The following is a 115,343-nucleotide window of genomic DNA, read 5'->3' on the forward strand; positions in this document are numbered from 1 at the left end:
CACCCGCAGCCACAGCCCATGCCGCGGCCGCAACCGGCGCCGTATCCGATGCCGGGCCCTGGACCACATCCGCAGCCCGGCCCGGGTCCACATCCCGGGCCCGGGCCGCATCCTGGGCCGGGCCCCGGTCCGATGCCACCTCCACCGCCGCCGCCGCCACCTCCTCCTCCGCACCATGACGATTGGTACAACCCCTGGGCGGCGGCGGCCGTGGTAGGCGCCACCACCGCGGCGGCCATCGCCATCGGCACCCAGGTCGACGCGATCCCGCCGGACTGCGTCTCGGTGGTCGCCAATGGCGTGGCCTACCAGCATTGCGGCGCTACCTGGTACCGGCCGCAGTACGTGGGCAACAGCATCAGTTTCGTGGTGGTGGCTTCGCCATGGTGAACCACAACGACCCTGTAGGAGCTGCGCCGAACCCAAGGACGATTCCATGACCGCCCTCACCGACATCAAGGCCCTGCACGCCGCCATCGCCCGCTCGGTCCTCGGCCAGGATGCAGTGATCCGCCAGGTCCTGATCGGCCTGCTGGCCAACGGGCATGTCCTGCTCGAAAGCCTCCCCGGGCTGGCCAAGACCCGTACGGTCAAGGCCCTGGCCCGGCACCTGGACGCACGCATGAGCCGCATCCAGTTCACCCCCGACCTGCTGCCCTCGGACATCACCGGTGCCGAGGTCCTGCAGCAAACCGGCGGCCAGAACCAGATCCGCTTCCAGCCCGGTCCGCTGTTCGGCAACCTGATCCTGGCCGACGAGATCAACCGCGCCCCGGCCAAGGTCCAGGCCGCCCTGCTCGAAGCCATGGAGGAGCGCCAGATCACCGTGGCCGGTACCAGCCACGCATTGCCTGAACTGTTCATGGTGATCGCCACCCAGAACCCCATCGAACAGGAAGGCACCTACCCGCTGCCGGAAGCGCAGATGGACCGTTTCCTGCTCAAGGTCCTGCTCGACTACCCGGCTCCGGACAGCGAAAGCCAGGTCCTGAAGATGCTGCGCGAAGAGGAAAACGTGCCTACCGGCGCCAGCGCCGGCGATGGTTTCGCCCTGCCCCAGGACACGCTCTTCCAGGCCCGCCGCGAAATCGCCGCGATCCAGGTGGCGCCGGCCATCGACCGTTACCTGGTCGACCTGCTCGACGCCACCCGCCATCCCGAGCGCTACGACAGCGACCTGGCCCGCTGGCTGCAACTGGGCAGCAGCCCCCGCGGCGGCATCGCCCTGGACCGCTGCGCCCGCGCCGAAGCCTGGTTGCAGGGCGAGGATTTCGTCACCCCCGAGCATGTGCGCGCCGTGCTCGCCCCGGTTTTGCGCCATCGCCTGCAACTGAGCTACGACGCCGTGGCCGACGGGGTCGACGCCGAGGCAGTGCTCGAACGCCTGCTGACCAAGGTCGCCATTGCGGCATGAGGAGCGAGCGATGGATGCCCCGCAACAGTCCGCCGACGGACAGGTTTATGTCTCCCTCGCCCAACTGATGGCGTTGGAGTTCGCGGCCCGCGGCCTCAGTTTCATTGCCCGCCAGCCCCGTGCCAGCCTGCTTTCGGGCAACCACGCTTCGCACCTGCGCGGGCGCGGCCTGGACTTCGACGAACTGCGCCGCTACCAGCCCGGCGACGATCTGCGCCATCTCGATTGCAAGGCCAGCCTGCGCAGCGGCACGCCCATCGTGCGCACCTGGACCGAGGAACGCGACCGCCCCCTGCTGCTGGTGCTGGACCAGCGCATGTCGATGTTCTTCGGCTCCCGGGTCAGCTTCAAATCCGCGATTGCCGCCGAGTTGGCCGCGCTCTGCGCCTGGATCGGACTGAAGGCCGGCGACCGTGTCGGCGCGGTGGTCTTCGACGACCATGAATGCCAGTGCCTGTCGCCCTTGCGCAGCCGGGCCCGGCTCCAGGCGATCTGCGCCACGGCGACGCGCTTCAACCACGGCCTGGCCGCCGACGTGCCCGCCGGCGATTCGCGGCAGAGCCTGGACAACGCCCTGCAACGTTGCCTGCAACTGGCCCGGCACGATCATCTGGTCTGCGTGATCAGCGATTTCGCCGGCGCCAGCGACACCACCCTCAAGCAACTGCGCCAACTGCGTGCGCACAACGATGTGCTGGCCTTGCAGGTCTTCGACCCGCTGGCCCTCGACCTGCCGCAGCAGGGCCGCCTGGTGATCAGCCAGGGCCGGTTGCAAGTGGCCTTGGCCATGGAGCGCCAGCGCATCCGCCAGCCATTGAGCGACTTTCTCGGCGGGCGCCTCAAGGATGTCGCCCACCTGCTGCGGCGCAGCCAGGTGCCACTGCTGATGTTCAGCACCGCCCTCCCGGCCGCCGCGCAATTGCGCCTGGAACTCGGCCGCCTGCGGGAGCTCAAGCCATGACCCGCCAGGTGCCGGACATCGACCAGTTGCAGGAAATCGCCCTGCCCGCGCCGGTCAGCTATTGGCCACAGACCTGGGGCTGGACGGTGCTGCTGATCCTGCTGCTGGCCGCCGTTCTGGTGTGGGCGCTACGTGCCTGGCGCCATTGGCAACGAAACCGCTATCGCCGCGAAGCCCTGGCCCGGCTCGACGCCCTGGAGCGACGCCTGGAACAGCACCCGGACGACTGCCAGGCGCTGCGTGCCCTGCCCGAACTGCTCAAGCGCGTGGCCCTGTCCATGCCTGGCGGCCGCGCCGTAGCGCCGTTGCATGACAGCCAATGGCAAGCTTTCCTGGTCGCCCATGCCAGTGCGCCACTACCGGATAACTTCGCGCAGCTTCTCGCGCACCTGGCCTATGCCCCGCAGGCACGCCTGCACGAGGTGGACGCCCGCGAACTGCTGCGCCATAGCCGCGCCTGGGTGGAGCAGCACCATGTGGCAGCTTGACTACCCCTGGCTGCTGCTTCTGCTGCCGCTGCCATTGCTCGGCTACCGCCGCCTGCCGCCCTGGCAGGAGGCCCGCAGCGCCGTGCGCATGCCGTTCTTCGACGAGATCAGCCAGGCGACCGGCCAGCGCCCCGACCTGCCGGGTACCCGCCACGACCATTGGCAACTGGCCCTGCATATCCTGGTGTGGAGCCTGCTGTGCTGCGCGGTGGCGCGACCGGTCAAGGTCGAGCCGCCCATCGAACACCAGCAACCGGTGCGCGACCTGATGCTGGCGATCGACATTTCCCAGTCCATGGACAGCGTCGATATGCCCGGCGCGGATGGCCAGCCCGTGTCGCGCATCAGCGCCGTCAAGGCGGTGGTGGCCGACTTCATCCGCCAGCGCCCGCAAGACCGGCTCGGCCTGGTGGTGTTCGGCAGCGGCGCCTTCGCCCAGGCCCCGCTGACCCTGGATCACGCTACCCTGTCGATCCTTCTGGCGCAGACTGATGTCGGCATGGCCGGGCCCAACACGGCCATCGGCGATGCCATTGGCCTGAGCCTGAAGATGCTGGAAAAGGCCGACGAACCGGAGAAAGTGCTGATCCTGCTCACCGACGGCAACGACACCAGCAGCGCCATCACACCGGCCCACGCCGCCGAAATCGCCGCCGAACGTGGCGTGGTGATCCACACCATCGGCATCGGCGACCCGCAGGCCCAGGCCGAAGCCCGGGTGGACCTGACCACCCTGCAACAACTGGCCGCGAGCACCGGTGGCCGCTTCTTCCGCGCCAGCGACCGCAGCGCCCTGGGCGAGGTCTACCGCACCCTCGATGCGATCACCCCGCATGCCGTGAAGACCCTCAGCCACCAGCCGAGGACCGAACTGTTCTGGCTGCCGCTGGGGTTCGCGCTGATGTCGTTCGTGCTCTTCCACGTGCTGGCGTGGTCGGCGGCACGCTGGAATGAACGGGAGGTGGCGGCCCATGGACATTGATCTGGCTGCCCTGCATTTCCTGCGCCCTGCCTGGCTGTGGCTGTTGCTGCCGGCCCTGCTGCTGCCCCTGCTCTGGCAGCGCCAGCAACGACAGCGCCTGCACAGCGTACGCATCGCCGCCCATCTGCTGCGTTATCTGCGCCTCGACGGCCAGCAGGCCAAGGGCGTCAAGCCGGTGCACCTGGCCTGCGCGCTGCTGGCCCTCGGTGCCCTGGGCATGGCCGGGCCGGCCTGGCAGCAGGACCGCCCGGATTTTCTCGACGATCGTGCACCGCTGTTCATCGCCCTTGACCTGTCTGCGTCCATGAACACCGCCGACATCCAGCCCTCGCGCCTGGAGGCAGCCAGGCACAAGGTGCACAGCCTGATCGAACGCCGTCGCGGCGCAGCCACCGGGCTGATCGCCTACGCCGGCAGCGCGCACCTGGTGATGCCGGCAACCCGCGATCCGGCCCTGCTCGACAGTTACCTGCAAGCGCTTTCCAGCCCGTTGATCGCGCAGGCGGGGAAGGATGTCGCCGGGGTACTGGACGTCACCCGGCAATTGCTGCCGGCGCAAAACGCACCGGCGACCCTGGTGCTGGTCACCGATGGCGCCGACGACAGCCAGTTCGCCACCCTGCAGGTGCCGCCGTCGTTGCAGGTGCTGGTCCTCACGGCGGGCAATGCCGACGGCCAGCCTGGCGGACTCGACCGCAAGGCCCTCGAAGGCCTGGGCAAGGCGCTGGACGCTCCGCTGGGCAGCCTGACCGCCAACGACGACGACCTCGACTGGATCGAAGCCCACGCCCGTCGGCATTTCCAGAACGCCTCGGCAGACGGCGAGCCCCTGCACTGGAAAGACGCCGGCTACTGGCTGTGCTGGCCGCTGCTGCTGATCGCGTTCTTCTGCGTGCGCCGCGGCTGGAGCCTGAACTGGAGCGCGGCGCTGCTGCTCGGCCTGCTGCTGAACGCCCCGGACACACGGGCCAACCCTCTGGTGGACGCTTTTCTTACCCCCGATCAGCAGGGCCGTTGGGCTTTCGAACATCGGCGCTACCCTGCCGCCGCCCGGCATTTCCAGGACCTGTACTGGAAGGGCATAGCGGCCTACAACGCCGCCGACTACGACCTGGCCCTGAGCTGCTTCAGCCGCCTGCACACGGCGCCCGCGTACTTCTACATCGGCAATATCCAGGCGCGACGTTTCAAGTTCGACCCGGCCATCGCCGCCTACCGCCAGGCCCTCGTCCTGCAAGCCGACTTCCCGCAGGCACGGGACAACCTGGCCCTGGCCCTCGCCTTGCAGAAGGATGCCGAATCGGCCGGCGAAAACGCCCCGGACGTCAAGGCCGACCAGATCGCCTTCGACAAGCCGGCCGGCAAGGACCGCGGCAAGGCTGTGCAAACCCCGCAAGCCGCCTCGGATGCCCTCTGGCTGGACAACCTCAGCACCTCGCCCGGGCAGTTCCTGCAACGCAAGTTCGCCTTGCAGGACGCCGCCAGGGAGGCGCCATGAGACCGATCGCCGTGCTGGTACTCATGTTCCTCGGCCAGGCCGATGCCGCGCCGCAGTTACGGGTGCAGGCACAACTGCCCGACGGCAACCAGGCGGTCGTCGGCCAGACCTTGCCCTTGCAGGTGGATGTGCTCACCGACAGCTGGTTCACCAGCGCGCCGCAACTGCCCGACCTGATGCTGCCGGGCGTGGTGGTCACGCCGCCGGGTGATCGCGCCCAGCATTTGACCCTGAGCCTGGATGGCACGCCCTTCTTCGGCATGCGCTACACCTACCGGCTGACCCTGCGCCAGCCCGGCCAACTGGAGATTCCCGCGCTGCTCGTCAGTGCGCAGCCAGGCAATGCCGACGCCCCGTCGAGCGCCAGTAGCCAGCCGCTGCAGCTCAAGGTGGACTGGCCCCAGGCAGCGGGGCAGAACCTGCCGGTCGCCAGCGACCTGCAACTGAGCCAGACGCTGGAACCAGGCGAAGGCCTCAAGGCCGGCGACAGCGTGACCCGCACCGTCACCCTGCGCGCCACCGATACCCTGCCGCTGATGCTCCCGGTCACCCCGCTGGCCGCCGTGGACGGGCTCAGCCGCTTCGTGAAAACCCCACGCATCACGGCCAGCGACAATTCCGGCGGCCAGCGCATCGACAGCGCCAGCTACCGCATCGAACGCGCCGGCGACTTCCAGCTTCCGGCCATCGAAGTGCAGTGGTGGAGCACCCGCGATCACAGCCTGCACAAAACCCGGCTGCCCGCCATCGGCTTTTCCGCCGCAGCCGCCCCCGCCAACGTCACGCTGTATTCGGTCAGCGAAGACCTGCAACGGCTGGGCCGCGAAGGCACGCTGCACCTGTCCCGCCATTGGCTGGCCGCACTGCTGCTGGTACTGGCCATCGTCGTGACCGGCTATGCAGTGCGCCGCCACGCGCCCTGGCTACGCGAGCGTTACCGGCAATGGCGCCGGCGCCCACCCGCCCGCGAGCGCTATGGACTGCGCCCGCTCAATCCCACGCCACACAGGACCTCACCATGAAGCGCATCCCTGATTGCCGCTGGCTGCTGCTGGCCTTGCTGCTGCTGAACGGGCCGACCCAGGCCCAGGCCCTGGCCTCGTGGAACGACAGCGCGCCGAGGCAGGCGCTGCAACGGTTCGTCGCCGAGGTAACACAGACCGACTCGCCGCAATTCGTCCCGGTAGCCCAGCGCATTGCCGTGTTCGACAACGACGGCACCCTCTGGAGCGAGCAGCCGGCCTACTTCCAGGTGCTGTTCGCCTTCGATGAAATCAGGCGCATGGCGCCCGCCCACCCGCAGTGGAAAACCACCCAGCCGTTCCAGGCCGTGCTGGAGAACGACCAGCAGGCGCTGGCCGCCGCGGGCACGGACGGGCTGATGAAGATCATCGCCGCGACCCACACCGGCATGAGCAGCGAAGACTTCGCCCAGCGCGTGCGCGCCTGGTTCGACCGCGCCCGCCATCCGAAAAGCGGCAAGCCCTACAACGAGATGATCTACCAGCCGATGCTGGAGCTGATGGATTACCTGCGCGAGCAGGAATTCAAGGTGTACATCGTCTCCGGCGGCGACAGCGCCTTCATGCGCACCTTTACCGAGCAGGTCTACGGCGTACCGCCGGAACAGGTGATCGGCTCGGCTTTCGTTACCGAATACCGCCTGGTGGACGGCCAGCCGACCCTGCTGCGCCTGGCCAGGCTGGCACGCAACGACGATGGCCCGGGCAAGCCGGAAAGCATCGACGCGATCATCGGCCGGCGCCCGCTGCTGGCCTTTGGCAATTCCGACGGTGACCTGCAAATGCTGCAGTGGACTGCCGCCGGCCAGGGCCCGCGCTTCATGGGCCTGGTCCATCACACCGATGCCCGTCGCGAATGGGCCTACGACCGCCAGTCCCATGTCGGACGCCTCGACAAGGCGCTCGACGAAGCCCGCCAGCGCGGCTGGACCGTGGTCGACATGGCCCGCGACTGGACGCAGGTGTTTGCCTTCGACAATCCACCCAAGGAGCCCACCCGTTAACCACGCAGTACTGCGGCATTCATGGGCCGGCGACAACCCGGCCTGAACGACGAAATGGAGGTAGATCGAATGACACGCTTACGCAGATGGGGACCAAAACTCGCGTTGCTGGCGGCATTGGCCAGCGCTGGCGCGAACGCAGCGGACAAACCCAATATCCTGGTGATCTTCGGCGACGATATCGGCCAGACCAATATCAGCGCCTATTCCATGGGGGTGGTCGGCTACCAGACGCCGAACATCGACCGCATCGCCAAGGAAGGCATGCTGTTCACCGATTACTACGCGGAGAACAGTTGCACCGCCGGGCGCTCCAGCTTCATCACCGGGCAGACGCCCTTGCGCACCGGCCTGACCAAGGTCGGCGCGCCGGGCGCCTCGGTGGGCCTGCAGGACCGCGACATCACCATCGCCCAGGCACTCAAGGGCCAGGGCTACGCCACCGGCCAGTTCGGCAAGAACCACCTGGGCGACAAGGATGAGTACCTGCCGACCAAGCACGGCTTCGACGAGTTCTTCGGCAACCTGTATCACCTCAATGCCGAGGAAGAGCCGGAACGCCCGTATTGGCCACAGGACCCGAACGACCCTTACGTGAAGAACTTCAGCCCTCGCGGCGTGGTGCATTCCTTCGCCGACGGCAAGATCGAGGACACCGGTGCGCTGACCACCAAGCGCATGGAAACCATCGACGACGAAACCACCGCCGGTGCCCAGGAGTTCATCAAGAAGCAGGTGGAGGCCGGCAAGCCGTTCTTCGTCTGGATGAACACCACGCGCATGCACGTCTATACCCACGTGCGCGACTCGATGAAGGGCCAGAGCGGCATGCCCGGCAACGAGTATGCCGACGGCATGCTCGAGCATGACGGCGATGTCGGCAAGCTGCTCAAGACCCTCGATGACCTGAAGATCGCCGACAACACCATCGTCGTCTACACCACCGACAACGGGCCGAACCAGTTCTCCTGGCCGGACGCGGCAACCACGCCGTTCCGCAGCGAGAAAGACTCCAACTGGGAAGGCGCCTTCCGCGTGCCGGCGATGATCCGCTGGCCGGGCAAGATCAAGGAAGGCTCGGTGTCCAACGAGATGTTCTCCGGCCTCGACTGGTTCCCGACCCTGCTGGCCGCCGCCGGCGTGCCGGACGTCAAGGAAAACCTGCTCAAGGGCTGGACCCCGGCGTCCGGTGGCAAGAGCTTCAAGGTTCACCTCGACGGCTACAACCAGTTGCCCTACCTGACCGGCCAGCAGCCCAAGGGCGCGCGGGACGAGTTCTTCTACTTCAACGACGACGGCGACCTCGTGGCCATGCGCTGGGGCAACTGGAAGGCGGTGTTCTGCGAGCAACGCCAGCCGGGTGGTTTCCAGGTCTGGCAGGACCCGATGGTATGCCTGCGAGTGCCGAAGGTCTTCAACCTGAGGATGGACCCGTACGAGCGCGCGGACATCGTCTCCGACCAGTACAACGACTGGCTGGTGAAGAACTCCTACCTCACGGCCATCGCCACCCTGAAGGCCAGCCAGTTCCTGGAAACCTTCATCGAGTACCCACCTAGCCAGCACCCGGCCAGCTTCAGCATCGACCAGGTGAGAAAGCAGGTGGATGCGAAGATTGCAGAGAAGATGAAGCAGCAGGCCAAGTGACAGAGGTGTGTCGTGGCTGATGGCCCTATCGCTGGCAAGCCAGCTCCCACAGGATTTTGCACAACCTGTGGGAGCTGGCTTGCCAGCGATTAGGCCATCAACAGCACCCTCGATACAGAATTGAAACAAGGATGTTGAGGCCCTGATGTCGACAGCCCGTACCGCCCGTCTCACCCGCGCCACCCGCACCGCCCTGCCCCTGGCCTCGACCCTGCTGGTGGTATCCGGCGCTGCAGGGCTGATCTACCAGGTCCTGTGGATCAAGCAGCTGTCCCTGGTAGTGGGTGTCGAGGTGCAAGCCATCAGCGCCGGGATCAGCGCATTCTTCGCCGGCCTGGCGCTGGGAGGATGGTGGCTGGGCCGGCGTGCCGACCGCCTGCAACGCCCGGAGCGCCTGTACGCGCTGCTGGAACTGGCGGTCGCCGTGCTCGGCGTGGCCGCGACCCTGGCCCTCGGTGCCAGCGCCGGGCCTTTCGCCCGCCTGCAGAACCTTGTCGGCCCCCTTGCCTGGTTGCTGCCGTTCGCCCTGGTGGGCATCCCCGCCTTTCTCATGGGCGGCACCCTCCCGGTGCTGGTCCGTGCCCTGACCAACGACGCCAACGCGGTGGGCCGTGCTGGCGGCCAGCTGTACGCGGCCAATACTGCGGGCGCCATTCTCGGCACACTGCTCGCTGCCTTTTTCCTGCTGCCCCAGCTTGGCGTGCTCGCCAGTGCCAAGGCTGCCGCGCTGTGCAACCTGCTGGCCGCCGCCGGTGCCCTGTGGTGGCTGCGCGATACCGGCAGCGCAGCGGTCAACGAAGAAACCAACCTGGCCCCGCAGCCGCGGCTCGCGCCTGGCCCTGGCGTTGTATGCCGTGGCCGGTGGCGTCGCACTGGGCTACGAGGTGATCTGGTCGCAAGCCATCGTGCCCTTCATGAGCACCCGCGCCTTTGCCTTTGCCGTGGTGCTCTCCAGCTACCTGGCCGGGCTGATGCTCGGCAGCGCCCTGATCGCCCGGCGGGTGCACCGGCTGCGCGATCCCTGGGCCTGCTTCGCCCTGCTGATCGCCGCTGCCGGCCTGATCGCGCTGCTGGAGATCGCCGGTCTCGGGCGCTGGCTGATCGCCCTGCAGACCCAGGCCGAAGCAGCGGTGCTGGCACTCGGCGGCAGTGCCCTCGGCGGGATGAGCGCGCGCTTTGCCGTCGCCGCGCTGAGCATCGTGCTGCTGCCCACTACCCTGCTGGGCGCCGCCTTTCCGCTGGCCTTGCACCTGGCCAGCGAACGCGGGCATGTGGGCCGTGATGTCGGCTCGGTGGTGGCCTTCAATACCCTCGGCGGAATCATCGGCGTGACCCTGGCGGGCTTCGTGCTGGTGCCGCAATTCGGCCTGGTACGCAGCCTCGGCCTGCTCGGGGTGCTGGCCGGGCTGGTGGCGCTGATCGCGGTGCTTGCCAGCCAGGGCACGGCGCGCAAGATGCGTGCAGCGGTGCCGCTCATTGCGCTGGCCAGCCTCGTCCTGGCCCTGCTGACCCCGCCCCAGCACCTCGCGGAACTGCTGCCCGGTGCGCGCAACGGCACCCTGGTGTTCTACGAGGAAGGACGCGGCGGCACCGTCGCCGTGGTCGAACAGCAGAAGCGCCAGGGCAGCTTCCGCCGCCTGTATATCCAGGGCGTCTCCAACACCGGCGATGCCATGCCGTCGCTGCGCTACATGCGCCTGCAAGCCTTGCTGCCGCTGCTGATCCACAACGGCGAGCCGCGTTCGGCGCTGGTGATCGGCCTGGGCACCGGCATTACCGCCGGCGCCCTGTTGCGCTACCCGGGGCTGGAACGGCGGGTGGTCGCCGAGCTGTTGCCCGCGGTAGTCAAGGCTGCGCCACTGTTCCAGGGCAATTACCACGCAACCGAAGACCCGCGTCTCGACCTGCGTCTGCGCGACGGCCGCCGCGAGCTGCTGGCCAGCCCGCAGACCTACGACCTGATCACCCTGGAGCCGCCACCGCCCTCCGCCGCCGGCGTGGTCAATCTGTATTCGCGAGACTTCTACCAGCTCGCCGCCGCGCGTCTGAACGAACACGGCATCGTTGCCCAATGGCTGCCCCTGCCGACCCAGAACGAAGACGACAGCCGCGCCCTGGTGCGCAGCTTCCTCGATGTATTCCCCCATGCATCGTTGTGGACCAGCGAGTTCCACGAGATGCTCCTGGTGGGTTCGCTGCAACCGCTGAAACTGGATGCCGCGCGCATCGCCGAGCGCCTGCGGCAACCCGAAGTAAGCGACACCCTGGCCGCCGTCGGCGTCGATTCGCCGGCCGCCCTGCTGGCCACCTGGGTTACCGACCGCCACGGCCTGGAGCGTTTCGCCGGCGACGCCGCCGCAGTGACCGACGACCAGCCGCGCATCGAATATGCGCCTTGGGTGCGCAGCGACGAGATCGTCCGGGTCCTGCCGGGCCTGCTGGCCCTGGCCACGCCGGTACCGCTGGAAAACGCCGACAGCCTGCTGAAACTGCAGGTCGCCGATCAACGCCGGCGTCTGCTGCGGTTCTACGAAGTGGGCCTGACCGCTTACCGCGGCCAGCGCGAACGTTGGGCCCGGCAAGTGCCGGAAGTGCTTCGGGAAGACCCCGGAAATCCGTACTATCGCTGGTTCCTGGGCCTGCAACCCTGAGCGCCGCGCAGGCCCCATTAGAAAAAAAGATACGGAAATCCGCATGTCGAAAAAGCCTGATGTGGTCTCCCCTGCGCGCCGCCGCAGTGCGCTCTGGCCGGTCCTGGCTGGGTTGTTGTTGCTGGTTGTCGCGGGCGTCTGGTTCGCCCTGGACCGAGGGCCGGCGCCGTTGCCGGTGACCACGCCACACGCGGCGCCGGTCGCCGACGCCAAGCCCGTACGCCCGGCGCCGCACCTGGTGGACGAAAAACAGTGCCAGGGCTGCCACAGCCAGCAAGTCGAGCACTGGAAAGGCTCCCACCACCAACTGGCGATGCAGGTGGCGGACGACGCCAGCGTGCTCGGCAACTTTGCCGATGTCACCTTCAAGAGCGACCGCGAGACGACCCGCTTCTTCAAGCGCGACGGCGGTTTCTGGGTCAACACGCCGGGTAGCGACGGCAAACCGAAGGACTTCCCGGTGGCCTATGCCTTCGGCATCGAACCCTTGCAGCAGTACCTGATCGACACTGGCGCCGGGCACCTGCAGGCGCTGGGTGTTGCCTGGGATACCCGGCAGAACAAGTGGTTCCACCTGTACCCGGGCCAGGGCGTGGACTTCAGGAACCCGCTGCACTGGAGCAAGCCGCAGCAGAACGCCAACTTCATGTGCGTGGAGTGCCATACCACCGGTTTCAAGCGTAATTTCAGCGCCGTCGCAAACAGTTTCTCCAGCCAGTGGCAGAGCCTCGGAGTTGGTTGCCAGGCCTGCCATGGCCCGGCCTCCGGTCACCTCGAATGGGCAACGAACAAGACCACGCTCGACCACGCCGGCTTCCAGCAAAGCCTGCTGGGCGGCAACAACCTCAAGGAAGTGGAAACCTGCGCCCGCTGCCATGCGCGCCGGGCGCCGCTGGGCGATGGTTTCGTCGATACGCACCGGCTGATGGACGACTTCCTGCCCAGCCGCCTGACCCGCGAGTTGTATGAACTTGACGGCACTATCAAGGACGAGGTGTTCGAATACGGCTCCTTCACCCAGAGCAAGATGTTCGCCAAGGGCGTGCGTTGCAGCAACTGCCATGAGCCCCACAGCACACGGCTGCGGGCCGAGGGCAACGGGGTCTGCCTGCAATGCCACAACCCGGCGGGCAAGACCAGCGTGGCCGGGGTCGATGGCCGCGGCCTCAAGGCCAGGGACTACCAGTCACCCGAGCATTACCAGCAGGTGCCGGGGCTTTCGGGTTCGCAGTGCGTGGATTGCCATATGCCGGGCAAGTTCTACATGGTCAACGACTGGCGGCATGATCATGGTTTCAGCATTCCGCCGCAGGCCCGGGCGCTGCTCGGTGACAGCCCGACGCAGCGCTACGCCCAGAGCCTCGATGCCTTGCGCAGCGGCAAGCCGGGCGCGGCAGCGGCGCTGTTCGAACAACTGCAACGCAATGACCTGCCAGCGATTCGCCGTGCCACCCTGCTGGCCGAGCTGCCCAACTATCCCAGCCAGCGCGCCCTCGAACTGGCCTCAAGGGACCTGCGCAACGACGGGCCGCAGGTGCGGCTTGCTGCCGTGGAAGCCCTGGCTGCGCTGCTGCCCGCCGAACAGCGGGTGCAACCACTGGCGCCGCTGCTCAAGGACCCGATCCGCGCGGTGCGCACTGAAACCGCCTACGCCCTGTTGCCGGCGCGCCAGGCGGTATCGGGCGCTGATTTCGACAAGGCGCTGGGTGAATACGAGCAGGTCCAACTGAGCCTGCTGGAACGCGCCGAGGCCAATCTCAACCTGGCGATGCTCTATCGCGCCACCGGGCGGCTCGACCAGGTCGAGCCCTCTCTGCGCGCGGCACTGGTGCGCGACGAAGGCTTCGATCCGGCGCGGGTGGCGCTGGTGCAATGGCTCGATGGCCGGGGACAGCAGGCACAGGCGCGGCAGTTGCTGGACGACGGGCTGGCGCGGCATCCCGAATCGGCGCTGTTGCAGCACGCCAAGGGCCTGGCGCTGGTGCGTGCCGGGCAACGGGACGAAGCGCTGAAGGCCCTGCGCAAGGCCGCAGAACTGGAGCCCGGCAACACCGGCTTCGGCTATGTGCTGGCAGTGGCGCTGCATGACCAGGGCCAACGTGGCGCGGCCATGGCGCAATTGTCGAAGAGCCTGGAGCAGCAGCCGTACAACCGCGATGTACGGCTGGCGCTGATGCATTACCTGCAACAGGCGGGCGAGGTGGACAAGGCCAACGGGCTGGTCGAGGCGTTAAGGGCGATCAATCCGGAGGATCCGATGTTGCAGCCGAGGTCGTGAAGTGTCGGTGTCGCTGATGGCCTCATCGCTGGCAAGCCAGCTCCCACAGGTCTTGTGGGAGCTGGCTTGCCAGCGATGAGGCCGGTAAAAGCCACAAGTGGCCGTAGCGGCCTCAATCCCCCAACCCCATCGCCCGCCGATACTGCTTCGGCGTAAACCCGGTCAACTGCTTGAACTGCCGGGTGAACGCGCTGTGGTCGGTGTACCCGCACTGCAAGGCCACCTCGGTGATCGGCAGCCCGGTCGACAACAAGCGGTGCGCATGCTCCAGGCGTACCTTGTGGATCATCTGCCGCGGCGTGAGGTGGAACACGCGCTTGCAGTAGCGCTCCAGTTGCGCCACGGAAATCCCGGCGATCCGGGTCAGTTCGTTCAAGGTCACCGGGCGATGGAAATGGGTGCGGATGTATTCGTCCACGGCCCCCAGGCGCTCGTAGGCCGGGTGCGCGGAACTGGCCGATTGCAGGTCTACCGATACGCCGGCCAGGCCGATGATCTGCCCCTCGCGGTTGAACAGCGGCCGCTTGTGGGTCAGGCACCAGCCCGGCTCGCGCGAGCCATACAGGTGCAGTTCCAGCTGATCTTCCAGTACCCGCCCTTCCTGCAGAACGCGCCGATCCTGCTCGGTATAACCCGGCCCGAATTGCGCCGGAAAAACTTCGGCACTGGTCTTGCCCAGCAACGGTTTCAAACTTTTCAGGCCACAACGCTGAACCAGCGCAGCATTGGCCAGCAAATAACGCGCCTGTACATCCTTGATGAATATCGTCGCATTGGGAATGGCGTCGAACAGCGGCAGCAGGCAGGCCAGCCCGGATAACAACTCCTCGATAGTAGTGGGTCGATAGTGATCGTTGCCCTGGAACAGGATGGCAAATGCATTGGGGTTCACGTGAGGGTGTCTCCGGTTCCTGACCGACTGGTAAAAATCCGCTCGTACTTCAAGCCGGACGCCAGCTTGCCGCAGCCGGGCATGGCTGTCGAGCAGCGCGCCAAACCTGACGGGGCGCGGCCTGCAAGGCTTCAGAAATTTCCCAAGAATGTTGTCGAAATTTCCTAACTATGCCGATTTCGTCATTTCCAGTGGAGAAAAACATCAAGCACCAAGGGCCTCGATGGGTTCACTGTATGAGCATTGCCCGGGTCGTCGAAGTGCACTGGCGGCTTATCGGCAATAGCACTTTCAGGGGCGGGCGATTAGGCCGGCCAATTAAAGTGGAAGTATCGGAGAACAACGCTCCAGAACTCGCGAACATGTTTTAACAGTGACATCCACCCTGCCTATCCAATAACCCACAAGAAGGCAACGCCATGTCAGGCAAGTTCAAGAAACAATTGTCGTTGATAGACCTCACCTTTATCGGGCTGGGCGCGATATTCGGCTCCGGCTGGCTGTTCGCAGCAAGCCATGTATCCGCCATCGCCGGCCCCGCCGGGATCTTTTCCTGGCTGCTCGGCGGCTTCGCCGTGCTGCTGCTGGGCATCGTCTACTGCGAGCTGGGCGCGGCATTGCCCCGGGCCGGTGGCGTGGTGCGTTACCCGGTGTATTCCCACGGTCCGCTGCTTGGCTACCTGATGGGCTTCATCACCCTGATCGCCTTTTCCAGCCTGGTCGCCATCGAGGTGGTCGCCGCACGCCAGTACGCCGCCGCCTGGTTCCCGGAATTGACCAAGAGCGGTTCCAGCGACCCGACCCTGCTCGGCTGGCTGGTGCAGTTCAGCCTGCTGTGCCTGTTCTTCGTGCTGAACTACAACAGCGTGAAGACCTTCGCCAAGTCCAACAACCTGGTGAGCATCTTCAAGTTCATCGTGCCGCTGCTGGTGATCGGCGTGCTGTTCACCTTCTTCAAACCCGACAACTTCACCTCCCACGGCTTCGCCCCGTTCGGCCTGTCGGGCGTGGAAATGGCGGTGTCTGCCGGCGGAATCATCTTCGCCTACCTGGGCCTGACCCCGATCATCTCGGTGGCCTCGGAAGTGAAGAACCCGCAACGCACCATCCCCATCGCCCTGATCCTTTCGGTGCTGCTGTCCACGGCCATCTACGCCCTGTTGCAGATCGCCTTTCTCGGCGGTGTGCCAAGCGACATGCTGGCCAACGGCTGGGCGGGCGTGACCCGGGAGCTGGCCCTGCCCTATCGCGATATCGCCATCGCCCTTGGTGTCGGCTGGCTGGCCTGGCTGGTGGTGGCCGATGCGGTGATCTCCCCCAGCGGCTGCGGCAACATCTACATGAACGCCACCCCACGGGTGGTCTATGGCTGGGCCCGGACCGGCACCTTCTTCAGCATCTTCACCCGCATCGACGAGAAATCCGGCATCCCGCGCCCGGCGCTTTGGCTGACCTTCGGCCTGTCGGTGTTCTGGACCCTGCCGTTCCCGTCCTGGGAGGCGCTGATCAACGTGGTGTCCGCCGCGCTGATCCTCAGCTACGCCGTGGCCCCGGTGACCGTCGCCGCCCTGCGTCGCAACGCCCCGAGCTGGTGCGTCCGTTCAAGGTCAGGCACATGGCGCTGCTCGGTCCGCTGTCGTTCATCATCGCCGCGCTGATCGTCTACTGGTCCGGCTGGAAGACCGTGTCCTGGCTGCTCAGCCTGCAGATCCTGATGTTCGTCATCTACCTGCTGTGCGGTCGCTTCGTACCCACCATGCACCTGAGCATCGCCCAGCAGGTGCGTTCCTCGGCCTGGCTGATCGGCTTCTACGCCGCGACCATCCTGCTGTCCTGGCTGGGCAGCTTCGGCGGCATCGGGGCCATCGGCCATCCGTTCGACACCCTGGCCGTCGCCCTCAGCGCCCTGGGCATCTACTACTGGGGCGCGGCGACCGGCGTTCCGGCGCACCTGGTGCAGGTGGATGCCGAAGACCACGAAAGCGAAGCCGAGAACGAGCGCCCACATGCACCACTCGTGGTCAGCCCACGGGTGTCCTGAACCGAACCATCCAATGAAGGGGACAGCTTCATGAAACGCATCCACGTGATCGACTCCCATACCGGCGGCGAACCGACGCGCCTGGTACTGGAGGGCTTCCCGGAGATCGCCGGGGAGACCATGGCGCAAAAACGCGACACCCTGCGTGAACAGCACGACCAATGGCGCCGCGCGTGCCTGCTGGAACCGCGCGGCAACGATGTGCTGGTCGGAGCGCTGCATTGCGCGCCGGTCTCGGCGGATGCCACCTGTGGCGTGATCTTCTTCAACAACGCCGGCTACCTGGGCATGTGCGGCCACGGCACCATCGGCCTGGTCAACTCGCTGCAGCACCTCGGCCTGATCCAGCCCGGCGAGCACCAGATCGATACGCCGGTAGGCACCGTCAGCGCCACCCTGCACGAGGATGGCCGGGTCACCGTGGGCAACGTGCCGTCGTACCGCTATCGCCGGCAGGTCGAGGTGTCGGTGCCGGGCCATGGCAACTTCCTCGGCGATATCGCCTGGGGTGGCAACTGGTTCTTCTTGGTCAGCGAACATGGCCAGGACCTGCGCCTGGACAATGTGGAACGCCTCACCGACCTCACCTGGAAGATGCTCCGGGCCCTCGAAGCGCAAGGCATCACCGGCGAAGGCGGCGCGCTGATCGACCATATCGAACTGTTCGCCGACGACGCCACGGCCGACAGCCGCAACTTCGTCATGTGCCCGGGCAAGGCCTACGACCGCTCGCCCTGTGGCACCGGCACCAGCGCCAAGCTGGCCTGCCTGGCCGCCGACGGCACGCTGGAGCCCGGGCAGACCTGGGTCCAGGCGAGCATCACCGGCAGCCGCTTCGAAGCCCGCTACGAGCGGGACGGCGAGAGGATTCGCCCGTTCATCACCGGACAGGCCTTCATGACCGCCGACAGCATCTTGCTGATCGATGACGCGGATGCGTTTGCCTGGGGCATTTGAGTCGCCCATTCGATCGCAATCGCTGGCAAGCCAGCTCCCACAGGGTTCGCGGCGCGCTGGCTTGCCCACCACCTGACTGAACAATCCAAAGGAACACCACCATGACCAGCAACATCTTCACCGGCACCATCCCGGCCCTGATGACCCCATGCACCGCAGAGCGCAAACCCGACTTCGATGCCCTGGTGCGCAAGGGCAAGGAACTGATCGATATCGGCATGAGCGCCGTGGTGTATTGCGGCTCGATGGGTGACTGGCCGCTGTTGACCGAGGCCGAGCGCCAGGAAGGCGTGGCCCGCCTGGTCGCGGCCAGGGTGCCAACCATCGTCGGCACCGGTGCGGTCAACACCCGCGAAGCGGTTTCCCATGCCGCCCACGCCGCCAGGGTCGGTGCCCATGGCCTGATGGTCATCCCCCGCGTGCTGTCCCGCGGTGCCTCGCCGGTGGCCCAGGAAGCCCACTTTGCGGCCATCCTCGAAGCCGCACCGAACCTGCCGGCAGTGATCTACAACAGCCCCTACTACGGCTTCGCCACGCGCGCCGAGCTGTTCTTCAAGCTGCGCCGCAAGTATCCCGGCCTGATCGGTTTCAAGGAATTCGGCGGCGCCGCCGACATGCGCTACGCCGCCGAGCACATCACCTCCCAGGATGACCAGGTGGTGCTGATGGCTGGCGTCGATACCCAGGTGGTGCACGGCTTCGTCAACTGCGGGGCCACCGGGGCGATCACCGGGATCGGCAACGCCCTGCCCCGCGAAGTCCTGCTGCTGGTCGAGCTGAGCAAGCGTGCCGCCCGCGGCGATGCCGTCGCGCGCAGCCGGGCGCTGGAGCTGTCCGAAGCCCTGCACGTGCTGTCCACCTTCGACGAAGGCTGCGACCTGGTGCTGTATTACAAGTACCTGATGGTGCTCAACGGCGACCTGGAATACACCCTGCATTTCAACGCGACCGACGTGCTCAGCGACGCCCAGCGCAACTACGCGCACAGCCAGTACAGGCTGTTCCGCCAGTGGTTCGCCAACTGGTCGAGCACGCACAACCTGGCCTGACCCACCGCTATCCGGCCGGCGGCCTGCCGCCGGCCCCGAATTCCTTTTCCAGGAGGCGCCATGACCCTGACAGGCAAGATGCTCATCGGCCAACAGGCCGTTACCGGCAGCCGCGAAGCGATCCGCGCGATCGATCCGGCCACCAACCTGCTGCTGGATCCGCTGTATCCGGGCGGCACCCTGGCCCAGGTGGAACAGGCCTGCGCCCTGGCCTGGGCAGCCTTCGACCGTTTCCGCGAAACCTCGCTGGAGGCCCGCGCGACCTTCCTCGAAACCATCGCCGCGCAGATCGAAGCACTCGGCGATGCGCTGATCGACCGCGCCGTGGCCGAAAGCGGCCTGCCCCGCGCCCGTTTGCAGGGCGAACGCGGTCGTACCTGCGGCCAGTTGCGCAGCTTCGCCCGTACCGTGCGCGCCGGCGAATGGCTCGATGTGCGCGTCGACAGCGCCCAACCCCAACGCCAGCCACTGCCCCGAGCCGATCTGCGCCAGCGCCAGGTTCCGCTGGGCCCGGTGGCGGTGTTCGGCGCGAGCAATTTCCCCCTGGCCTTCTCGGTCGCCGGTGGCGATACCGCCTCGGCCCTTGCGGCCGGCTGCCCGGTGGTGGTCAAGGCCCACGGCGCCCACCCGGGCACCAGCGAACTGGTCGGCCAGGCCGTGGCCCGTGCGGTGCAGGTGTGCAACCTGCCGGAAGGGGTGTTTTCCCTGCTCTACGGCTCCGGTCGCGAAGTGGGTATCGCCCTGGTGTGCGACGAGCGAATCAAGGCCGTGGGCTTCACCGGCTCGCGCAGCGGTGGCATCGCCCTGTGCCAGGCCGCCCAGGCCCGGCGCGAACCGATCCCGGTGTATGCCGAGATGAGTTCGATCAACCCGGTGTTCCTCTTCCCGGCAGCTCTTCAGGCCCGCGCTGAAACCCTCGCGCAAGGCTTCGTCGCGTCGCTGACCCAGGGTGCCGGGCAGTTCTGCACCAACCCCGGCTGATCATTGCCCGCCAGGGGCCGGACCTCGACCGCTTCATCGCCAGCGCAGCGCAGCACATCTGGCAGAGCCCGGCACAAACCATGCTCACCCCCGGGATATACAGCGCCTATCGCAGTGGCATCGAGGCCCTGGGCGCCAATCCGCATGCCGATATCGCTGCCACGGGCACGCCTGCCGAGGGGCCCAACCAGTGCCAGGCCCATTTGTTCGTCAGCACTGCCCGGGATTTCCTGGGCGACCCGAGCCTGCAGGCGGAAGTCTTCGGTTCGGCGTCGCTGGTGGTCACCTGCGAAGATGAACGGGAGATCCGTGAGGTCGCTGAACACCTGGAAGGCCAATTGACCGCTACCCTGCACCTGGACGACGCCGACCTCGACCAGGCCCGCGCCCTGCTGCCGGTGCTGGAGCGCAAGGCCGGGCGCCTGCTGGTCAATGGCTGGCCGACCGGGGTGGAAGTCTGTGACGCCATGGTCCATGGCGGCCCCTTCCCGGCCACCTCGGACCCGCGCGCGACCTCGGTGGGCACGGCGGCGATCCGGCGCTTCCTGCGCCCGGTGTGCTACCAGGACTTCCCCGACAGCCTGCTGCCGGTGGCCCTGCAACACGGCAACCCGCTGCATCTGCGGCGGCTGCTCGATGGCGAGCGAGAAGCCTGAAACATGGTCATGACCTGTGCTTCGCGCGAGCTCGATATCGCTGTGATCGGCGCCGGCATCGTCGGCGTCGCCTGTGCCCTGCAACTGGCGCGACAAGGCCTGCGGGTCGTGCTGATCGACCGCCAGGCGCCCGGCATGGGCGCCTCGTTCGGCAATGCCGGGCACCTGGCGACCGAGCAGGTGTTCCCCATCGCCGACCTGTCGATCCTCAAACGCTTGCCGAACATGCTGATGGACCCCATGGGGCCGTTGCGCCTGGACTGGAAGTACCTGCCCAGCGCCATGCCGTGGTTCGTCCGCCTGCTGCTGAACCTGCGTCCGGCGCCATATCGCCGAAGCGTTGCAGGCATCCGTGCCCTGAACGAAGCCAGCCTGGAGGCGTGGCGGCGCCTGCTCGGTTCACTGGGCCAGGCTGAAATGCTGCAGGAAGATGGGTCGCTGCTGGTCTTCGAAAAACCGCAATCCGCTGCGGCCGTCGACGCTCTGCAAGCGCGCATGCTGGGGCAAAACGTCCCGGTGCAGCGCTGGCAGGCAGATACCATTCGCCAGGCGGCACCGCAGTTGAGCGAGCACCTGCGCGGTGGGCTGTTCTTCCCCGCCACCGGGCATTTTCTTGATCCTCATGCCACGGTGATGGCGCTGTACGAGGCTGCCGTGGCGGCAGGCGTTCGCTTCATTCGACGGGATGTACGGGGTGCCCGGTTGAAGGCGGACAGCATCGGCCTCGCCACCGACCAGGGCGAGCTGAACGTCCCGCGGGTGCTGGTCAGTTGCGGCGCGCACTCGGCGCGGCTCACCCATGCCCTGACCAGCAAGCGCGTGCCGCTGGATACCGAGCGCGGCTATCACCTGATGCTGCCCCATGAGCACCGGCGCCTGCCGTTCGCGGTGACCTCGCTGGAGCGCAAGTTCATCATGACGCCGATGTCCGCAGGCCTGCGCCTGGCCGGCACGGTGGAATTCGCCGGGCTGGAGCGCCCGGCGAACATGGACCGGGCCTGGCAGTTGCAGAGGTTGAGCCGGGGCTTGTTCAAAAAAGAACTGGACGCCCGCGACGCCACGCCGTGGATGGGCTTCAGGCCATCCCTGCCGGACTCGCTGCCGGTGATCGACCGGGTCTGTGACGGACGGGTGCTGCTGGCGTTCGGGCATCAGCACCTGGGGCTGACCCAGGCGGCGGTGACGGCGCAAATGGTGGGCGGGTTGATGGGGTCGGGGGTGGAGGGATTGCCGGACCTAGAGCCCTATCGACTCGATCGTTTCTGAGGTGTTCCTGATGGCCTCATCGCTGGCAAGCCAGCTCCCACAGGGTTCGTGTGCGCCGCCGAACCTGTGGGAGCTGGCTTGCCAGCGATGAGGCCATCAAATACACAACAGTCAATCAGACCGTGACACTCAAGGTCGAAGCCGCCACCGCCACCGTCATCAACGCCTTGCTGATCTGCAGATTGAGCAGCGCGTTGTTAAGCATTTCCAGGTGGTGCTCCATGGGTGGAGCCGGTAGGAGGGATACGTTGGCGAGGGCCTTTTCGAGGTGGTCCAGTGCATGCTGCATGGCTTCCTCGCGGGTCAGGCCGGGTGTGGTGCAGAGCGCATAAGGTGGATCAGGGACGAGCTTTTTCATGGTTTCGGGGTCCGGTGAGTAAAGGATCGAAAAACCACGATTCGCTGCTAAACGAAGGGTGGCGACTGTACGCGGGTTAGCAGACCGGGCCCAGAACCCCATATACCCGGCGCACCCGAAGGCGCCCACACGTACAGCCGCCATAAAAATGGTGGCTCATGGAGGTTTCTGGCAAACACGGACTGCTAAATCCGGTCATTGCGCTAACAACGACCGACGCAGACTAGGCACCCTTTCCACCCCACGCAACCCAAAAGCGGGCCGGGGAGTATGCTTGGGAAATTGCCTACAAGAAAGTCGGAAATCGATGAACTTTTCAGCGCGTAGGCAACACTTTTTCATCGGCCCCTATCAGAAAAAGCCACGAAACATCCCCTGCAACTGCCGATTCCCCGAGTCCACCAGATGGTTGTCATCGAAGTACAATGCCCTGCCCTCCAGCGACCCCATGCAAGCGCCGTCCGGGCATAGCCAAGGCGCCGGATCCAGCACCTGCACCTGGCAACGGGCGGCCGCGTAGTCGATGGCTTCGTTGGCCCGGCGGTTACGCTCGCGATAGGCCTCCAGCGGCACCGAGATATCCGATGTGCTGCCCAGGATGCGCGCCTGCAGATTGAGCCCTTTGTAGACACTGAACGGCATTTCCGGAATCGGCCGCACGATGTACACCGGGCGTTGCTCGGCCAGGGTGCAGACGGTGCGGGCGTATTCGGCATCGAATTGGCGTGCGAAGGTGGCGGAATCCGGGTGGCGCTGGCCGTCGAAGTAGACGCGGAAGCGGTTTTCCCGGCGGTTGTCCGAGTACAGCGCGGCACGGCTGAGCAGCACCACCGGTACCCCGGGTATTCATGCTTGAGCAGCTCGAAGCGGCGCTGGTTGAACGCGTGGCATTTGCTTTCCAGCTCGCGGTCCTGCATCTGGAAGTCCATCAGCGTCGGGCAGCCACCACGGGACCAGGACAGCGCGGCCTCGCGGTTGACGATCTGCACCGCAGCGGCAGTCGATTCGGCATGGCTGTCGCCGAACAGGATCACCCGCACTTCGCCTTCGCCCAGCCGGCAGTCCACCACGTCGCGGTCCGCCGCATCCGGGTAGCACTCACGGGTGTACAACGTGCTGGCGTAGACCGGCCGCTCGTGCTCTTCGAAGGCGAAACGCAGCGCCGGGTATTTCTTCACCAGCGAGCCCCCGGCCGAAGCCACCACCACCAGCACCAACGCCATACCGCAGTGCTTGAGCAAAGCCCGCGAAGGCCGACGGACTTTCCCCACGCTGGATTCGACCCAGCGATACGACAGGTAGCCGAGGGCCAGGGTGAGCAGCAGCGCGACGAGTACGTGGGGCGCGCTGTGGAGCAGCCCGCAGATGTACAGGAAGACCACCAGCGGCCAGTGCCAGAGGTACACCGAGTAGGAAATGCGCCCGACCCACTGCAGCGGCACCACCCGGCTGAACAGCGAGTTGCTGTTGGCCTGGATCACCATTGCCGCCCCCAGCGCAGGCAGCAGGGCCAGGTGCCCCGGCCAGGGGTCGCTGCCGGAGAACGCCAGCACCGCGATCAGGATCATCGCTAGGCCGGCGCCTTCGAGCAGGCCGCGCCCCAGCCGCGAGAGGACCATCGGAAAGAGGAACACCAGCCCGCCAAGGATCATTTCCCAGGCCCGGGTCGGCAGCAGGTAGAAGGCCGCCACCGGATGGCTCTCGGTCAGCACCGCCGACGCGGCCAGCGAAACGCCGCCCAGCAGCGCCAGCGTCCAGGCCATTGCGCGTTCCCCCAGCCAGCGGAACAGCAGCGGCAACAACAGCGGGTAGAACAGGTAGAACTGCATTTCCACCGACAGCGACCAGGTGTGCAGCAGCCAGTTCTCGTGCAGCGGCGCGGAGAAGTAGTCGCCATCCTCGGCGAAATGCAGGTTGGAGGTGAACAGCAGGCTGTTCTTTGCCGTGCGCAACAGCTCGCGGTAATCGTCCAGCGGCAGGTAGACGAAGCCGAACAGCATCAGCACCAGGCACAACACCGCCAGTGCCGGGATGATCCGCCGTGCCCGCGACGCATAGAAACCGAGCAGGGAGAAGTCGCCACGGCGCAGGCCATCGACGATGATTCCGGTCATCAGGAAGCCGGAAATCACGAAGAACACATCGACGCCGACAAAGCCGCCATCGAAGCCTGGAATACGGAAATGGAAAAGCACCACGGCGATCACGGCGAGCGCGCGCAGGGCGTTGATGTTGTTGCGAAAAAGCATCGGGAATATCCGTGTTCTTTGTTTTTATCGGCCCATCAGTGGACCGTCATGGGTGGAGCCAGCCCCCACCATAGCCGGTTGGGCAGTTGCTTGCAGGATTCGTTCTGCACTTATGTCCATCGAAAAAAAAGATATAGACTGGCGGCCACTCATAAAAACCAATAAAGCACACCGCCATGATGACCCTGCGCCAGATCCGCCACTTCATCGCCGTCGCGGAAACCGGCTCGATCTCCGCCGCCGCCCAGGCGGTGTTCATTTCCCAGTCCACCCTGACCCTGGCCATCCAGCAACTGGAACAGGAGATCGGCGTCAGCCTGTTCAACCGCCACGCCAAGGGCATGACCCTGACCCACCAGGGCCATCAGTTCCTGCGCCAGGCGCACCTGATCCTCGCTACCGTGGATAACGCCAAGCGCAGCCTGCAACAGAGCACCGACCAGGTCGCCGGCCAGCTCACCATCGGCGTGACCAGCCTGGTCGCCGGTTATTACCTGGCCGACCTGCTGACCCGTTTCCAGCGCGCTTACCCCAATGTTGAAATCCGCGTGACAGAGGACGAACGGCCGTATATCGAGCACTTGCTGGTAGCCGGCGAGATTGATGTCGGCGTGCTGATCCTGTCCAACCTCGAAGACCGTCTGGCGCTGCAGACCGAGGTGCTGACCCACTCGCCCCACCGCTTGTGGCTGCCGGCCCAGCATCCGTTGCTGGAGCGCGACAGCATCAGCCTTGCCGATGTCGCCAACGAGCCGCTGATCCAGCTCAATGTCGATGAAATGGAACAGAACGCCCGGCGCATGTGGTCCGGCGCGGGGCTGCAGGCGCAGATCAGCCTGCGCACGGCCTCCACCGAGGCAGTGCGTAGCCTGGTGGCGGCGGGGCTCGGGGTTTCGATCCAGCCGGACATGACCTACCGGCCTTGGTCGCTGGAAGGCGACATCATCGAGGCCCGGCCGCTGGCCGACCTGAGCCAGACCCTGGATATCGGCCTGGCCTGGCGCCGTGGCACGGCCCGGCCGGCGCTGGTCGATCCATTCCTGACCGTGGCCCGCGAACCCGGCTCGGGGCGCAAGCTTTCGATTTAATCGAACGGCCCCTTCAATATTTAGCATTTGTCGACCTGCGCGCTCCGCTCTAGGCTCTGTAAGAAATATCGCCCACCCACGTAGGGCGACAGTTCAAAAAAACAGAACAACAGAGAACTTCCACGATGTCCGGCGCGCACCCGACCTTCTCCACCGCATTGCTGATCGACGGCGAACTGGTTGCCGGCGAGGGGTTGGCCGAGCCGATCTTCAACCCGGCCACGGGCGAAGTCCTGACCCATATCGCCGAAGCCAGCAACGAGCAGGTGGAAACCGCGATCCAGGCCGCGCACCGTGCCTTCGCCGGCTGGTCGCGGACTACGCCGCAACAGCGCTCGAATATCCTTCTGAACATCGCCGATGCCTTGCAGCGCCAGGCCGACGAACTGGCCCGCCTGGAAGCCCTGAACTGCGGCAAGCCGCTGCACCTGGCGCGCCAGGACGATCTGCCGGCGGCCATCGATGTATTCCGCTTCTTCGCCGGCGCGGTGCGCTGCCAGACCGGGCAACTGGCCGGCGAGTACGTACCTGGCTACACTAGCATGGTCCGCCGCGATCCGCTGGGCGTGGTGGCCTCCATCGCGCCGTGGAACTACCCGATCATGATGGCGGCATGGAAGATCGCCCCGGCGCTGGCGGCCGGCAACACCTTGGTATTCAAGCCCTCCGAACATACCCCGTTGTCGATCCTGGCCCTGGCCCCTGCCCTTGCCGAGCTGTTGCCGGCGGGCGTGCTGAATATCGTCTGTGGCGGCGGCGAAAGCGTCGGCAGCCATCTGGTCAGCCACGCCCGGGTGCGCATGGTCTCGCTGACCGGCGATATCGTCACCGGGCAGAAAATCCTTCAGGCCGCTTCCAGGACCGTCAAGCGCACCCACCTGGAACTTGGCGGCAAGGCCCCGGTGATCGTCTGCAACGATGCCGACCTCAAGGCCGTGGTCGAGGGCGTGCGCACCTGGGGCTACTACAACGCCGGCCAGGACTGCACCGCCGCCTGCCGCATCTACGCCCAGGCCGGCATCCACGACAAGCTGGTGGCCGAGCTCGGCTGGGCAGTCAGCAGCCTGCGCTTCGCCAGCAAGCGCGATGCCGACAACGAGATCGGCCCGCTGATCAGCACCCGCCAGCGCGACCGCGTGGCGAGCTTCGTCGAGCGCGCCCTGAGCCAGCCGCACATCGAACGGGTCACCGGCGCCGCCGTGCATTCGGGGGCCGGCTACTATTACCAGCCTACCCTCCTGGCCGGTTGCCAGCAGCGCGACGAGATCGTCCAGCGCGAAGTGTTCGGCCCGGTGGTCACGGTGACCCGCTTCGACGAGCTGTCCCAGGCCGTGGACTGGGCCAACGACTCCGAATACGGCCTGGCCTCCTCGGTGTGGACCCGCGATCTGGACAAGGCCATGCAGATCGCCGCCCGCCTGCAATACGGCTGCACCTGGATCAACAGCCATTTCATGCTGGTCAGCGAGATGCCCCACGGCGGGCTCAAGCGCTCCGGCTATGGCAAGGACCTGTCCAGCGACTCGCTGCAGGACTACAGCGTGGTCCGCCACATCATGGCGCGCCACGGCGAGCACCTGGCCTGAACCCGATTTGCATCACCTAATAAAACGCTGGATCGCTGCACCGTTTGCCAATCTGCCCCGACAACTATTTGAACAAGAGGGAACACCATGTTCGCGCACAAGACCGCCCTGCTCAGTGCCCTGGGCACCGCCCTGCTGGCCAGCGCCAGCCTGCACGCCGCCGAACCGCTGAAGGCCGTGGGTGCCGGCGAAGGCCAGCTGGATATCGTCGCCTGGCCCGGCTACATCGAGCGCGGCGACAGCGACAAGGCCTACGACTGGGTCACCGGCTTCGAAAAGGAAACCGGCTGCAAGGTCTCGGTCAAGACCGCCGCCACGTCCGATGAAATGGTCAGCCTGATGGCCAAGGGCGGCTACGACCTGGTTACCGCCTCGGGCGACGCCTCGCTGCGCCTGATCGTCGGCAAGCGGGTGCAACCGATCAATACGGCGCTGATCCCCAACTGGAAGAACATCGACCCGCGCCTGCAGGACGGCCCGTGGTACGTGGTCAACAAGCAGGTCTACGGCACCCCGTATCAGTGGGGCCCGAACGTGCTGATGTACAACACCAACGTGTTCCCCAAGGCGCCGGACAGCTGGGGCGTGGTGTTCGAGCCGCAGAACCTGCCGGATGGCAAGCCGAACAAGGGCCGGGTGCAGGCGTATGACGGCCCGATCTACATCGCCGACGCGGCGCTGTACTTGAAGACCGCCAAGCCGGAGCTGGGGATCAGCAACCCCTACGAGCTGACCGAAGCACAGTACAAGGCCGTGCTCGACCTGCTGCGCCAGCAACAGCCGCTGATCCACCGCTACTGGCATGACGCGACGGTGCAGATGAGCGACGTGAAGAACGAAGGCGTGGCCGCGTCCAGCTCCTGGGGCTACATGGTCAACGGCCTGAAGGCCGACAACCAGCCGGTGGCGTCGGTGATTCCGAAGGAAGGCGCAACCGGCTGGGCCGACACCACCATGCTGCATGTCGAGGCCAAGCATCCGAACTGTGCGTACAAGTGGATGGACTGGTCGCTGCAGCCGAAGGTCCAGGGCGATGTGGCGGCGTGGTTCGGTTCGTTGCCGGCGGTGCCGGCAGCCTGCACCGGCAGCGAGCTGCTTGGAGCAGAAGGCTGCAAGACCAACGGCTTCGACCAGTTCGACAAGATCGCCTTCTGGAAAACCCCGCAGGCCGAGGGCGGCAAGTTCGTCCCGTATAGCCGCTGGACCCAGGACTACATCGCGATCATGGGTGGGCGGTAAGCCCTAGCCCCGGGTTGCTTTCGAGGGCCCTATCGCTGGCAAGCCAGCTCCCACAGGGACCGTGTGTACCGAGGCTTTGTGGGCTGGCTTGAGAGCCTCATCGCTCACAAGCCAGCTCCCACAGAGACCGCATGTACCGGAGCTTTGTGAGCTGGCTTGAGGGCCTCATCGCTGGCAAGCCAGCTCCCACAGAGACCGCATGTACCGGGGCTTTGTGGGCTGGCTTGAGGGCCTCATGCAGGGTTCGCGGCGCACACAGAACCTGTGGGAGCTGGCTTGCCAGCGATAGGGCCCGAAAGAGCAACCCAAAAACCACCTGCAAAAACACGCACCACCGTCGTCAGTCGTCCAGGCCTGGGCCGCTGCACACACCCACGCCTATTCGGAGCACCGCACCATGACCCTTGCAGTCCAGTTCACCCAGGTTTCCCGCTTGTTCGGCGAGGTCAAGGCCGTCGACCGGGTATCCATCGATATCCAGGACGGCGAGTTCTTTTCCATGCTCGGGCCGTCCGGCTCGGGCAAGACCACCTGTCTGCGCCTGATCGCCGGCTTCGAACAACCCAGCGCCGGCTCGATCCGCATCCATGGCGCCGAGGCCGCCGGCCTGCCGCCGTACCAGCGTGACGTCAACACGGTGTTCCAGGATTACGCCCTGTTCCCCCATATGAGCGTGCTGGACAACGTTGCCTACGGCCTCAAGGTCAAGGGTGTCGGCAAGCAGGAACGCCACGCCCGCGCCGAAGAAGCGCTGTCGATGGTCGCCCTCGGCGGCTACGGCAGCCGCAAGCCGGTGCAGCTGTCCGGCGGCCAGCGCCAGCGCGTGGCCCTGGCCCGTGCCCTGGTCAACCGCCCACGGGTGCTGCTGCTCGACGAGCCCCTCGGCGCCCTCGACCTGAAGCTGCGCGAGCAGATGCAGACCGAGCTGAAAAAGCTCCAGCGCCAGCTCGGCATTACCTTCATCTTCGTTACCCACGACCAGACCGAAGCGCTGTCGATGTCCGACCGGGTCGCGGTGTTCAACCGCGGTCGCATCGAGCAGGTGGACACCCCGCGCAACCTCTACATGAAGCCGGCCACCACCTTCGTCGCCGAGTTCGTCGGCACCTCCAACGTGCTGCGCGGCGATCTTGCCGGCCAGTTGAGTGGCAGTGCGCAGCCCTTCTCGATCCGCCCGGAACATATCCGCCTGGGCGATTCGGCCGTGAGCGGCCAGGTCCAGGTCAGCGGCGTGCTCCACGATATCCAGTACCAGGGCAGCGCTACCCGTTACGAACTTAAACTGGACAACGGCCAATTGCTCAATGTCAGCCAGGCCAACACCCAGTGGCAGGCCGACGCCGCCCAGTTGCAGCCGGGCCAGCGCCTGGCCGCGCACTGGGCCCGCGAGGCGATGACGCCGCTGCAGGAAACCGTGCTGGGCGAGGGCCGCTGAGATGAGCCTGGCCCTGGAAAAACCGGCACCACGCGTGTCTTCGGGATCGCCCATGCGGCGCTTCTCCAACCTGCTGTACCGCAAGCCCAACCTGTACCTGGCGCTGCTGCTGATCCCGCCGTTGATCTGGTTCGGCGCGATCTACCTCGGCTCGCTGCTGGGCCTGCTGTGGCAAGGGTTCTACACCTTCGACGACTTCACCATGGCGGTGACGCCGGACCTGACCCTGGCCAACTTCGCCGCGCTGTTCAACCCGGCGAACTTCGACATCATCGTGCGCACCCTGACCATGGCCATCGCCGTGTCCATTGCCAGCGCCGCCCTGGCCTTCCCCATCGCCTACTACATGGCGCGCTACACCACGGGCAAGACCAAGGCCTTCTTCTATATCGCGGTGATGATGCCGATGTGGGCCAGCTACATCGTCAAGGCCTACGCCTGGACCCTGCTGCTGGCCAAGGGCGGCGTAGCCCAGTGGTTCGTGCAGGTGCTGCACCTGGAGCCGGTGCTGCAATTCCTTCTCGGCATCCCCGGGGTCGGCGGCAGCACCCTGTCGACCTCGCACCTGGGGCGCTTCCTGGTCTTCGTTTATATCTGGCTGCCGTTCATGATCCTGCCGATCCAGGCTTCCCTCGAACGGCTGCCGCCTTCGCTGCTGCACGCCTCGGCAGACCTCGGCGCGACGCCACGGCAGACCTTCATGCAGGTGATCCTGCCGCTGTCGGTACCGGGTATCGCCGCCGGTTCGATCTTCACCTTCTCCCTGACCCTGGGCGACTTCATCGTGCCGCAACTGGTGGGCCCGCCCGGCTACTTCATCGGCGGCATGGTCTACGCCCAGCAGGGCGCGATCGGCAACATGCCGATGGCCGCGGCCTTCACCCTGGTGCCGATCGTGCTGATCGCCATCTACCTGTCCATCGTCAAACGCCTGGGGGCCTTCGATGCACTCTGAAAAAGCTTCGCTGGGCCTGCGTATCGCGGCCTGGGGCGGGCTGGTGTTCCTGCACTTCCCGATCCTGATCATCTTCCTCTATGCCTTCAACACCGAGGACGCGGCGTTCAGCTTCCCGCCCCAGGGCTTTACCCTGAAGTGGTTCAGCGTGGCCTTCTCGCGGCCGGACGTGCTGGAGTCGATCAAGCTGTCGCTGCAGGTTGCCTGCCTGGCCACCCTGATCGCCCTGGTGCTCGGTACGCTGGCCTCGGCGGCGCTGTACCGGCGCAGCTTCTTCGGCAAGGAAGGCATTTCGCTGATGCTGATCCTGCCGATCGCCCTGCCCGGCATCATCACCGGTATCGCCCTGCTCTCGGCGTTCAAGAGCCTGGGCATCGAGCCGGGGATCTTCACCATCGTGGTCGGCCACGCCACGTTCTGCGTGGTGATCGTCTACAACAACGTGATCGCTCGCCTGCGCCGTACCTCGCAGAGCCTGATCGAGGCCTCCATGGACCTCGGCGCCGACGGCTGGCAGACCTTCCGCTACATCATCCTGCCGAACCTCGGCTCGGCGCTGCTGGCCGGCGGCATGCTGGCCTTCGCCCTGTCGTTCGACGAGATCATCGTTACCACCTTCACCGCCGGGCACGAACGTACCTTGCCGATCTGGCTGCTCAACCAGCTCAGCCGGCCGCGCGACGTGCCCGTCACCAACGTGGTGGCCATGCTGGTGATGATGGTGACCATGCTGCCAATCCTTGGCGCCTACTACCTGACCCGCGGCGGCGAAAGCGTTGCCGGCAGCGGAAAATAACCCCGACTTGCCTGACGAGGACTGACTCATGCACACCCAACTGCTGATCAACGGCCAACTGCTCGATGGCGAAGGCCCGAGCCATGACGTACTGAACCCGTCGCTGGGGACTACCCTGGTGAGCATCAAGGAAGCCAGCGCGGCCCAGGTCGATGCCGCCGTGCGCGCCGCCGACCATGCCTTCGACGCCTGGTCGCAGACCGCGCCGAAGGACCGCTCCGGCCTGCTGCTGAAGCTGGCCGATGCCATCGAGGCCCACGCTGAAGAGCTGGCCAGACTGGAATCGGACAACTGCGGCAAGCCCTACAGCGCCGCGCTGAACGACGAGATCCCGGCCATCGCCGATGTGTTCCGCTTCTTCGCTGGCGCCAGCCGTTGCCTCAATGGTTCGGCGGCCGGCGAGTACCTGCCGGGGCATACCTCGATGATCCGCCGTGACCCGGTGGGCGTGATCGCCTCCATCGCACCGTGGAACTACCCGCTGATGATGGTGGCCTGGAAGATCGCCCCGGCCCTGGCCGCCGGCAATACCGTGGTGCTCAAGCCGTCCGAACAGACGCCACTGACCGCCCTGCGCCTGGCGCAGCTGGCCAACGGGATCTTCCCGGCCGGCGTGCTCAATATCGTCTTCGGCAAGGGCCCGAGCGTTGGCGCGCCGCTGGTCAGCCATCCGAAGGTGCGCATGGTGTCGCTGACCGGTTCCATTGCCACCGGCTCGAACATCATTTCCAGCACCGCCGACAGCGTGAAGCGCATGCATATGGAACTGGGCGGCAAGGCCCCGGTGATCATCTTCGACGACGCCGATATCGATGCGGCGGTGGATGGCATCCGCACCTTCGGCTTCTACAACGCCGGCCAGGACTGCACCGCAGCCTGCCGCATCTATGCGCAAAGCGGTATCTACGAGAAATTCGTCGAGAAGCTCGGTGCGGCGGTCTCGACCATCAAGTACGGCCTGCAGAACGACCCGGAGACCGAACTGGGCCCGCTGATCACCGCCCAGCACCGCGACCGCGTGGCCGGCTTCGTCGAGCGCGCCATCGCCCAGCCGCATATCCGTCTGGTCACCGGCGGCAAGGCAGTACCGGGTGACGGTTTCTTCTTCGAACCGACCGTACTGGCCGACGCCCAGCAGGATGATGAAATCGTGCGTCGCGAGGTATTCGGGCCCGTCGTCTCCGTCACCCGCTTCGACGACGAAGCCCAGGTGCTGGAATGGGCCAACGACTCCGACTATGGCCTGGCCTCCTCGCTGTGGACCGCCGATGTCGGCCGCGCCCACCGCGTTTCGGCGCGCCTGCAATATGGCTGCACCTGGGTCAATACGCACTTCATGCTGGTCAGCGAAATGCCCCACGGCGGCCAGAAGCTTTCCGGCTATGGCAAGGACATGTCCATGTACGGCCTGGAAGACTACACCTGCATCCGCCATGTGATGTTCAAGCACTAAGGGATTTTCATGCAGATCACACGACGCGATTTCCTCAACGGCGTCGCCATCGGAATCGCAGCGGGAATGACCCCGCTGCAGATTCTCCAGGCCGCTCCGGACGGGCGCTACTATCCGCCCTCCCTGACTGGCCTGCGCGGCAGCCACCCGGGCGCCTTCGAAGTGGCGCACCAGATGGGCTGGGAGAAAAAGACCTTCGACACCGACGCCCTGCCGATCGCCGAGCAGTACGACCTGGTGGTGGTCGGGGGTGGCATCAGCGGCCTGTCGGCAGCCTGGTTCTATCGCCAGAAACATCCGCAGGCGCGGATCCTGGTGATCGAAAACCACGACGACTTCGGCGGCCACGCCAAGCGCAACGAGTTCAGCGCCGACGGGCGGATGATCATCGGCTATGGCGGCAGCGAGGCGTTCCAGTCGCCGAACCATCTGTACAGCCAGGAAGTGAACGGGCTGCTCAAGGCACTGGGGGTGGAGATCAAGCGCTTCGAAACGGCGTTCGAGCGCAACTTCTACCCGGACCTGAAACTGTCCCGCGCGGTGTTCTTCGACAAGGAGACCTTTGGCGAAGACAAGCTGGTGACCGGCGACCCAACGCCCATGGTGGCCGACGATATCGCCCCGGACCGGCTGAATGCCCGCTCGATCCGCGACTTCATCAACGACTTCCCATTGCCGCAGGCGGATCGCGCGGCGCTGATCGACCTGCACGAAGCGCCCCGGGATTACCTCGCCGGCAAGAGCCTCGAACAGAAAACCAAACACCTGGAGACCACCAGCTACCGCGACTTCCTGCTCAAGGACGTGGGGCTGTCGCCAGTCGCCGTGGCCTACTTCCAGGGGCGCACCAACGACTTCATGGCCTTGGGCATCGATGCAGTGGCGGCCTATGATGCCTACAACTTCGGTTTCCCCGGCTTCGCCGCGATGAACCTGGAGCCGATCAGCGAGGAAGCCCGGGCGGAGATGGAAGAGCCCTACATCTACCACTTCCCCGATGGCAACGCCTCGCTGGCGCGCCTGCTGGTACGCGACCTGATTCCCCAGGTGGCGCCGGGCAAGGGCATGGAGGATATCGTCCTGGCGAAGTTCGACTACAGCCAGCTGGACCAGGCTGCGCACCCGGTGCGCATCCGCCTGAACAGCACGGCGGTCAGCGTACGCAATGTGGATGGCGGGGTGAACATCGGCTACAGCCGTGGCGGGCAACTGGCACAGGTGCGGGGCAGGCACTGCGTGATGGCCTGCTACAACATGATGATCCCCTACCTGCTGCGCGACCTGCCGGCGGAACAGGCCCATGCCCTGAGCCAGAACGTCAAGTTCCCACTGGTGTACACCAAGGTGGTGGTGCGCAACTGGCAGGCGTTCCAAACGCTCGGCGTGCATGAAATCTATGCGGCGACCCAGCCCTACAGCCGGATCAAGCTGGATTATCCGGTGAGCATGGGCGGCTACGAGCACCCGCGGGATCCGGCCAAGGCCATTGGCCTGCATCTGGTCTATGTGCCGACCACACCGAATGCCGGCATGAATGCCCGGGACCAGGCGCGCACCGGGCGGGCGAAGTTGTACGGGCAGAGTTTCGATCAACTGGAAGCGCAACTGCGCGAACAGTTGCAGCGGATGCTTGGCCCGGGTGGGTTCGATCACCAGCGCGACATCCTGGCAATCACGGTCAATCGCTGGTCACACGGCTATGCCTGCTTCACCAACAGCCTGTATGACGACCCGGCACAGACCGAACAATGGATGGAAACAGCGCGCAAGCCGCTGGGGAATGTAAGCATCGCCAACTCGGATGCGGCGTGGAGTGCGTATGCCCATGCAGCGATCGATGAGGCCTGGCGGGCGGTGGGGGAACTGGCCTGACCCCTGAGGGCAGCATCAAATGAGCTGTGGGAGCTGGCTTGCCAGCGATCGGGCCCGACCTGACATCATGATTGCTCAAACCGGCCTCATCGCTGGCAAGCCAGCTCCCACAGGGCCTTGTGTCGAACACAAATCCCATGGCTGGCTCAGGACCTTGTGGGAGCTGGCTTGCCAGCGATTGCGCCCGACCTGACAACATCATTGCTCAAGCCGGCCTAATCGCTGGCAAGCCAGCTCCCACAGGGGCCCGGTAATAAGGCAAACCACAGCTCTTCCGGAAAATTCCTACTCAAGCTATTTCTCTTGCCTACGTCCAAAAGATTGAACCATGCTAGCTGGTATCATAGTTTGATACCATGAATAATCATCAGCTCAGCACCCTGAAGCTACTCTTCAGCAAACCACCCCCGAAGAACCTCGAATGGTCACGAATCGAGTCGCTGTTAGTCAGCTTGGGATCCCAGATCATTGAAGGCAGGGGTTCAAGGGTCCGTTTCGAACTGAACGGTGAAGTCGCGACCTTCCATCGCCCTCACCCCGACAAGCAGGCCAAGCATTATCAGATCCGCGACGCGCGCCGGTTCCTTGAACTGGCAGGAGTGACACCATGAATGTAATGACCTACAAGGGATACGCAGCGCGTATCGAATACAGTGATGAAGACCAGTTGCTAATCGGCCATGTGGCAGGCATTCGCGATGTAATTGGCTTCCACGGAGAGTCTGTCGCTGAACTGCGTAGTGCCTTCGAAGAAGCAGTCGATGACTATCTGGAGACTTGCATCCGACTGGGCAGGGAACCGCAAAAGACCTATTCGGGAAAGCTGAGCCTGCGACTGGAGCCTACTCTACACGCCAGCGTCGCCGCCAAAGCAGAACTGGAGAACAAGAGCATCAATCAGTGGGTGAGTGACGTGTTGAATCACGCGGCCCATGCATAAAAAGGGCAGACCACAAGGCCTGCCCCTCTCGCGTTCAATCCCTCAAATCCGACTCATGAATCGGCTGCTCCCGGCTGGTCGCCCGCTGGTACTGCGCCGGCCAGGTCGCCTTGTTGCCGCCCAGGTCGTCATCGGCATGCAGCGGCCAGTACGGATCGCGCAGCAGCTCGCGGGCGAGGAAGATCAGGTCGGCCTGCCCGGTGCGCAGAATGTGCTCGGCCTGGGCCGGCTCGGTGATCATGCCGACCGTGCCCGTGGCGATCCCCGACTCCTTGCGTACCTTTTCCGCAAAACGCGTTTGATAGCCAGGGCCAGTAGGGATCTCGGCATGCATGGACGTGCCACCGGACGACACATCGATCAGATCGGCACCCAGGGTTTTCAGGCGCTTGGCCAGCTCCACCGTTTCATCCGGGTTCCAGCCATCCTCCACCCAGTCGGTGGCCGAAACCCGCACGAACAGCGGCAGCGACTCCGGCCAGACCTCGCGCACCGCCTCGGTGACCTGCAAGGTCAGGCGAATACGGTTTTCAAAGCAACTGCCATAGCTGTCACGCCGCTGGTTGCTGAGCGGCGAGAGGAACTGATGCAGCAGGTAACCATGCGCGGCATGGATCTCCACCACCTTGAATCCCGCCACCAGCGCACGTTTGGCGGCAGCGACGAAGTCGTCGATGATGTCGCGGATCTGCGACTCGTTCAGCTCGCTGGGCGTGGTGTGCTGCGGGTCGAAGGCGATCTTCGACGGCCCGACCGGCACCCAGCCGCCGTCCTCGGGCTTGACGCTGCCATGCTTGCCGATCCACGGCCGATGGGTACTGGCCTTGCGCCCGGCATGGGCCAGTTGGATGCCCGGGACCGAACCCTGGGCCACGATGAAACGGGTGATGCGTTGCAGTGGCGGGATTTGCGCATCGTCCCACAGGCCCAGGTCCTGTGCTGTGATGCGCCCTTCGGCGGTGACCGCAACGGCTTCGGTGATGACCAGCCCGGCCCCGCCGACCGCACGGCTGCCGAGGTGCACCAGGTGCCAGTCATTGGCCAGGCCATCGACGCTGGAGTACTGGCACATGGGCGAGACGACGATACGGTTCGGCAGGGTCAACTGACGCAGGGTGTAAGGCTCAAGTAACAGACTCATGAGGGCACCTCTCCAGGACTCCGAATGGTGGACCGAACCGAGCGCTCGTTTTTCCCTGTGGCTCAGTGCCGGTCCTACAAAGCCTAGACCAGTTTCCTACCCCCAGATTCAGCGCGGTTCCATATGCGCGATCATCAGTTGCACCGTTTCCTGACCGCGGAACTCGTTTACATCGAGCTTGTAGGCCAGTTCGACCCAGCGCACCGTGGGTTCGGCCAGACGTCACGGTCGATGCCGAAGGCGATGCCGTCGAGCTTCACCGCGCCGCATTCGCTCTTGAGCACCACCTTGAGGTGGCGTTCGCCGACAACGCGCTGCTCCACCAACTGGAACACGCCATGGAACAGCGGCTCGGGGAAGTGCTGGCCCCAGGGCCCGGCGTGGCGCAGGGCGCGGGCCAGTTCGAGATGGAATTCCTCGACCGCCAGGGTGCCGTCGGACAGCAGGCGACCGGTCAGGTCCTCCTCACGCAGTTGCCGGCGCACTTCTTCGTCGAAGGCCTCGGCGAAGGCCGGGAAGTTGTCGGCGGGCAAGGACAGCCCGGCCGCCATGGCGTGGCCGCCGAACTTGCTGATCAGTTGCGGATGACGTGCCGCCACCGCATCCAGGGCATCGCGGATATGAAAACCCGGCACCGAACGGGCCGAGCCCTTGAGCATGCCCTCGCCCGCGTCGGCGAAGGCGATGGTTGGACGGTGATAGCGCTCTTTCAGGCGCGAGGCGAGGATGCCGATCACACCTTGGTGCCAATCGGCCTCGAACAGGCACAGGCCGAACGGCATCGACTCCAGCGGCAGGTCCTTGAGCTGGGCCAGCGCCTCGCGCTGCATGCCCTGTTCGATGGACTTGCGGTCCTGGTTGAGTTCGTCCAGCTGCACCGCCATGTCCCGGGCCAGGGCCTCGTCATCGCAGAGCAGGCATTCGATGCCCAGGCTCATGTCGTCGAGACGGCCAGCGGCGTTCAAGCGAGGGCCGAGGATGAAACCGAGATCGGTAGAGGTGATGCGCCGGTGATCGCGGCGGGCGACTTCGAGGATCGCCTTGAGCCCCGGACGGGCGCGGCCGGCACGGATGCGTTCCAGGCCCTGGTGCACCAGGATGCGGTTGTTGGCATCCAGCGGCACCACGTCGGCGACGCTGCCCAGGGCGACCAGGTCGAGCAGTTCGCCGAGGTTCGGCTGCGGCTTGTTGTCGTAATGCCCCAGGCCACGCAAACGCGTGCGCAAGGCCATCAGCACGTAGAAAATCACCCCGACCCCGGCCAGCGATTTGCTCGGGAATCCGCAGCCTGGCTGGTTGGGGTTGACGATGGCATCGGCCAGCGGCAACTCGTGGCCCGGCAGGTGGTGGTCGGTGACCAGCACCTTTAGCCCCGCAGCCTTCGCTGCCGCCACGCCCTCGACGCTGGAGATGCCGTTGTCCACGGTGATCAACAGGTCGGGTGTGCGCTGCAGGGCCACGGCGACGATTTCCGGGGTCAGGCCGTAACCGTATTCGAAGCGGTTGGGCACCAGGTAATCGACATGGGCCGCGCCCATCAGGCGCAAGCCGAGCACGCCGACACTGCTGGCGGTGGCGCCGTCGGCGTCGAAATCGCCGACGATCAGGATGCGCTGGCGTTTGGCCAGGGCCTCCACCAGCAGATCCACCGCCGCGTCGATGCCCTTGAGCAGGCTGAAGGGCAACAGCCGCGCCAGGCTTTTGTCCAGCTCTTCGGCGCTCTGTACGCCGCGCGCGGCGTACAGGCGGGTCAGCAGCGGCGGCAGGTCGCCAAGGAAAGGCAGGGTCGGGGGCAGCGAGCGGGGTTCGATACGCATGGACTGATGGCTCAACCGCGCTCGCCCAGCAACCACTCCAGCTGCACTTCGTGCTGCCCGCGGTCGTCGGTGACGAAGACGGTGCCTTCGCTGATCATCACGTCCCACTTGATCGAGCGCGGCATGTCGGTGGCCAGGGTTTCCAGGACGTCCTGGGGCACGGCGGCGATATTCAGGTTCTTCAGGTTCTTCACCGCATCCACCACCTTGTTCTGCCACACGCGCAGGCTGCCGTAGGCCAGCAGGCTGGTGCGCTCGGTGCGGCGCGAGCACCAGGTCAGGCGCTCGGCGTCCGGCTGGCCGACCTCGATCCAGTGCAGGATGCGGTCATCCAGGCTCTTTTCCCACAATGCAGCTTCATCGACATCCGACAGACCGCGACCGAACGACAGGTTCTCGTTGTACCAGAGCGCGTAGGCCAGCAGGCGTACGGCCATGCGTTCCTCGGTTTCCGAAGGATGGCGGGCGATGGTCTGCTTGACGTTCTCGTAGACGCCACGGTCAAGGTCCGTGAGGTTCAGTTCGAATTTGTAGGTGGTGGACGGCTGGGCCATGGGGACGGGCTTCTGGTAACGGGGAAAGTCGAGCAGTCTAACCGATGCGGCGGCAATCGACGAAGCGCGGCCACGATCCTGCGCTGCAACAGTATCTGCGCCTGTCGCCCTGTGATAAAAACGAGCGCACCGTTCATTGCCCCGGATGCCCTATGTCGCTGCCCAGCAAACCCCTCGCCGGTCTGAAAGTCGTCGAACTCGGAACCTTGATCGCCGGCCCCTTCGCCTCGCGCATCTGCGCCGAATTCGGTGCCCAGGTCATCAAGGTCGAGTCGCCGGACGGCGGCGATCCGCTGCGCAAGTGGCGCAAGCTGTACGAAGGGACCTCGCTGTGGTGGTTCGTCCAGGCACGCAACAAGCAATCGCTGACCCTCAACCTCAAGCATCCCGAAGGCATTGCGATCCTCAAGCGCCTGCTCGCCGACGCCGACATCCTGATCGAGAACTTCCGCCCCGGTGTGCTGGAAAAGCTCGGCCTGGGCTGGGACGTGCTCAAGGCGCTGAACCCCGGGCTGGTGATGGTCCGCCTGTCCGGTTTCGGCCAGACCGGGCCGATGAAGGACCAGCCGGGCTTCGGCGCAGTGGGCGAGTCCATGGGCGGGCTGCGCTATATCACCGGGTTCGAGGACCGGCCGCCGGTACGCACCGGGATTTCCATCGGTGACTCCATCGCCGCCCTGTGGGGTGTGATCGGCGCCCTGATGGCCCTGCGACATCGCGAGGTCAACGGGGCGAAGGCCAGGTAGTGGACGTGGCACTGTACGAAGCCATCTTCGCCATGATGGAAAGCATGGTCCCGGAGTTCGATGTGTTTGGCTTCATCCGCGAGCGTACCGGCAACATCATGCCTGGCATCACACCGTCGTCCATCCATACCAGCGCCGACGGCAAGCACGTGCAGATCGGCGCCAACGGCGACGCCATCTTCAAGCGCTTCATGCTTGCCATTGGCCGCGCCGACCTGGCCGAGGATCCGACGCTGGCCAGCAACGATGGGCGCGATGCCCGGCGCGACGAGCTGTACGGGGTAATCGACCGCTGGGCCAACAGCGTGCCGCTGGAACAGCTGATGCGCACCCTCAACGACGCCGAAGTGCCCGCCAGCCGCATCTATAGCGCCGAAGACATGTTCAGCGACCCGCAGTACCTCGCTCGCGAAATGTTCCTGCAGGCGAAGCTGCCCGACGGCAAGCCCTTCAGGATGCCGGGCATCGTGCCCAAGTTGTCCGATACACCGGGCTCCAGCGAATGGGTGGGACCGACGCTCGGCGAGCACACCGACCAGTTGCTCGCCGGCCTGGGCTACGATCCGGCCGCGATCGGCGCGCTGCGCGAGCAGGGTGCCATCTGAAAGCGCTGCTACGCAGTACCGGCCTCGGCTTGCTGCTCGTGGCATTGCTGGGAATTTCCGGTGTGATCGAAGCCAGGGAGCGCCTGACCTGGCTGTTGCGCGACCTGCCGCCCTTGACCATCTTCGAAGGTTCGCAAAAGGGCCAGGGCGCGGTGGATCAACTGCTCGCCCGGTTGATCGAGCAAATGCCCGAATACGACCACAGCATCCTGCGGGTCAACCGGGCTCGCGCCATGCAGATGCTCGCAGAGCCCAGCTTCACCTGCGACCCGACCCTGCTATGGACCCCGGAGCGGGCGAAATTCATTTATTTCTCGGTGCCGAGCATGGGTACCCTGAGCAACGGCCTGATCGTGCGCAAGCAGGATGCGGCAATGGTCGAGCCGTTCCTGGTGGACGGCAAGGTCGATCTGCAGCGCCTGCTGGCCAGCGGCTCGTCGCGCCTGGGCATGGTTGCCGAACGTAGCTACAGCCCGCCGGTGGACATGCTGCTCAAGGCCGCCCCGCCCGCCACCCTGACCGCGCACTACGGCAACGACGCGATGCGCAGCCTGCTGCAGATGCAGCATCTGGGGCGCCTGAAGTGGTTGCTGGGGTATTGGACGGAAGTACGCTACCTCAGTGTCGAGTCGGACCAGCCGCTGGACGACCTGGCCTTCTATCCGATCCAGGGCATGGCCCAGTACCAGTTCATCCATGTTGGCTGCTCGGATACCCCGCAAGGACGCGAGGCCGTCAGCCATATCGACCGCTTGTTGCTGGAGATGCGCGAACAACGCCTGCCACCGCTGTACGCCGCATGGCTCGACGAACAGACCCGCAAGGCCTACCTGGAGGACGCGCGGCATTTCTTCGTCGAAGACCATCCGTAGCAGCAAAAAAGAAACCCCGAACGGTGGGGAGCCCGATCGGGGTTAAACGCTGGCCCTTGGATGGCCTTGCGTAGAGGCGGTGCGCAGGCATCGGAGCAAAATGCCAGTTCGCCACCTGTATAACGTCTGAGTGTCGTCTGCGCCAAAGGTTCCCTTACAGGCTGGCCGACAACTCGCGCCCCTGCCGGGCATGCTGCCAGGCGGCGATCACGCAGGGCTGCAAGCGCCCTTCGGCGATGCGCAGGTCACGCTGCAGGCCGTCTACCAGGTCCACCAGCAGGCGCTGGTCCTGCAGCTGGCCGGCCGGTGTGGTGCGCTGCAAAACCTGAAAACCATTCTCGTCACGCAACGACAGCGTGAAATTGCCCGTCCCCAGGGGCTCCAGGATGACCTGATAAGGTGCCAATGCTTCATTGAGCAACAAGCTGACAGATTCCATCTTGTTCACTTAATCACCTCGTTAGAACCAAGTGGTCTTTGACTGACCCCGCCAATCTCGAAAAAGTTCGACACCACGGGCTTTCACCGGGGGATTCACGGGAGCATGCCCGGCAAAGATGACAGCTTGAACATGTCCTCCCTTGCAGCAATATCAAAAAGCCATCAACGATTCAAGCCACGCCTTGCTGGCCATTGGTCGAAGGCTCGCGGGCATCGATCCATTGGAGCAATTCGCCGCCAGACATCGGCCAGGCGATGAAACCGCCCTGCAGGCAGGAACCGCCAAGCCCCTGTGCGGCGTGCCAGTCGGCCAGGGTGTCGACATCCTCCACCACCACGTCCAGTGCGCTGCGCCGGGCCAGGATCAAGGCCGAGGCCACCACGGCTGCCTTCTTGCCATCCTCGGCCATGCCACGGACGAACTCCCCGGGAAGCTTCACCTCGCTGAGCGGCAGGTCGAACAGTTGCCGGAGGTTGGCGGCACCACGGCCGAAGCCGTCCAGGCACAATTTGCAGCCGAGCTGGCGCAGGTCCGCCAGGCGTTGCAAGTGCACCGCATCGAGATCGGCGCAGTGGGATTCGGCGAGTTCGAGGGTCAAGGCACTGGCCGGCAGTCGATGCTGCAGCAGCATGGCGCGCAAGCGTTCGGCGAACGTATCGTCGAGCAGGCTCGGCGTAGGCAGGTTCACCGCCACCGGCATCGGGCGCCGGTCTTCCAGGCGGATCGCCGCGCTGAGTGCCACGGCCTTTTCCAGCACATGCCAGGTCAGCATTTCCAGCAGCCCGGCGCCCTGCAGCGCGACGAAGAACTGGCCCGGGGTGAGCGAGCCCAGGGTCGGATGCTGCCAGCGTACCGAGGCTTCGACACCCAACAGGATGCCCTCTTTGTCGACCTTGGGTTGGTAGCGGACTTTCCACTGCCCCCGGGAATGGGCCAGCTGTTCCGGGGAAAGCCGGTTCAGTTCGAAGATTCGCGCAGTAGCTTCGGGCGCGGGCGGTTCGCCGATGCGTTCCATGTAATCACTGAGCAAGCGATGCAGCAGCGCCCCGCTGGCCGGTTTCTGCACACAGCCTAGCAGGCGCAGGCCGAGTTGAGGGGCAAGTTCGGCAATGTTGTCGAGCAGCGCCGGCTCGGCGTCGCTGAGCACGATCACTGCCGCAGCCAGTCGGTTTTGCGCCAGGTAGCGGATCAGCGCCAGGCCGTCCGGGCCGTCCATGTACAGGTCGCAGATCGCCACGTCTACCGGACCACGGCGCTCCAGCATCTGCATGGCCGCCGCAACCGACTCGGCGACAAGCACATCGAACACGCCATTGGCATTGAGCATCTGGTGCAGGGCCATGAGCTGAAAGGGATGGTCTTCGAGGATCAGGACCTTGAGCGAGTGCATTGGGCAGGCCTCCGTGATGGCACGAAGCTGCGACTCTAGGGAAAGTGTGCGAGGCGACCTATAGGAAAAATCCGAAAGAACGGTGAATATTTCCGACTAGGGATCTGACGGTAGATCAGGAAATGGCTGCCTTGTGCGCTTGGTATCTGCGGCGGCAGGATTGTTGGTGTATGCAAGCCCAGGGAGCCTTTCAATGACGATCAACCCGATCCGTACCGATGACGATTTGCGCGCTGCACTGGAACGGCTTGAAGCCATTTATCAGGCGGAGCGTGAAACGCCCGAAGCCATTGAAATGGAGGCGTTGGTGGCTGCGATCAGTGTGTATGAAAGCGAGCACTACTTACTGGCTGATCGCAGGATTACGTAGGAGCGTCTGCCATCGGCCCGAGATGTGTAGATACCCATGCTCATCGCTGGCAAGCCAGCTCCCACAGGTTTCTCGGCCAGCCGTAGATTTTGTGTTCGACACGGTCACTGTGGGAGCTGGCTTGCCAGCGATTGCGGTGGTGCGGCTACGAGAGTAATCGCGGGTGCCCCCCACAGGGTACGCGTTGTGCCTTGGAACTGTTCTCTGTACGACAGCGCAGCCCGAAAGGCTGGGCGGACTCCCACAGGTCCTGTGAATGCCGCACCTTGTGTGACTGGCTTGCCGGACCGCTGCACCGCAGTGATGAGGCCAGCGATTTGCCGGCACTCACGCATTAAAAAGCCCGTCACTGAGGACGGGCTTTCTTCACCGCGTACCGCTTACAGCGGCTTGCCACGATTGCCGTGCTGACTTACGAACGCCTGGACCTTGCCCAGGTCATTGGCCAGTACGGTGCACTTTTCCTCCCGCGAGAACAGGTCTGCCAGGTGCGCTGGCAGTTCCAGTGCCTTGCCGACACCGGCCTTTTCCACCGCTTCCGGGAATTTGACCGGATGCGCGGTGCCGAGCACCACCATTGGGGTGTCCAGGCTGCGGCGGCATTCGCGGGCGGCCTTGACGCCAATGGCGGTGTGCGGGTCCAGCACTTCGCCAGTCTGGGCGAAGACTTCGGCGATGGTTTCGCAGGTCTGTGCGTCGTCCACGGCCAGGGAGTCGAACAGCTTGCGCGCTTCGGTCCAGCGATCCTGCTCGACGCTGAAGCCGCCACCCTGCTTGAAGCTGGCCATCAGTTCGGCGATCGCCGCGCCGTTGCGGCCGTGCAGGTCGAACAGCAGGCGCTCGAAGTTCGAGGAAACCATGATGTCCATGGACGGCGACAGGGTCGCGTGCAGGGTTTCCTTGACGTACTGGTTGCCGCTCATGAAGCGGTGCAGGATGTCGTTGCGGTTGGTGGCGACGATCAGTTGGCTGATCGGCAGGCCCATGTTGCGCGCCAGGTAGCCGGCGAAGATGTCGCCGAAGTTGCCGGTCGGCACCGAAAACGCCACGGAACGGGCCGGGCCGCCGAGCTGCAGGGCCGCGTGGAAGTAGTAGACGATCTGGGCCATGATCCGCGCCCAGTTGATCGAGTTGACCGCCACCAGGCGAGTGCCCTTGAGGAAGCCCTGGTCGGCGAAGCTGGCCTTGACCATTTCCTGGCAGTCGTCGAAGTTGCCTTCGATGGCGATGTTATGGATGTTCTCGCCCATGATGGTGGTCATCTGGCGGCGCTGCACTTCCGACACACGCTGGTGCGGGTGGAGGATGAAGATGTCGACGTTGTCGCAGCGACGGCAGCCTTCGATGGCCGCAGAACCGGTGTCGCCGCTGGTGGCACCGATGATCACCACGCGCTCGCCGCGCTTGGCCAGGACGTGGTCCAGCAGGCGGCCGAGCAGTTGCAGGGCGAAGTCCTTGAACGCCAGGGTCGGGCCGTGGAACAGCTCGAGCACCCACTCGTTGCTGTTCAACTGGCGCAGCGGTGCCACTGCGGCGTGGGCGAACTCGCCGTAGGTTTCTTCGAGGATCTTCTTGAAATCGGCATCGGCGATGCTGCCGGTAACGAACGGACGCATCACCCGGAACGCCAGCTCGTGGTACGGCAGGCCGGCCCAGGAAGCGATCTCTTCCTGGGTGAAGCGCGGAAGGTTTTCCGGAACGTAGAGGCCACCGTCACTGGCGAGGCCCGCCAGCAGGACGTCTTCGAAATTCAGGGCAGGAGCCTGGCCACGGGTACTGATATAGCGCATTTGGGCAAACCTATGATTCAAGCGGCGGGCCTCGGCCCGCCGCAGACGATTAATTGAGCTGTTCGACGCGGATCCGCACGACCTTGCCGACCACATCCTGCAGGGCTTCCAGGGCGACGATGGCATCGTTCATGCGCTGTTCCTGCACCTCGTGGGTAAGCAGGATCATCGGTACCAGGCCGTCCTGTTCCTCGACGTCCTTCTGCATGATCGATTCGATGTTGATGCCACGCTCGGAGAGGATGCTCGCTACCTGCGCCAGTACGCCCGGGTGGTCCTTGGCCTGGATGCGCAGGTAGTACGCGGTCTGGCAGGCTTCGATCGGCAGGATCGGGTGGGCGGACAGCGAGTCCGGCTGGAAGGCCAGGTGCGGTACGCGGTTTTCCGGGTCGGAGGTCATGGCGCGAACCACGTCCACCAGGTCGGCGACCACCGAGGAAGCGGTTGGCTCCATGCCGGCGCCGGCACCGTAGAACAGGGTCGAACCCGCGGCGTCGCCGTTGACCATCACTGCGTTCATCACGCCGTTGACGTTGGCGATCAGGCGGTCGGCCGGGATCAGGGTCGGGTGCACCCGCAGCTCGATGCCGGCGGCGGTGCTGCGCGCAACGCCGAGGTGCTTGATGCGGTAGCCCAGGGCTTCGGCGTAGTTCACGTCGGCGGTGGTCAGCTGGGTGATGCCTTCGGTGTAGGCCTTGTCGAACTGCAGCGGGATGCCGAAGGCGATGGACGCGAGGATGGTCAGCTTGTGCGCGGCATCGATGCCTTCGACGTCGAAGGTCGGGTCGGCTTCGGCGTAACCCAGGGCCTGGGCTTCGGCCAGCACGTCAGGGAAGGTACGGCCCTTCTCGCGCATCTCGGTAAGGATGAAGTTGCCGGTGCCGTTGATGATGCCGGCAACCCAGTTGATGCGGTTGGCCGACAGGCCTTCGCGGATCGCCTTGATCACCGGGATGCCGCCGGCCACGGCCGCCTCGAAGGCGACGATGACGCCCTTCTCGCGGGCGCGGGCGAAGATTTCGTTGCCGTGCACCGCGATCAACGCCTTGTTCGCGGTGACCACGTGCTTGCCATTGTCGATGGCCTTGAGCACCAGGTCGCGGGCCACGGTGTAGCCGCCAATCAGTTCAATGACGATATCGATATCGGGGTTGCTCGCTACCTCGAACACGTCAGCGGTAATGGGGGTACCGGTAATCTGGCAGTTCGGGTTGGGCGAACGCATGGCAATCTGTGCCACTTCGATTCCACGCCCGGCGCGGCGGGCGATTTCCTCGGCGTTACGCTTAAGTACATTGAAGGTTCCGCCACCGACGGTCCCCAACCCACAGATGCCTACTTTGACCGGTTTCACTGTGAACTCCCCATTGAACGGCCAGCCCCTCGGCCAGCCGTGAAAAAAGCCGTCTCCCCATGAAGACGGCCCACTGATTGATTACATTACTTGGCGCCGGCCAGGGCCAGCGCGGCCACTTGCTTGGCCGGCTGGTAGCCCGGGATCACCTGGCCATCCTCGAGGACGATGGCCGGGGTGCCGTTGACACCGATCGACTGGCCCATGGCGAACTGCTTGCTCACCGGGTTCTCGCACTTGGCGGCCTTGATTTCCTTGCCGCCGATCATCTTGTCGAGGGCCGAGTTGCGGTCCTTGGAACACCAGACCGCCTGCAGCTGTTCATCACCCGGCGAGCCGAGGCCCTGGCGCGGGAAGGCGACATAGCGCACTTCGACACCGAGCCTGTTCAGTTCGGCGACTTCTTCGTGCAGCTTGTGGCAATACGGGCAGGTGGTGTCGGTAAAGACGGTGATATGCGACTTGGCCTGGCCCTTGGCCGGATAGACCACCATGTCAGAGGTCGGAATGCCGTTGATGGTCTTGGCGATGCCGGCACGCTCGGACTTCTCGGTGAGGTTCACCGGCTGGCCGTCCTTCACCTCGTACAGGTTGCCCTGCACCACATACTGGCCGTTAGCACTGGCATACAGGACGCGACCGCCCTGCAGCTTGACTTCGTACAGGCCGTTGAACGGGCTCTTTTCGATGCTCTCCACCGGGATGTCGGCAGCCAGCGACTTCAGCGTTTCGCGAATCGCCTTGTCGGCCTCGTCGGCCACGGCGAACGAGGTGACCAGCGCCAGGGCGGCGGCCGCGAGGGTCTGGATCAAGCGCATGAGGGGAAAACTCCTTGCATAGGACCGGAATAGGGACGCCCGTGCTGAAAACGCGGGATTTCGCCGGCCCAGGACGTGAACATTGGAAGACTACCACATTCACTGCCCTGTACACGGGCCGTCGAGAAGCCGAATAGCGGCTAGCCCCGTGGATGATGACGGGCATGCAGCTCCTGCAGGCGGGCCTTGGCGACATGGGTATAGATCTGGGTGGTGGAGAGATCGCTATGGCCGAGGAGCATCTGCACCACCCTCAGGTCGGCGCCGTGGTTGAGCAGGTGAGTGGCAAAGGCGTGGCGCAGGGTGTGCGGCGACAGCGTCTTGCCGATACCGGCGACTTTCGCGTGGTGCTTGATACGGTGCCAGAAGGTCTGGCGAGTCATCTGCTCGCCCCGCTGGCTGGGAAACAGCACATCACTGGGCTGCCCCTTGAGCAGGTCGGCCCGCCCATCGCGCAGGTAGCGCTCGATCCACAGCACCGCCTCCTCGCCCATGGGTACCAGGCGCTCCTTGCTGCCCTTGCCCATCACCCGCAGCACGCCCTGGCGCAGGTTGATCTGGTCGAGGGTCAGGCTGACCAGTTCGGTTACCCGCAGGCCACAGGCATACAGCACCTCGAGCATGGCGCGGTCGCGCTGGCCGATGGCTTCGCTGAGATCCGGGGCCCGCAACAGGGCTTCCACATCCGCTTCGGACAGGGACTTGGGCAATGGTCGCCCCAACTGCGGCATGTCCACCTGCAGGGTCGGATCGACCTCTATCAGCTTTTCCCGCAGCAGATAACGATAGAAACCACGCGCACCGGAGAGGAAACGCGCCGTGGAACGGGGCTTGTACCCCTGGTCCAGGCGCCATGCCAGGTGATCGAGGATCAGCTCGCGGCCCGCGTCTGGCAGGGCGATGCCCTTGTCCTGCAACCAGCCGTTAAACAGGGCGAGGTCGCTGCGATAGGAGGCACGGGTGTTGTCTGAAAGGCCTTTCTCGAGCCACAAGGCATCGAGGAACTGGTCGATCAGGGGATGGTCGATGGCGGGCATGACAACTCGGAAAACACAGGATGAAAACGCTGAAAGACCGCTAGTCTTCCATAACCATGCCGGCATAGGGAAATCCGAATGAGCGAGCAACAGATCCTGCTGACGTTTGGCGGCATAGGGCTGGCGGCACTGGGCTGCCAGTGGCTGGCCTGGCGCCTGAAGCTGCCGGCGATCCTCTTTCTCCTGCTTGGCGGCATCCTTGTCGGTCCGGTGCTGGGCTGGCTCGATCCGCAGGCCATGTTCGGCCCGTTGCTGATGCCGCTGGTATCCCTGGCGGTGGCTTTGATCCTGTTCGAGGGCAGCCTGACCCTGCACCTCTCGCAATGGCGCGATATCGGCGCCGTCGTGCAGCGCATGGTGACCCTCGGGGCACTGGCGACCTGGATCGTCATCGCCCTGGCCACCCACTGGCTGCTGGGTTTCGACTGGCCGCTGGCGGTGCTGTTCGGCACCCTTACCCTGGTCACCGGTCCGACGGTGATCGTACCCATGCTGCGGGTAGTGCGTCCCAAGGCGACCATCGCCAATATCCTGCGCTGGGAAGGAATCGTCATCGACCCGATCGGCGCACTGCTGGCCGTGGTGGTGTACAGCTTCATCATTGCCAGCGCCGCCGACGAAGGCCTGAGCCAGAGCCTGAAGACCTTCGCCGGGGTGCTGTTCTGCGGTTGCGCCTTTGGCGCGGCGGGTGGCTGGTTGCTCGGTCAGGTGATGCGCGAACAATGGCTGCCGGAATACCTGCACAACCTGGCTTCGCTGGCGGCGGTGCTGGGAATTTTCGTCGCGGCCAACCAGGTCATGGCCGAATCCGGGCTGCTGGCGGTCACGGTCATGGGCATGTGGCTGGCCAATATGAAAGGCGTGGATGTGCGGCAGATCCTGCATTTCAAGGAAAACCTCAGCGTGCTGTTGATTTCCGGGCTGTTCATCCTGCTGGCAGCGCGTCTCGACCTGAACGCCCTGCTCGGTCTTGGCCCCGCAGTGCTGGCTCTACTGCTGGTCATCCAGTTGATTGCCCGGCCGCTGAATGTCGCCCTTTCGACCTGGGGGTCGCCGCTGACCTGGCGGGAGCGCGCTTTGCTGGCCTGGGTCGCGCCGCGGGGCATAGTCGCTGCTGCCGTGTCGGCGATCTTCGCCATCCGCCTGGATGAAGCCGGGCATGAAGGCGCCCTGCTCCTGGTGCCACTGACCTTCGCCGTGATCATCGGCACTGTGGTCCTGCAAAGTGCTACCGCACGTCCCCTGGCGCGCCTGCTGAAAGTGGCGGACCCGGCGCCCAGCGGTTTCCTCATCGTCGGCGCCAACCCGCCGGCGCGGGCCATCGGCAAGGCGTTGCAGGAGATGGGCTGCCGGGTACTGCTGACCGACTCCAGCTGGGAGAACATCTGCGCGGCGCGCATGGACGGGCTACCGACCTATTTCGGCAACCCGGCGTCACAACATGCTGAAGTCCACCTGGATCTGGTCGGCCTCGGGCATCTGCTCGGGCTGTCCTCCGCCGGCGAGCTGAATGCGCTGGCGTGCATGCGCTTCCGTCATGAGTTCGGCCCGCAACGCCTGTTCGCCCTGGCCAGCGGCCTTGAGGTCAGGCGCAGCGACAAGCACCGTGCCAGTCACTAACACCGTGGCGAGGCCCTGGGCAGCCAGGCACTGACCTATGTGCAACTGGCCAACCAGTTGCACCAGGGCGCCGAGCTATACAGCACGCACCTTACCGAGGCATTTGGCTGGGAGGCCTATCAAGCGTTGCATGGCGAGCGAGCGACGCTGTTGTTCGCCCGTGATGCCCAGGGCTGGGTGCATGTGTTCAGCCCGGACAGCCAGCCCAGGCCGGGAACCGGCTGGACATTGCTGGCGTTGATCCAGCCTCGGGACTGAGACGGGCTCAGAAGCCGGGCAATACCAAGGAGCGACGCGGCCCCTGTGGGAGCTGGCTTGCCAGCGATAGCTATGGTGAATTCACTAGAGCTATCGCTGGCAAGCCAGCTCCCACAGGGGCCGTGGCGATCTTGAAAATGCAAAAAGGGCAGCCCGAGGGCTGCCCTTTCTTTCGCAAAGGTCGGACTGGACTCAGGCCAGTTTTTCCTTGATGCGAGCTGCTTTACCGGACAGGTCACGCAGGTAGTACAGCTTGGCTTTACGCACGTCACCACGACGTTTCACGGCCAGGCTGTCGATTTGCGGGCTGTAGGTCTGGAAAGTACGCTCAACGCCAACACCGTTGGAGATCTTGCGAACGGTGAACGCGCTGTTCAGACCACGGTTGCGCTTGGCGATTACAACGCCTTCGAACGCCTGCAGACGGGAACGATCGCCTTCCTTCACTTTCACCTGAACGACGATGGTGTCGCCCGGGGCAAAGGTAGGGATCTCTTTGCTCATCTGCTCAGCTTCGATCTGCTGAATGATTTTGTTGGTCATCTTGTGCTCCTAAGGCAAATCACGGATTTACCATCGATACGTTAACTATCGTCCCGCTCGCGGATGTATTCCTCGAGCAGCTTCTTCTCTTCTCCAGAAAGTGAGCGACTTTCCAGAAGATCGGCGCGTCGTTCCCAGGTCCGCCCAAGGGACTGCTGCAAACGCCAACGCCGGATGTGTGCATGGTTGCCACTGAGCAACACGTCGGGTACACGCTGATCCGCATACACCTCGGGTCGGGTGTAGTGCGGGCAATCCAGCAGACCGTCGGTGAAGGAATCCTCCTCCGCCGAGTCCACATGCCCTAAAGCTCCGGGCAGCAGCCGCGTAACCGCATCGATCAGGACCATCGCCGGCAGCTCGCCGCCAGACAGTACATAGTCGCCAATCGACCACTCTTCATCGACATGAGCCTCGATAAAGCGCTCGTCGATGCCTTCGTAACGACCGGCAATCAGAATCAACGATTCATGGGTTGCCAGGTCCTTGACCGCCGACTGGTTCAGCTTGCGGCCTTGTGGCGAGAGGTAGATCACCTTCGCCGCTCCTCCGGTTGCCTGCCTGGCCTCGACCAGGGCGTCTTCCAGAGGCTTGATCTTCATCACCATGCCCGGACCACCGCCAAAAGGCCGATCATCCACCGTGTGGTGACGATCCGTGGTGTAGTCCCGCGGGTTCCAGCAGGTCAGTTGCAACAACCCCTGTTTCACCGCGCGGCTGGTAATGCCGTACTCACTGATGGCCGAGAACATCTCGGGGAACAACGTGATGACTTCTACGCGCAGGCTCGCCATCGCTTAGAAATCCGCATCCCATTCGACCCTCATCTCACCCGCCGCCAGGTCGATTGCCAACACGCACTGCCGGGTATAAGGCAGTAGCCGTTCACGATCATCCAGGCTGCCAGCACAGGGCTTGACCACCATTACATCGTTCGCGCCGGTCTCCAACAGGTGATCAACCTTGCCGAACAGTTGTCCGTCCTGGTTGATGACACTCAGGCCCACGAGCTGGTACCAGTAGTACTCGTCGTTGGCCAGGTTGGGCAAAAGGCTTCTCGAGATACAGATCTCGAAACCGCTCAGAAGACGTGCTTCGTCGCGATCGTCCAGCCCCTTGAGCTTGGCGACCAGATCCTTTTGACCGGATCGGCCCTTGACCAGCTCTACCTGCTTGACCACGCCTTCGCGCCGAAGCGTCCAGTGGCGGTACTGCAACAGGTTGTCGATCGGATCGGTAAAGGAAAACACCTTCACCTCGCCGCGAACGCCGTGTACCGAAAAAATCTTGCCGACGACGATCAGGTCGTCCGCATTTTCTGGCGTCGCGTTCATATTGCTCAGGCAGCGGCCTTGGCAGCTTCCTTCAGCAGCTGAGCAACGCGCTCAGACGGCTGGGCACCTTGAGACAGCCAGTAGGTGGCACGCTCCTGGTTTACGGACAGCTTGACTTCTGCGCCCGAAGCAATCGGGTTGAAGAAGCCGATACGCTCAACGAAACGACCGTCGCGCGCATTGCGGCTGTTGGTCACGGTGAGGTGGTAGAATGGGCGCTTTTTGGAGCCGCCACGGGCAAGACGGATGGTTACCATGTGAACATCGTTCCTGTAGTCGGTGCTGCAAATCTATAGGCCAAACGGGTACGGGTACCCGAAAGGCCGCATATTCTCAAGGAATACACGGGCTTTTGCAAATGCCTTTTTTCTGGAAAACGCCTGCCTGTCATACAGATCTGCAATGAAGCCACTCTTCATAGAGATGGCCATGTCCCCGCCGCGAGGCGGGTTCCGGGCGCGGCCCCGGTAATCGAGGCCGCACCGCGAATCGGGTTTACAGCTTGGGCATGCCGCCGCCGGGCATCATGCCGCCCAGGCCGCGCATCATCTTGGCCATGCCGCCCTTGGCAGAAAACTTCTTCATCATCTTCTGCATCTGCTTGTGCTGCTTGATGAGGCGGCCGATGTCCTGCACCTGGGTGCCGGAACCGATGGCGATCCGGCGCTTGCGCGAACCGCTGATCAGGTCAGGGTCACGGCGCTCGGCCGGGGTCATCGAGTTGATGATCGCTTCCATCTGCTTGAACTGCTTCTCGGCCGCCCCCTGGGCGTTGCCCATCTGCGCCAGGTTGACCCCACCGATGCTCGGCAGCTTGTCCATCAGGCCGCCGAGGCCGCCCATGTTCTTCATCTGTTGCAGCTGGTCGCGGAAGTCCTCGAGATCGAAGCCCTTGCCCTTCTTCAGCTTCTTGGCCAGCTTGTCGGCCTTGGCCTTGTCGATGTTCTGCTCGGCCTGCTCGATCAGGCTGAGCACGTCGCCCATGCCGAGGATGCGCGAGGCGATACGGTCCGGGTGGAACGGCTCCAGGGCCTCGGTCTTCTCGCCCATGCCGATGAACTTGATCGGCTTGCCGGTGATGGCACGCACCGACAGGGCGGCACCGCCACGGGCGTCACCGTCGACCTTGGTCAGCACCACGCCGGTCAACGGCAGGGCATCGCCGAAGGCCTTAGCCGTGTTGGCAGCGTCCTGGCCGGTCATGGCGTCGACCACGAACAGGGTCTCGACCGGCTTGACCGCAGCGTGCAGGTCCTTGATCTCGGTCATCATGTCGGCGTCGATATGCAGACGGCCGGCGGTGTCGACGATGACCACGTCGATGAATTTCAGCTTGGCTTCACGGATCGCCGCTTCGGCGATGGCCACGGGCTTCTGGCTGATGTCGGACGGGAAGAAGGTCACGCCGATGTCGTTGGCCAGGGTTTCCAGCTGCTTGATCGCTGCAGGGCGATAGACGTCGGCAGAGACGACCATGACGGTCTTCTTCTTGCGTTCCTTGAGGAAGCGCGCCAGCTTGCCGGCGGTGGTGGTCTTGCCCGCACCCTGCAGACCGGCCATCAGCACCACGGCAGGCGGCGCGGCGTTCAGGCTCAGGTCCTCGTTGGCCGCGCCCATCAGTTCTTCGAGTTCGGCCTGGACGATCTTCACGAAGGCCTGGCCCGGGGTCAGGCTGCGGGAAACCTCGGTACCGACCGCACGCTCCTTGACCTTGTTGACGAAATCCTTGACCACCGGCAGGGCGACGTCGGCCTCGAGCAACGCCATGCGCACTTCACGCAGGGTGTCTTTGATGTTGTCTTCGTTCAGCTTGGCCTTGCCGGTGACATGGCGCAGCGTCTGTGACAGACGATCGGTCAGGTTTTCAAACATGGGGATCCTTTCAGGCTCTGTGGAACCGGGGTTTAGCCAGCCGTGGGCACGGACAGGGGCGCGATTATAGCGAAGACTCGCGCCAGCGCACACCATGGTGCAGGACCGGAGCGCACCGACCGTCTACCACCATGCTTCCTAGGGGGCCGGGTTCTATGCCAAACTCCTCGACTTTCGGGCTTGCCTAACAGGACTTATGCTCCCCTTGTCACCCAGCTTGCTACCCAACCTGATTGCCGCCTGCCTTTACGCCGCCGCGATCATCCTCCAAGGCACCGGCCTGGCCCGCGGTGTCAAGGCCGACAAACGGCTGCTCGGCCTGCTCGGCGCCCTGGCCGTGCTCGCCCAGGGCACCGCGCTGTTCTGGCAACTGCTTACCCCCCTGGGCCTGAGCCTGGACTTCTTCAGCGCCGCGAGCCTGATCGCCACCGCCGTGATCGCCATCACCCTGATCGCCTGCCTGCGCATCCCGGTGGAAAACCTGCTCCTGCTGCTCTTCCCCCTCGGCCTGCTGACCGCGCTGATCGCCCAGTTCGCGCCGTCCGGCACGGTGCCGCTGGTCAACGAAGAGCCCGGCATCCTCGCCCATATCCTCCTGTCGATCCTGGCCTACGGCCTGTTCACCATCGCGGTGTTCCAGGCGCTGTTGCTGCTGGTGCAGGATCACCAGCTCAAGCACAAGCATCCGTCCGGCCTGATCCGCAACTTCCCGCCGTTGCAGACCATGGAAAGCCTGCTGTTCGGCTTCCTCTGGGCCGGCTGGGGGCTGCTCTCACTGTCGCTGGTGTCCGGCTGGCTGTTCCTCGACAACCTGTTCGCCCAGCACCTGGTGCACAAGACCCTGCTGTCCTGCGTCGCCTGGGTGGTGTTCGGCGTCCTGTTGTGGGGCCGCACCCGCCTGGGCTGGCGCGGACACAAGGCAATCCGCTGGACCCTGGCCGGCTTCTGCCTGCTGATGCTGGCCTACTTCGGCAGCAAGCTGGTACGCGAATTCATCCTGCATATCTGACGAGCGATCGATGAACACTCTGCCGCTGGCTCCGCTATTCGGGCTACTGGCCCTGGCCTTGTTGTGGTCGGCACTGTTCAGTGCGGTTGATAGTGCACGCCAGCGCCTGGCCAGGGTTCGCGACCAGGATCGCCATCCAGCCCTCGACAGCATTCCGGAGCAGGCCCTGGTGCTCGGCGCCACCCTCGGCAAATTGCTGGTGCTCGCCCTCGCGGCCCTCGCCGGCCTGCACTGCCAGGGCGAGCGTGGTTTCTGGCTGGGCTGCCTGGGTGCCGCCCTGCTCCTGCTGGTCTGCGCCGAGTACCTGCCGCGACAACTGGCGCGGCGCAATCCGGAGGCGTTCATCAGCCTCGGCATGATCCTCAGGTTCCCGCTCTACCTGCTGCAGCCCCTGGCCCGCCTGCTGGACGGCATCGCCCGCCTGATCGTACGGCCATTCGCGGTCAGGCCTGCGGTGGTCAACCATCACCAGCCCGACGATTCGCTGCCGGATGATAGTGATCAGGACAGCGAGAAACCGGACGCCCGCACCCTGCCCGCCAGCCTGCTGGCCCTGGAAAAGATCACGGTCAACCACATCCTGGTCCCGCGCAGCGAGGTGGACGGCGTCAACCTCGACGAGACCATCGAAGAAATCACTGCCCGCCTGATCGCCTGCAAGCACACGCGCCTGCCGGTGTTCCACAGTGATATCAACCAGGTCCAGGCGGTGTTGAACATACGCCACGTCGCCCACTTGCTGCCCAATGCAGAACTGACCTTCAAGAACCTGCTGGCCGCCTGCTACGAGCCATACTTCGTCCCGGAAAGCACCCCGCTGCAACTGCAGTTGCTGAATTTCCACAAGCAGCAGCGGCGCATGGGCATCGTCGTTGACGAGTACGGCGAAGTGCAGGGCATCGTCACCCTGGAAGACATCCTTGAAGAGATAGTCGGCGAGTTCGAGGAACAGGATCGCCACGACAATCCGCATATCCACCCACAAGCCGACGGACGCTATGTGATCGAAGGCGCCGTCGCCATCCGCGAACTGAACCGCTGTCTCGGCTGGCACCTGCCCAGCGACGGCCCGAAAACCCTCAACGGCCTGGTGACCGAAGCACTGGAAAGCATTCCGGACAGTGCGGTGTGCCTGAAGATCGGCCGTTATCGCCTGGAAATCCTCGAAACCGAGGACAACCGCGCCAGCCGGATACTGGTCTGGACCGTCACCCGCCCCGCGGCCTGATCCGCCGCAGCGCTGGCGCACGAGCCAGACACATTCGGTATCGAATCTGGCTATACTCGACACACGCTTACCCAGCCCTGCCGTCGCGCCCGCTACCCGCACCCGGCGCTTTGCGGCCACTGCGCACCGCCCGCATGGCGCTTTACCGGTACTGCTTCACACCCCGAACAGTGCCCGCGCCCGCCCCCACCCCGACAGGGCGTATGCTCGGCGACGCGAGTCATACCTATAAATACGCTCCGGCCCCTCGCCATTCACCCGGCAAGGTCGCCAGAAGAGCACTCGACCGTCAGGGGTTCACCAGATGACAACCAGCAGCACCTACAACGAGACGGACGCCGTGCCGTCCGGCAACTCGCCTGCCCGTGTCGCCACTGCCAGCTTCATCGGCACCGCCATCGAGTTCTATGACTTCTACGTGTATGCCACCGCCGCCGCCCTGGTGATCGGACCGGTATTCTTTCCGCAGACCTCGGGCACGGCACAAATGCTGTCGGCCTTCCTCACCTTCGGTATCGCGTTCCTTGCCCGGCCACTGGGCTCGGCCTTGTTCGGCCATTTCGGCGACCGCATCGGCCGCAAGTCGACACTGGTCGCCTCGCTGCTGCTGATGGGCGTGTGTACCACGCTGATCGGGGTCCTGCCGGGACATGACAGCATCGGCATCTGGGCGCCGATCCTGCTTTGCGTGCTGCGCTTCGGCCAGGGCCTGGGCCTTGGCGGCGAATGGGGCGGCGCGGCGCTGCTGGCCACGGAGAACGCACCGAAGAACAAACGCGCCTGGTTCGGCATGTTCCCGCAACTGGGCCCGTCCATCGGCTTCCTTGCCGCCAACGGCCTGTTCCTGGCGCTGGCCATGCTCCTCAGCGACGAGGACTTCCGTGCCTGGGGCTGGCGCATTCCGTTCCTGCTCAGCGCCGCGCTGGTCATCGTCGGCCTGTACGTGCGCCTGAAGCTCGAAGAAACCCCGGTCTTCGCCAAGGCCATCGCCCGCCACGAGCGGGTGAAAATGCCAGTGGTCGAACTGTTCGCCCAATACTGGCTGCCGGTGCTGCTGGGCGCGCTGGCCATGGTGGTGTGCTACGCGCTGTTCTACATCTCCACGGTATTTTCCCTGAGCTACGGCGTATCGACGCTGGGCTACACCCGGGAAACCTTCCTTGGCCTGCTGTGCTTCGCCGTGCTCTTCATGGCCTTGGCCACGCCCCTGTCGGCCTGGCTCAGCGACCGTTACGGGCGCAAGCCGGTGCTGATCGTCGGTGCGCTGCTGGCCATCGCCTCGGGCTTCGCCATGGAGCCGCTGCTGACCTCGGGCTCCACCGCCGGGGTGGCGCTGTTCCTGGCCATCGAGCTGTTCCTGATGGGTGTGACCTTCGCCCCGATGGGCGCGCTGCTGCCGGAGCTGTTCCCGACCCATGTGCGCTACACCGGCGCATCGGCGGCCTACAACCTGGGCGGCATCGTCGGCGCCTCCGCCGCGCCGTTCTTCGCACAGAAGCTGGTGGTGATGGGTGGTTTGAGCTGGGTGGGGGGTTATGTTTCGGCGGCGGCCCTGCTGAGCCTGATTGCCGTGCTGTGCCTGAAGGAAACCCGGCACTCGGATCTGTAGCGAAAAACGGGGCGGACCTTGCGATCCGCCCCGTTTGCTTGAGCCTTACAGCTCGACGTTCACCGCTTGCGAAGCGCGGGTCGCCTTGGCCCGGGCCGCTTCGATCGACTCGTCACGGGCAAGGCATACGCCCATGCGCCGTTGGCCGTTGACTTCCGGCTTGCCGAACAGACGCAGTGCGGTGTCCGGCTCGGCCAGGGCCGCGCCGAGGTTATCGAAGGCGGTCTGCTGCGACGTGCCCTCCACCAGGATCACTGCCGAGGCCGAAGGGCCGAACTGACGGATCGCCGGGATCGGCAGGCCGAGGATGGCCCGTGCGTGCAGGGCGAACTGCGACAGGTCCTGGGAAATCAGGGTGACCAGGCCGGTGTCGTGCGGACGCGGCGACACTTCGCTGAACCAGACCTGGTCGCCCTTGACGAACAGTTCCACGCCGAACAGGCCGCGGCCGCCCAGGGCCTCGGTGACCGCCTTGGCCACGCGCTCCGATTCGGCCAGGGCCACCGGGCTCATCGCCTGCGGCTGCCAGGATTCCTGGTAGTCGCCCTTCTCCTGGCGGTGGCCAACCGGCGCGCAGAAGGTGGTGCCACCGATATGGCGAACGGTCAGCAAGGTGATTTCGTAGTCGAAATCGATGAAGCCCTCGATGATCACCCGGCCCTTGCCGGCACGGCCGCCTTCCTGGGCGTAGTCCCAGGCCTTCTGCAGGTCGTCGGCGCTTTTCAGCAGGCTCTGGCCCTTGCCCGACGAACTCATCACCGGCTTGACCACGCACGGGAAACCGAGGTCCAGGGCGGCGGCCTTGTAGTCTTCGAAGGTGTCGGCGAAGTGATACGGCGAGGTCGGCAGGTCCAGCTCTTCGGCGGCCAGGCGACGGATGCCTTCGCGGTTCATGGTCAGTTGTGCGGCGCGGGCGGTCGGCACCACGGTGAAGCCTTCGGCTTCCAGCTCGACCAGGGTGGCGGTGGCGATGGCTTCGATTTCCGGCACGATGTAGTGCGGCTTCTCGGCCTCGATCACCGCGCGCAGGGCAGCGCCGTCGAGCATGTTGATCACATGGCTGCGGTGCGCCACCTGCATCGCCGGGGCGTTGGCGTAGCGGTCCACGGCAATCACTTCAACGCCCAGGCGTTGCAGCTCGATCACCACTTCCTTGCCCAGCTCGCCGCAACCGCAAAGCAATACACGGGTCGCGGTGGGCGACAATGGAGTTCCGATACGAGTCATCACAGGTCCTCAGGGAGAGAAATCCAGGACCGCCCCAGCACGGTGCGGGCCAGCGAAAGGGGCGTATTTTACATGAGCAATGATCGGGAGTGCGACATAGCCCCCTGTGGGAGCTGGCTTGCCAGCGATAGGGCCGGCTTGAGCAATGATGTCGTCAGGACTGGCCAAATCGCTGGCAAGCCAGCTCCCACAGGGTTCGGTGCAGGGCTTCAGTTGGCGATGGCGTTCTTGCGTACTCGCCAGGCCATCGCCAGCCACACGGCGGTGACACCGGCGAACTTGGACGCCAGCGCCGTCCCCACTACCGCCGGGGTCAATGCGCCGATCATGCCGAAGAAGATGAAGGTGTCGATGGGAATGCTCAGCGCCGAGCTGATCCACAAACGGTCGTGCAGTGGCCGCTTGGTGATGCTGAACACCAGCCAGTCGATCAGTTCGGACACGGCGAAGGCGGTGGCGCTGGCCAGGGCGATGGCCGGCTCGGAGGTGACATAGGACAGCACCAGCGCTGCCAGCATGGCCACCAGCGCGCCATGCCCGTAGCGGGTCTGCACCATGTCGCGCAGGACGAACACCAGCCCGCCCCAGGCGGACCAGATGACATCCAGGTGCGGTGCACTGGAGAAGGCGTAGTTGATCAGCACCACGCTGGCAATGTAGGCGATGAGAAAGAACATTGAAGGTGACCGGTGGACAAGCCGCACAGGGTACTTCACCGACCCCGCGCGGCCAAGTCCCGGGGATCAGCTGACCTTGGCGGGCTGGCCGAAGATCAGCCCGGCAGCCAGGGCGCGCTCATGACACAGCGCCAGCACCTGGCGCCGCTCGGCATTGTCCATGCGCCCCCAGCGGGTGATTTCCGTGGCAGTGCGCTGGCAGCCGATGCAGATATCGTGGTCGTCCAGCGCACAGATGCTGACGCAAGGCGATGCCACGGGTTTTTCCACTGAACTGCTCATCAGTCCTCCTGCGGCGCGAGGTCGCGGGCGTAGCGCTGGGCGTTGTGCACGTAATGGGCGGCGCTGGCTTCGAGCATCTTTTTCTGCGCCTCGGTCAGCTCGCGCACGATCTTGCCCGGCGAGCCCATGACCAACGAGCCGTCGGGGATCTCCTTGCCTTCCGGGATCAGCGCATTGGCGCCGATGATGCAGTGCTTGCCGATCCTGGCGCCGTTGAGGATCACCGCATTGATGCCGATCAGGCTGAAGTCGCCCACCGTGCAACCGTGGAGCATGGCATTGTGGCCGATGGTCACGCCCTGGCCGATGGTCAGCGGCGAACCCATGTCGGTGTGCATCACCGTGCCGTCCTGGACGTTGCTGTTTTCGCCGATGTCGATCAGTTCGTTGTCGCCGCGCAGCACCGCATTGAACCAGACGCTGGCCCCGGCCTGCAGGCGGATCTTGCCGATCAGCGTGGCATTGGGCGCTACCCAGCTTTGCGGGTGGGTTTCGACCCGCAGGTCGCCCAGACGGTATTTCATGCGTGGATCCTCACGGTAGATGCGCGGCGGGTGGTCCCGCTCGTCAGAGTGGAGTGAAGCGCTCGGGCGGCTGGTGCAGGCTGATCCGTGCGTCGTAGAGCAGGTTGACCAGTTCGACGATCATGATCGCCGACAGGCCCCAGATCTTGTACTCACCGTAGCGGTAGCTGGGCACGTACCAACTGCGGCCCTGGTAGTCGATACGGTGGGTGTGGTCACGCGGGTCCTGGCGGAAGAACTCCAGCGGAACGGTGAACACCGCGGCGATCTCGGCATCGTTGGGCCGGTACTCGACGTAATCGGGGATCAGGCCGACATACGGCGTGACCTTCAGGCCGTGCAGGGACACCAGCGGGCTGAGCGGCCCGACCACCTCGACCAGCCCCGGAGGCAGGCCGATTTCTTCTTCGGCTTCGCGAAGTGCAGTGAATACCAGGTCAGGGTCCTCCGGGTCGCGTCGCCCGCCGGGAAACGCCACTTCGCCGCCGTGGGTGGACAGGCCCTTGGCGCGCAACGTAAGGACCAGCTCCGGCTCTTCGCTACGGGTGATGGGCAACAGCACCGCGGCCTCGGGAAAACGACGATCGGTTTCCAAAGTGCCCGGTGTGTGACTGCTCACACGGCGAAGTAGCTCGTCCAGCATGGTCTCTCTCGTTCCAGAATCGTCCTGCATCATGCACCAAAGCCGTCCCGCGCCCAAGCCCCGCTGACGATCGCCCTTGCCCGGCGCAGGAGCGGGAGGCGAAGATAGCCGCTACCCACAGGAAGATAAGCATGAAATACTGCAGTGCGTGCGGCAAGCCGGTGACCCAGCGTATTCCCGAAGGCGACTCGCGCCTGCGCTACGTGTGCGATCACTGCCAGGCGATCCACTACCAGAACCCCAATATCGTGGCCGGCGTGCTGCCCAATCATGGCAGCCGGGTGCTGCTGTGCCGCCGCGCGATCGAGCCGCGCAAGGGCTACTGGACGCTGCCGGCCGGTTTCATGGAGAACGGCGAGACCATGGAGCAGGCCGCGCGTCGGGAAACCGTCGAGGAAGCCTGCGCGCGCCTGGGCGAGCTGACCCTGTATCACCTCTACGATCTGCCGCATATCAACCAGGTCCATGTGTTCTTTCGCGGCGAACTGGCCGATCTTGATTTCGATGTCGGCGTCGAAAGCCTCGAAGTGCGCCTGTTCGAGGAACACGAGATCCCGTGGGACGAGCTGGCTTTCCGCACCGTGCGCGTCACACTAGAATGCTACTATCGGGACCGCGAAAAGCAGCACTATCCGGTGCGCAACCATAGCCTGCCGCCTTCTTTCGCCCCGCCACCCACACTCGAATCATGAAGTTGCTTCTCCGGGGATACCGTTCAATGCGCTGGTTGCTTGCCCTTTTCTGCCTGAGTGTTGCCTCGCTGTCCCAGGCCGCCTATATCGAGACCATCATCAGGAAACCGGTACTCAAGGACGATGCGCCACTGGTTTCTCCCGCCACAACCCCAACGCCGGGCCGTATCGACAAGGTCCTGGTGATCAAGTCGCAGCGCCGCCTGGAGCTGATCAGCAATGGCGAACCCCTGAAGACCTACCGCATCTCCCTCGGCAAGAAACCCGTGGGCGCCAAGGAGCGCGAAGGCGACAAGCGCACCCCGGAAGGCTTCTACTGGCTGGACTGGCGCAAGGTCTCGGACCGCTACAACCTGGCGATCCACGTGTCCTATCCGAATGTGACGGACGCGGCCAAGGCACGGCGGGAAGGGGTGCAACCGGGCGGCATGATCATGATCCACGGCACGCCGCTGGGCGGGGAGTATCCCGAGGAAGTGTTCCACACCCTGGACTGGACCGAAGGCTGCATCGCCATGCGCAACACGGACATGCGCGAAGTGTGGAACCTGGTGCAGGACGGCACCATGATCGAAATCCGGCCCTGAGGCTGGAACAGCCTCCGACAGACGATAAGAAACCCTGTGGAAGCCGGCGGTCCGACAAGCCAGCTTCCACTGGGCCTCTGTATCTGATCCACGCCTTCAGAAATTTCCTCGACCAACCGCACCCTTTTCCCACCAAGTCTCGCGTCTTTCCCCCGCATCCAAATGGATGCCCCTTGCCCTAGATTTCTTTACCTCGCAACGAATCTCCGCCCTAAAACAACAACTTTAGGGACGCGCCATGCCGTGTTCATCCCGATGCGTACGCCTGCTGGCGTCTTCGTTCGTCATCGCTGCACTCTGCCCCAATGTCGGTTTGGTCCACGCCAATCCGGGGCTTCCCCTGCTGCACGAGCAGCAACGTGAGCTGCAGGAGCTCGAGCGCCAGCAGCGCCTGCGCCGCCTGTCGCCCTCCCCGATCGGCACACCCGCCGAGGCCACTCCCTCAGCCTCCGCCTCGAAGCACTGCTGGCCGATCAGCGGCGTGCGCCTGGCCGGCAATACGCTGATCGACAGCGACGTCCTGAACAGCAGCCTTGAACCGTTACTCCAGCCCTGCATGAGCGAGGCGCAGATCAACGGGGTACTGAAGGCGATTACCCGGCTCTACATGGAACGGGGCTATCTGGCCAGCCGGCCTTATCTGGCGAACCCACTGGGCGGCAGGGGTTCGCTCGACATCCTGATCGTCGAAGGTTTCGTCGAATCGGTAGAGTTCGACGATCCGCAATTGCCTCTGTCGCTGTCCCGGGCCTTTCCCGATCTGCTGGGCCAGCCACTGACCCTGCAAGCCCTGGAACAGGGGCTACGGCAGATGGACCGCCTGCGCAGTGTCGACCTTGGCGCCGATCTAAAGCCGGGTACGCTGCCGGGCGGTACCCGTGTGGTAATCCGCGCCAGACGCCCGCTGGCCTTGCGCGGGCAAGCACAGGTCAATGTGAACAACTTCGGTTCTGTCCTGGTCGGCCGCCAGCAAGCCGCCCTGACCCTGGCCCTCGACAGTCCATTGCACCAGAACGACTTCCTGCAACTGGGTCTGATGAGCAGCTTGCCCGGCAGCCCGGGCGAGTTTCGCGGCCACACCCTGGCCTACAGCATTCCCCATGGTCCGTGGACCCTGGGAATATCCGCGAGCGAGGCGCGCTACCAGTCGCCGCTGCCCTTTCTGCGTTTCATCGACGGCGTCGGCAGCGGTAGCGCCGGGATGTACACGCTGAAGCTTGACCGCTCGCTCTGGCACAGCCAGAACGCACTCCTGGGCGCCAGCGTGCAGATCAGCCACAAGCGCATTAGCAACCGCATTTCAGTGATCAAACTCGGCGTCCAGAGCTCGACCCTGAGCACACTGGACGCCGACCTTAACCTGAGCTGGCGCACCGACGCCCAGTGGAACGCCAGCCTCGGCTACAGCCAAGGACTGGCCCTGTTTGGCGCAGACACGCAAACGATCAACCCGAGTTCGCCGGAACCACAGTTCCGCAAGTACCGCGCCAGTCTCTGGCATAGGCGTGAGCGCACCGATCCCTTGACGCGCTGGCGCTGGGACAGCGAATTGGCTGCGCAATACAGCCCGGATCCCCTCTCCGCGCTGGAACAGATGGGGGTCGGCGGCCCCTCCGCAGTACGGGGTTTCCGCGACAGCACCGTCTCCGGCTCCAGCGGCGCAGTGTGGCGCAACACCCTGAGCCTGCCGCTGAACACCGGACTGCCGCTGGAGATCCGCCCGGCCATCGGCCTCGACGCCGGCTGGAGCCGTTTCGACCATGGCTCGCCCTCGCAACGCCTCCTGGGCATGTCCGCCGGTCTGCATCTGACCCGGCCCGACGCACGCCTCAGCCTCGAGTACCAGCGCCCCCTGCACAACGACAACACGCCCCGCCACGCCCTCGAAGCCGGCCACTGGCGCGCACAACTGACCCTGGTTTTCTGACTCATCACCGAGAGAGACCGCACCGTGAAAACAGCCCGACACTGCTTCAATCCCAACCTGCTGCGCCTGGCGATCGCCGCCAGCCTGATTGGCCCCGGCATCGGCCTGGCCAGCCCGGCACTGCAACCGGCTCCCGGACCCGGCGGCACCCCGACGATCAACCCGCACAACGGCGTGCCGGTGATCGATATCGTTGCGCCCAATGCCAGCGGCCTGTCGCACAACCAATTCCTCGACTACAACGTCGGCAAGCCCGGCGCGGTACTGAACAACGCCCTTCAACCCGGCCAGTCGCAACTGGCCGGACAGCTCGGCGCCAATCCGCAGTTACAGGGCCAGGCCGCCTCGACCATCCTCAACGAGGTGATCAGCCGCAACGCTTCGATCATCGAGGGCCCGCAGGAAATCTTCGGCCGCCCGGCCGACTACATCCTCGCCAATCCCAACGGCATCACCATCAACGGCGGCACGTTCATCAACACCACCAAGGCCGGGCTGATCGTCGGGCGTCCGGTGATCGAAGACGGGCGCCTGAGCCAGTTCGACAACCTGGACAGCAACGCGCAACTGAAGGTCGGCGAGCGCGGCCTGGCCAATGTCGAGGGCGCACTGGCCCTGATTGCGCCGAAGATCGAAAGCGCCGGCCTGCTCGACGCCAAGGGTGACCTCGAAGTGATTGCCGGGCGCAACCGCATCGACGTTGCCAGCGGCCAGGTCTTCGAACACCGTCCGGGCACTCCGGGCAGCATCGACGCCAACCTGTTCGGCGCCATGCGCGCCGGGCAGATCCGCATCATCAGCACCGCCGAGGGCGCCGGGGTGCGCATCGCCCCACCCTCGATGAGCGCCCGGGACGGCATCAGCGTGGACTCTGCCGGGGACCTCGATATCGCCGGCAGCGCCCGTCGGCAAAGTCGCATCGATGCCGGCACCGGCGAACTCAAGCTCAACGCCGCGGCGAACCTGCGCCTCAGCGCCGTCGACGCCAGCGCGGCGCGGGTCGAGGGTCGGGCCGGCAAGCGCCTGGTGCTGGACAGCAAGACCCGCGAGAAGATCAGCCGCGAGAACCAGAGCGACAAAAAGAAATGGTGGTTCGTCACCACCGAAACCTATGACCGCCAACGCACCACCACCGAGCGCAAGGACCTGGGTAGCCAGCTTGTGGCCAGCGGCGCCATCGACCTGAAGGCCGGCGAAGATCTGCAGATCCGCAATGCCAAGGTCAAGGCCAGGGACGACCTGAGCATCGACGCCGGTGGTCGCCTGGATATCGGTGCCGGCCTGCAGAGCGTGCACGTCGACGAGACCATCCGTCACCGCAAGCATCTCTGGCGTGGCGACAAGGACAGCCGCGAGTACCGCGAGACAGCCCTGCCCAGCGAGCTGTCCGCAGGCAAACTGAAACTGGAAGCCGGCACACACATGCGCGTCGAGGGCAGCACGCTGCGCAGCGGCAAGGACATGACCGTGAAGGCGCCACACCTGGAGGTGACCACCGCGCAGCAAAACAGCAGCGACACCAGCAAGCAGTACAGCGGCGACCTGGTCTCCGGCAGCTTCTTCGGCAAGCGCGACGGTAGCGAGGGCGGCGATACCCGCAACCTTGGCAGCCAGATGATCTCAGGTGGTGCACTGACGGTGGTTGCCGACCAGGTACAGGTCAGCGGCAGCCGCATCGCCAGCAAGGACGACGCCCTGCTCGCCAGCCAAAAGGCCACCCTCACCGTCGAGGCCGCCCATGACACCCGCCAGCACAGTACCCGACACAGTGACAGCAAGGTCTTCGGCCTGGTCAGTAACAGCAGCGACAGCCAGCAACGCAGCGACAGCGTGCTGACCAGCGATGTCACCTCGGACAGCAACCTGCGCCTGGCCAGCGCCGATGAACTGCGGGTCATCGGCAGCAGGTTGAAGGCTGGCGACAAGCTCCAGCTCGAAGCCGCCAAGGACCTGAACCTCAGCGCGGCCAAGGAAAGCCAGCAAATCAACACCCAGGAGACCCGGCGCGGCTTCTATGCCAACGCCAGGGAAACCGTCCTGGCCGCAGACGGCAAGCCCGGCTCGAAGCAGTACAACGCTGCGGCGGGCTATCAACTGACCAGCAAGGACAATACCTCCTCCCAGACCACCCTGGTCCCCAGCCAACTGGACGCCGGCAGCATCGAAGTAACCGGCAAGTCCAGGGTCGCCATCGACAGTTCCCGACTGAACGCCAACCAAGGCGCGATCGACATCAGCGGCGCGCAGGTCAGCCTCGGCGCGCAGAGCAACCAGCGCCAGCAGAGCAGCACCGACACCCGCTTCGGTGGCGGTATCGCGGCGACCGGCGGTATGGACCGGATCGGTACGGGCCCCGAGGGTTTTCATCATCAGCAGGTACGCGAGCAAACCAGTATTGATCCGCTGTCCAGTGAGTTGAAGGCAACCGGCGATATCCGCGTCAATACATCAGACCTGGTCAACGAAGCGGCGAAAGTCGAGGCTGGTGGCGAGCTGCTGGTGGATGCACCCCAAGTGGACAACCGCGCCACCGCCAAGGTCGAGGAGGTGCGCGAAAGCAACCGCGAGTGGAACGGACGGGCCGGCCTCAGCCTGGAAATCAAGGACCTTACCCGGCCCATCGAAAACGTGGTGAACGGCAACGAAGCTGCACGCTTCCAGCAGGCCTCGGTTGAAGACGCCCTCGCCCCGCCGACCTTGGGCGTGGACCTTTCGCTGGATCATCTCAAGCGCGAGCAAACCCGCCGCAGCGAGACGGCGAATGTCAGCGAACTGAGCGCCGGGGTAGTAAAGGTCAAGGCCGACAGCCTGAACGACAACGGCACCCGCTACAGCGCGAGCAACGGCAAGGTCCACATCGACGCGAAACATCATCAGTTCAGCGCCGCGCAGGACAGCGTCAGCGAAGCCGTGCAGCGCCTGGACGTGAGTGGCGCCGCCCGGGTGGAAACCGCCACCGGCAAGGACATCGCCGTGCGCCTGTCCGGCAAGGGCGGCTCGCTGGATAGCACCACACAGAGCATCACTGCGCAGCCCGGCAGCCTGTATGGCCAGCAAGGCATCCAGGTCCAGTTGGGCAGCGACGGCCTGTACGAAGGCACTCGTTTCGATGGCGGCAAAGGCGCGGTGACGGTGGATGCCGCAGGCGACCTGACGCTCGCCCAGGCCAACGACCGGCAACAGAGCAGCCTGCGCCAGACCGACGGCAGTGGCTGGGTCAAGGCCGGCACTACCCCCGGCGGCAAGGCCCTGGAGTTGCGCGGCTACCTCGACCACAAGCGCCTCGACAGCCGCGACAGCCAGGCCCGGGTCGCCAGCATCGACGCGCAAGGCGCGGTGCAACTGACCTCGGGCGGCAAGATGACCCTGGCCGGCACGCGTATCGGCGATCCGCAGAACAAGCCCACCGACATTACCCTGGACGCCCAGGGCCCACTGCAGGTACTGGCGGCCACCGATACCCACAGCGCCAGCGGCAGCAACCTCGGCGGCGGCGGCGAAGTGCAGGTCAGGAACGGCGGTGCGGGCGCCGGTGGCGGGCTGGGTGGTCACTTCGAAACCGGACGGATCGATGAACAGAGCAGCAAGGCCACTGCCGCCGTGCTCACCGCCAAGGATTCCCTGAACTTCACCAGCCAGGACGGCAGCGACCAGGCCATTCACCTGCAAGGGGTCAAGGCCTCGGCCAAGGAGGTCATGGTCACCGCGGAAAATGGCGGGGTGCTGGTCGAATCCGCGCAGGACACCGAAAAACGCGACAACCTCAAGCTCACGGCCGGAGCCGGCTTCTCGAAAACCCCGGCCGAAGCCAAGGCCGACAACAAAAGCGCGCTGCACGGCCGCGCCCTGGTCAACCTTGATCAACTCGATGCCCTGCACCACCTCAACAGCGAGCTGAACGGGCAGCGGGTCGGCCTGAACAGCCTGAACGACATGCAGCTCAAGGGCGTGCGGGTCAATGCCGGAGCCATCGACGGGCAGATCGGTGGCGACCTGCTGGTCGCCAGCCAGATGGACCGGATCAAGGGCCTGAAAATCGACGTAGATGCGCGGCTTAGCCAGGAAAAGAACCCGCAGGGGTATCTCAATGCAGTGAAATCGTTCAGCGGGCCTTTGGCTGCCAAGGCGGAGAAAAGCGTCGGTTCGACGGTACAGAAAATCGATCCAGGGTTTTCGCCGACGCTGGATCTGAAGGTCGATCATCGCCAGCTCGACAGCGTTGCCGAGCCAAGCCGACTGGTGGGCCGGGACGGCATCGCCCTGGAGGTTGCCGGGGACGTACGGCTGTCCGGTGCTGACCTGCGAGCGCCGAAGGGCGATGTCGAACTGGGCAGCGGGCACGTCAGCAAGCAAACCCTGAGTGGGCGTGATTACCGAAGGGTAGTCGGCACCAACCTGTCCAATGCTCCGGTCGAACTGGGGCAGGACCTGGTCAATACCTACAAGGAAAGTGCCATGGGCCTGGAGGATGGGGATGCTTCTGTGGACCTGGGGCTGTTCAGGACCGGAGGGCATGATCGGGAAGTTAGCGTCGGGTCGAATGTAACCAGCAAGAAGGGACAACACTAAACCCTGTGGGAGCTGGTTCGGCGGTCCGACAAGCCAGCTCCCACAAGTTCGGTGTTCAGGTTCTAAAGATCAGCGAGCTTCCAGGCCTCGTAGGCCGGGGTTTCATAGGGATGGCTCTGCTTCAGCGCCGCAACGACCTGATGAATCAGCTCGTCCGCCACCACCAGTTCCACCCGCCATTCCTCCACCGACTCAACCACCCCGCTCTGCCCGATGAACGGCGTTGCACCGTCCAGCGGGCGGAACTGGCCCTGGCCCAGCACCTGCCAGGCACAGCAGTCGTAGTCGCCGATCCGCCCGCCACCGGCCTCGAACACGGCCTGCTTGACCGTGTCGAGATGGCTTGGCGGGACAAAGAACGCGAGTTTGTACACTCAGTTCACCCAGACCCGCGCATTGCGGAACATGCGCATCCAGCCGGCGTCCTCGCTCCAGTCGTCCGGACGCCAGGAGTTCTGCACGGCACGGAACACCCGCTCGGGGTGCGGCATCATGATGGTGACGCGACCGTCGCGGCTGGTCAGGCCGGTGATCCCGCGCGGCGAGCCGTTCGGGTTGGCCGGGTAGCTCTCGGTGACCTTGCCGTGGTTATCGACGAAGCGCAGCGCCACGCAGCCGGACAGGTCGGCTTCGAGCAGGGCTTGCTCGCTGGAGAACTCGGCATGGCCTTCGCCGTGGGCGATGGCGATCGGCATGCGCGAACCGGCCATGCCCTGCAGGAAGATCGAGTTGGACTTCTGTACCTCGACCATGGCGACACGGGCCTCGAACTGCTCCGAGCGGTTGCGCACGAAGTGCGGCCAGTATTCGGTGCCCGGGATCAGCTCGTGCAGGTTGGACATCATCTGGCAACCGTTGCACACACCGAGGGCGAAGCTGTCGGTACGCTCGAAGAAGCCCTGGAAGGCATCGCGGGCGCGGGCGTTGAACAGCGCCGACTTGGCCCAGCCCTCACCGGCGCCGAGGACGTCGCCGTAGGAGAAGCCACCGCAGGCCACCAGGCCCTTGAACGCGTTGAGGTCGACGCGGCCGGCAAGGATATCGCTCATGTGCACGTCGATCGCGTTGAAGCCGGCGCGGTCGAACGCCGCTGCCATCTCGACCTGGCCGTTGACGCCCTGCTCGCGCAGTACGGCAACCTGTGGACGCACGCCCTTCTTGATATAAGGCGCGGCGATGTCCTGGTTGACGTCGAAGCCCAGCTTGACGCTGAGGCCCGGGTTTTCTTCTTCCAGCAGCAGGTCGAATTCCTGGTCGGCACACTGGGCGTTGTCGCGCAGGCGCTGGATCTGGTAGCTGGTTTCGGCCCAGACGCGTTGCAGCAGGCGACGGTCGCCGTCGAAGAGCATCTCGCCGTTCAGGCTGATGGCCACTTCGCCGTTGTTGACCGGCTTGCCGATCACCGCGACGCAGTCGCCCAGGCCGGCGGCGCTGAATTGCGCCAGCACGTCCGGAGTGGCGTCCTGGCGAACCTGGATCACCGCACCCAGCTCTTCGTTGAACAGCACGGCGGCGACGTCGTCGCGGCTGTCGGCCAGGGTGTCGAGGGTCAGGTTCAGGCCGCAGTGGCCGGCGAAGGCCATTTCCAGGGCGCTGACCAGCAGGCCGCCATCGGAACGGTCGTGGTAGGCCAGCAGGTGGCCGTCGGCGTTGAGGCCCTGGATCACGGCGAAGAAGGCTTTCAGGTCTTCGGCGTCATCGACGTCGGGGGCCTGGGCACCGAGCTTGCCGTGGGTCTGGGCGAGGATCGAAGCCCCCATGCGGTTCTGCCCGCGGCCCAGGTCGATCAGGATCAGGTCGGTTTCGCCCTTGTCCATGCGCAGCTCTGGCGTGAGGGTCTTGCGCACATCGACCACCGGCGCGAAGCCGGTAACGATCAGCGACAGCGGCGAGGTCACGGTCTTCTCGGTGCCTTCGTCGCTCCAGCGGGTCTTCATGGACATGGAGTCCTTGCCCACCGGGATGGTCAGGCCCAGCTCAGGGCAGAGTTCCATGCCCACGGCCTTGACGGTGTCGTACAGACGGGCGTCTTCACCCGGGTGGCCGGCAGCCGACATCCAGTTGGCCGACAGCTTGATATCCGAGAGTTTCTCGATGCGCGAGGCGGCCATGTTGGTCAGGGTCTCGCCGATCGCCATGCGCCCGGACGCCGGAGCGTCGAGCAGGGCCAGCGGAGTGCGCTCGCCCATCGCCATGGATTCGCCGGTGTAGACGTCGAAGCTGGTGGCGGTGACGGCGCAGTCGGCCACCGGGACCTGCCATGGGCCGACCATCTGGTCGCGGGCGACCAGGCCGGTAATGGTGCGGTCGCCGATGGTGATCAGGAAGCTCTTGCTGGCCACGGCCGGATGACGCAGGACGCGCTCGATGGAGTCGGCCAGTTCCAGCTTCGACGGGTCGAAATCATCGCCCAGCTCGGCTTCGCGGGTGACCGAACGGTGCATGCGCGGCGGCTTGCCCAGCAGCACTTCCAGGGGCATGTCCACCGGGGTATTGCCGAAGTGGCTGTCGGTGACGGTCAGTTGCGGCTCTTCGGTGGCCTCGCCGACCACCGCGAACGGGCAGCGCTCGCGTTCGCAGATGGCCTGGAAGCGCTCGAAGTCGACCGCGCTGACGGCCAGCACGTAGCGTTCCTGGGACTCGTTGCTCCAGATTTCGTGCGGGGCCATGCCCGGCTCGTCGTTCGGCACGTTGCGCAGTTCGAAGCGACCACCGCGGCCGCCATCGTTGACCAGCTCGGGGAAGGCGTTGGAAATGCCGCCGGCACCGACGTCATGGATGAAGGCGATCGGGTTCTTGTCGCCCAGTTGCCAGCAACGGTCGATGACTTCCTGGCAACGACGTTCCATTTCCGGGTTTTCCCGCTGCACCGAAGCGAAGTCGAGGTCGGCGGAGCTGGCGCCGGTGGCCATGGACGAGGCCGCACCGCCGCCCAGGCCGATCAGCATGGCCGGGCCGCCGAGGACGATCAGCTTGGCGCCGACGGTGATTTCACCCTTCTGCACGTGCTCTTCGCGGATGTTGCCCATGCCGCCGGCGAGCATGATCGGCTTGTGGTAGCCGCGCACTTCGTCGCCATGAGGGGTGCTGATGGACTGCTCGAAGGTACGGAAGTAACCGGTCAGGGCCGGGCGGCCGAACTCGTTGTTGAACGCGGCGCCGCCCAGCGGGCCTTCGATCATGATGTCCAGGGCGTCGACGATGCGCTCGGGCTTGCCGTACGGCTTTTCCCACGGCTGTTCGAAGCCCGGGATGCGCAGGTTGGACACGGTGAAACCGGTCAGGCCGGCCTTTGGCTTGGCACCGCGACCGGTGGCGCCTTCGTCGCGGATCTCGCCGCCGGAGCCGGTGGAAGCACCCGGGAACGGGGCGATGGCGGTCGGGTGGTTGTGGGTCTCGACCTTCATCAGGATGTGCACCGGCTCCTGCACCGCGCCGTACTGGCGGGTTTCAGGGTTCGGGAAGAAGCGCCCGGCCACGGAGCCGACGATCACCGAGGCGTTGTCCTTGTAGGCGGACAGCACGCCTTCGCTGTGCATCTGGTAGGTGTTCTTGATCATGCCGAACAGGCTTTTTTCCTGGCTCTCGCCGTCGATATCCCAACTGGCGTTGAAGATCTTGTGACGGCAGTGCTCGGAGTTGGCCTGGGCGAACATCATCAGTTCGATGTCGTGCGGGTTGCGCTTGAGGCCCTGGAAGGCATTGACCAGGTAATCGATCTCGTCTTCGGCCAGGGCCAGGCCCAGCTCGACGTTGGCCTTTTCCAGCGCGGCGCGGCCGCCACCGAGGATGTCCACGGCGGTCAGCGGCTTGGGCTCGGCGTGGCTGAACAGGCCGGCGGCCTCTTCCAGCCTGCCCAGCACGATCTGGGTCATGCGGTCGTGCAGCAGCTCGGCGACGCTGGCGGCGTCGGCATCGCTCAGTTCACCGGCAACGTAGTAGGCGATGCCGCGCTCCAGGCGACGAACGACTTCCAGGCCGCAGTTGTGGGCGATGTCGCTGGCCTTGCTCGACCATGGCGAGATGGTGCCGAAACGCGGCATGACCAGGAACAGGCGACCGGCAGGCTCCTGCACCGGGACGCTCGGGCCGTACTTGAGCAGGCGCGCAAGCACTTGCTGTTGGTCGGCGGTCAGATCGCCGTCAACTTCGGCGAAATGAGCGAATTCAGCGTACAAACCATTAACAGCGGGGACTTTCTGGCTCAGTTGCTCGAGTAATTTACCGTGGCGAAAGGCAGAAAGGGCAGGAGCGCCGCGCAGGATCAACATCGTCGGGACAGCCTCAAGAAGGGGGTGTGCTTGGAGGCCGTGCATTCTAGCCTAAACCGATGCGTCAGGCACCCGAAACGCTGCATCCGTGCCCATCCGCATGTCGGCAAGCGCATTCCAGGCGTGTCGGCGCTTTCGCCGAGGGTGCGAAGTGCGGTGAAAAGTCGCAAGCACGGCGGGCGATAGCAGACAAGCCATCTGTTGTCGAGATATGGCACGGCAGGCCCTTTGCGTATACTGCACCTTATGTCTACCCACTCCGTTCTGCGCCAGCGATGCGCCCAATGGCTCGTCGCACTAGGACTCTTCCTGATGCTCGGTGCCTGCGTTGAAAAACCCAGCACCCTCGAACGCATCAAGGAGGATGGCGTATTGCGGGTGATAACCCGCAACAGCCCGGCCACCTATTTCCAGGACCGCAACGGCGAAACCGGTTTCGAGTACGAGCTGGTCAAGCGTTTCGCCGACGACCTGGGCGTCGAGCTGCAGATCGAGACCGCCGACAACCTGGACGATATCTTCACCCGGCTCGGCCAGCCCAACGGCCCGGTGCTGGCCGCCGCCGGCCTGGTCAGCAGCGAACAGCGCAAGACCCAGGCACGCTTCTCCCACCCCTACCTGGAAGTCACCCCGCAGGTCATCTACCGCAACGGCAAGACCCGGCCCACCAATGCCGCCGGCCTGGTGGGCAAACGCATCATGGTGCTCAAGGGCAGCAGCCATGTCGAGCAACTGGCTGACCTGAAGAAGCAATACCCCGGCCTGGAATACGAGGAGTCGGACCAGGTGGAAGTGGTCGACCTGCTGCGCATGGTCGATGAAGGCCAGATCGACCTGACCCTGGTGGATTCCAACGAACTGGCGATGAACCAGGTGTACTTCCCCAACGTGCGCGTCGCCTTCGACCTGGGCGATGCCCGCGACCAGCGCTGGGCCGTGGCCGCCGGCGAAGACGCCAGCCTGCTCAACGAGATCAACGCCTTCCTCGACAAGGTCGAGAAGAACGGCACCCTGCAGCGTCTGAAGGATCGCTACTACGGCCATGTCGATGTGCTCGGCTACGTCGGCGCCTACACCTTCGCCCAGCACCTGCAGGAGCGCCTGCCACGTTTCGAAAAGCATTTCCGCAACTCGGCCAAGCAGGAACAGGTGGACTGGCGCCTGCTCGCGGCCATCGGCTACCAGGAATCGATGTGGCAACCGGAGGTCACCTCCAAGACCGGCGTGCGCGGCCTGATGATGCTGACCCAGCGCACGGCCCAGGCCATGGGTGTGTCCAACCGACTCGATCCGGTGCAGAGCATCCGCGGCGGCGCCAAGTACTTCACCTATGTGAAGGACCAGCTCGACGACTCGATCAAGGAGCCGGACCGCACCTGGTTCGCCCTCGCCGCCTACAACGTCGGCAGCGGCCACCTGGATGACGCGCGCAAGCTGGCCGAGCGCGAGGGCCTGAACCCGAACCGCTGGCTGGACGTGAAAAAGATGCTGCCGCGCCTGGCGCAGAAGAAGTGGTACAGCAAGACCAAGTACGGCTACGCCCGCGGCGGCGAGCCGGTGCATTTCGTCGCCAACATCCGCCGCTACTACGACATCCTCACCTGGGTGACCCAGCCACAACTGGAAGGCCAGGTCGCCGAGGGCAACCTGCATGTGCCGGGGGTGAACAAGGACAAGCCGGCGGAGCAGAGCCCTCAGCTCTGAGCGACACGGTCTCCCACAGTGACCGTATCAAACACAAAACCTGCGGCTAGCCGAGAAACCTGTGGGAGCGGGTTCACCCGCGATTACTCTCGTGGCCGCACCGCCGCAATCGCTGGCAAGCCAGCCCCACAGTGACCCTGTCGAACACGAAACCTGCGGCTGGCCGAGAAACCTGTGGGAGCGGGTTCACCCGCGATTACTCTCATGCCGGCGCCACCGCAATCGCTGGCAAGCCAGCTCCCACAGTGACCGCGTCGAACACAAAGCCTGCGGCTGCCGAGAAACCTGTGGGAGCTGGCTTGCCAGCGATTGCAATAGTGGTCGCACCACCGCAGTCGCGGGTAAACCCCCACAGGGTACGCGCTGAATCAGGCCTTTGCGCGGCGCGCCTTGAAGAACTCGCTGAGGATCGCCCCGCACTCCTCCGCCAGCACCCCGCCTTCGTAGATCACCCGATGGTTGAGAAAGCCCTGGGTAAAGAACTGCCCCTGGCTCTGCACGATCCCCGCCTTCGGCTCCAGCGCGCCGTAGACCACCCGCTCGACCCGCGAATGCACGATGAGCCCGGCGCACATGCTGCAGGGCTCGAGGGTGACATACAGGGTGCTGCCGGGCAGACGGTAGTTGCTCGCCGCCCTGGCCGCGGCACGAATAGCGACCATTTCCGCATGGGCACTGGGGTCGCTGTCGGTGATCGGCCGGTTGAAACCCTGGCCCAGTACCTGCCCGTGCTGCACCAGCACCGCGCCCACCGGCACCTCGCCGAGCGCCGCGCCTTGCGCCGCCAGCTCCAGGGCCAGGCGCATGAATTCCTGGTCGTGGCTGCGATCGATGATCCGTGGTCGCATCAGGCCACCGCGATCGCGGCCATCAGGCCGGTTTCCATGTGGTCGATGACATGGCAGTGGAACATCCAGGTGCCCGGGTTATCCGCCACCAGCGCCACCTGGGCACGCTCGTTCCTGCCCAGCAGGTAGGTGTCGGTGAACCAGGGCTCGACAATCTGCCGGCGGTTCGAGGCGATCACCTTGAAGCTCATGCCGTGCAGATGGATAGGGTGCTGGTACTGGGTCATGTTCTTCAGCTCGAAGATGTAGCTCTTGCCCTTCTGCAAGGTGGCGATGGGGCGGTCGGCGCAGGTTTTGTCGGTGATGTCCCAGGCCTGGCCGTTGATCTGCCAGAGGCTCGGCGGGCGTCCGTTGTCGGTGTTCACCGAGACCTTGCCCGCCCATTCGAAATTGAAGTTGAGCTTTTCGGCATTCTCCAGGTCCGGCTCGGCGATGGGGTTGGCCGGCAACGCGGGCGGCCAGTCACCGGGCTTGTCGGCGCTGGCCACCGAGCGCAGGGTGCCGAGACGGACGAAACCATCGCGCAGGGAAATTTCGTCGCCGGGCTCGGGAATGCGGATCGCCAGGCAGATGCGCATGCCCGGGCCGAGCCAATACTCGTCTTCCAGCGGCCGCGGGGTGACGGGATTGCCGTCCAGCGCATAGACCATCGCCTCGCAATTGCCCTTGAGGTTCAGGCGATAGGTCCAGGTGTTGTCCAGGTTGAGCAGGCGCACCCGCACCACCTGGCCGGCCGGCAGTTCGGTCACGGCGTCGGCCTTGCCATTGATGGTGATCAGACGCCCGGCGGTGCCGTTGCGCGCGGCCTCGCGGGGGATGCTGAAGGGCAGGAAGGCGCCCTGCTCGTCCACGTGCCAGGTTTTCAGGCTCAGGGTGCGTTCATGCTTGAAGCCGGTGGGCTCGCGTTCCTCGACGATCAGCGGGCCGACCAGGCCGCGGCCCAGTTCCTCGCTGCTGCTGACGTGGGGGTGGTACCAGTAGCTGCCGGCGTCCGGAACGCGGAACTTGTAGTCGAAGAACTCGCCGGGCTTGACCGGCAACTGCGAGACATAGGGCACGCCGTCCATTTCCAGGGGTAGGCGGATGCCGTGCCAGTGGATGGTGGTTTCAACCGGCAGGTGATTGATGAAGCGCACCCGCAGCCAGGTGCCCTGGCGCACCCGCAGTTCGGTACCGGGCGCGGACGGCCCGAAGGCCCAGGCCTCGGTCTTGAAGCCGGGGACCAGCTCCACGTCCAGCGGCGCAGCGATCAGCTCGTAGTCATGCCCGGCATTCTCGTCCTCGACCTTGCCCAGCCAGTAGCGGGCCGCACCACCGGCACCAAGACCAACCACCACCAGGCCGGTCAGGCCCTTGAGCATTTGTCGACGGGTAAAGGACATCGGGACAGGCACCTCGGCTTCGCGGAAACAGCAACTGGCCAGCGGGGGCCAGCGTGAAGGGCGAATACGATACACCCGCATTTGCGAAATATTAAGTGAAGACTTGTCGCAGGGAACTGTGTCGTTCTTGAGGACCTCATCGCTGGCAAGCCAGCTCCCACAGGGTTTCGTGCTAGCCACAGGACACTGTGGGAGCTGGCTTGCCAGCGATGAGGCCATCAGCACCACCACAAGGCTCTCAGTGAGACATCCCCTCGATCACCCGATGCAAAGAGGCCGGCAGCATCGGCCCATGGTTCAGCCCTTCGAAGCGCTGGTAACTCACCTCCAGCCCCGGCACTTGCTGCAATTGCGCCACCAGCGCCCGCGCCGGCCCTTCGTTATCCGCGCCGCCCGGAGCACGCGGCCGGGCCGGCTCGGCGGTACCGCGCATCAGCAGCAACCTCGGCCGCGCGTCGCCCAGGCGCCCGGCCAAACCCTCGGCCTCGGCCACGATTGCACCGTCCCGCCACCACAACGACGGACTCGCCGCCGCGTAGCCACTGAACGCCTCCGGCCGGGTAAACAGCGCATGCAGCACCGCCAGCCCGCCGTAGGAATGGCCCCATAACGTCTGCCGCCGAGGATCGATCGGCGCCACCCTGGCCACCAGCGGCCGCATGCGCCCCACCAGCAGATCGAGAAACGCATCCACCCCGCCACTGGGCTGCCCGGTCAGCGGATCGACCTGCGCCTCCAGCCCCGCTACCCATGGCGTATAGTCCCGGGTCCGGGCAGTACGCTCGATGCGCTGCTCGGTCCGGTACCCCACCGCCACCAGCAGCGGCGCCTGCCCGCCTGCCAGCCTTTCCAGTTCTGCCGGCTCCAGTGCACTGAGCGCGGCGTTGCCGTCGAGCATCCACAGCACCGGGTAGCCGGCCGCAGGCGCCGGCCGGGCCGGCTTGCCGACCCACAACCGGTAATGCCGCTGGCCATCGGCGGAATCAAGATCAAGGGTGCTGAAGCGATAGGCCGCGCCCTGCGTCTGCAACACCGCAGCCTGCATCTTCTGCTCCGGCTCCGGCCGTGCCACAGCGCTGCCGGCTACCAACAGCAGGCCAAGAAACAATGGCGACAGCTTCATCAGAACGATGCCGTCAGGCTGGTGTAGAAGGTCCGGCCCGGCTCGTTGTAGGTCGCCGCGCCGGCCCCGTCGATATTGTTCACGCCCTGGGCATTGCCCTCGCGGAACAGGCGCTTGTCGAACAGGTTGTCGACGCCGGTGGTCAGGCTCAGGTTCTTGCTGAAGGCGTAAGTCCCGCTCAGCCCGACCAGTGCATACGGCGACAGTTGGTTGTTGGCGTTACCGGTGACCCGGTCGCCGTGGTAGTCATACTTCTTGGGCGTCTGCTTGCCGTACCAGGCAACGCTGGCCTGCAGCGACAGGTCGTCGGTGGCCTGCCAGTCGAGCATCGAGTTGAGGGTGTACTTCGGCGTCACCGAGAGGGTCTCGCCGGTTTCCTTGTTCTTCGATTGCAGCATCCAGGTGAAGTTGTTGCTCCACTTCAGTTGCTCGGTCAGCGGGATGGTCAGGGTGCCTTCCAGGCCTTCGACCAGTGCCTTGGGCACGTTGTCCCACTGGTAGATCGCCGCGTTGGCATAGCTGCCGGTGCCACCACTGGCCTGCCCGACCGGGCTCAGGCCGGACTCGATCTTGTTCCTGTAGTCGTTGCGGAAGTAGGTCAGGCCGGCGACCCAGCCGTCCTGCTGGAATTCGATGCCCAGTTCCTTGTTGACGCTGGTCTCGGCCTTCAGGTCGGCGTTGCCTTGCAGGTAGCAGCTGGTGCTCTGCCCATAGCAGCCCTGGCCGCGGCTGTAGAGCAGGTAGTCCGGGTTCAGCTGGTACAGGTTCGGCGCCTTGTAGGCCCGGGCGATACCGGCTTTCAGGGTGAGGGTATCGGTCAGCGCGTGGGACAGGTTGAGCGACGGGCTCCAGTTGTCGCCGACCACGCTGTGGTGGTCGAAACGCAGCGCCGGAGTGAGCATGGTGCCGGGCAGCAGCTCGATATTGTCCTCGGCGAACAGCGAGAAGATCTGCGCCTGGGAGCCGGTATCCCGCCCCGTACCGCTCAGCCCGCCGACCGCGCCGCCTTCGCTGGTGGTCTGGGTGTTGGCACTCGGGTCGTCGAGTTTCTGCTGGCTCCACTCGGCGCCCAGGGTCAGGGTCTGGTCGCGCAGGGCGTGCAGCGGCAGGTTCACTTCGCCGTGGGCGGTCAGGTCGCGCAGGGTCGAGGTGTAGAAGTCGGTGTTGCTGAAGATGCCTTCGGTGCCGCCGGCCAGGCCTTCGTTGATCCGCTGGTTGCGGGTCTTCTCGTATTGCAGGTAGGCCATGGTGCTGCCGAAGTCCCAGTCGCCGCGATGGGTCACGGCGTAGTTTTCCCGGTAGAGGATGTTGGTCTCGTGACCGAGCATGCTCTTCACGTTGGCGTTGGAGTTGGTGTTCTGGGTATCGCCGGTATAGAGGTTGCCCTGGCGGCTGAAGCCCGCTTCCAGTTCCAGGGTCTGCTCCGGTGTCAGGTGCCAGCTCAACTGGCCGTTGACGTCCTTGTTGCGCACGCCTTCGCGGCCGGCCGGCAAAGTACCGGCCTGGTTGCCGGTGCGCGCGGATTCATGCCCGGCATTGATGTCCCAGTCGTCGGCGTCGGTCTTGGCCACATTGCCGTAGACCCGGTAGCTGAGGGTGTCGGTGAGCGGCCCGTTGAGGCCGAAGGTCATGCGCTTGCTGGCGCCTTCGTCGCTGTGGCTGGGGAAGTTCTGGTACACCGTCACATCGCCGTGGGTCTCGGCCCCGGCCTGCTTGGTGATGATGTTCACCACCCCGCCCATGGCCCCGGAACCGTAGCGTGCAGCTGCCGGGCCGCGTATGACCTCGATGCGCTCGACCTGGTCGGCCGGCACCCAGTTGGTATCGCCCCGGGAGTCGCGTTCGCCGCGCCAGCCGTAGCGCACCGAACTGCGGCTGCCGACCGGCTTGCCATCGACCAGGATCAAGGTGTTTTCCGGGCCCATGCCACGGATATCGATCTGCCGGTTGTTGCCGCGCTGGCCGCTGGTGGAGTTGCCGGTCAGGTTGACCCCCGGCATGGTGCGGATGATCTGCGACAGGTCGGTGGCCGGCGGGCGCTTCTTGATGTCCTCGGCGGTGATCACCGAGACACCCGGCGCCTGCTTGGTTTCCTCCAGTGCGGTGGCGACCACGTTCTGCGGCTGCAGCTCGACTACATCGGCCTCGTTGGCCGCCTGCACGGCGGTGGACAACAGGCAACCGGACAACATCAGGAAGGGAATGCGAGGGAAAGCGCGAGGCGACATCATCGATCTCCGGGACGGGCGCTGAATGCAAGAGATCACGAATGATAATGAGTGCTAATTGAGAGTAAAGCGCATTAACTTTCTAAACATTCCGCCGCCGGCATTCGCAGATGCAGGACCAACCCCGGGTTGGCGTTGCTCGCCCAGAGCTGGCCGCCCTGCAATTCGATGGCGCGGCGGGCGATGGCCAGGCCAAGGCCGAAGCCCGCGCCACTGCCGGCCAGGCGCTGGTAGGGTTCGAAGATCCGTTGCAGCTCCGTCTCGGGTACGCCAGGCCCCTGGTCGCGCAAGCGGAAATGCCACACATCTCCCTCCCGCTGCCCGCTGAAGCTCACCGTGCCACCGGGCGGTGAATGGCGGATTGCATTGCGCAGCAGGTTTTCCAGGGCCTGGGCCACGCTGTCCAGATGGCCTTCGATCCAGCAGTCGGCTGGCAGGTCGCAGGGCAATCGCGCGCGCTCCCAGCCGCTTTCGAAGCAGCAGTCTTCGCACAGGGCTTCCCACACCGAGAGCATCTGTACCGGTTCGCTGGGCAGTTGCGGTTTTTCCGTGTCCATCCAGGCCAGGTCGAGGGTGTCTTCCAGCAGCCGCTGCATATCGTCCACTTCCCGTACCAGGCGCTGGCGCAACTGCTCCGGCGGCAGGCCGCTGTCGTGGGCGATGCGCAGGCGCGCCAGCGGTGTGCGCAGTTCATGGGACAGGGTGCGCAGCAACAGGCGCTGCTGCTCCAGGCTGCGGCGCAGGCGCCCGGCCATGTGATCGAAGGCCTGGGCCAGTTCGCCGAGTTCATCGCGGCGGTTCTGCAATGGCAGGCCGGGGCTGTCCAGGTCGTCCGCACGCAGGGCGTCGGCGCGGTCGCGTAGGCGATTGAGCGGCGCCACCAGAAGGCGATAGAGCAACAGCCCCAGAAGCACGGCCAGCATCGCGGGTGCCACGCCATGGGTGACCAGATGCGTCCAGGGCGTCAGGCCGGTGGGCAGCAGGCGCTCCGGCAACTGGATGACCAGGCGCCCGGTCTCGGGATGCTCGGGAAAGGCGATGCTGACATAGGGCAACTCGTCCTGCAGGCGCCTGCTCATGGGCCAGTCGAGCTTGCGCATGAAGGTCAGGTGGCTGGCTTCCTCGGCGCTGAACGCTGTGGTGCCGAGGCTTTGCAGATCCGCCCCGACCAGCGCGACCCAGGTGTTTTCCCTGCTCGCCAGGGTGCGGCGGTATGCCTCGGCGCCCTGCGCACCGCCCTCGCGCCAGGCCTGCTCGGCCTCGGCGGCATAACGCGCCAGGTATTCCTGGTCTGCCGAGCCGAGAAAGTAGCTGCTGCGTTCCACCGACAGGCCCCAGGTCCAGATCAGCCAGGTCAGCAGCAGGCAGAAGGCGACCAGCAGCAGGGCGAGCTTCCACAGCAGCGGATGTCGGCGCATCAGGACGGCTCCGTCTCCACCAGGATGTAGCCCTGGCTGCGCACCGACTGGATCTGCACGTGCACGGCACCGATGGCTGCCAGCTTGCGTCGCAGGTTGCACACGTGCACATCGAGGCCGCGGTCCAGCCGGGTATAGGCGCGATGCAGCACGGTCTGGTAGAGGAAGGCCTTGCTCAGCGCCTCCCCGGGATGGGCACGCAGGGTCGCCAGCAGACGGTACTCGGAAGCGGTCAGGCCGGCATGACGACCTCGATGCACCACGTCCTGGCCACTCTCGTCCAGCCGGACGGCGTCCCTCGTCGTCGTGCGCCGGTCCAGCGCCACCCGGCGCAGCAGGGCATCGACCCGGGCATCCAGCTCGGCCAGGCTGAAGGGCTTGGGCAGGTAGTCGTCGGCGCCGCGGGTAAAGCCGCTGATGCGGTCCTGCTCGGCGCCGAGGGCCGACATCAGCATCACCGGCACGGCCTGCTTGCGGCGTAGCTGATCGAGCAGGCTCAGGCCGTCGGTGCCCGGCAGCATGATATCCAGGAGGACCAGGTCGAATGCGCCCTGCTCAAGGACAGCCTGTGCCTGGCTGCCGTTTTCGCAGGCGTGGACTGCGAAGCCTCGACGCAGGAAATGGCGCTGCAGGTCCTGGCGCAGGTTGAGGTCGTCTTCGGCGAGGAGAAGTCGGGGGGACACGGGTGGCGAACTCTGCACGGAAAGTGATTGCAATTGCGAATCATCCCACTTTGGCTCGGGACAGGGCAATGACATCGGTCAGACACTGCGAGAGATTATTCCACCTGAAGCAATAAAGAACTGCTAACAAAGCGTGTTCCGCCAAAAAGCATCCGCTTCCACACTGTCATCACGGATCGGGAATCACCCCGCCCCGCATAACTACAGTCAGGAGCCGGACCATGAAGATTCATCACCATCCCCTCTCGGGCCATGCCCATCGCGCCGTACTGTTCGCTTCGCTGCTGGGCGTGCCCCACGAGCTGGTCGAAGTGGATCTGGCCGCTGGGGCACACAAGTCACCCGCGTTCCTCGCCCTGAACCCGTTCGGGCAGATCCCGGTGCTGGAAGATGGCGAGATCGTGGTCGCCGATTCCAACGCGATCCTGGTCTACCTGGCGAAGAAAGCCGGGCGCACCGACTGGCTGCCGGAAGACGCGCCGGGCGCTGCGCGTGTGCAGCGCTGGCTGTCGGTAGCCGCTGGCGAACTGGCCTACGGTGCCTGTGCCGCGCGCCTGATCACTGTGTTCAACGCCAGCTTCAACGCCGAGGAAGTCATTGCCCGCGCCCATGTGCTGCTCGAACGCCTGGAGCAGCACCTCAGCGATCGCGACTGGCTGGCCGCCGATCACCCGACCATCGCCGACGTAGCGATCTACAGCTATGTGGCCCAGGCACCGGAGGGCAATGTCGACCTGTCCGGCTACCCCGCCGTCAATGCCTTCCTGAACCGCTTCGAAGCGCTGCCCGGCTTCGTACCCTTCACCCAGAGCCGGGCCGGCCTGAGGGCCTGATTCCCCTGCCCAATCCACGGGAGTGACCGACATGGCCATGCACCTGAAAAAGCTCTCCACCTGGCATGAAGGCGAGAAATTCATCCAGGAGAAAGTCGGCGTTGCCGAGCGCATGGAAGGTGTCGGCCAACGCGTGGTGCGGGATTTCATGCCCGACCAGCATCGCGCGTTCTATGCCGGGCTGCCCTTCATGGTGCTGGGCAGCGTGGATACCGAAGGCGATGCCTGGGCGAGCGTACTCGAAGGCCGGCCCGGCTTCATGAGCTCGCCCTCGCCCACGACCCTGGATATTGCAGCCCGACCGGACCCTCTGGATCCGGCCGGGATGGAATGCACGACGGCGCAGCGGTAGGCCTGCTGGGCATCGAGTTGCATACCCGGCGGCGCAATCGCATGAACGGGGTGTTGTCGCGTCTCGACGCCGGCTTTCGGGTCGAAGTGGACCAGAGCTTCGGCAACTGCCCGCGCTACATCCAGTTGCGCGACTTTTCCTTTGCCCGGGATCCGCAGGTTGCGTTCTCGGGGCAGCTAGAGGAGCTTGCGCAACTCGATGCCGCCGCGCGCCAGTTGATCGAGGCTGCCGATGCGTTCTACGTCGCCACCTACGCCGACCGCGAGGCGCGCCGCCAGGTCGATGTGTCCCATCGCGGCGGCAAGCCCGGTTTCGTCCGTGTGGGCGAGGACGGCCTGCTCACCATCCCGGACTTCAACGGCAACCTGTTCTTTTCCACCCTCGGCAATATCCATCTGAACGGCAAAGCCGGGCTGTTGTTCGTTGACTACGAAAACGGCGATGTCCTGCAGATGACCGGCGATGCCGAGGTGATCTTCGAGTCACCGGAAATCGCCGCTTTCCAGGGCGCGGAGCGCCTGTGGAGCTTCAGGCCCCGGCGCATCGTGCGGCGCCCGGCAGGCCTGGCCCTGCGCTGGACGTTCCGGGCCCAGGGCGAAGCCGAAAGCTCGCTGTTGACCGGTGACTGGCAGCGGACGGAGGAACGCCTGCGGGTTGCCTCGCTCTCCAGCCAGTGGCGACGTTTCAAGGTGGCGCAGGTGGTGCGGGAAAGTGCGTCGATCAATTCCTATTACCTGGAACCGCAGGACGGCGCTGGCCTGCTGCCATATCTGGCAGGCCAGCATCTGCCGATACGGGTGTCGATCCCCGGCGCGGACAAGCCATTGATCCGCACCTACACCCTTTCGACCGCGCCGTCCGACGGTCACTACCGTATCAGCGTGAAACGCGACGGGCTGGTCTCGTCCTGGCTGCATGAGCATCTGCACCAAGGCGATACCTTGGAAACCCGGGCTCCGGCTGGCGACTTCACCCTCGACGGCAGTGGCGATCGCCCTGTGGTGCTGCTGGCCGGTGGCGTCGGTATCACACCGATGCTGGCGATGGCACGCCATCTGGCATTCGAAGGCCGGCGTACCCAGCGCATGCGCCCGGTCACGCTGTTTTACGCGGCACGTTCGAAGCACGAGCGGGCGTTCGACCAGGAACTGGGCGAGCTTGGCATCACGCTGGTACGGGTGCTCAGCGATACCCGCGATGCCGAGGAAGGGATCGATTACGACGCCGCCGGCCGGATCGACATGCCACTGCTGACGCGTCACCTGGCGTTCGACGACTACGCGTTCTACCTGTGCGGATCACCGTCCTTCAGCCAGTCGCTGTACGACGGGCTGCGCGGATACGGCGTGGCGGACGAGCGCATTCATGCCGAAGCCTTCGGACCGGCCTCGCTCAAGCGTTCCGCCAAACCACAGCCGACCGCCCTGCACGGCCCGGCGCCGGCCAGCACATCGATACCGGTGACCTTCATCGATTCATTGAAGGAAGCGCGCTGGGAACCCGGTTCCGGCACCTTGCTGGAACTGGCCGAAGCCCGCGGCCTCGCCCCGGAATTCAGTTGCCGCGAAGGTCACTGCGGCACCTGCAAGACCCGCCTGCTCAAGGGCGCGGTCAGCTACATCAAGGAACACGCCGCCAAGGTTGGCGAGAATGAAGTCCTGGTCTGCTGCGCGGTACCTGCCGGCGAGGACCCGATCCAGCTTGCACTTTGATTTGTCTCATTCACTCAGTTTCAGGAGCCTTGCCATGTCTCGTCCACCACTGCCCCCGTTCACCGAACAGAGCGCCATCGAAAAAGTCCGCCTTGCCGAGGATGGCTGGAACAGCCGCGACGCGGCCAAGGTCGCCCTGGCCTACACCCTGGATACCCGTTGGAGAAACCGCGCCGAGTTCGTCAACAACCGCGCCGACGCCGAGGCCTTCCTCACCCGCAAATGGAACCGCGAACTGGAGTACCGCCTGATCAAGGAGCTCTGGGCCTTTACCGGCAACCGCATCGCCGTGCGCTACGCCTACGAATACCGCGACGACAGCGGCCAGTGGTTCCGCGCCTACGGCAACGAAAACTGGGAGTTCGCCGAGGACGGGCTGATGCGTGCCAGGCATGCCAGCATCAACGAACAGCCGATCCGTGAGGAAGATCGCCGGTTCCACTGGCCACTGGGCCGGCGGCCGGACGATCATCCGGGCCTGAGCCACTTTGGTTTCTGAAGCGGACACCGGACCAGGAAATGGAACATAATCCCGGGCACCCCGACCGTGTCCCGGGTCTTGCCGGAGACACTCAAGACACGCGACCGTACCGAAGGAAACACAGCGCAATGGATCGTTGGCTGGCAATGCGGGTGTTCGTCAAGGTGGCGGAAACCGAAAGCTTCGCCAAGACCGCCCGGGCGGTGCATATGAGCGCCCCGGCGGTCACGCGGATCATCGCCGCGCTGGAAGACCTGGTCGGCGCCCGGCTGCTGGTGCGCACCACCCGCTCGGTCAAGACCACCGAGGCCGGGGCGCGTTATCTCACCGATTGCCGGCGCATCCTCGGCGACATCGCCGAAGCCGAGGCCGCAGCGGCCGGGCATTACAGCGAGCCGTCCGGGACCCTGGCGATCACCGCGCCGATTCTCTTCGGGCAGATGCATGTCCTGCCTATCATCACCGAGTACCTCGACAGTTATCCGGGCATGCGTGCCCGTACGCTGTTCATCGATCGCCAGGTGAATATCGTCGAGGAGGGCCTCGACCTTGCCGTGCGCATCGGCCATCTGGCCGATTCGGGATTGACGGCGATACGGGTCGGTGCGGTGCGGCACCTGATCTGTGGCGCCCCGGCCTATCTGGAAAAACACGGAACGCCGCGCACCCCAGCCGAGCTGAAGGATCACCGCATCGTCGCCTCCGACAGCTCCTGGGCCCTGCCGGACTGGCGTTTCGCCGCAGGGCAAAGGATCACCATCGACCCGGTGCTGATGTGCAACACCAACCAGGCGGTAATCGACGCCGCACGCTCGGGATGGGGCCTGACCCGGGTGCTGCATTACCAGGTCGGGCCGGCATTGCAGGCGGGCGAATTGCAGGTGGTGCTGGAAGAATTCGAGGAACCGCCGCTGCCAATCCACCTGGTGTACCCGCAGGGGCGGCAGGCGCCAGCGAAGGTGCGGGCGTTCGTGGATATGGCAGTGGAACGGTTGCGGGGAATCCGATTTTTGGCTGAGAGGCCTCGAAACGCGAACTCACCTGCCCGCGAACGCCGCAGCCCGCTCAGGGCTGCGCCAGTCGTCCGGCCGCGTAGTCGCGCGCAAGCGCGATAAACGCCTGGAAGGCTGCGGAAGAATTGCGGCGGTTGTAGTAATAGAGGCACAGCGGCACGAGTGGCGGTGTCCAGTCTTCGAGGATACGCACGAGCCGGCCCGCGGCGATGTCTTCACGGACATCGGCTTCCATGAAGTAGCCGATCCCCACGCCATTGGCTACCGCGATCCTGGCCAGGGATGCTTCGTCAAGCGTGATCGGCCCCTCGACATCCAGTTGCAGTTCCTCACCGCCCTTCTCGAAACGCCACCGGAACAACGTGCCATCGGGAAGCCGCACGCGAACACAGGGGTAAGCGAGCAGGTCCTGCGGCACTTTAGGAATAGCCCTGTTTTCGAAGAAGGCGGCTGATGCGGCAACCGCCATGCGTCTGCGCTGCCCCAACGGTATGGCGATCGCGTCGCTGGGCACCAGGTCAGCGCTGCGCACTGCCAGATCGAAGCCCGCCGCCACGACGTCAACCAAGCGCCCCTCGGTGACGATGTCGATATGAACCTGCGGATAGCGCTGCAGATACTCCAGGACCAATGGCGCCATGATCTCGCGCGCGGCTGTTGCAAAGGCATTGATGCGCAACGTGCCGGACGGCGTTTCCTGATGGGAGCGCGCCGTATTCATCGCGTTCTGGATGCCATCGAGCGCCGGTTTGATCTGTTCGACGAAGATGCGCCCCGCATCGGTAAGCGAGACGCTGCGCGTGGTGCGGTTGAACAAACGCACGGCAAGCTCCCGCTCGAGCTTGCCTACCGCGCTGCTGATGGCCGTACTCGACATGCCGAGCTCCAGCGCCGCAGCTCGAAACGAACCACAACGCACGATGGCCAGAACGGCCTCGAGTTCGATCAGCGAATGGCGAGTCATTGTCCTGATTTCCGTGATACTCCATGCGACTTTATCTGGCTTATCAGGCGAAAAGTCCACCGCTAGATTGACGCCATCACTGCCGAGGAGATGAACATGTCAATCAAGCTACCCAAACCGATCGCCGACTTTGTCGAGGCAAACGCCAGACTCGATATCGACGGCATGATGGAACCCTTCCTGAAGGATGCCGTTTTCGTGGACAACGGCAAACGCTACGTAGGGCTGGCCGAAATCCGCCGACTGCTCGTGGAAGAAGCGATCGCGGTGAAGGCGATTTTCGAGCCCGATACCGCTCGCGAAGAAGATGGCGCTGTCGTGCTCGAGGGGCCCGCTCATGGCGACTTCCCCGCAGCCCGCTGCGTTTCACCTATCGCTTCACGCTCCTGGATGAGGCCATCAAGACCTTGGAGACCAGGGTATGGAAATGAAGGCAGATCCTTGCGAGTTTGCCGGCAAGCGCGTGCTCGTCAGCGGCGGCACCAAGGGGCTGGGTCGCGCCACGGTCGAGCGCTTCCTGGCCGGCGGAGCCCGGGTTATCACGGCTGCCCGTACGATCAAGGATCCCATCGAGGGCGTTGAATACGTGCAAGGGGACCTGACGACTGCGAAGGATGGAGAAGACTTTGCCAGGGCGGCACTTGAGCGGCTGGGCGGTATCGACATCCTTGTCCATGTCATCGGTGGGTCCACTTCGCCGGCGGGTGGCTTTGCCGCACTGACAGACGAGCATTGGCTCGCCGAACTGAACCTCAACCTGCTGGCAACCGTGCGCCTCGATCGCCTGTTGATTCCGCAGATGCTGGAGCGAGGCAAGGGCACCGTGGTGCATGTCACCTCGATCCAGTCCGTTCTACCGTTGCCCGAGTCCACCACGGGATACGCCGCAGCCAAGGCCGCACTGAGAACCTACAGCAAGTCGATCTCGAAAGAGCTCGGCCCCAAGGGGGTGCGGGTCAACGCCGTCTCGCCCGGCTGGATCATGACCGAGGCCACTGAAGACTTTCTGAAAATGCTCAGCAAATCCGGCGACACTATCGAGGAAGCGCGTCAGTCCGTGCTCGATGCCCTGGGCGGGATCCCGATCGGGCGCGGAGCCGAACCTGAAGAGGTGGCCGACCTTATCGCCTACCTCGCCGCCGACCGTGCTGCTGCGATCCACGGCGCCGAGTTTGTCATCGATGGCGGGACGATCAGGACGGTATAGCGCCTCGATCAGGGTGTAGAAAGCGACCCTGACCTGCCAGCGGCAAAAAACCAGAAGCCCGCAATTGCGGGCTTCTGGTTTTTTGCTAGATCGTGCCGACGCGGGGATCCGGTGTTTGGTTGAGCACCTCGTCCGCGACAAGCCCGAAACCCTGTAGGAGCTGGCTTGCCTGCTCCTACAGGGTCCTTGCTTTGGCATCCAGAGGATTTCTGGTTACCGATCAGCTCACCCCACAATACACCTTGCGACCACTTACCCAGGTTTCCTCGACCAGGATGTCACGCATGTTGACGCGGTCCTCCGGCTTCCATTTCAGAGGGTTCTTGGCCAGTACCACCAGATCGGCTTGCTTGCCGTCCAGCAGTGAGCCGATCTGGTGATCGAGGTGGCATTGCCATGCCGCGTCGATGGTCACGGCGCGCAGCGCCTGCTCCACGTCGAGACACTCGTTTTTGTTGAGCACCTCGCCACTCGCCTCCATCACCCGGGTGATCGCCTGCTCCATGTAACGCAGCGGACCGAATGGCGTGACGAAGCGGTCGCTGTGCAGGCTGATACGTAGGCCACCCTTCAATGCCGAGGCACAGCGGTCCAGCAGGTTCGCGCGTTCCTCGCCAAGGATGGTGCTCTGGAATGCCTGGCCCCAGTAACCAACATGCCCGATCAGGAAGCTTGGCGAAATCGCCATGCGCTTCATCAGGCCGATCGCCTCGTCATGTAGCAGCGAGCAGTGCTCGATGCGATGGCGCTGCCAGGCCCAGGCCGGTTCGGTAGGGAACGGAGGCTTCGGCAACGGATCGTTTGCGGAAGGGATGGTACAGAGCGCCAATTGATAGGCAGAGAGCACATTGCTGATGGCTTCGTCGCCGTTGGCGTGGGTCAGGATTGGCCAGCCTGCGGAGGTCACGATCTGCATCACGTGCGCCAGTTGCCGGACCGGGCTGTAGTTGAACAAACCATAGGCACCGACACCCGGAACCTGATGTTCGTTGCAGCAGTGGTACGGCTCGCTTTGCAACCCGGTCAGCCCCTGATTCGAGCCATCGGCGATCAGCTTGATCGCACGCAGGGTGAAAAGACTGTTGGCGTCGCTAGTAAGCTCGGGCTTGTAGCAGTCGACCCAAGTCATGAGATTGTTGTCGTTGCCATACAGTGCACAACCGACGCGCAGGGTCATCGACGAGGTCTGCGCGAGCTGCCTCATCATGTCCACTTCCTGCGGCCCCTTGAACAATCCGATGCTTGCGTCGAACAAGGTAGTGATGCCGCGCTGGTTGGCTTCACGGAACACCTTCTGCAGGTTCGCCAGCAACTGCTCCTGGCCCAGCTGTGGCAGCGCCTTCAGCATCTGCGCAGATTGCTGCTCGGTCAGCACACCTGTCGGGAATTGCTCGGCGAGACCTGCCGCCTGCAGTGCGAGCGTGTTGGCGTAGCTGATATGGCCGGAGGCGTTGAGGAGGAAGATCTTGACGTGGGGACCGATTTCATGGAGCTCATCGAGTGTCTTGGCCACGATGTCCGTCCACTCCTTCATCAGTGAGGGATCGACACCGAAGCCCGTGACCCATTGCTCCTTGGGATCCTTGTCTTGCACTTTCCTGGCAGCCGCGCAGATCTTGGCCTTGATCTGCTCGATGTCATATCCCTTGTCCAGGTATTGGTTGCTGATCGGCGACAGGTCGGTCCAGTCGTGGATGAGCGCACTGGACATGAGGTGAGCGTGGGGGTCGATCAACCCCGGCAGCAACGTTTCTTCGCCCACCAGTTCCCGCACGACATACGGATAGGGCTTCATTGCCTCGCGTACATCCTCGATCTTGCCGCTGGCGATCACCATGCCGTTGGCGATGCCGATGGCATCTACCGTCAGATCCAGGTGCTGAGGATCCGGGTAGATGGTTCCTCCCACGAAGATCACCGAACTCTGCGGACCGAGCGGCGTTGCTTGATGGGTTTGCGCAAGCAGGGCCTGCCAGGCGTCAGGATCATGCTCATAGAGCGGCAGCATGCCAGGCGTGCAGCAGGCACAGCCGAATTGAGGACGTTGGGACATGATGATTCCTTTCAATAGGTGGTGGTCCAGGGAATGACGCTGAACATCGCATGGCACGATTGCAGTCCGGTTATCCACGCGTCCCGCAGCACGGCGGGTTCGAGAGGCCGTCCTGTTCCCTGTCCGATCGCCTCGCTAACGTATCACTACGGATTGTAGGTGTACTCAGGATTTGGTCAGCACACATAGCAATTGGCCGCCACTTGTCTGCTGCCCGGCGGAACAGTGCCAAGGCGAAGTTCATGGCGCGCAATCCACACGCGTTCCGGCCCGCCCTCATCCTGTTCCGTATCCAAGGAGGCACGATGCAACACAGCCCGAAAGAGTTGGCTTACCTGTCAACCATCATCAAGCGAACGGCCGCCATCCGGGATTGGGATACGGATCTCAACAGCAGCGGGACGAAAAAGATCTCGGAGGTCCAGTGCATGCAGATTGTCGGTGAAGACAAGATCTTCATCGCCACCAATCCCGGCGAACAGGATGCAGTGCGGCATTACCTGAGCGGTTTCGGCGTCAACAATGCCCTGGACTTCGAGCGCTGCCTGTTCATGAGCCATGAGCTGCTGAGCATGCGCCATCAACTGTTCAACGATGCCGTGACCGTCAGGCTGAACAACGACACCAAGCGCAAGTACAGCGGCCAGGAAAAGCTGGTCATCGACAGTTTTAGGAAACCATCCTTTCTCGCCGGCAATTACCTGAAGCTGTACCAGGACATGTTCAATGTCATCAATGACGGGGGCACCGATCCGGCAGGAAGGAAACTCAGCTGGTTCCTGCGCAAACTGATTGCCTGTCCTGTCACTACCAACGCGGTCAAGGGCACCGGGGCGCCGCTCGCGGTACTTTATGAGTATTCCAAGGCCGTTGCGGTCAATGTGCTCGACAGCATCGAGAACGTGCATGCCGAGATCGTGCTGCTGACCTTCCTGGCGGAGGAAGTGACGACCAACCCGCACATGTTCGAGAACAAGGTGGTTCACCTGGGCGGGGCGAAGAAAGCCTGCGCGCATTGCGCGGCATGGATTGCCCTGTACAAGCGCTGGATGCTGAACACCTACAAGGTCAAGGTCAGGACCACGGAGAACGACGGCGGTGACACGCGTGGCGAAGCCAACGCAGCGGAGACCAGCCAACGGCCGAGTCGTCCCGCGCTCGCGACCCTCAGGGGTGCGCCCAAACTGTTGTTCACTTCCGCCGGTGCGACCGATCTGCATCACCTGAACACAATGGCCGATGACGAAGACCTCTGGTTACTGAAGAAACACGCCTGAACGGCAGCCAAAAACGCCGAAAGCCCGCAATTACGCGGGCTTCCGGTGTGTTCATTGCCACTCGATGCCGGCTTATGCCGGACGGGGGATCATTCCCACTCGATCGTCGCCGGCGGCTTGCTCGACACATCGTAGGTCACCCGCGAGATCCCTCGATCTCGTTGATGATCCGCCCACTGACAGTCTCCAGCAGCTCGTACGGCAGGTGCGCCCAGCGCGCGGTCATGAAGTCCACGGTCTCGACGGCGCGCAGGGCGACGACCCAGGCGTAGCGACGGCCGTCACCGACCACGCCCACCGATTTGACCGGCTGGAACACCACGAAAGCCTGGCTGGTCTTGTGGTACCAGTCGGCCTTGCGCAGTTCTTCGATGAAGATGTGGTCGGCACGACGCAGCAGGTCGGCGTATTCCTTCTTCACTTCGCCGAGGATGCGCACCCCCAGGCCCGGGCCCGGGAACGGGTGGCGGTAGACCATGTCGTACGGCAGGCCCAGTTCCAGGCCGATCTTGCGCACTTCGTCCTTGAACAGTTCGCGCAGCGGCTCGACCAGCTTGAGATTCATTTCCTCCGGCAGGCCACCGACGTTGTGGTGCGACTTGATCACGTGGGCCTTGCCGCTCTTGGCGCCAGCCGATTCGATGACGTCCGGGTAGATGGTGCCCTGGGCGAGGAACTGGATGTTCTCCAGCTTGCTGGCCTCGGCATCGAACACGTCGATGAAGGTGCGGCCGATGATCTTGCGCTTCTTCTCCGGGTCGGACTCGCCGGCCAGGTTGTCGAGGAACTGCGCTTCGGCATCGGCACGGATGACCTTGACGCCCATGTTCTCCTTGAACATGGCCATGACCTGGTCACCTTCGTGCAGGCGCAGCAGGCCGTTGTCGACGAAGACGCAGGTCAGCTGGTCGCCGATGGCGCGGTGCAGCAGCGCGGCGACCACCGAGGAGTCGACGCCGCCGGACAGGCCCAGCAGGACGTTGGCCGAACCCACCTGCTCGCGAACCTGGGCGATGGCGTCCTCGACGATGTTCGAGGCGGTCCACAGGGCTTCGCAACCGCAGATATCGAGGATGAAGCGCGAGAGGATGCGGCCGCCCTGCTTGGTGTGGGTCACTTCCGGGTGGAACTGCACGCCGTAGTAACCGCGGGTATCGTCGAACATGCCGGCGATCGGGCAGCTCGGGGTGCTGGCCAGGACGTGGAAGTCCTGCGGCATGCGGGTGACCTTGTCACCGTGGCTCATCCATACGTCCAGGCCGAGCACGCCGTCGTCATCGACGTGGTCCTCGATGCCGTCCAGCAGGCGGCTCTTGCCGACCACGTCGACACGGGCGTAGCCGAACTCGCGCAGGTCCGAACCCTCGACCTTGCCGCCCATCTGCTCGGCCATGGTCTGCATGCCGTAGCAGATGCCCAGCACCGGCACGTTCAGGTCGAACACGGCCTGCGGCGCGCGTGGGCTGTTGGCTTCGTGGACCGACTCAGGGCCGCCGGCCAGGATGATGCCGCGCGGGTTGAAAGCACGAATCGCTTCATCGTCCATGTCGAACGGGTGCAGTTCGCAGTACACGCCGATTTCGCGCACGCGGCGGGCGATCAGCTGGGTGTACTGGGAACCGAAGTCGAGAATCAGGATGCGGTGAGCGTGAATGTCGAGGGCCATGACTCAATCTCGTCAGTGGTAATCGGAAACGACGCGGGGCTGTTCGATAACAGCCCCGCTGAACGGTGTTGCCAGGAGCATCAACCTACGCGGTAGTTTGGCGCTTCCTTGGTGATCTGTACGTCATGCACATGGGACTCGGCCATGCCGGCACCGGTGATGCGCACGAACTCGGGCTTGGTGCGCATCTCTTCGATGGTGGCGCTGCCGGTGTAGCCCATCGACGAACGCAGGCCGCCCATCAACTGGTGGATGATCGCGGCCAGTGCGCCCTTGTAGGGAACGCGACCTTCGATGCCTTCCGGTACCAGTTTCTCGGCGCCGGCCGAGGAGTCCTGGAAGTAGCGGTCCGAAGAGCCTTGCGCCTGGGCCATCGCGCCCAGCGAACCCATGCCGCGGTAGGCCTTGTAGGAGCGGCCCTGGAACAGTTCGACTTCGCCCGGGGCTTCTTCGGTACCGGCGAACATCGAGCCCATCATCACGCACGAAGCGCCGGCGACGATGGCCTTGGACAGGTCACCGGAGAAGCGGATGCCGCCGTCGGCGATCAGCGGAACGCCAGTACCTTCGAGGGCTTCGGCAACGTTGGCGATGGCGCTGATCTGCGGCACGCCGACGCCGGCAACGATACGGGTGGTGCAGATGGAGCCCGGGCCGATACCGACCTTGACCGCATCGGCGCCGGCTTCGGCCAGGGCCTTGGCGGCAGCGCCGGTGGCAATGTTGCCGCCGATCACCTGCACTTGCGGGAAGTTCTCCTTGACCCAGCGAACGCGGTCGATGACGCCCTTGGAGTGACCGTGGGCGGTGTCCACCACCACCACGTCGACGCCGGCGGCAACCAGGGCGGCAACGCGCTCGCCGGTGTCCTTGCCGGTACCGACCGCGGCGCCGACGCGCAGGCGGCCCTGGTCGTCCTTGCTCGCCAGCGGGTAGGCCTTGGCCTTCTCGATGTCCTTGACGGTCATCATGCCCTTCAGGTTGAAGTCGGCATCGACGATCAGGACTTTCTCCAGGCGGTGCTTATGCAGCAGCTCGCGGACTTCGTTCTTGTCGGCGCCCTCGCGCACGGTGACCAGACGCTCTTTCGGCGTCATCACGTCGCGCACGGCCGCATCGAGGCGGGTTTCGAAACGCACGTCGCGAGAGGTGACGATGCCGACCAGGTCGCCGTTGTGCAGCACCGGTACGCCGGAGATGTTGTTCAGGCGGGTCAGCTCGAAGAGGTCACGCACGGTGGCTTCGGCATCGATGGTGATCGGATCCTTGACCACGCCGGCCTCGAACTTCTTGACCTTGCGGACTTCGCCGGCCTGCTGCTCGATGGTCATGTTCTTGTGGATGATGCCGATGCCGCCTTCCTGCGCCATGGCAATGGCCAGGCGGGCTTCGGTCACGGTATCCATGGCGGCGGAGACCAACGGAATGTTCAGCTCGATGCCACGGGTCAAACGGGTCTTGAGGCTGACTTCGTTGGGCAGTACCTCGGAATAGCCTGGTACAAGGAGAATGTCGTCGAAGGTCAGGGCTTCTTGGCTGATACGCAGCATCGCGGGGGCTCCCGGGCGGGAAAAATGGAAGCGCGCCATTATACTCATGCGCGCCGTTTCGCTCAATGTAAAGATGGGCCTTCGGTCAGTTGCCCGACAGCGTTCCACGCACCACGGCTACCGGCTGGTCGAGCCAATCGGCGAAGGCGTCAAGGAAGGCCGGTTTGAAACCGGCATCGGCCCACCCATTGAAGATGAAGCCCAGGTTGGAAAAGGCACACGGCTGGAGAAAGAGAAAGCCGTTTATATCGTCTTCATGGCCGCATTCGGGGCAAGTGAAGTTGTCGGTCTGCGCTGGCATCCACTCTTCGAGGCTTTCGAACAGCGCCTCGCCGATCTCCCGGCGGCACTCGGGGCAGCCCGCTTCCTCGAGGAAATCCACCGACGGTGTATAGATGCAGCGCTTGGTGATGATCTCCAGGCCGTTGACCCGCTTGCCGAACGGCAGCAGTTCGGGGCGCTCGACCACCTTGCGCGCGCCCTCGGAAATGGCATGGGCCATGCGGTTGCCGGTGCCGCCGCAGGTGCTCAGGCCCTCCTCGACGATCTTCTCGCGCACCAGCCAGCGCAGGATGGCCCGGGCACGGGCTTCGTGCACGGGGATGGAGGACATTCGGGGAACGATGATGCTCTGGGTGATCATGACAGCGGTCGGGTCGGGTCGAGGCGGCAAGTTTAACCCGACCCTGGCGCTTCTCACAGGTGGACGCGGAATCTCCCGTCCTCGATCTTCATCTCGTAGGGATGGTCCGGGCCCACGCCGAGGTAGTCATGGACCTCAGGGATCCTGGCCACGATGTGACTGAAATGGCCTTCCAGCAAGCCATCTTCGGTATTTTTCCGAATACGGACTTTTCCGCTGACGATATCGGCTGACACCAGATAGGTTCCGGGCTCGACCAGAGGCGGGTCTACAAAGGTCATAGCGTACATGAACAAGATAGGGGAATTGGGGCCGATGGGGTAGGAACCATCATATACGTCGTACAACAATCCGAAGTTCACCTCCTCCTTGTCTGCGTCATGTGGCGGCGCAGCGAAATTCAGTCCGATGACCATCCCGCCGGCAAACAGCGGAGGCCTGTGGAACTCCGTGATATCGGGTTTGAACGAACGGCGCTGTCCTCCTTCCAGTTTCTCGAACATCGCCTGCATCTCATTGCCATTGGCACCGGCGCTGCCATTGGTCCTCTGTCGGTCGGAATCGAGTACCCAGATCCCCGTGTCCTTGGTCTCGGACAGAGGACGTAGTGCACCGTAGATGCGGCGCATGACTTCGGTTGAATCTTTCATCGCAATACTCCAAAAGTGGGCAAGTCCCTTTCGGGGAGAAGGGCACGTTTCGGAGTCTGAAAAGATCGACTGATAGCAACAACTGACAGAAATAACAGGTAAATCCCGCGACGGCTCTACCGCGCATTACCAACCGACCTGAGGCAAGCAACGGCCAATCAGCGCCGTTCCTCTGGCCAGCACCAGCCAGGCCAAAGCCCATGCACGGATTCGTGCATGGGGGACGGACGATGTCCGCGCAACGCTGACGCCCAGGGCGAGCATGATGGCAATCGGGTCGGTTGAAAACGATCAGCCTGCCCGAGCAATCAGCGTGCATCTCACAGGCGTACGCTGAATCGCCCGTTCAGCATCTTCATTTCATAATCCTGGCCCGGGCCGACGCCGATGTCTTGATCAACCTTGTGGATCCTGACCAATACGTCACGGAAGCTTCCCGCTACCACGCCTTGCATCCAGTCGTTCTGCAGCAGGATCATTCCGCTGATGACTTTGAAGGATACCGCTACGTCGCCATCTGGACAGCATGGCGGCGCCCGGAAATACAGCTGGTAGTTGATAGCGGCCACCCCACTGGTTACCGAGTAGTAGCCGTTGGGCAAATCCTCCAGGAAGGCAACACCCACGGCCTCTGCATAGGCTTGGTGCGGCGGAGCTGTAAAGTGGCGGCCCGACACGTGATTGATATTGGAGTGTTTGATGAATTCCGTTTGTTCTGCCACAAACTCCCTGCGCGCTCCCCTTCAACCATCTCGAACAACGCCGAAAGCTGGCCGTTGCGTGGGTTGGCGCTTGCCGGCGCGGACACCAGACGAGAATCGGACAGCCAGATCCGGTTGTCTTCTGCATCGGAAAAAGGACGTTGAAAAACACTGCCGCAGCGCATGGCTGCTTGAAGATCGTTCATCGCAATAACTCCTGATAACGCTCTCTCAGTGGCGGAGAGCACGATCGGAGTTTCATGACCTGCATTCGTCGCAACAACTCACGGATCTACGGGCTTGACGCGGCAATGGCTCTATCCCAAGCCTCACACGGCCACATGGGTCAACCAGCGACCGATCAGCGCCACCCCGCTGGCCAGCACCAGCCAGGTGACCAGGCGCACGAATGCCTCGCGCGACATGTTCAAGGTCAAGCGCCGCCCTACCCGCAGCCCGAGGACCATCATCGGCAGCAGGCACGCCGCCAACAGCAGCAACGGCAGGTCGGCATAGACCCCGGCGATCAGGAACAGGCTCAGGCGCACCACCGTGCTGCAACTGATCAGTGCGCTTTGGGTCGCCCGCACCTGCTCCGTCGAGTCCAGCCGGGCATTGAGGTACAGCGCATAAAGGAAGCCGCCACTGCCGAACAGCGCGCCGAACAGTCCGCCCACGGTTCCCGCCGGCACCGACCAGCCCGCCGCCAGGTTCGCCGGCCTGACCTTCACCGCCAGGCTGTACAGCGCGTAGGCGCTGATGAACAGGCCCATGAGCAACATCAGCACATCGGCATGCAGGTTGAGCAGGAACACCACGCCCAGGGTGCAGCCCAAGGCCATGAACGGCAGCAGGCGCAGCAGCTCGCCCCTGCTCACCGCCTTGCGTGCCGGCAGCCAGTTGCCAAAGGCCGCGACGAAGTCCAGCAGCACCAGCAGCGGGATGATCCGCGACAACGGCATGAAGTTGATCAGGATCGGGCCAGCCACCAGCGCGGTACCGAATCCGGCAATGCCGAAGACCACGTAGGCAGCGGCCACACCCAGCAGGATCGGCAGCCAGTCGAGCAAGGAGAACGGCAATTGGGCGAACAGGTCGGCGAGCATCCGGGTAATACCTTCGATTTGTTTTCAGCGCACCTTAACCGGCGCTGAGCCATGCCGACTAATATGCAATATCGCCATTAGCCATCTTGAAACGGCATAGCTCATGATTTCTACCCGCCAACTGCGCTACTTCGTTGAAATCGCCGAAAGCGGCAGCTTCAGCGCCGCTGCCGAACGCCTGTACATCGCCCAGTCGGCCCTGAGCCGGCAGATTCGCGAACTGGAGCAGCAGCTGGATACTGCGCTGTTCGAACGCACCGCGCGGCTGCCACGCCTGACCGCTGCCGGTACGGCGTTCCTGCCCAAGGCGCGCAACCTGCTGCAGGACCTGGACAAGGCCAGCGACCTGGCCCGCGCCGTCGGCCAGGGGCGGCGCGGCAGCCTGCGCCTGAGTCATTCCAGCACGGTGCCATTGACCGGGGCCTTGTTGCATCAGGTCAGCAGCTATTTGCATGACAACCCTGGCGTATCGATGGAGATAGCCCAGCTTTCCTCGGAGGGCCAGCTTGAAGAACTGGTCGACGGACGCCTGGACATCGGCCTGTTGCGCTTGCCAGTGCTGCGCCAGCATGAAGGCCTGTGCGTCGAGCCCTTGTTCCAGGAACCGCTGTTGCTGGCGGTCGCCGATACCCATCCCTTGGCGCATCACAACAGCATCCGGCTGGCGGATCTGTCGGACCAGCCTTTCATTTCCATCCCGCATCGCCAGCGTGGCGGCCTGAGCTACCTGTCGGCGGAACTGTGCATGGCCGCCGGGTTCTTTCCGCGGCCGGCGCGGGTGGTGTCGCGCAAAACCACTCAATTGCAATTGATCCAGGCCGGGTTCGGGGTGGCGTTGCTGCCTCGCTGCATGCGGGACATCGCCCCGGTTTCGCTGCGGTTCATCCCATTGGTCGATCCCGGCTGCGTCAGTACGGTGGCCATAGCCCACCGCCGCGACGCCGGGCCGCTGGTCAGGCAGTTCCTCGGGCATATGCAGGCACAGCGTGCTTGACCCTGAAGTAACTAAAGGGTCCAACCTTGGTGAAAACACGGAGGCTTTGCCATGCGCACGCAACAGGACTATCTACAACGCACTGAAATACTCGACTTCGACGCACCGCCGATCACCCGCCTCATCGACTCGCGCGGCTGGCGGCAATTGCCAGCGGAACAGGCGGCCCGTGCCGTCTACGAGTTCTGCCGCGACGAGATCCTGTTCGGTTACAACGCCGGTGCCGACAGCCTGCCCGCCTCGGCGATCCTTGCCGAGGGCCTGGGGCACTGCAACACCAAGTCCAACCTGCTGATGGCCCTGCTCCGCGCCCTCGGCATTGCCTGCCGGCTGCGGGCCTTCACCATCGACAAGCGCCTGCAGAAAGGGGCGATGACCGCGTTCGTGTACTTCATGGCGCCGCGGGAAATCCTCCACACCTGGGTCGAGGTCGAACTGCACGGGCAATGGGTAGTGCTGGAAGGGGTGATTCTCGACCAGCACTACCTGCGCGCGGTACAGGACAGGTTCAGCAACTGCCAGCACGCCTTCCTCGGCTATGCCGTGGCCACCCCGTCGCTGGCCGAACCCGCCGTGCAATGGACCGGCCGCGACACCTACATCCAGCGCGAAGGCATTGCCCGCGAGCTGGGGCTATATGCCTCGCCGGATGATTTCTACCGCGAGCACAAGACCAACCTGAACGGAGTGAAGGGCTGGCTGTACCACAACTTCTTCTACAAGCTGCTCAACGACAATGTGCGCAGGATTCGCGAAGGTACACCGGGTAGCCAGGCCTGTAATCATCAATCAGGTTGAAAAATAACGACGCGTCCCCTGTGGGAGCGGAAACAGCTCATTTACCACTGTTCTGTGGGAGCTGGCTTGTCGGACCGCCGAACCGCAGCGATTGCGATGGTGAATTCACTGCCGTCATCGCTGGCAAGCCAGCTCCCACAGGGTCCGGGGCCAGCCTGACCCACGCCGTGACGCCGAAGACCGCCAATGCCGTGGCGCCCGCGCCGCTGAACCAGTCCCTGGCCATGAACCAGGGCGGCCGGACCGATGGTCTGGTCAACCGGGTCATGTACCTAAAGGCTGGCGCGGCCCCCTGTGGGAGCGTGGCTTGCCCGCGAAGGGCCGCAAAGCGGCCCCAAATCCTGCCACGCCGAACATCTGGGACACTGAGGCCAAGCAGGCGCTGAATCCAGAAGAGCTTTCTCCACCTAGCTCGTGCTGGATGGTTTTGGGGCCGCCTTGCGGCCCTTCGCGGGCAAGCCACGCTCCTACGGATCCTAAGTTGATCCACCATCCGAGCCCTCGGCGAACGATGTGTAGATACCCATGCCCGACAAGGCAGGACACCTCGCCCCGCGATCCTTTATAGTGCCGCCCATGATCAGAGACCCTTTCGAACGCCTCGGCCTCGACCGTGAAGTACTCACCGTCAGCCAACTCAACGGCCGCGCCCGCGTGCTGCTGGAAGATGTCTTCAGCAGCATCTGGGTCGAGGGCGAGATATCCAACCTCGCCCGCCCCGCCTCCGGCCATGTGTATTTCACCCTGAAGGACAGCGGTGCCCAGGTGCGCTGCGCGCTGTTCCGCAATAACGCGGCGCGGGTCCGCCAGGCCTTGCGTGACGGGCTGGCGGTGAAGGTGCGCGGCAAGGTCTCGCTGTTCGAGGGCCGCGGCGACTACCAGTTGATCCTCGACACGGTCGAGCCGGCCGGCGACGGCGCCTTGCGCCTGGCCTTCGAGGCACTCAAGGAAAAGCTCGGCGCCGAGGGCCTGTTCGCTGCCGAGCGCAAGCGCGCGCTGCCGGCGCATCCGCAGCGCATCGGCATCATCAGCTCGCCCACCGGCGCGGTGATCCGCGACATCATCAGCGTGTTCCGCCGTCGTGCCCCGCAGGTCGAACTGAACCTGGTGCCCACCGCCGTGCAAGGCCGCGAAGCCATCGGGCAGATCGTCCGCGCCCTGCGGAAGGCCGATGCCCAGGGCTTCGACGCGCTGATCCTGGCCCGAGGCGGCGGTTCGCTGGAAGACCTCTGGTGCTTCAACGAAGAAGCCGTGGCCCGCGCCATCGCCGCCTGCGTGACGCCGATCGTCAGCGCGGTGGGGCATGAAACCGATGTCTCGATCAGCGACTTCGTCGCCGATGTCCGCGCGCCGACGCCGTCGGCCGCCGCCGAGCTGCTGGCGCCCGACAGCAGCGACCTGCAACGCCGCCTGGAAAGCCTGCAACGGCGCCTGTTGCTGCGCATGCAGAACCGCCTGATGCACGATCGCCTGCGCCTCGACGGACTCAGCCGGCGCCTGCGTCATCCGGGCGAACGCCTGCGCCAGCAGGCCCAGCGCCTCGATGACCTGGACATGCGCCTGCGCCGCGCCTTCGAGCAGCGCCTGAACCAGCGCCGCGAACGCCTGGCACGTCTCGACACGCGCCTTGCCGCGCAGCATCCGGGACGTACCCTGGCGCTGCTCAAGCAGCGCCTGGACAACCTGTCCGCGCGCCTGCCCCGGGCCATGCGCGACACCCTGAAGGATCGCCGCCAGCAGCTCCAGGCCCAGGTGCAGATGCTCGAACTGGTCAGCCCCCTGGCCACCCTCGGTCGCGGTTACAGCATCCTGCTCGACGAGCGCGGCCAGGCGATTCGCAGCGCCGCGCAAACGAACAATGGCCAGCGTCTCAAAGCCCGCCTCGGCGAAGGCGAACTGCTGGTGCGGGTCGAGGACAACCACCAGACCCCGGTCACGCTTTCCCTTCTGGACTGAACCCATGCCACGACTGCTTTGCGCCTTTTTCCTGCTGTGCCTGACTTTCGCTGGCAGCGCCCACGCCAGCTACATCACCCGCCAGTTGAACAAGCCGGTACCCGGGGCGTTGCGGTGATCGACCTCGGGCCCTCGGCCCAACCGCCGAGTGCGCGCTTCGACGGCAAGCCGGTACTGGTGGTGAAGGAGCAGGACAACTGGCTGGCCATCGTCGGCATTCCCCTGACCCAGAAGCCCGGCGTTGCCCGCATCACCCAGGGCAGCCGCACCCTGGAGTTCAGGGTCGGCAGCAAGAAGTACCAGGAACAGCACATCACCTTGAAGAACCAGCGCCAGGTCAACCCGAACCCGGCCGACCTCAAGCGCATCGACGCCGAGCTGGCCGAGCAGATCAAGGCCTACCGCAGCTTCAGCCTCGGTACGCCGAGCAACCTGATCCTCGACAAGCCGGTCAGCGGCCCGCTGTCCAGCCGCTTCGGCGTGCGCCGCTTCTTCAATGGCGAAGAACGCAATCCGCATTCCGGCCTGGACTTCGCCGTGCCCGCCGGCACGCCGGTGAAGACCCCGGCCAACGGCAAGGTGATCCTCACCGGCAGCTATTTCTTCAACGGCAACACGGTGTTCGTCGATCATGGCCAGGGTTTCATCAGCATGTTCTGCCACCTGTCGAAGATCGATGTGAAAACCGGGCAGGTGCTGACCCGCGGGGCGGTGATCGGCAAGGTCGGCTCCACTGGCCGGGCCACCGGGGCGCACATGCACTGGAACGTCAGCCTGAACGATGCGCGGGTCGATCCGGCGATCTTCATCGGTGCGTTCCAACCCTGAACTACCCGCCAGGCGGCGCTGTTGCGCCAATCAAAAAGACCGCGCAATCGACGCGGTCTTTTTGATTGGAATGCGCGATTAAATGTCGGTAGAAAGCAGATTCCGCACATTTCTATCAATTTTTTCGAGGTGCTTGCCATCTTTCACCTCACTGGTTAGGGTTGAGGGCATGAAAACCTTTGAAACCCTTATCCGCCTCCGCCAACACCGCAGCCTTTGCCTGGTCAGTGCACGACTACCAAGCTGAATCGCGTCGCCTCGCCCATTCCAAGATTCCATGTTTCCGGCAGGCCCGTTCCAGGCCGCATCAAAAGGATTGCTCCCATGTCCATGCTCAAAGACCCTTCGAAGAAATACCGCGCCTTCCCGACCATCGACCTGCCCGACCGTACCTGGCCGTCGAAGACCATCACCCAGGCGCCGATCTGGTGCAGCTCCGACCTGCGCGACGGTAACCAGTCGCTGATCGAGCCGATGGATTCGGAAAAGAAACTGCGCTTCTGGAAGACCCTGGTCAGCGTGGGCGTGAAGGAAATCGAAGCGGCCTTCCCGTCCGCCTCGCAGACCGATTTCGACTTCGTCCGCACCCTGATCGAAGACAGCCACATCCCTGACGACACCACCATTCAGGTTCTGACCCAGGCCCGCGAAGACCTGATTTCGCGCACCTTCGAATCCCTGCGCGGAGCGAAGAAGGCCATCGTTCACCTGTACAACGCCACCAGCCCGTCGTTCCGCCGCATCGTCTTCAACCAGGACAAGCAAGGCGTGAAGGACATCGCGGTGAACGCGGCCAAGCTGTTCGTCAAGTACGCCGCCCAGCAGCCGGAAACCCAGTGGACCTTCCAGTACTCGCCGGAGACCTTCAGCGCGACTGAAATGGAATTCGCCAAGGAAGTCTGCGACGCGGTGATCGAGGTGTGGAACCCGACCCCGGAACACAAGATCATCCTCAACCTGCCAGCTACCGTCGAAGTCTCGACGCCGAACGTCTACGCCGACCAGATCGAGTGGTTCTGCCGCAACGTCAACCGCCGTGACAGCGTGATCATCAGCCTGCACTGCCACAACGACCGCGGCACCGGCATCGCCGCCACCGAGCTGGGCCTGATGGCCGGCGCCGACCGTGCCGAAGGCTGCCTGTTCGGCAACGGCGAGCGTACCGGCAACGTCGACCTGGTGACCCTGGCCCTGAACCTCTACACCCAGGGCATCGACCCCGAGCTGGACTTCTCCGACATCGACGGCGTGCGCAAGGTGGTCGAGGAATGCAACCAGTTGCCGGTGCATCCACGTCACCCGTATGTCGGCGACCTGGTCCACACCGCATTCTCCGGCTCGCACCAGGACGCCATCCGCAAGGGCTTCGCCCAGCAGAAGGAAGACGCCCTGTGGGAAGTGCCGTACCTGCCGATCGACCCGGCCGACATCGGCCGCAGCTACGAGGCGGTGATCCGCGTCAACAGCCAGTCCGGCAAGGGCGGTATCACCTACCTGCTGGAACAGGAATACGGCATCAGCCTGCCGCGTCGCATGCAGATCGAGTTCAGCCAGGTGGTCCAGGGTGAAACCGACCGTCTCGGCCTGGAAATGACTGCCCAGCAGATCTACAACCTGCTGCACCGCGAATACCTCCAGGCCAACGCGCCGTACGCACTGGTCAGCCACCGCCTGCAGGAAGAGAACGGCCACAGCGCCGTGGAAGTGGAAGTCGCCGGCGAAGGCGAAACCACCCTGCACTGGCGCGGCAAGGGCAACGGTGCCCTGGAAGCCCTGGTCGCCGGCCTGCCGGTTGCCGTGGAGATCATGGACTACAACGAACATGCCATCGGCGCCGGCACCAATGCCAAGGCTGCGGCGTACATCGAACTGCGCGTGGCCGGTGGTCGTCCGGTGCACGGGGTGGGCATCGATGAAAACATCACCACCGCCAGCTTCAAGGCCCTGTTCAGCGCGCTGAACCGTTCCCTGACCCAGCAGGCGGCGAGCAAGGCGGCCTAAGGCGCCGGTCTGCTCGACCCAGGCCCGCCTCCCGAAGGCGGGCTTTTTTGTGCGCAAAAAAAAGGGGCGCCGACCAAGCGCCCCGAACAGCCGTAACCACTTATCCTTCGAGCAGCGCCATCGCCTCGGCACTGCACTTCTCCACGGCGGCCCAGTCGCCGTTCTTGATCCAACCGCTATCCAGCATCCAGGTTCCACCCACGCACATCACGTTGGGCAGGCCCATGTAGCTGAGCAGGTTATCCGGACGAACCCCGCCAGTCGGGCAGAAACGCACATCGGCAAAGGGTCCGGCATAGGCCTTGATCGCCGCGATGCCGCCGCTGATTTCCGCCGGGAACAGCTTGAAGCGCCGGTAGCCGAGGGCGTAGCCCATCATGATTTCCGACGGCGTGCTGATCCCCGGCAGCAGCGGGATATCGCTTTCGACGCCGGCCTGGAGGATTTCCCGGGTCACTCCGGGGGTGACCACGAACTGCGCGCCCGCCGCTTCCACCGCCTCGAACTGGGCGCGGTCCAGCACGGTACCGGCGCCGATGCACAGCTGCGGACGCTGCTCACGCAATACCTTGATGGCCTTCAAGCCATGTTCGGAACGCAGGGTCACTTCCAAAGTGCGAATGCCACCGGCGGCCAGGGCATCGGCCAGGGGCAGGATATCGGCCTCGCGGGCGATGGTGATTACCGGCAGGATGCGCGCCTGGTCGCAGATCGCATCGATCCGGGCGATCTTGTCGGTCATCGTCGGCAATGGCGTGGGGCGTTCGAGCGTGGTCATGACAGGGGTCCTTGGCTCATGGGCACCAGTAGATGCTCAAAGGGTCGTGAAGAAAGGCGCGAATCGGCATCTGCGCCGGCTCGTTGCCCGCCAGCGCGGCGCGCAGGGTAGCGAGTTTGCCGGAACCTTGCACGGACAAGGCGGTAAAGCCGGCCGTGGCCAACAGCCGCCGGGTCAGGCTCAGGCGCTGGTGCGGCACGCTCGGGGCCAGCATCGGCAGGCAGCGGCGCTCGCCATCGCGGCGCAGGCCTTCGGCAAGATTGGGGCTGTCCGGGAACAGCGAAGCGGTGTGCCCGTCATCGCCCATGCCCAGCACCAGCACATCGATCGGCGGCAGCTCGGCCAGCGCCTGGTCGGCCGCCAGCGCAGCCGCCTCCAGGCTGGCGGCGTGGCGATAGAGGCCAACCAGGCGCGCCTTCGCCGCCTCGCCCTGAAGCAGATGGCGACGCAACAGGCCTTCGTTGCTGTCGGCATGCTCCACCGGCACCCAGCGCTCGTCGGCGAGGCTGACGGTCACCTTCGACCAGTCCAGCGCCTCTTGCGCCAGGGCCTGGAAAAACGCAACAGGGCTGCGCCCGCCAGACACTACCAGGGTCGCCCCGCCCTGCCCGGCAATCGCTGAGCGCAGGCACGCGGCGACGTCCGCGGCCAACTGCCGGGCAAGCTGCTCGGCGGTTTTCAATTCATGGATCGTGACCGTCGCCGGCCACTGCATTTCAGATATCGCCATACCAGGACCTCCCATCGCGGGTAATCAGTGCCACCGCCGCCACCGGCCCCCAGGTTCCCGCGGCATAGGGCCGAGGCGCTTCGCCGGATTGCTTCCAGCCGGCGATCAACTGGTCGCACCATTTCCACGCGTACTCGATTTCATCCTTGCGCACGAACAGGTTCTGATTGCCGCGCATCACCTCCAGCAGCAGCCGCTCGTAGGCATCGGGAATCCGTGCGCTGCGGAAGCTGCCGTCGGAAAAATTCAATTGCAGCGGGCTGCTGCGCAGTTGCATGCCCTTGTCCAGGCCCTGTTCCTTGGTCATCACCCGCAGGGAAATGCCCTCGTCCGGCTGCAGGCGGATGATCAGCTTGTTGCCGATCTGCAAACGCTGTTCCGCCGCGAAGATATAGTGCTGCGGTTCCTTGAAGTGAATGACGATCTGCGACAGTTTCTGCGGCATGCGCTTGCCCGTGCGCAGGTAGAACGGCACCCCGGCCCAGCGCCAGTTGCGAATATCGGCGCGCAGGGCGACGAAGGTTTCGGTGTCGCTGTGGGTATTGGCGTTCTCTTCATCGAGATAACCCGGCAGCGCCCGCCCGTCACTGTGCCCGGCGATGTACTGGCCGCGCACCACGCGGGTGCCCAGGCCTTCGCCGGTGATCGGCGCCAGGGCCTTGAGCACCTTGACCTTCTCGTCGCGGATGCTGTCGGCGGACAGGTCGCTGGGCGGGTCCATGGCGATCAGGCAGAGCAACTGCAGCAAATGGTTCTGGATCATGTCGCGCAGTTGCCCGGCCTTGTCGAAATAGCCCCAGCGCCCTTCGATGCCGACCTTCTCGGCGACGCTGATTTCCACATGGGAAATCGAGGTCTGGTTCCACTGGGTTTCGAACAGGCTGTTGGCAAAGCGCAGGGCGATCAGGTTCTGCACCGTTTCCTTGCCCAGGTAATGGTCGATGCGGTAGATGCGGTTTTCCGGGAAGAACTGCGCCACCGCGTCGTTGACCCGCCGCGACGACTCAAGGTCATGGCCGATGGGCTTCTCCAGCACCACCCGGGTACGCTCGGCCAGGCCGACCTTCGCCAGGTTCTCGCAGATACCTCCGTAGACCGCCGCCGGAGTAGCGAAATAGGCGATCAGCGGCGCTTCGGGGGTGACCTGCGCGGCCAGTGCCGGATAGGCCTGGGCGTCGAGGAAGTCCATATGCAGATAGTTCAGGCGGCCAAGGAAACGCTGCAACACCGTGGTGTCCAGGGTGTCGGACGCGACGAACTCGTGCAGGTGCGCCTCGATCGATGCCAGGTGCTCCTGCACGCTGCCAGGCTCGCGGGCCAGGGCCAGCAGGCGGGTGCGCTCATGCAGCAGCCCGGCTCGATCGAGCTGGTAGAGGGCCGGGAACAGCTTGCGCAAGGCCAGGTCGCCAAGGGCGCCGAACAGGGCAAAGGTGCAAGGCTCAACACTGATCGAAGACATGATGTAGGTTCTTTTACCGAGTGCGGGTAGAAATATCGCGTTCCAACGTGGATATCAAGAGCGAATGTAGTAATAACAACAACATCTGACCTGCAAGACAGATACAAGTGGTAGGTCTACCCTGCCATCAGTAGGATACAGACCCTGTAAACCCGGCCCCTGCTTGCGCGAACGGGCCGCACCCCCGACCGAAGGAACCCCAATGGACCGCGTGCGCAATCTTCTGGAGCAGATCCAGGGCCGTCTCGACGAGTTGAACAAGGCCGAACGCAAAGTCGCCGAAGTCATCCTTGCCGCCCCGCAGCAGGCCACCCGCTTCAGCATCGCCGCACTGGCCCAGGCGGCCAAGGTCAGCGAGCCGACGGTCAATCGCTTCTGTCGCTCCTTCGGCGTCAGCGGCTACCCGGAACTCAAGCTGCAACTGGCGCAAAGCCTCGCCAGCGGTGCAGCCTACGTCAGCCGTGCAGTCGAGCCAAACGACGATCCGGCAGCTTTCACGCAAAAGATCTTCGGCAGCACCATCGCTTCCCTCGACAGCGCCTGGCAGCAGCTCGATCCGGCGCTGATCAGCCGCGCCGTGGACATGCTGATCCAGGCCCGGCAGATCCATTTCTTCGGCCTCGGCGCCTCGGCGCCGGTGGCGCTGGATGCCCAGCACAAGTTCTTCCGCTTCAACCTCGCGGTCTCCGCCCATGCCGATGTCCTGATGCAGCGCATGCTGGCGTCCGTGGCGCATACCGGTGAGCTGTTCGTGATCATTTCCTATACCGGACGCACCCGGGAACTGGTGGAAGTGGCGCAACTGGCGCGCGACAACGGCGCCTCGGTACTGGCCCTGACCGCCGCCAACTCGCCCCTGGCCCGGGCCAGCAGCCTGAGCCTGAACATTCCGCTGCCGGAAGACACCGACATCTACATGCCGATGACCTCGCGGATCATCCAGTTGACCGTTCTGGATGTGCTCGCCACCGGCATGACCCTGCGCCGCGGCGCGGACTTCCAGCCGCACCTGCGCAAGATCAAGGAAAGCCTGAATGCCAGCCGGTATCCGCTGGATGATGAGCTGGGCTGATCCGGAATCTGCTGGGCTCTTCAGGGCCTCATCGCTGGCAAGTCGGAGCGCCGAACCGCAGCTCCCACAGGGTTTGTGGGAGCTGGCTTGCCAGCGATGAGGCCCTGAAGGTTTGTAAACTTACTACAAGGTTGCCTCAGAACGAGCTCTGCACCTTGATCCCCGCCACCAGCGCGTTGTCGACCTCGTCCACCCCACCCGGGCTCTTGATGTATTGCAGGTTCGGCCGCACGGTCAGCCAGTCGGTGACGTGGAAACCGTAATACAGCTCGGCGTTGTACTCGCTGCGCTGGATCGGCACAAAGGCCGGGTTGTCGTAGTCATCGATGCCGTTGCCGGCGTTGATCAGCTCGGCCCGTTTCTTCACGTCGTCGTTGACGTGGATCCGCGCCACGCCAAAGCCGATGTCGTCCTTGGGCCGCCCGTCGAACGCGCCCTTGTAGACCAGCCCCACCTGCTGGTAGTTGTCGACCACGTTGGTGTCCTTGTCGTGCACGGTGAAGTTGGCGAACAGGCTCAGCCCGCGATTGGCATCGCCCTTGTGCGCGGTGACCTGCTGCTGCGCCACCACCCACCAGCCATGCTTGCTCGAATGGGTACGGTCAGGGTCGCTGATGTCGTCGGCCTTGGCGGTGCTGTAGTAGTACCCCAGGCGGTACTCGCCCGGCAGCCCGCTGACCTGCGGCGACCAGACCAGCTCGACAGGCAGGATCATGCCCTTGGTACCGCTGCCACTGAGCTTGAAGCCGTTGCCGGTTTCCAGGTTCGACGGGTTCTGTTCGAACACCCCGACCTGGGCGAAGAACTCCGGCGTGATGTTGTACTTGACCCGCATCGCCCACTGGCTGACCGGCCAGTTGTACCAGATGCCGCCCACCCAGTTGCCCACCTGCGAACCACAGAACGCCAGGTTCTGGAAATCGCAGGGGAAGCTGTTGAAGTCCTCGCCTTCACCGAAGCGCCCGACCTTCACGTCGAGGGCGCCATCGAAGTATTTCTGCTTGATCCACATCTGCGTCAGCCGCCAGGTCTGGCCACGGCCCCAGACCTCCTGCACCGAGCTGAACTGCCCGGCGCGCGGATCGCTGATCCGGTCGTTGGACAGATTGCGCCCGCTGCGCTCGGTGATTGCCAGCTTGAACTCGGCATCGTGCCAGCCAAGGATCTTTTGCAGATCCAGCTTCATGCCGAGGGCGAACTGGTCGCTGTAGCGCGCGGTGCGGTCGTCGTTGTAACCGCCGTGCAGGTTGGTCGCCGCCTCGCCGACATAGTCGAGGGTGAAGTCGTAGCCCTTGTCCAGCAGTTCGGTACGGGCCCCGCCCCAGTCGCCGGTCATCCATTTCGACGACGACTCGAAGGCCCCGGCGGCCAGCGCCGGGTTGCTCGCCACCGCCACCAGCACGGCCAGCGGGGTCAATCCTGAAATGCGCTTGAAGTACTCCATCCGTTGTTTCCTCGTTTTCTTGTTATCGATGGTGATTCATGCACGGCAGGCGAAGTTCAAGGCTCAACGCCCTTTGAACTGCGCCACGTTGCCCTTGCTCGCGGGCGGGTTGCCGATCGCACCCAGGCGTTCGCCGCTGGCAGCGTCGAACAGCAGCACCCGGGCAGGATCGAATTGCAGGGTCAGGCTGTCACCGACTCGCGCCGGGACATCCGGCGCCAGGCGGCAGCAGACCTTGGTCTGGTTGAGGGTGACGAACACCAGCAGGTCCGGCCCGGTGGGCTCGGTGATCTGCACTTCGGCGCGGATGCTCGGCATGCCGTTGCCTTCGCCGGGCGCCAGGCTGATCTGTTCCGGGCGAATGCCAAGGATCACATCGCGATCCTCCAGGCCGGCCTCGCTCAAGCCCAACGGCAGCTCGCAGCGTGCCTGGCCGCTGTCGAGCAGCGCCTGCAGGCGCCCTTCGCGCCGCTGCAGGCGCAATGGAATGAAGTTCATCGGCGGCGAGCCGATGAAGCTGGCGACGAACAGGTTGGCCGGGTCGTTGTAGATCTGCTGCGGCGTACCGAACTGCTGGATCAGACCGTCCTTCATCACCGCCACCTTGTCGCCCAGGGTCATGGCCTCGATCTGGTCGTGGGTGACGTACACCGTGGTGGTCTTCAAGCGCTGGTGCATCAGCTTGATCTCGGTGCGCATCTCCACGCGCAGCTTGGCATCGAGGTTCGACAAGGGTTCGTCGAACAGGTAGATCTTCGGCCGCCGCGCCAGTGCCCGGCCCATGGCCACGCGCTGCTGCTGGCCGCCGGACAGCTGGCCGGGCTTGCGCGCCAGCAGGTGCTCGATCTGCAACAGCCGCGCGACCCGCGCCACTTCCTCGTCGATGGCCGCCGCCGGCATCTTGCGGATCTTCAGGCCGAAGGCGATGTTGTCGCGCACGTTCATGGTCGGGTACAGCGCGTAGGACTGGAAGACCATGGCGATATCCCGATCCTTCGGGCTCATGCCGCTGATATCGGCCTCGTCCACCAGGATCGCCCCGCCGCTGATCTGCTCAAGACCGGCAATGCAGTTCATCAGCGTGGATTTGCCGCAGCCGGAGGGCCCGACGAGGATCAGGAATTCCCCGGAATCGATCTTCAGTTCGATGTTCTTCAAGGTATCCGGCAGACCGCTGCCGTAGCTTTTGTTGACGTTGCGCAGTTCCAGCGTTGCCATGCTTCACCCCTTGACCGCGCCGGCCGTCAGCCCGCGCAGGAAGTATTTGCCCGCAAGGACATAGACCAGCAGGGTCGGCAGGCCGGCGATCATCGCGGCGGCCATGTCGACGTTGTATTCCTTGACCCCGGTGCTGGTGTTGACCAGGTTGTTCAGGGCCACGGTGATCGGTTGGGCGTCGCCGCTGGCGAACACCACGCCGAAAAGGAAGTCGTTCCAGATCTGGGTGAACTGCCAGATCAGGCAGACCATGATGATCGGCACCGACATGGGCAGGAGGATCCGCCCGAAGATGGTGAAGAACCCCGCGCCGTCCAGCCGCGCCGCCTGCACCAGGGCCTGGGGCACGCTGCAGTAGTAGTTGCGGAAGAACAGCGTGGTGAAGGCCAGGCCGTAGACGATATGCACCAGCACCAGGCCGGTGGTAGTGCTGGCCAGGCCAAGCTTGCCCAGGGTGAAGGAGGCCGGCAGCAGCACGGTCTGGAACGGCAGGAAGCAGCCGAACAGGAGCAGGCCGAAGAACAGCTGCGAACCGCGGAAGCGCCACATCGACAGGACGTAGCCATTGAGCGCGCCGAGCAGGGTCGAGATCAACACAGCGGGCACGGTGATCTTCACCGAATTCCAGAAATAGCCGCCCACCGTGTCCCAGGCCTTGATCCAGCCGATGCCGGTGATCACCTGCGGCCAGCTCAGCAGGTTGCCGGCGCGGATGTCCTCGGGGTCTTGAAACTGGTCAGCAGCATGACCAGCAGCGGCACCAGGTACAGGGCGCAGGCGGCCAGCAGGGTGGTGTAGATGGCGATGCGGCTCAGGCGCAGCGATGGGCTAGTCATGGCGCTTGCCTCGCAGTTCCGAATACAGGTACGGCACCAGGATCGCCAGGATCGCGCCCAGCATCAGGATCGCGCTGGCCGAGCCCATGCCCATCTGGCCGCGGCTGAAGGTGAAGGAATACATGAACATCGCCGGCAGGTCGGAGGCGTAGCCCGGGCCGCCGGCGGTCATGGCCGCCACCAGGTCGAAGCTCTTGATCGCGATGTGGGCAAGGATCATCAGCGCACTGAAGAACACCGGGCGCAGGCTCGGCAGGACGATGCGCAGGTAGATCACCGGCAGGCTCGCGCCATCGACCTGGGCGGCACGCACGATGGACGAATCGACGCCGCGCAGCCCGGCCAGGAACAGCGCCATGACAAAGCCCGAGGCCTGCCACACGGCAGCGATCACCAGGCAGTAGACGACCCGGTCCGGGTCTACCAGCCAGTCGAAGCGAAAGCCCTCCCAGCCCCAGTCGCGCAGCAGCTTGTCCAGGCCCAGGCCGGGATTGAGCAGCCACTTCCAGGCGGTGCCGGTGACGATCATCGACAGCGCCATGGGGTACAGGTAGACAGTGCGGATAAAGCCCTCGCGACGGATGCGCTGGTCCAGCAGCACGGCCAGCAGCACTCCGACGGCCAGGCTGATGGCGATGAACAGCCCGCCGAACACCAGCAGGTTCTTGCTCGCCACCCACCAGCGGTCGTTGTCCATCAACCGCGCATACTGGGCCAGCCCGACCCATTTGTAGCTGGGCATGAAGCTGGAGTTGGTGAAGGACAGGATGAAGGTCCAGAGGATGTAGCCATAGAAGCCCACCAGCACGATGAGCATGCTCGGGGCCAGGACCAGTTTGGGCAGCCAGCGCTGGAGGGCGTCCAGGGGGGAGGCTCGCCGCTGGGCGATTGCAGTGGTCATGATCGGGGATCTCCGGTGTTTGGGAGGGCCTCATCGCTGGCAAGCCAGCTCCCACAGGTTCAGCGGTACATTGTGGGAGCTGGCTTGCCAGCGATTGGGGGCTACCTGGCCGCCTTGATCGCCGCGTTGAGCTGCTTCACCGCCGTCGCCGGCTCGGCCTGGGGATCATTGAGGAAGTTGGTCACCACATCGAAGATGGCGCCCTGTACCGCCAGGGTCGTGGCCATGTTGTGCGCCATGCTCGGTTGCAGGCCGTCGCCCTTGGCCGCTTCCTTGAAGTCCGCCGCCGATTTCTGCGTGCACGCGTCGAACTTGCTCATGTCCATGTCCTGGCGCACCGGCAGCGAGCCCTTGTTCTGGTTGAACACGGTCTGGAACTCCGGCTCCAGGGCGACCTTGGCCAGGTCGTTCTGCGCCTTGATGTCGTTGGCGTCCTTGAGCTTGAACATCGCCAGCGAGTCGATGTTGTAGGCGAAGCTGCCCTGGGTCCCGGGGAAGGCCACGCACTGGTAGTCCTTGCCAGCCACCTTGCCGGCAGCGCTCCACTCGCTCTTGGCCCAGTCGCCCATGATCTGCATGCCGGCCTTGCCATTGATGACCTCGGCGGCGGCGATGTTCCAGTCGCGCCCGGCGCGGTTGGGGTCCATGTAGGTGCCGAGGCGCTTGAGGGTGGCGAAGGCCTCGGTCATCTGCGGCCCGGTCAGGGTCTTCTCGTCGAGGTCGACGAAGGCAGCGTGGTAGCCCTTGGGCCCGAGGATGCTCAGCACCAGGTCTTCGAACACCGTGCTGTCCTGCCAGGGCTGGCCGCCGTGGGCCAGGGGAATGAAACCGGCGGCCTTGAGCTTGTCGGCGGCAGCGAAGAGCTCATCGAGGGTGGTCGGGACCTTGGCCCCGGCCTTGTCGAACACCTGCGGGTTGATCCACAGCCAGTTGACCCGGTGGATGTTCACCGGCACTGCGACATAGTGGCCGTCGTATTTCATGATATCGGCGACCTGCCTGGGCAGCAGGTCGTCCCACTTGTTGGCGGCGGCCACGTCATCCAGTTCGGTGAGCAGGCCGAGGGCGCCCCATTCCTGGATATCCGGGCCCTTGATCTGCGCGGCGGAAGGCGGGTTGCCGGAAATGGCGCGGGTTTTCAGCACGGTCATGGCGGCAGCACCACCGC

General features: G+C 64.5%; 87 protein-coding genes and 12 pseudogenes (2 of these 99 only partly in view). 51 read left to right on the top strand and 48 right to left on the bottom strand.

Annotated elements, in window-relative coordinates:
* The 11 genes and pseudogenes from CSV86_RS31455 to CSV86_RS19435 all read left to right on the top strand — a co-directional run.
* On the top strand, window positions 1-390 hold the 3' portion of the coding sequence (locus CSV86_RS31455; RefSeq protein ID WP_009403680.1) for a hypothetical protein. The gene continues 180 nt to the left of window position 1, outside the view; only the last 390 of its 570 coding nucleotides appear in the window; the start codon falls outside the window, past its left edge; the stop codon is at window positions 388-390.
* Window positions 391-436: 46 nt separating this feature from the next.
* Complete coding sequence (locus tag CSV86_RS19390) at window positions 437-1,414, top strand: AAA family ATPase (RefSeq protein WP_009403679.1); 978 nt, start codon at window positions 437-439, stop codon at window positions 1,412-1,414.
* Window positions 1,415-1,424: 10 nt separating this feature from the next.
* Entirely contained in the window at window positions 1,425-2,375 is a 951-nt protein-coding gene (locus tag CSV86_RS19395; protein ID WP_009403677.1) for a DUF58 domain-containing protein, read from the top strand.
* Window positions 2,372-2,863, top strand: coding sequence for a DUF4381 domain-containing protein (locus CSV86_RS19400; protein WP_009403675.1), 492 nt, complete (start codon window positions 2,372-2,374; stop codon window positions 2,861-2,863). Before CSV86_RS19395 ends, CSV86_RS19400 begins: the two co-directional genes overlap by 4 nt.
* Complete coding sequence (locus tag CSV86_RS19405; protein WP_009403672.1) at window positions 2,850-3,845, top strand: vWA domain-containing protein; 996 nt, start codon at window positions 2,850-2,852, stop codon at window positions 3,843-3,845. The genes CSV86_RS19400 and CSV86_RS19405 overlap by 14 nt, the downstream gene beginning before the upstream one ends.
* The gene (locus CSV86_RS19410) at window positions 3,835-5,343 is read left to right on the top strand and encodes a VWA domain-containing protein (RefSeq protein ID WP_009403655.1); all 1,509 of its coding nucleotides are present in this window, start codon (window positions 3,835-3,837) and stop codon (window positions 5,341-5,343) included. Before CSV86_RS19405 ends, CSV86_RS19410 begins: the two co-directional genes overlap by 11 nt.
* Window positions 5,340-6,365, top strand: a complete 1,026-nt coding sequence (locus tag CSV86_RS19415) for a BatD family protein (protein ID WP_009403653.1) — start codon at window positions 5,340-5,342, stop codon at window positions 6,363-6,365. Before CSV86_RS19410 ends, CSV86_RS19415 begins: the two co-directional genes overlap by 4 nt.
* Window positions 6,362-7,369, top strand: coding sequence for an HAD family hydrolase (locus CSV86_RS19420; RefSeq protein WP_009403651.1), 1,008 nt, complete (start codon window positions 6,362-6,364; stop codon window positions 7,367-7,369). The genes CSV86_RS19415 and CSV86_RS19420 overlap by 4 nt, the downstream gene beginning before the upstream one ends.
* A 69-nt stretch (window positions 7,370-7,438) precedes the next feature.
* Complete coding sequence (locus CSV86_RS19425) at window positions 7,439-9,016, top strand: arylsulfatase (protein WP_037061544.1); 1,578 nt, start codon at window positions 7,439-7,441, stop codon at window positions 9,014-9,016.
* Between the two features lie 145 nt (window positions 9,017-9,161).
* Window positions 9,162-11,667 (top strand): annotated as a pseudogene (locus tag CSV86_RS19430) (spermidine synthase).
* Window positions 11,668-11,710: 43 nt separating this feature from the next.
* The gene (locus CSV86_RS19435; RefSeq protein WP_009403644.1) at window positions 11,711-13,945 is read left to right on the top strand and encodes a tetratricopeptide repeat protein; all 2,235 of its coding nucleotides are present in this window, start codon (window positions 11,711-11,713) and stop codon (window positions 13,943-13,945) included.
* 112 nt (window positions 13,946-14,057) lie between these two features.
* Here CSV86_RS19435 and CSV86_RS19440 read toward each other — a convergent pair whose 3' ends face one another.
* A complete protein-coding gene (locus CSV86_RS19440; protein ID WP_009403642.1) occupies window positions 14,058-14,837 on the bottom strand; it encodes an AraC family transcriptional regulator in 780 nt (259 codons plus the stop codon).
* A 419-nt stretch (window positions 14,838-15,256) separates the two neighbouring features.
* Here CSV86_RS19440 and CSV86_RS19445 point away from each other — a divergent pair.
* The 5 genes and pseudogenes from CSV86_RS19445 (at window position 15,257) to CSV86_RS19465 (ending at window position 21,787) form a co-directional block, all read left to right on the top strand.
* Window positions 15,257-16,878: pseudogene (locus CSV86_RS19445) on the top strand (APC family permease).
* A 30-nt stretch (window positions 16,879-16,908) separates the two neighbouring features.
* A complete protein-coding gene (locus CSV86_RS19450; RefSeq protein WP_009403640.1) occupies window positions 16,909-17,835 on the top strand; it encodes a 4-hydroxyproline epimerase in 927 nt (308 codons plus the stop codon).
* A gap of 101 nt (window positions 17,836-17,936) precedes the next feature.
* Complete coding sequence (locus CSV86_RS19455) at window positions 17,937-18,884, top strand: dihydrodipicolinate synthase family protein (protein WP_009403639.1); 948 nt, start codon at window positions 17,937-17,939, stop codon at window positions 18,882-18,884.
* A 60-nt stretch (window positions 18,885-18,944) separates the two neighbouring features.
* Window positions 18,945-20,521: pseudogene (locus tag CSV86_RS19460) on the top strand (aldehyde dehydrogenase (NADP(+))).
* 3 nt (window positions 20,522-20,524) lie between these two features.
* Window positions 20,525-21,787, top strand: a complete 1,263-nt coding sequence (locus tag CSV86_RS19465) for an NAD(P)/FAD-dependent oxidoreductase (RefSeq protein ID WP_009403636.1) — start codon at window positions 20,525-20,527, stop codon at window positions 21,785-21,787.
* A 115-nt stretch (window positions 21,788-21,902) separates the two neighbouring features.
* Here the strand turns inward: CSV86_RS19465 and CSV86_RS19470 are convergent, their stop codons facing one another.
* The 3 genes and pseudogenes from CSV86_RS19470 to CSV86_RS19475 all read right to left on the bottom strand — a co-directional run.
* A complete protein-coding gene (locus CSV86_RS19470; protein WP_080604792.1) occupies window positions 21,903-22,145 on the bottom strand; it encodes a hypothetical protein in 243 nt (80 codons plus the stop codon).
* Between the two features lie 351 nt (window positions 22,146-22,496).
* Window positions 22,497-22,976, bottom strand: coding sequence for an SGNH hydrolase domain-containing protein (locus CSV86_RS33055; RefSeq protein WP_311985880.1), 480 nt, complete (start codon window positions 22,974-22,976; stop codon window positions 22,497-22,499).
* Window positions 22,977-23,059: 83 nt separating this feature from the next.
* A pseudogene (locus CSV86_RS19475) lies at window positions 23,060-24,394 on the bottom strand (acyltransferase family protein); the annotation flags it as partial.
* 176 nt (window positions 24,395-24,570) lie between these two features.
* Between CSV86_RS19475 and CSV86_RS19480 the strand changes: the two are divergent.
* From CSV86_RS19480 to CSV86_RS19525, 10 genes are all read left to right on the top strand, one after another.
* Window positions 24,571-25,482 carry a LysR family transcriptional regulator gene (locus tag CSV86_RS19480; RefSeq protein WP_009403633.1) on the top strand — a complete coding sequence of 304 codons (912 nt, stop codon included), beginning with the start codon at window positions 24,571-24,573 and terminating at the stop codon, window positions 25,480-25,482.
* A gap of 125 nt (window positions 25,483-25,607) precedes the next feature.
* Entirely contained in the window at window positions 25,608-27,068 is a 1,461-nt protein-coding gene (locus tag CSV86_RS19485; RefSeq protein ID WP_009403632.1) for a gamma-aminobutyraldehyde dehydrogenase, read from the top strand.
* An 87-nt stretch (window positions 27,069-27,155) separates the two neighbouring features.
* The gene (gene ydcS, locus CSV86_RS19490) at window positions 27,156-28,307 is read left to right on the top strand and encodes a putative ABC transporter substrate-binding protein YdcS (protein WP_009403630.1); all 1,152 of its coding nucleotides are present in this window, start codon (window positions 27,156-27,158) and stop codon (window positions 28,305-28,307) included.
* A gap of 397 nt (window positions 28,308-28,704) precedes the next feature.
* Entirely contained in the window at window positions 28,705-29,742 is a 1,038-nt protein-coding gene (locus CSV86_RS19495; RefSeq protein ID WP_009403628.1) for an ABC transporter ATP-binding protein, read from the top strand.
* A 1-nt stretch (window position 29,743) separates the two neighbouring features.
* Window positions 29,744-30,697 carry an ABC transporter permease gene (locus CSV86_RS19500; protein WP_037061538.1) on the top strand — a complete coding sequence of 318 codons (954 nt, stop codon included), beginning with the start codon at window positions 29,744-29,746 and terminating at the stop codon, window positions 30,695-30,697.
* The gene (locus CSV86_RS19505; RefSeq protein ID WP_009403624.1) at window positions 30,687-31,493 is read left to right on the top strand and encodes an ABC transporter permease; all 807 of its coding nucleotides are present in this window, start codon (window positions 30,687-30,689) and stop codon (window positions 31,491-31,493) included. The genes CSV86_RS19500 and CSV86_RS19505 overlap by 11 nt, the downstream gene beginning before the upstream one ends.
* Before the next feature lie 28 nt (window positions 31,494-31,521).
* Window positions 31,522-32,946, top strand: a complete 1,425-nt coding sequence (locus tag CSV86_RS19510) for a gamma-aminobutyraldehyde dehydrogenase (protein WP_009403622.1) — start codon at window positions 31,522-31,524, stop codon at window positions 32,944-32,946.
* Between the two features lie 9 nt (window positions 32,947-32,955).
* Entirely contained in the window at window positions 32,956-34,818 is a 1,863-nt protein-coding gene (locus CSV86_RS19515; protein ID WP_009403620.1) for an FAD-dependent oxidoreductase, read from the top strand.
* A 356-nt stretch (window positions 34,819-35,174) separates the two neighbouring features.
* Window positions 35,175-35,429, top strand: a complete 255-nt coding sequence (locus CSV86_RS19520; protein ID WP_009403619.1) for a type II toxin-antitoxin system HicA family toxin — start codon at window positions 35,175-35,177, stop codon at window positions 35,427-35,429.
* Complete coding sequence (locus CSV86_RS19525) at window positions 35,426-35,758, top strand: type II toxin-antitoxin system HicB family antitoxin (protein ID WP_009403617.1); 333 nt, start codon at window positions 35,426-35,428, stop codon at window positions 35,756-35,758. The genes CSV86_RS19520 and CSV86_RS19525 overlap by 4 nt, the downstream gene beginning before the upstream one ends.
* A gap of 34 nt (window positions 35,759-35,792) precedes the next feature.
* Here the strand turns inward: CSV86_RS19525 and CSV86_RS19530 are convergent, their stop codons facing one another.
* The 3 genes and pseudogenes from CSV86_RS19530 to CSV86_RS19540 form a co-directional block, all read right to left on the bottom strand.
* Window positions 35,793-36,899 carry an NADH:flavin oxidoreductase/NADH oxidase gene (locus tag CSV86_RS19530; RefSeq protein ID WP_009403615.1) on the bottom strand — a complete coding sequence of 369 codons (1,107 nt, stop codon included), beginning with the start codon at window positions 36,897-36,899 and terminating at the stop codon, window positions 35,793-35,795.
* 108 nt (window positions 36,900-37,007) lie between these two features.
* Window positions 37,008-38,716: pseudogene (recJ, locus tag CSV86_RS19535) on the bottom strand (single-stranded-DNA-specific exonuclease RecJ).
* Between the two features lie 11 nt (window positions 38,717-38,727).
* Window positions 38,728-39,270: a YaeQ family protein gene (locus CSV86_RS19540; protein ID WP_009403611.1), complete on the bottom strand. Its 543-nt coding sequence runs from the start codon at window positions 39,268-39,270 to the stop codon at window positions 38,728-38,730.
* 152 nt (window positions 39,271-39,422) lie between these two features.
* On the opposite strand from CSV86_RS19540, the pseudogene CSV86_RS19545 reads away from it, so the two are divergent.
* Together CSV86_RS19545 and CSV86_RS19550 are read left to right on the top strand one after the other, a co-directional pair.
* Window positions 39,423-40,621: pseudogene (locus tag CSV86_RS19545) on the top strand (CaiB/BaiF CoA transferase family protein).
* Between the two features lie 29 nt (window positions 40,622-40,650).
* Window positions 40,651-41,493 carry a TIGR02285 family protein gene (locus tag CSV86_RS19550; RefSeq protein WP_009403607.1) on the top strand — a complete coding sequence of 281 codons (843 nt, stop codon included), beginning with the start codon at window positions 40,651-40,653 and terminating at the stop codon, window positions 41,491-41,493.
* A 154-nt stretch (window positions 41,494-41,647) separates the two neighbouring features.
* Here the strand turns inward: CSV86_RS19550 and CSV86_RS19555 are convergent, their stop codons facing one another.
* Both CSV86_RS19555 and CSV86_RS19560 read right to left on the bottom strand, forming a co-directional pair.
* Window positions 41,648-41,941 carry a DUF3509 domain-containing protein gene (locus CSV86_RS19555; protein ID WP_009403606.1) on the bottom strand — a complete coding sequence of 98 codons (294 nt, stop codon included), beginning with the start codon at window positions 41,939-41,941 and terminating at the stop codon, window positions 41,648-41,650.
* A gap of 163 nt (window positions 41,942-42,104) precedes the next feature.
* Entirely contained in the window at window positions 42,105-43,325 is a 1,221-nt protein-coding gene (locus CSV86_RS19560; protein ID WP_009403604.1) for an EAL domain-containing response regulator, read from the bottom strand.
* A gap of 193 nt (window positions 43,326-43,518) precedes the next feature.
* Between CSV86_RS19560 and CSV86_RS19565 the strand changes: the two genes are divergently transcribed.
* Window positions 43,519-43,695 (top strand): hypothetical protein, encoded by a 177-nt coding sequence (locus tag CSV86_RS19565; protein ID WP_009403602.1) that lies wholly within the window; start codon window positions 43,519-43,521, stop codon window positions 43,693-43,695.
* Between the two features lie 380 nt (window positions 43,696-44,075).
* Here CSV86_RS19565 and thrC read toward each other — a convergent pair whose 3' ends face one another.
* The 4 genes from thrC to xerD all read right to left on the bottom strand — a co-directional run bounded on the left by thrC (window position 44,076) and on the right by xerD (window position 48,694).
* Complete coding sequence (thrC, locus tag CSV86_RS19570) at window positions 44,076-45,485, bottom strand: threonine synthase (RefSeq protein ID WP_009403601.1); 1,410 nt, start codon at window positions 45,483-45,485, stop codon at window positions 44,076-44,078.
* Window positions 45,486-45,534: 49 nt separating this feature from the next.
* Entirely contained in the window at window positions 45,535-46,839 is a 1,305-nt protein-coding gene (locus tag CSV86_RS19575; protein WP_009403600.1) for a homoserine dehydrogenase, read from the bottom strand.
* Between the two features lie 86 nt (window positions 46,840-46,925).
* On the bottom strand, window positions 46,926-47,657 hold the full coding sequence (gene dsbC / locus CSV86_RS19580) for a bifunctional protein-disulfide isomerase/oxidoreductase DsbC (RefSeq protein ID WP_009403598.1): 732 nt from the start codon (window positions 47,655-47,657) through the stop codon (window positions 46,926-46,928).
* 140 nt (window positions 47,658-47,797) lie between these two features.
* On the bottom strand, window positions 47,798-48,694 hold the full coding sequence (xerD, locus tag CSV86_RS19585) for a site-specific tyrosine recombinase XerD (RefSeq protein ID WP_009403596.1): 897 nt from the start codon (window positions 48,692-48,694) through the stop codon (window positions 47,798-47,800).
* A 78-nt stretch (window positions 48,695-48,772) separates the two neighbouring features.
* Between xerD and CSV86_RS19590 the strand changes: the two are divergent.
* Window positions 48,773-50,572, top strand: a pseudogene (locus CSV86_RS19590) (cation:proton antiporter).
* A 192-nt stretch (window positions 50,573-50,764) separates the two neighbouring features.
* Here CSV86_RS19590 and rplS read toward each other — a convergent pair.
* The 5 genes from rplS to ffh all read right to left on the bottom strand — a co-directional run bounded on the left by rplS (window position 50,765) and on the right by ffh (window position 54,321).
* Entirely contained in the window at window positions 50,765-51,115 is a 351-nt protein-coding gene (rplS, locus tag CSV86_RS19595) for a 50S ribosomal protein L19 (protein WP_009403595.1), read from the bottom strand.
* Window positions 51,116-51,156: 41 nt separating this feature from the next.
* Entirely contained in the window at window positions 51,157-51,909 is a 753-nt protein-coding gene (trmD, locus tag CSV86_RS19600; RefSeq protein WP_009403594.1) for a tRNA (guanosine(37)-N1)-methyltransferase TrmD, read from the bottom strand.
* 3 nt (window positions 51,910-51,912) lie between these two features.
* The gene (gene rimM, locus CSV86_RS19605) at window positions 51,913-52,449 is read right to left on the bottom strand and encodes a ribosome maturation factor RimM (RefSeq protein ID WP_009403593.1); all 537 of its coding nucleotides are present in this window, start codon (window positions 52,447-52,449) and stop codon (window positions 51,913-51,915) included.
* Window positions 52,450-52,454: 5 nt separating this feature from the next.
* On the bottom strand, window positions 52,455-52,706 hold the full coding sequence (rpsP, locus tag CSV86_RS19610) for a 30S ribosomal protein S16 (RefSeq protein WP_009403592.1): 252 nt from the start codon (window positions 52,704-52,706) through the stop codon (window positions 52,455-52,457).
* A gap of 238 nt (window positions 52,707-52,944) precedes the next feature.
* Window positions 52,945-54,321 (bottom strand): signal recognition particle protein, encoded by a 1,377-nt coding sequence (gene ffh, locus CSV86_RS19615; RefSeq protein ID WP_009403590.1) that lies wholly within the window; start codon window positions 54,319-54,321, stop codon window positions 52,945-52,947.
* Window positions 54,322-54,517: 196 nt separating this feature from the next.
* Here ffh and CSV86_RS19620 point away from each other — a divergent pair, with 196 nt between their 5' ends.
* The 3 genes from CSV86_RS19620 to CSV86_RS19630 all read left to right on the top strand — a co-directional run bounded on the left by CSV86_RS19620 (window position 54,518) and on the right by CSV86_RS19630 (window position 58,167).
* Complete coding sequence (locus tag CSV86_RS19620) at window positions 54,518-55,330, top strand: cytochrome C assembly family protein (protein ID WP_009403588.1); 813 nt, start codon at window positions 54,518-54,520, stop codon at window positions 55,328-55,330.
* 10 nt (window positions 55,331-55,340) lie between these two features.
* Window positions 55,341-56,558 carry a transporter associated domain-containing protein gene (locus CSV86_RS19625; protein ID WP_009403586.1) on the top strand — a complete coding sequence of 406 codons (1,218 nt, stop codon included), beginning with the start codon at window positions 55,341-55,343 and terminating at the stop codon, window positions 56,556-56,558.
* A gap of 304 nt (window positions 56,559-56,862) precedes the next feature.
* Window positions 56,863-58,167, top strand: coding sequence for an MFS transporter (locus CSV86_RS19630; protein ID WP_009403585.1), 1,305 nt, complete (start codon window positions 56,863-56,865; stop codon window positions 58,165-58,167).
* A gap of 45 nt (window positions 58,168-58,212) precedes the next feature.
* On the opposite strand, the gene purT is transcribed toward CSV86_RS19630, so the two are convergent.
* From purT to CSV86_RS19655, 5 genes are all read right to left on the bottom strand, one after another.
* Complete coding sequence (purT, locus tag CSV86_RS19635) at window positions 58,213-59,394, bottom strand: formate-dependent phosphoribosylglycinamide formyltransferase (RefSeq protein ID WP_009403583.1); 1,182 nt, start codon at window positions 59,392-59,394, stop codon at window positions 58,213-58,215.
* A gap of 209 nt (window positions 59,395-59,603) precedes the next feature.
* Complete coding sequence (locus CSV86_RS19640) at window positions 59,604-60,071, bottom strand: 7-cyano-7-deazaguanine/7-aminomethyl-7-deazaguanine transporter (protein WP_009403581.1); 468 nt, start codon at window positions 60,069-60,071, stop codon at window positions 59,604-59,606.
* A 66-nt stretch (window positions 60,072-60,137) separates the two neighbouring features.
* On the bottom strand, window positions 60,138-60,353 hold the full coding sequence (locus CSV86_RS19645; RefSeq protein ID WP_009403579.1) for a DUF1289 domain-containing protein: 216 nt from the start codon (window positions 60,351-60,353) through the stop codon (window positions 60,138-60,140).
* Complete coding sequence (locus CSV86_RS19650; RefSeq protein WP_009403573.1) at window positions 60,353-60,877, bottom strand: gamma carbonic anhydrase family protein; 525 nt, start codon at window positions 60,875-60,877, stop codon at window positions 60,353-60,355. The genes CSV86_RS19645 and CSV86_RS19650 overlap by 1 nt, the downstream gene beginning before the upstream one ends.
* Window positions 60,878-60,920: 43 nt before the next feature.
* Complete coding sequence (locus tag CSV86_RS19655; RefSeq protein ID WP_009403572.1) at window positions 60,921-61,520, bottom strand: CoA pyrophosphatase; 600 nt, start codon at window positions 61,518-61,520, stop codon at window positions 60,921-60,923.
* A gap of 131 nt (window positions 61,521-61,651) precedes the next feature.
* On the opposite strand from CSV86_RS19655, the gene CSV86_RS19660 reads away from it, so the two are divergent.
* The 4 genes from CSV86_RS19660 (at window position 61,652) to CSV86_RS19675 (ending at window position 69,295) form a co-directional block, all read left to right on the top strand.
* A complete protein-coding gene (locus CSV86_RS19660; protein WP_009403571.1) occupies window positions 61,652-62,212 on the top strand; it encodes an NUDIX hydrolase in 561 nt (186 codons plus the stop codon).
* A 26-nt stretch (window positions 62,213-62,238) separates the two neighbouring features.
* Window positions 62,239-62,799 (top strand): L,D-transpeptidase family protein, encoded by a 561-nt coding sequence (locus CSV86_RS19665; protein ID WP_009403570.1) that lies wholly within the window; start codon window positions 62,239-62,241, stop codon window positions 62,797-62,799.
* Window positions 62,800-63,037: 238 nt separating this feature from the next.
* Complete coding sequence (locus CSV86_RS19670) at window positions 63,038-64,726, top strand: ShlB/FhaC/HecB family hemolysin secretion/activation protein (RefSeq protein WP_037061530.1); 1,689 nt, start codon at window positions 63,038-63,040, stop codon at window positions 64,724-64,726.
* Between the two features lie 24 nt (window positions 64,727-64,750).
* Window positions 64,751-69,295 carry a hemagglutinin repeat-containing protein gene (locus tag CSV86_RS19675; protein WP_009403567.1) on the top strand — a complete coding sequence of 1,515 codons (4,545 nt, stop codon included), beginning with the start codon at window positions 64,751-64,753 and terminating at the stop codon, window positions 69,293-69,295.
* A gap of 62 nt (window positions 69,296-69,357) precedes the next feature.
* Here CSV86_RS19675 and CSV86_RS19680 read toward each other — a convergent pair whose 3' ends face one another.
* Both CSV86_RS19680 and purL read right to left on the bottom strand, forming a co-directional pair.
* Window positions 69,358-69,669, bottom strand: a complete 312-nt coding sequence (locus CSV86_RS19680; RefSeq protein WP_009403566.1) for a YqfO family protein — start codon at window positions 69,667-69,669, stop codon at window positions 69,358-69,360.
* On the bottom strand, window positions 69,670-73,566 hold the full coding sequence (gene purL, locus CSV86_RS19685) for a phosphoribosylformylglycinamidine synthase (protein ID WP_009403564.1): 3,897 nt from the start codon (window positions 73,564-73,566) through the stop codon (window positions 69,670-69,672). It abuts the gene before it with no gap.
* A gap of 246 nt (window positions 73,567-73,812) precedes the next feature.
* On the opposite strand from purL, the gene mltF reads away from it, so the two are divergent.
* Window positions 73,813-75,270, top strand: a complete 1,458-nt coding sequence (mltF, locus tag CSV86_RS19690) for a membrane-bound lytic murein transglycosylase MltF (RefSeq protein WP_009403563.1) — start codon at window positions 73,813-73,815, stop codon at window positions 75,268-75,270.
* Between the two features lie 368 nt (window positions 75,271-75,638).
* On the opposite strand, the gene tadA is transcribed toward mltF, so the two are convergent.
* The 6 genes from tadA to CSV86_RS19720 all read right to left on the bottom strand — a co-directional run bounded on the left by tadA (window position 75,639) and on the right by CSV86_RS19720 (window position 82,952).
* On the bottom strand, window positions 75,639-76,118 hold the full coding sequence (gene tadA / locus CSV86_RS19695; RefSeq protein WP_009403562.1) for a tRNA adenosine(34) deaminase TadA: 480 nt from the start codon (window positions 76,116-76,118) through the stop codon (window positions 75,639-75,641).
* On the bottom strand, window positions 76,118-77,500 hold the full coding sequence (locus tag CSV86_RS19700; protein WP_009403560.1) for a multicopper oxidase family protein: 1,383 nt from the start codon (window positions 77,498-77,500) through the stop codon (window positions 76,118-76,120). Before CSV86_RS19700 ends, tadA begins: the two co-directional genes overlap by 1 nt.
* Window positions 77,501-77,738: 238 nt before the next feature.
* Entirely contained in the window at window positions 77,739-78,623 is an 885-nt protein-coding gene (locus tag CSV86_RS19705) for an alpha/beta hydrolase (RefSeq protein WP_009403558.1), read from the bottom strand.
* A complete protein-coding gene (locus CSV86_RS19710; protein WP_009403556.1) occupies window positions 78,623-80,851 on the bottom strand; it encodes a TonB-dependent siderophore receptor in 2,229 nt (742 codons plus the stop codon). Before CSV86_RS19710 ends, CSV86_RS19705 begins: the two co-directional genes overlap by 1 nt.
* 74 nt (window positions 80,852-80,925) lie before the next feature.
* Window positions 80,926-82,269, bottom strand: a complete 1,344-nt coding sequence (locus CSV86_RS19715) for a HAMP domain-containing sensor histidine kinase (protein WP_009403555.1) — start codon at window positions 82,267-82,269, stop codon at window positions 80,926-80,928.
* Entirely contained in the window at window positions 82,269-82,952 is a 684-nt protein-coding gene (locus CSV86_RS19720) for a response regulator transcription factor (RefSeq protein ID WP_009403552.1), read from the bottom strand. The genes CSV86_RS19715 and CSV86_RS19720 overlap by 1 nt, the downstream gene beginning before the upstream one ends.
* 221 nt (window positions 82,953-83,173) lie before the next feature.
* On the opposite strand from CSV86_RS19720, the gene CSV86_RS19725 reads away from it, so the two are divergent.
* From CSV86_RS19725 to CSV86_RS19740, 4 genes and pseudogenes are all read left to right on the top strand, one after another.
* Window positions 83,174-83,785 carry a glutathione S-transferase family protein gene (locus tag CSV86_RS19725; protein ID WP_009403551.1) on the top strand — a complete coding sequence of 204 codons (612 nt, stop codon included), beginning with the start codon at window positions 83,174-83,176 and terminating at the stop codon, window positions 83,783-83,785.
* A 31-nt stretch (window positions 83,786-83,816) separates the two neighbouring features.
* Window positions 83,817-85,849, top strand: a pseudogene (locus CSV86_RS19730) (2Fe-2S iron-sulfur cluster-binding protein).
* A gap of 34 nt (window positions 85,850-85,883) precedes the next feature.
* Window positions 85,884-86,348 (top strand): nuclear transport factor 2 family protein, encoded by a 465-nt coding sequence (locus tag CSV86_RS19735; RefSeq protein ID WP_009403547.1) that lies wholly within the window; start codon window positions 85,884-85,886, stop codon window positions 86,346-86,348.
* Between the two features lie 110 nt (window positions 86,349-86,458).
* The gene (locus CSV86_RS19740; RefSeq protein WP_170394969.1) at window positions 86,459-87,445 is read left to right on the top strand and encodes a LysR family transcriptional regulator; all 987 of its coding nucleotides are present in this window, start codon (window positions 86,459-86,461) and stop codon (window positions 87,443-87,445) included.
* Here CSV86_RS19740 and CSV86_RS19745 read toward each other — a convergent pair.
* Both CSV86_RS19745 and CSV86_RS19750 read right to left on the bottom strand, forming a co-directional pair.
* The gene (locus CSV86_RS19745; protein WP_009403545.1) at window positions 87,396-88,307 is read right to left on the bottom strand and encodes a LysR family transcriptional regulator; all 912 of its coding nucleotides are present in this window, start codon (window positions 88,305-88,307) and stop codon (window positions 87,396-87,398) included. The two genes, CSV86_RS19740 and CSV86_RS19745, sit on opposite strands and share 50 nt — an antisense overlap.
* Before the next feature lie 108 nt (window positions 88,308-88,415).
* Window positions 88,416-88,646 (bottom strand): hypothetical protein, encoded by a 231-nt coding sequence (locus tag CSV86_RS19750; protein WP_170394973.1) that lies wholly within the window; start codon window positions 88,644-88,646, stop codon window positions 88,416-88,418.
* 82 nt (window positions 88,647-88,728) lie between these two features.
* Between CSV86_RS19750 and CSV86_RS19755 the strand changes: the two genes are divergently transcribed.
* The gene (locus CSV86_RS19755) at window positions 88,729-89,514 is read left to right on the top strand and encodes an SDR family oxidoreductase (protein WP_009403541.1); all 786 of its coding nucleotides are present in this window, start codon (window positions 88,729-88,731) and stop codon (window positions 89,512-89,514) included.
* A gap of 220 nt (window positions 89,515-89,734) precedes the next feature.
* Here the strand turns inward: CSV86_RS19755 and CSV86_RS19760 are convergent, their stop codons facing one another.
* Window positions 89,735-91,522, bottom strand: coding sequence for an amidohydrolase (locus CSV86_RS19760; protein ID WP_009398332.1), 1,788 nt, complete (start codon window positions 91,520-91,522; stop codon window positions 89,735-89,737).
* A gap of 287 nt (window positions 91,523-91,809) precedes the next feature.
* On the opposite strand from CSV86_RS19760, the gene CSV86_RS19765 reads away from it, so the two are divergent.
* Entirely contained in the window at window positions 91,810-92,844 is a 1,035-nt protein-coding gene (locus CSV86_RS19765) for a hypothetical protein (RefSeq protein ID WP_158487712.1), read from the top strand.
* A gap of 89 nt (window positions 92,845-92,933) precedes the next feature.
* Here CSV86_RS19765 and guaA read toward each other — a convergent pair.
* The 6 genes and pseudogenes from guaA to CSV86_RS19795 form a co-directional block, all read right to left on the bottom strand.
* Window positions 92,934-94,510: pseudogene (gene guaA / locus CSV86_RS19770) on the bottom strand (glutamine-hydrolyzing GMP synthase).
* Between the two features lie 80 nt (window positions 94,511-94,590).
* The gene (gene guaB / locus CSV86_RS19775; RefSeq protein ID WP_009398329.1) at window positions 94,591-96,060 is read right to left on the bottom strand and encodes an IMP dehydrogenase; all 1,470 of its coding nucleotides are present in this window, start codon (window positions 96,058-96,060) and stop codon (window positions 94,591-94,593) included.
* Window positions 96,061-96,145: 85 nt separating this feature from the next.
* The gene (locus CSV86_RS19780) at window positions 96,146-96,703 is read right to left on the bottom strand and encodes a hypothetical protein (RefSeq protein WP_009398328.1); all 558 of its coding nucleotides are present in this window, start codon (window positions 96,701-96,703) and stop codon (window positions 96,146-96,148) included.
* Between the two features lie 53 nt (window positions 96,704-96,756).
* The gene (locus CSV86_RS19785; protein WP_009398327.1) at window positions 96,757-97,353 is read right to left on the bottom strand and encodes a hypothetical protein; all 597 of its coding nucleotides are present in this window, start codon (window positions 97,351-97,353) and stop codon (window positions 96,757-96,759) included.
* A gap of 320 nt (window positions 97,354-97,673) precedes the next feature.
* On the bottom strand, window positions 97,674-98,075 hold the full coding sequence (locus CSV86_RS19790; protein WP_170394975.1) for a hypothetical protein: 402 nt from the start codon (window positions 98,073-98,075) through the stop codon (window positions 97,674-97,676).
* A gap of 308 nt (window positions 98,076-98,383) precedes the next feature.
* Window positions 98,384-99,148, bottom strand: a complete 765-nt coding sequence (locus CSV86_RS19795) for a sulfite exporter TauE/SafE family protein (protein ID WP_037059948.1) — start codon at window positions 99,146-99,148, stop codon at window positions 98,384-98,386.
* Window positions 99,149-99,263: 115 nt separating this feature from the next.
* Here CSV86_RS19795 and CSV86_RS19800 point away from each other — a divergent pair, with 115 nt between their 5' ends.
* The 6 genes and pseudogenes from CSV86_RS19800 (at window position 99,264) to leuA (ending at window position 105,737) form a co-directional block, all read left to right on the top strand.
* Window positions 99,264-100,154 (top strand): LysR family transcriptional regulator, encoded by an 891-nt coding sequence (locus tag CSV86_RS19800; protein WP_009398324.1) that lies wholly within the window; start codon window positions 99,264-99,266, stop codon window positions 100,152-100,154.
* A 51-nt stretch (window positions 100,155-100,205) separates the two neighbouring features.
* Window positions 100,206-100,952, top strand: a complete 747-nt coding sequence (locus tag CSV86_RS19805; RefSeq protein WP_009398323.1) for a transglutaminase-like domain-containing protein — start codon at window positions 100,206-100,208, stop codon at window positions 100,950-100,952.
* A 149-nt stretch (window positions 100,953-101,101) separates the two neighbouring features.
* Window positions 101,102-101,233: pseudogene (locus CSV86_RS32105) on the top strand (flagellar hook-length control protein FliK); the annotation flags it as partial.
* Window positions 101,234-101,528: 295 nt separating this feature from the next.
* On the top strand, window positions 101,529-102,908 hold the full coding sequence (gene xseA, locus CSV86_RS19810) for an exodeoxyribonuclease VII large subunit (protein WP_009398318.1): 1,380 nt from the start codon (window positions 101,529-101,531) through the stop codon (window positions 102,906-102,908).
* 4 nt (window positions 102,909-102,912) lie between these two features.
* Window positions 102,913-103,736: pseudogene (locus tag CSV86_RS19815) on the top strand (peptidoglycan DD-metalloendopeptidase family protein).
* Window positions 103,737-104,060: 324 nt separating this feature from the next.
* Window positions 104,061-105,737: a 2-isopropylmalate synthase gene (gene leuA / locus CSV86_RS19820; RefSeq protein ID WP_009398312.1), complete on the top strand. Its 1,677-nt coding sequence runs from the start codon at window positions 104,061-104,063 to the stop codon at window positions 105,735-105,737.
* A 100-nt stretch (window positions 105,738-105,837) separates the two neighbouring features.
* Here the strand turns inward: leuA and CSV86_RS19825 are convergent, their stop codons facing one another.
* The 3 genes from CSV86_RS19825 to zwf are packed head-to-tail and all read right to left on the bottom strand — an operon-like array spanning window position 105,838 to window position 108,704.
* Complete coding sequence (locus tag CSV86_RS19825) at window positions 105,838-106,515, bottom strand: bifunctional 4-hydroxy-2-oxoglutarate aldolase/2-dehydro-3-deoxy-phosphogluconate aldolase (protein WP_009398309.1); 678 nt, start codon at window positions 106,513-106,515, stop codon at window positions 105,838-105,840.
* Window positions 106,516-106,531: 16 nt separating this feature from the next.
* Window positions 106,532-107,245: a 6-phosphogluconolactonase gene (gene pgl, locus CSV86_RS19830; protein WP_037059935.1), complete on the bottom strand. Its 714-nt coding sequence runs from the start codon at window positions 107,243-107,245 to the stop codon at window positions 106,532-106,534.
* Window positions 107,232-108,704 (bottom strand): glucose-6-phosphate dehydrogenase, encoded by a 1,473-nt coding sequence (gene zwf / locus CSV86_RS19835; RefSeq protein WP_009398307.1) that lies wholly within the window; start codon window positions 108,702-108,704, stop codon window positions 107,232-107,234. Before zwf ends, pgl begins: the two co-directional genes overlap by 14 nt.
* Before the next feature lie 211 nt (window positions 108,705-108,915).
* On the opposite strand from zwf, the gene CSV86_RS19840 reads away from it, so the two are divergent.
* Window positions 108,916-109,776 (top strand): MurR/RpiR family transcriptional regulator, encoded by an 861-nt coding sequence (locus CSV86_RS19840; RefSeq protein WP_170395116.1) that lies wholly within the window; start codon window positions 108,916-108,918, stop codon window positions 109,774-109,776.
* A gap of 136 nt (window positions 109,777-109,912) precedes the next feature.
* Here the strand turns inward: CSV86_RS19840 and CSV86_RS19845 are convergent, their stop codons facing one another.
* The 5 genes and pseudogenes from CSV86_RS19845 to CSV86_RS19865 form a co-directional block, all read right to left on the bottom strand.
* Complete coding sequence (locus tag CSV86_RS19845) at window positions 109,913-111,220, bottom strand: carbohydrate porin (protein ID WP_009398303.1); 1,308 nt, start codon at window positions 111,218-111,220, stop codon at window positions 109,913-109,915.
* 63 nt (window positions 111,221-111,283) lie between these two features.
* On the bottom strand, window positions 111,284-112,438 hold the full coding sequence (locus CSV86_RS19850; RefSeq protein WP_009398302.1) for an ABC transporter ATP-binding protein: 1,155 nt from the start codon (window positions 112,436-112,438) through the stop codon (window positions 111,284-111,286).
* Between the two features lie 3 nt (window positions 112,439-112,441).
* Window positions 112,442-113,274 (bottom strand): annotated as a pseudogene (locus tag CSV86_RS19855) (carbohydrate ABC transporter permease).
* Entirely contained in the window at window positions 113,267-114,175 is a 909-nt protein-coding gene (locus CSV86_RS19860; protein ID WP_009398297.1) for a carbohydrate ABC transporter permease, read from the bottom strand. The pseudogene CSV86_RS19855 and the gene CSV86_RS19860 overlap by 8 nt, the downstream one beginning before the upstream one ends.
* 101 nt (window positions 114,176-114,276) lie before the next feature.
* Window positions 114,277-115,343, bottom strand: the 3' portion of a protein-coding gene (locus tag CSV86_RS19865) for an ABC transporter substrate-binding protein (protein ID WP_009398295.1). The gene runs 199 nt beyond the window's last position; only the last 1,067 of its 1,266 coding nucleotides appear in the window; its start codon lies beyond the right edge, outside the window — the gene reads right to left on this strand; its stop codon occupies window positions 114,277-114,279.

Origin of the sequence: Pseudomonas bharatica CSV86 (assembly GCF_000319305.2) — a bacterium.
In the GTDB taxonomy this organism is placed as follows: Bacteria; Pseudomonadota; Gammaproteobacteria; order Pseudomonadales; family Pseudomonadaceae; genus Aquipseudomonas; species Aquipseudomonas bharatica.

What these genes read in the sequence shown, in the direction of transcription:
- CSV86_RS19390 (WP_009403679.1), top strand. Translation starts at nt 437, where the DNA reads ATGACCGCCCTCACCGACATCAAGGCCCTGCACGCCGCCATCGCCCGC.
- CSV86_RS19395 (WP_009403677.1), top strand. Translation starts at nt 1,425, where the DNA reads ATGGATGCCCCGCAACAGTCCGCCGACGGACAGGTTTATGTCTCCCTC.
- CSV86_RS19400 (WP_009403675.1), top strand. Translation starts at nt 2,372, where the DNA reads ATGACCCGCCAGGTGCCGGACATCGACCAGTTGCAGGAAATCGCCCTG.
- CSV86_RS19405 (WP_009403672.1), top strand. Translation starts at nt 2,850, where the DNA reads ATGTGGCAGCTTGACTACCCCTGGCTGCTGCTTCTGCTGCCGCTGCCA.
- CSV86_RS19410 (WP_009403655.1), top strand. Translation starts at nt 3,835, where the DNA reads ATGGACATTGATCTGGCTGCCCTGCATTTCCTGCGCCCTGCCTGGCTG.
- CSV86_RS19415 (WP_009403653.1), top strand. Translation starts at nt 5,340, where the DNA reads ATGAGACCGATCGCCGTGCTGGTACTCATGTTCCTCGGCCAGGCCGAT.
- CSV86_RS19420 (WP_009403651.1), top strand. Translation starts at nt 6,362, where the DNA reads ATGAAGCGCATCCCTGATTGCCGCTGGCTGCTGCTGGCCTTGCTGCTG.
- CSV86_RS19425 (WP_037061544.1), top strand. Translation starts at nt 7,439, where the DNA reads ATGACACGCTTACGCAGATGGGGACCAAAACTCGCGTTGCTGGCGGCA.
- CSV86_RS19435 (WP_009403644.1), top strand. Translation starts at nt 11,711, where the DNA reads ATGTCGAAAAAGCCTGATGTGGTCTCCCCTGCGCGCCGCCGCAGTGCG.
- CSV86_RS19450 (WP_009403640.1), top strand. Translation starts at nt 16,909, where the DNA reads ATGAAACGCATCCACGTGATCGACTCCCATACCGGCGGCGAACCGACG.
- CSV86_RS19455 (WP_009403639.1), top strand. Translation starts at nt 17,937, where the DNA reads ATGACCAGCAACATCTTCACCGGCACCATCCCGGCCCTGATGACCCCA.
- CSV86_RS19465 (WP_009403636.1), top strand. Translation starts at nt 20,525, where the DNA reads ATGGTCATGACCTGTGCTTCGCGCGAGCTCGATATCGCTGTGATCGGC.
- CSV86_RS19470 (WP_080604792.1), bottom strand. Translation starts at nt 22,145, where the DNA reads ATGAAAAAGCTCGTCCCTGATCCACCTTATGCGCTCTGCACCACACCC.
- CSV86_RS19480 (WP_009403633.1), top strand. Translation starts at nt 24,571, where the DNA reads ATGATGACCCTGCGCCAGATCCGCCACTTCATCGCCGTCGCGGAAACC.
- CSV86_RS19485 (WP_009403632.1), top strand. Translation starts at nt 25,608, where the DNA reads ATGTCCGGCGCGCACCCGACCTTCTCCACCGCATTGCTGATCGACGGC.
- ydcS (WP_009403630.1), top strand. Translation starts at nt 27,156, where the DNA reads ATGTTCGCGCACAAGACCGCCCTGCTCAGTGCCCTGGGCACCGCCCTG.
- CSV86_RS19495 (WP_009403628.1), top strand. Translation starts at nt 28,705, where the DNA reads ATGACCCTTGCAGTCCAGTTCACCCAGGTTTCCCGCTTGTTCGGCGAG.
- CSV86_RS19500 (WP_037061538.1), top strand. Translation starts at nt 29,744, where the DNA reads ATGAGCCTGGCCCTGGAAAAACCGGCACCACGCGTGTCTTCGGGATCG.
- CSV86_RS19505 (WP_009403624.1), top strand. Translation starts at nt 30,687, where the DNA reads ATGCACTCTGAAAAAGCTTCGCTGGGCCTGCGTATCGCGGCCTGGGGC.
- CSV86_RS19510 (WP_009403622.1), top strand. Translation starts at nt 31,522, where the DNA reads ATGCACACCCAACTGCTGATCAACGGCCAACTGCTCGATGGCGAAGGC.
- CSV86_RS19515 (WP_009403620.1), top strand. Translation starts at nt 32,956, where the DNA reads ATGCAGATCACACGACGCGATTTCCTCAACGGCGTCGCCATCGGAATC.
- CSV86_RS19520 (WP_009403619.1), top strand. Translation starts at nt 35,175, where the DNA reads ATGAATAATCATCAGCTCAGCACCCTGAAGCTACTCTTCAGCAAACCA.
- CSV86_RS19525 (WP_009403617.1), top strand. Translation starts at nt 35,426, where the DNA reads ATGAATGTAATGACCTACAAGGGATACGCAGCGCGTATCGAATACAGT.
- CSV86_RS19530 (WP_009403615.1), bottom strand. Translation starts at nt 36,899, where the DNA reads ATGAGTCTGTTACTTGAGCCTTACACCCTGCGTCAGTTGACCCTGCCG.
- CSV86_RS19540 (WP_009403611.1), bottom strand. Translation starts at nt 39,270, where the DNA reads ATGGCCCAGCCGTCCACCACCTACAAATTCGAACTGAACCTCACGGAC.
- CSV86_RS19560 (WP_009403604.1), bottom strand. Translation starts at nt 43,325, where the DNA reads ATGCACTCGCTCAAGGTCCTGATCCTCGAAGACCATCCCTTTCAGCTC.
- CSV86_RS19565 (WP_009403602.1), top strand. Translation starts at nt 43,519, where the DNA reads ATGACGATCAACCCGATCCGTACCGATGACGATTTGCGCGCTGCACTG.
- thrC (WP_009403601.1), bottom strand. Translation starts at nt 45,485, where the DNA reads ATGCGCTATATCAGTACCCGTGGCCAGGCTCCTGCCCTGAATTTCGAA.
- dsbC (WP_009403598.1), bottom strand. Translation starts at nt 47,657, where the DNA reads ATGCGCTTGATCCAGACCCTCGCGGCCGCCGCCCTGGCGCTGGTCACC.
- xerD (WP_009403596.1), bottom strand. Translation starts at nt 48,694, where the DNA reads ATGCCCGCCATCGACCATCCCCTGATCGACCAGTTCCTCGATGCCTTG.
- rplS (WP_009403595.1), bottom strand. Translation starts at nt 51,115, where the DNA reads ATGACCAACAAAATCATTCAGCAGATCGAAGCTGAGCAGATGAGCAAA.
- trmD (WP_009403594.1), bottom strand. Translation starts at nt 51,909, where the DNA reads ATGGCGAGCCTGCGCGTAGAAGTCATCACGTTGTTCCCCGAGATGTTC.
- rimM (WP_009403593.1), bottom strand. Translation starts at nt 52,449, where the DNA reads ATGAACGCGACGCCAGAAAATGCGGACGACCTGATCGTCGTCGGCAAG.
- rpsP (WP_009403592.1), bottom strand. Translation starts at nt 52,706, where the DNA reads ATGGTAACCATCCGTCTTGCCCGTGGCGGCTCCAAAAAGCGCCCATTC.
- ffh (WP_009403590.1), bottom strand. Translation starts at nt 54,321, where the DNA reads ATGTTTGAAAACCTGACCGATCGTCTGTCACAGACGCTGCGCCATGTC.
- CSV86_RS19620 (WP_009403588.1), top strand. Translation starts at nt 54,518, where the DNA reads ATGCTCCCCTTGTCACCCAGCTTGCTACCCAACCTGATTGCCGCCTGC.
- CSV86_RS19625 (WP_009403586.1), top strand. Translation starts at nt 55,341, where the DNA reads ATGAACACTCTGCCGCTGGCTCCGCTATTCGGGCTACTGGCCCTGGCC.
- CSV86_RS19630 (WP_009403585.1), top strand. Translation starts at nt 56,863, where the DNA reads ATGACAACCAGCAGCACCTACAACGAGACGGACGCCGTGCCGTCCGGC.
- purT (WP_009403583.1), bottom strand. Translation starts at nt 59,394, where the DNA reads ATGACTCGTATCGGAACTCCATTGTCGCCCACCGCGACCCGTGTATTG.
- CSV86_RS19640 (WP_009403581.1), bottom strand. Translation starts at nt 60,071, where the DNA reads ATGTTCTTTCTCATCGCCTACATTGCCAGCGTGGTGCTGATCAACTAC.
- CSV86_RS19645 (WP_009403579.1), bottom strand. Translation starts at nt 60,353, where the DNA reads ATGAGCAGTTCAGTGGAAAAACCCGTGGCATCGCCTTGCGTCAGCATC.
- CSV86_RS19650 (WP_009403573.1), bottom strand. Translation starts at nt 60,877, where the DNA reads ATGAAATACCGTCTGGGCGACCTGCGGGTCGAAACCCACCCGCAAAGC.
- CSV86_RS19655 (WP_009403572.1), bottom strand. Translation starts at nt 61,520, where the DNA reads ATGCTGGACGAGCTACTTCGCCGTGTGAGCAGTCACACACCGGGCACT.
- CSV86_RS19660 (WP_009403571.1), top strand. Translation starts at nt 61,652, where the DNA reads ATGAAATACTGCAGTGCGTGCGGCAAGCCGGTGACCCAGCGTATTCCC.
- CSV86_RS19665 (WP_009403570.1), top strand. Translation starts at nt 62,239, where the DNA reads ATGCGCTGGTTGCTTGCCCTTTTCTGCCTGAGTGTTGCCTCGCTGTCC.
- CSV86_RS19670 (WP_037061530.1), top strand. Translation starts at nt 63,038, where the DNA reads ATGCCGTGTTCATCCCGATGCGTACGCCTGCTGGCGTCTTCGTTCGTC.
- purL (WP_009403564.1), bottom strand. Translation starts at nt 73,566, where the DNA reads ATGTTGATCCTGCGCGGCGCTCCTGCCCTTTCTGCCTTTCGCCACGGT.
- mltF (WP_009403563.1), top strand. Translation starts at nt 73,813, where the DNA reads ATGTCTACCCACTCCGTTCTGCGCCAGCGATGCGCCCAATGGCTCGTC.
- tadA (WP_009403562.1), bottom strand. Translation starts at nt 76,118, where the DNA reads ATGCGACCACGGATCATCGATCGCAGCCACGACCAGGAATTCATGCGC.
- CSV86_RS19700 (WP_009403560.1), bottom strand. Translation starts at nt 77,500, where the DNA reads ATGTCCTTTACCCGTCGACAAATGCTCAAGGGCCTGACCGGCCTGGTG.
- CSV86_RS19705 (WP_009403558.1), bottom strand. Translation starts at nt 78,623, where the DNA reads ATGAAGCTGTCGCCATTGTTTCTTGGCCTGCTGTTGGTAGCCGGCAGC.
- CSV86_RS19710 (WP_009403556.1), bottom strand. Translation starts at nt 80,851, where the DNA reads ATGTCGCCTCGCGCTTTCCCTCGCATTCCCTTCCTGATGTTGTCCGGT.
- CSV86_RS19715 (WP_009403555.1), bottom strand. Translation starts at nt 82,269, where the DNA reads ATGCGCCGACATCCGCTGCTGTGGAAGCTCGCCCTGCTGCTGGTCGCC.
- CSV86_RS19725 (WP_009403551.1), top strand. Translation starts at nt 83,174, where the DNA reads ATGAAGATTCATCACCATCCCCTCTCGGGCCATGCCCATCGCGCCGTA.
- CSV86_RS19735 (WP_009403547.1), top strand. Translation starts at nt 85,884, where the DNA reads ATGTCTCGTCCACCACTGCCCCCGTTCACCGAACAGAGCGCCATCGAA.
- CSV86_RS19740 (WP_170394969.1), top strand. Translation starts at nt 86,459, where the DNA reads ATGGATCGTTGGCTGGCAATGCGGGTGTTCGTCAAGGTGGCGGAAACC.
- CSV86_RS19745 (WP_009403545.1), bottom strand. Translation starts at nt 88,307, where the DNA reads ATGACTCGCCATTCGCTGATCGAACTCGAGGCCGTTCTGGCCATCGTG.
- CSV86_RS19750 (WP_170394973.1), bottom strand. Translation starts at nt 88,646, where the DNA reads ATGAGCGGGCCCCTCGAGCACGACAGCGCCATCTTCTTCGCGAGCGGT.
- CSV86_RS19755 (WP_009403541.1), top strand. Translation starts at nt 88,729, where the DNA reads ATGGAAATGAAGGCAGATCCTTGCGAGTTTGCCGGCAAGCGCGTGCTC.
- CSV86_RS19760 (WP_009398332.1), bottom strand. Translation starts at nt 91,522, where the DNA reads ATGCTGCCGCTCTATGAGCATGATCCTGACGCCTGGCAGGCCCTGCTT.
- CSV86_RS19765 (WP_158487712.1), top strand. Translation starts at nt 91,810, where the DNA reads ATGGCGCGCAATCCACACGCGTTCCGGCCCGCCCTCATCCTGTTCCGT.
- guaB (WP_009398329.1), bottom strand. Translation starts at nt 96,060, where the DNA reads ATGCTGCGTATCAGCCAAGAAGCCCTGACCTTCGACGACATTCTCCTT.
- CSV86_RS19780 (WP_009398328.1), bottom strand. Translation starts at nt 96,703, where the DNA reads ATGATCACCCAGAGCATCATCGTTCCCCGAATGTCCTCCATCCCCGTG.
- CSV86_RS19785 (WP_009398327.1), bottom strand. Translation starts at nt 97,353, where the DNA reads ATGAAAGATTCAACCGAAGTCATGCGCCGCATCTACGGTGCACTACGT.
- CSV86_RS19800 (WP_009398324.1), top strand. Translation starts at nt 99,264, where the DNA reads ATGATTTCTACCCGCCAACTGCGCTACTTCGTTGAAATCGCCGAAAGC.
- CSV86_RS19805 (WP_009398323.1), top strand. Translation starts at nt 100,206, where the DNA reads ATGCGCACGCAACAGGACTATCTACAACGCACTGAAATACTCGACTTC.
- xseA (WP_009398318.1), top strand. Translation starts at nt 101,529, where the DNA reads ATGATCAGAGACCCTTTCGAACGCCTCGGCCTCGACCGTGAAGTACTC.
- leuA (WP_009398312.1), top strand. Translation starts at nt 104,061, where the DNA reads ATGTCCATGCTCAAAGACCCTTCGAAGAAATACCGCGCCTTCCCGACC.
- CSV86_RS19825 (WP_009398309.1), bottom strand. Translation starts at nt 106,515, where the DNA reads ATGACCACGCTCGAACGCCCCACGCCATTGCCGACGATGACCGACAAG.
- pgl (WP_037059935.1), bottom strand. Translation starts at nt 107,245, where the DNA reads ATGGCGATATCTGAAATGCAGTGGCCGGCGACGGTCACGATCCATGAA.
- zwf (WP_009398307.1), bottom strand. Translation starts at nt 108,704, where the DNA reads ATGTCTTCGATCAGTGTTGAGCCTTGCACCTTTGCCCTGTTCGGCGCC.
- CSV86_RS19845 (WP_009398303.1), bottom strand. Translation starts at nt 111,220, where the DNA reads ATGGAGTACTTCAAGCGCATTTCAGGATTGACCCCGCTGGCCGTGCTG.
- CSV86_RS19850 (WP_009398302.1), bottom strand. Translation starts at nt 112,438, where the DNA reads ATGGCAACGCTGGAACTGCGCAACGTCAACAAAAGCTACGGCAGCGGT.
- CSV86_RS19860 (WP_009398297.1), bottom strand. Translation starts at nt 114,175, where the DNA reads ATGACCACTGCAATCGCCCAGCGGCGAGCCTCCCCCCTGGACGCCCTC.